Source organism: Pseudomonas sp. RT4P38 (genome assembly GCF_054897765.1).
In genome coordinates this window covers 629,763-745,105 of sequence record NZ_CM142703.1, presented here as the reverse complement: position 1 = coordinate 745,105, position 115,343 = coordinate 629,763, and the positions used below count along the sequence as shown (strand labels likewise).

Genomic DNA, 115,343 nt, shown 5'->3' with positions numbered 1-115,343 from the left:
CGCTGGCGATTGAACCGAACGGGGAGGGGCACTTCGCGGAATAGGCCATAGACCACAAGCAAAATAGGAATGCCCACGATGATTAGCCCTCCACCCCATATCAGAGGATCGGGAGTGATGTAGTTCAAAAGTGCAAACAGCAATACCATCGGCCACAGCACCATTACCGCCGACCCGATGCTGTAGTTGCCAATATCGAGAAACGCCTCGTTCTTACGCCAAATGGTGTTGAGCACATCTGAGGGTTTTCTACCCGTAGGGATGGGTAATGGCGCCAGGTAGTCATTGCGCGAAAAAGTCCGTTTTTTCGTGGTACCTGCCGGTGGCGTGCTCATGCTTTGTCCTTGGGTTGCAGGTAAATGCGCCGGGGTGGTCCTCGCCGAGCGGGTAATTGGGCACACGATCCAGTTGGGGTGTCGGGTCGGCCCGCAGTTCTATCACGCCAGTTGAGTCATTCAGAGTAAAGGCAAGCCCTCGCTCGCCGCCGATAAAGGTGCGGGCGCCGAGTATCGCGGTCAATGGCGTGCGATATCGCAAACGTAGCGAAACAGTGCTGGGTTTTGTCCTCAATACGTTTTCCAGCTCTTTGAAGGGGCCGCTCAAGCGTAAGCCCTGACCTTCCTTAAACGGTATCCACTGACAGACGCTGCTGGACAGCCAATGAGGTGTCATATCTCGCCAAGGACGAGGTGGCTTGAAGTTACTGGTCGGGCTGTTTTTGATCAGATGGCGGTAGCCTTGGGTATCCTCCGGGTCACCGACCATGCTCAGTTCCAGATAGGCACTACCCGGCTCCGCCCCCGGCAAATCGATCGTCAGGGCATTGATTGAGCTGACGAAAGCGAGGCCTGAAGGGCCATTACCAGCGGTCGACTCCGAGTTGCTTTGCATGCTGACCCGAGGGGCATAAAGGATGAAGTACAGCCGGTCGAGCTCGTCCTGTTGGGCTTTAGGCGAGATAGGTTCCAGATCAATAGCTCGTAATTTTGACCAGCAGCAGAAGCTCAGGAAGTTTTGCAGAGGCGTCCGCTCAAAGAACCAGGTAGTCAGGTACAGCACGCCCAACACGGCAATGATCCAGTTCAACGGTCCCATGTACAGCGTGTAACGCAAGATGGCGACTTCGACCTCGACTAATCCCGCCAAGGCTCTGCCGGTTTGGGCCATCCCCAACAGTGCCTGAGCACCAAAAGCACCGACCTGCCCAGCGACCACGTTCTGACGCATCTCCAGCCACGGATCGACATGAGTATGGGCTCGCTCTAGCTGAGTTTGCAGAGATCTGTATTCGTTCACTGCGGCGGCAAATGACAATCCACCAATCACCCCACCAAACAGCGTAAGCGTCGGAGCCGCAGATGAACGAATCAGGAACCGATCCTTCCCCAACCCCACCCGCACCTGATTATCAACCACCGCCACCAACGCTGCGGCAGCATATAGCGTGGCGGAGGCCGTATCGTATTGGCGCTGGTCGTCCATCCCCTCCAACACCCCGGCCTGACTCAAATAGTTATGCGCATTCAGCACGTTCAACAACAACGCCGCCAACGGCACCACCCCGCCGCTATTAGCCACAACAGGCGAGTTAACTATCCGCCCAACCCGCCCGGCACCAATGGCCTTCCCGGTCGCCTTCGCCCAGTCGCCCAGTGCTTCGGCCTGTTGCCCCAACAACTTCCACACCTGCCGGCCGGCCTCGGTCACGAACTGCAAACGCGTGTCGCTGCCCAGGCGCGCGGCGACAAAGACGCCCATCCATGAGCGGCTAAAGTTGTTGCTCCCCTTGAGCAACAACAGTGAAGCCGCCAGTCGGTTGACTAACACACTCCATTGGCTGCTGGCGTCTCGGGCCATGGCCGCGATGTCGTCTAGAACCGCTGCACTCAACGGCGCCAATGCCTGGTGAGTGGCGCTGATGTTGTCGGAGGCCAGTGCGGCCATCAGCTCGCCCAGGCGAGAGGTGTTGTTAACGGCCGCATCGATCGAGGGGGTCCAGGCGCTGAACAGTTGTTTCAGGGCACCGCCGTCGGCGGCTCGCACGTAGTCGGCGTATTGCTCGGCGCCCTGGGCGCGCAGGCATTGGGCGGTCAGGCAGCCGGTGGCCAGTTCGGTCAGCCAGTGGCGAGTGTCCAGATCGGAGTAATCGACAAACCAGGTGCCGCTGAGCGAGCGGTTGAGGTACATGCCCCGGTCGCCAAACAACGCGGTGTGACGCTGTTCGATCTGTTGGTAGTGCGCCGCTGCGGTCTGCGCGAACCAGGTATTCATCGCCTCGAGGTCGATGTACTTGCCGACCTTGGCACTGAAGAAATGGTTGTTGAGGTTGGCGTGCTTTTCAGCGCGGTATTCGCGGACGACGAATTCCACTTCGTTGTACAAGTCCGCCGCAATAAAGGCCCGTACCGGGGCGACGATGGCTGCGATTCGTGCATCGCGGGCGGCGGCTTCAGTCTGAGTGGGCTGACCGCCGTATTGACGGGCCCGGGCTTCAGCCTTGAGTTCCTCATCCAGCCGATGCTGGGTGTCGAGCATGACTTGGCCCTGTTCGGGCGTGAGGGTGATGTCTCGGGCCTTGTAGCGGTAGCTGATGGACCCGGCCAGTTCGGCGCCATCTTCAGTGATCAGGCTGCGAACAAACCCACCAATGCTCAGGCGCAGGTTGTTATCACCTAGCCACTTTTCGTGACGCGCCTCGACCCATTCCTGCTCATGGTTGATATCACGCAGCACGCCCAGATCGTCATCGAGGCAGGCAAAAACGGAAAAAAGGTCCTTGGCGTGTGCCTTGGCGCTTTCCAACCAATCCTGAATGCCCTGGCCATCCCAAGGTTCGGCGCTCCACTCGCCTGGCGCTTGATCGCTGGCCTCGGGGTATTGGGCTAGGACTTTTTCGCGCTCACGCGCGAGTTGCATGGCGTCGGTGTAGGCCTTGATGTTGACCGGGGTCGGCTCTTTCATCAGCGTTGCGCCCAGTGCCTCGGTGTCCTCGGCGCCCCGTAGCTGGTCCACTTTCATCGACCGGGCGAAGGTATTGGGCAGGAGTTCGGCCATGACCTCAACGGCTTTTTCCAGCGGCGGGCAATGCTCGGCTTGCAGTTCGTTGGCCACGGTGCGCAACGCCACATGACGCATGTGCGCACGACGTTTGGCGCTGCTGTCGCTTAGCGACTGGCAGTGCTCGGGGTTCAATGGGAACTCGCTGTAGAGCATCCAGGCGTCGTGGATTTTTTCCAGGGCCAGGCCCGTCAATGTACCGTCGAGCACCGGGGTCGCATCGGCGTCGAGCGCTTGCTCTTTGAGCAGACCATTCGGCGAGACGGCATACCGTTTAAGGGGGTCTTTGTCCTGCCACAGATAAACAAACCCGGCCCGCAAGCGACGCGCCGCCATGGGGCGGCTTTGCGTGGTGACGCCGGGAACGCAGCAAGGATTGGCGGCCTTTTCTTCAGCCAAGGCATAACGCACGGGCACGACGAAAATCTCGGCCTGGCTGGCCGGGCACGGCGTAAGCGTACTGTTGATATCGACGTGAGGCTGAGCCTTGGCGGCGCGTTCGGCCTGAGCGGCTCGGTCGATCATCGCTAGTTTTTCTGCGCTCATTGGCAGGACTCCTTGCCGGTGAGCTGCTGACGCGTCAGTTCGGCATTCAGGTTATCCAGCCGTTGCTCGGGCGAGACACCGGGCTCGGCCAACATCCTTCGGTAAGCGGCGTGATCAGGTGCATCGGGAAAGTCAGTGCCCAGCGCAGCGTGGAAGCGAGCCCAGAGCAGGACTTCATCGATGGCGCTGTAACCGTAACGTTCGGCAGTGTGCTGGCAGTGAGATGCCCACTGTTGCAATGCAAAGTCGTCCAGCCCTTGCAGGTATTCGGAAAAGTACTGTTGGCAGTGTTCGATCAATAGTTGAGCGAAACGCTGCCGTTGAGCCGCGCCCAAGTGATCCAGTTGCTCCGCAGGCAAGAACAACCACGGCTCTTGCGCATACTGTGCAGCGGGCTGATCCGGGTTTTCTTGATGGATATCCAATTCCGGGAGCCGGATCAGTCGTATAGGACCCATCAGGCGATCACGCTCGCAGGCGGCCAACTGCGCTAGCCACAATGCCGAGATACGCGGGTCGTGGTAACGGAACAAGACCGTGACATCCCCCGCGACACGGACGTGAATCAGGCTCCGTAAATGCTCAAGAACGACCGCTTCTTGCGCCTCTGACTCCAACCAGATACCACACGTCGCGCTCCAGTCCCGAAAAAAGGTCTGGGCTAGCGGACTATTAGGGGAAACAGGCAGCAGTACCGGCCCGACTTCCTCCAATGGGCTATAGGCAGTTGTCTGATAGAGCGATTGAGACGTTGTGCTCCCCAGCTCAAATAGACGCTCGGGCAGACGTTCAATCTGGGCGCGATCCAGCAGTAGATAAGCCTGACTCATGCCGATATCTCCGCCAGTTTTTGACACACGGCACAGATCGGCGCGGCCTGTTGTGCTGCCTGAGTCAATGCCAGTTTTTGCGCGGCCAGGGATGGCGCAATCAGGGCCTGCGCAGCCACTGGAACCAATGAAAGCGCGGATTGAACAGGCACACCGGCTACCGGAGCCCCACCCTCGACAATGGCCACGCTGCTGAAAATCCCGCCCGAGTTGATCACGATGTGGTGCCCGCCAGCCTTAAGCGTCAGGCTCATCCCCGCATCGATCACCACGTTCGCAGCGGTGACATGGGCGTGAGGTCCAGCCTGAATCACCAACGTGCCGCCTGCCGTGGTGCTGCTGTTACCGGTAATGGAGATCAGCTCATTGCCACCGACCACCGTGTTGCGCACACCTTGGGTGGTGTGCAACTCGTCGCCCTTGATCAGGCTGGCGCTGTGGTTGTCCACCTGCTCGAAACGGTCGTTGCTGATCAGGCTGTGGCTGTCCCGAGTGATCTGTTCGCGACGGTCGTTACCGATCTTGGTGTCGCTGTCGTTGAGGACCAATTGCTCGATATCGCGCTGCGCGCGCAGGTAGATTTTTTCCTGCCCGGCGCGGTCCTCAAGCGACAGTTCGTTGTAACCACCGGTGTGCGGAGAGCTGTGGCTGCGCAGCACGGTTTTGGTTTTGTGCTCGGGCAACGAATACGGCACTGAGGTGACAGTGTTGGCCACACACCCGGTGATCAACGGTTGGTCGGGGTCGCCTTCCAGGTAAGTCACCACCACTTCCATGCCGATGCGCGGGATGGTCACCGCGCCAAAGTTTTCACCCGCCCAACTCGATGACACCCTTAGCCAGCAACTGCTTTTTTCGCTGTTGAGTTCGGCCCGATCCCACGGCAGCTCGACACGGACACGGCCATATTCATCGCAATAAATCTCTTCGCCGACCGGCCCGGTCACGCGAGCGGTCTGGCTGACCAGTACGGTTTTGCGTGGACGCAAAGGTGGACGGTAAAACACGTCCCAGGGAATGGCGCGGAAGCGGTTGCGATAGCCTTGGGTAAAGCCGTCTTCGGGTTTTACGTCGCTGGTAATGGCCTCTTCCAGTGACTGAGGTTGCTTTCCAGCGTGCGTCACGCTGAGCAACAACCACAAATCGTTGCACGTTTTGCGCGGGTGTTCGGTCAGGTCGAAGAAGTGACCGCAGCGCAACGTGGGCTGATCGCTGTTGCCCTCGGTCAACTGGTAATCGGCACGGTGCCGCTCCAAGGCCTGACGAGCGAGTTGTTTACCGCGTTTTTCGTTCTCGATTAATGCGGGGTAACGATAGTCTTCGAGCTCAGGGCTGAACTCGGCAGTAAAGCGACTTTCCAGCAGCAGACTCGGTCGTTTCAGGTCATAGTCCCGGCGCGTGACCGTGCTGGTACGGGTGCGGAAACGCATGGAAAACTGGCTGACCACCGGGTGCTCTGCCACCATGCCGGAGTCTTGCTGATAAGGCGTTTCGCCCAGTTTGGGGAAGTAGGTCTGGTCATCGGTGAACACCAGCAAATGACCGTCTGGCGAATACTGGTGATGCCAGGCGATGCCGTCCTCGGCGCATAAACGTTGGACGAACTCGAAGTCATTTTCCCCATATTGGGTGCAGTATTCGCGCTCGGGGCTGGTGCTGACATGGAAGGTAAACGCATCGGCCTGAATGCCGTGACCTTTGAGCACCTGAGCAATAATTTGCGGCACCGTCAGGTTCTGGAAAATCCGCTGATTGTGGCTGAGCTGCAAATAATGCAGCGTCGGTACGAGGGTCAGGTGATAACGAGTCAGGCGCTTGCCGGCCTCACCCACGAACACGTCTTCGATCCGACCGTGAAGGCCTTCGCCATTCAGGCCAAATTGAAGAAACGCGGGTTGGCTGAGCAGACTCTCCAGCTCGAAATCAGGGTGTTCGCTGACCAGTTCAATCTGGATCGCATACAAGGCGCTGATGGCCTCAACACCGTCAAAGACGAGGACTTTGAAATCGTTACGAACAGCGGGGATGTGCAGCACGAAGTGCGCCGTATTGGCCGATCCGAACATACGCTTATCCTTAAGCAAAGAGGAAATGAAGCGCGATGTCCAAACCGTCCATGGTCTGTGCACGCGAAACTGGCGGGCACGTTATCAACGGGGGAAAAAGATTAATGTAGGAAGGGTCTTTGAATAGGGTCAGACCTTTCCGCTTCGCAAGCCGTTACGTCAATGAATGAGAGGGGTGGCGAAAACGATACCCGCGATGGCGCTTTCAAGATCGCCATCGCCGGCAAGTCGCATCGCCGCACCGCGTGCGCCTACAGGTTAGCGCTGAATCAACCTGTCCAACCCATCCAGCAACCGCTGTAACGCGCCCTGATTGGTGCGCATCACTTTCAACCCCGCCTCCGCCATCCGCTGCGCATCCCGTGGCAACTCGAACAATCGCTGCACCGCCAGCGCCAGACCTTCGGCATCCTCTACTTCCTGCATCGCCCCGGCACTGCGCAGCTGCGCGGCGATTTCGAGGAAGTTAAACAGGTGCGGCCCGCTCAACACAGGTTTGGCCAAAGCAGCCGGTTCCAGCAGGTTGTGCCCGCCGTTCGGCACCAGACTGCCACCCACAAAAGCGCTGTCAGCCAAGGCATAAAGAAACAGCAACTCACCCATGGTGTCGCCCACCAGCACCGAAGTCTGCGCAGTGACCGGGTCGCCAGTGGACCGACGCACCGTGGCGAAACCCTGTTGCTGACACAACTCGAACACCGAATTGAATCGCTCCGGATGACGCGGTACCAGAATCAGCAACGCATCGGGATGATTGGCCAGCAACTGGCGATGAGCCGCCAGCACCACTTCGTCTTCGCCTTCGTGGGTACTCGCAGCGATCCACACCGGGCGTTCCTGGGCCTGCCATTGCGTACGCAACTCGGCGGCACGCTGGAGCAGTGCCGGGTCGATGGTCAGGTCGAATTTGATCGAGCCGGTCACTTCGACCGTTTCCGGGCGCGCACCCAAATCGCGAAAGCGCTGGGCCTCGGCCTCGGTCTGCACCGCGAACAGGCTCATTTCGGCGAGCATCGGCTGAGTCAGTTTGCCGAAGCGGCCATAACCCTTGGCCGAACGTTCGGACAGTCGCGCATTGGCCAGTGCCACGGGAATCCCGCGCTTGGCGCACTGATGGATATGGTTCGGCCAGAGTTCGGTCTCCATGATCACCGCCAGTTTCGGCTGGACCCGATCAAGGAATCGCGCCGCAGCGCACGGCAAGTCGTAAGGCAAATAGCAGTGCTGGATTCGCGGCTCGTTGGCGAACAACGCCTGAATTCGCTCGGACCCGGTCGGGGTCATGCAGGTCACGGTAATGGGCAACTGTGGATAACGTTGCAGCAAGGCGCGAATCATCGGCGCCGCAGCAATGCTTTCGCCCACCGACACCGCGTGCACCCAGATGCCGCCCGTTTTCATCGCCGGTAACCCGAGGGAGAAACGTTCGCCAATGCGCTTTGCGTACGCCGGTGCCTTGCGCGCCCGCAGCCAAAGCCGAATCGCTACCAGTGGCAGCCCCAGGTAAAACAGCGCGGTGTAGAGAGTTCTATTCATGGCGGCGGAGTTTATCGGCTTTTTTCACCGATCGTCTGCAAGTGCACGGCAAAACGTTCCGCCAGCCAACGAGCCGCCGGCCCCAGAGGCTCATCGCGGCGCCAGACCAGCTCCACCACCAGCGCTGGCGGGGTCCATTCGCTGACCAGTTCGACCATCAGATCCTGATACGCCGGGTACTGCACCACGTGGCGCGGCAGCCAGGCCCAACCGAGTCCGCGCACCAGCCATTCAGCCATCACGTAGAAACTGTCGGCCCGCCACACTTGCGGGCTGGCGGGTTCGCTTCCGGGATAGACACTGGACTGCGTGGACATCAGCAACTGTCGATGCTGCGCCAGTTGCTGACAGTCGACCTGAGCCTGTTTCACCAGTGGGTGGCCGACGCCGCACACCGTGACCATTTCGACGCTGCCCAACACCCGCCGCTCGAGCGCTTCGGGAATCTGGTCGTGATAAAACAGCAACCCCAGATCGGCCCGACGCTCCACCAGTTTGCGCGCAACATCGCCCTGGGCGGCGCTGGTCAGCTGCACTTCAAGGCTGGGAAATTGCTGAGCCAGGGCTTCGAAGCTTTCGATAATCGGTTGATAGGGCATCGCCTCATCCTGAGCCACACGCAGACGCGCCTCCTGGCCGCGCATCATTGCCAGTGCCCGACCGTTAAGGCGCTCGCACTGGCGTAACACTTCCCGCGCCTCGTCCAGCAACGCGTTACCAGCCTCGGTGAGCTTCGGCTGGCGGCCGCTGCTGCGGTCGAACAGGCTGATGCCCAGGTCCTCTTCCAGCAGCGCAATCGAACTGCTGATCGCCGACTGCGCCTTGCGCTGATCCCGCGCCACCGCTGAAAACGAACGCTGCTCCGCTACGCTGACAAACAAACGCAGCTGCTCCAGATTCCATTGCATGCTCATAGCCTCAACCCATCTTCAGAACAGATAGGTAATGACTTTACCGCATCTGGAGAATCTATAGAATGCCGACCTCAGAAAGCAACACTTCACACGAGGATGCACCTATGACCGCTTACTACTACCTGGCCATCGCCATCTGCGCCGAAGTGATCGCCACCGTTTCGATGAAAGCGGTCAAAGGCTTCAGCACCCCGCTGCCGCTGATTCTGGTTATTGTCGGCTACGGCATCGCCTTCTGGATGCTGACGCTGGTGGTGCGCAGCGTTCCGGTGGGCGTCGCTTACGCGGTGTGGGCCGGCATGGGGATCGTGATGGTCAGTGTGGCGGCGCTGTTTATCTACGGGCAGAAACTGGATGTGCCGGCAATGCTGGGGATGGTGCTCATCGTCTTGGGCGTCGTAGTGATCCAACTATTTTCCAAAACCGCCGGCCATTAAGACCCGAAGCCCGATCCATTGTGGGAGCGAGCTTGCTCGCGATGGCGACATGACATTCAGCATCAATGTTGACTGACCCACCGCTATCGCGAGCAAGCTCGCTCCCACAGGTTTTGCGTCCTCCCAAAGATCACCAACAAATCCCCTCTCCGTCGAGTCTGTATACTGCGCCCTCGTCTTGAACACTGAGGTCGTTGCATGCCATCCGTTATTTCCACCGACGTTCTGATTGTCGGCGCTGGTGTCGCCGGCCTCTGGCTGAATGCGCGCCTGCGCCGCCAGGGTTTTTCGACCGTGTTGGTGGAAAGCGCCAGCCTCGGCGGCGGGCAGAGCGTGAAGTCTCAGGGCATCATCCACGGCGGCGCCAAGTACGCGTTGCATGGCGCCCTGACCGGTGCATCGGAAGCCATCGCCGACATGCCTCGCCGCTGGAGTGAAGCCCTGGCCGGTGACGGCGAGCTGGATCTGAGCGGCGTGCGCCTGTTGTCCGAAGCCCATTACCTCTGGTCTCCCGGTACGATCGCCGGCAACCTCACCAGTTTCTTCGCCAGCAAAGCGGTGCGCGGCCGCGTTGATCAGGTCAAGGGTGAGCAACTGCCACCCGCCCTGCAAGACAAGCGCTTCAAAGGCAAGGTTTATCGATTGGCAGAACTGGTGATCGACGTGCCAAGCCTGATTCAGCGCCTGGCCGATCTGGCGGGTGATGGTTTGCTCGCCGGCCAGAAAATCGAACCGTTGCTGGAAGGTGGCGTTCTGGTCGGCCTCAAAGTCGACGAGCGCGAAATCCGCGCCCAGCGCATCGTGCTCAGCGCCGGGGCCGGTACGGCGGCGTTGCTCGAAACCCTGGGGCTGAGCCAGCCGGCCATGCAACGCCGGCCGCTGCACATGATCATCGCCAAAGGCCCGGGCCTCAAACCGCTGTATGCCCACTGCCTGGGCGGCGGCACCAAACCGCGCATTACCGTCACCACCCATCCAGCCGCCGATGGCCAATGGGTCTGGTACCTGGGCGGCGATATCGCTGAAGCCGAAGGTGTTGCCCGCGACCCCTCCGAGCAAATCGCCACGGCGCAGAAAGAACTCGGCCAGTTGCTGCCATGGATCGACCTGAGCACGGCGCAATGGGCCACCCTTCGAGTGGATCGCGCCGAGCCGCTACAATCGGGGCTGACTCGCCCCGACAACGCGTTTCTTGCCGAAGAGGGCCGATTGCTGGTCGGTTGGCCGACCAAACTGGCCCTCGCGCCAGACTTCGCCGACCGGGTCATCGCCTCCTTGCAGCGCGACGGCGTCCAGCCAAGCCACTCGGCGCCGCTGCCCGACCTGCCAAAACCGCCGATGGGCGTCCCTGCCTGGGAGCAACTGTTGCCATGAGCCAACCGACCCTGCACGATCTGCATCGCCCGCTGGGCAGCACCGGCCTGCGGGTTTCGCCACTGGGCCTGGGCACGGTAAAACTCGGCCGTGACCAAGGCGTGAAATACCCCAACGGTTTCCAGATTCCCGATGACGACGAAGCGCGCATGCTGCTCAAACTCGCGCGCGACATGGGCATCAACCTGATCGACACCGCCCCGGCTTATGGCCGCAGCGAAGAGCGCCTCGGTCCGTTGCTGCGGGGTCAGCGTCAGGACTGGGTGATCGTCAGCAAGGTCGGCGAAGAGTTTGCCGACGGTCAGTCCCATCACGACTTCAGCGCCGCTCATACCCGGCTCTCGGTCGAGCGCAGCCTCCAACGTCTGGAAACGGATTTTATCGATCTGGTGCTGGTGCACTCCGACGGCAACGACCTGGCGATCCTCAACGACAGCGAAGTCTATGCGACTCTCGCGGCGCTGAAGAGCGAAGGCAAGATTCGCGGCTTCGGTTTTTCCGGTAAAACCGTCGAAGGCGGCTTGAAGGCTCTGGAACAAGGTGATTGCGCCATGGTCACCTACAATCTGAACGAACAGAACGAGAAGCCAGTCATTGACTATGCTGCTGCTCACGGCAAAGCCATACTGGTCAAAAAAGCCCTCGCCAGCGGCCACGTCTGCCTGAGCCCGGGCGTGGACCCTGTTCGCGCCAGCTTCGAGTTGTTGTTTGAACATCCGGGTGTTGCCAGTGCTATTGTCGGGACCATTAATCCGCTGCACCTCGCCCATAACGTCGCGACCGTTGCCCAGGTGCTACGTAGAAACTGATGCCGCCCACGCGGCCTTAAGCAGGAGCCGACATGCCGCGTACGCTCATAAGAAAGAACCCGAGCAACTTCAAGACCCTGCCGTTATTCGTCGAAGCGACTCCCGAAGGCCTGAGTTATCAAAGCGTCGGGATGCCGCTCAATTTCTCCCAGACCCTGCAACGTCGCCGCCCGGTGACGGTAGCCGACACTCAGCGGTTTTCGCTTGAGCTGGCCAATCTCGGGGTCTCTGTGCGCCTGACCCTGCATTGGCAAAATCGCGATTACTGGGTGCTGGTGCGTCAGCGTCGGCAGGATCGGGGCGATGTGGTGCTCAAGCTGATCTCCGGTTACGTGCCGGCCCATGAGCTGAACCTGCCGCTGCACACGGCGATCCAGGAGATTGCCGAAGAGTGCTTGCTGGAAACGCCAGAAGGCTGGCTCGGCGGGCGCTTCAACGACACCTGGCTGCCGGCGCCCTACTCGTCCGCCCTGCATTATCGCGAGGCTCTGCCGTTTCGCCTGACGCCGCTGTCCGGTTCGGCGCGGCCGGTGCGTTGCGCCAAGATGCAGTTGATCGAACGCCCGCAGGCTTACGTGCATTTGCCGACGGCCTCGCTGCAATTGATCTATGACTTGCGCCTGGACGTGCCCAAGGAAGCCAAATCCTTGAGTTTGTTTCATGTCGACGAACGACTGGAAGGCGATCAACTGGTGGCGCGGCTGGATCGCAAACGCCCTGATCTGTATTTAATGCCACTGCAGGACGGGCAACCGGTGGCCGAGTTGTATACCTTGAAGAAGGATCAGCTGTACCCGGCGAGTACTCGCGGGTTGTACCTGGCAGAGAGTTTTGCCCAGCAGGAAGGCTGGCTGGTGCGGGACGAGCGGATTCGCTGGAAGGATTGGGTGCGGCAACAGGGCTTGAGCCCGCCGGGGAAGGATTCAGGTTTGGCGCGGTTGCGTGGGAAGGCGAAGCAATTGCTGAAGAAAATCGTACCGCGTAAAAAAGTCAGCTCCTGATTGATCGTTCCCACGCAGAGCGTGGGAACGATCAGCGTCACTCGGATTTGCGGATCTTCTCGACAATCGCTGTGGTCGAGCTGTTTTCCACCAGCCCCAGCACTTTCACCGTTCCGCCATAAGCGGTCACGATGTCTGCGCCGACCACTTGCTCGATCCCGTAGTCCCCACCCTTGACCAGCACGTCCGGTTTGACCTCGCGCAGCAGGTTTTCCGGGGTGCCTTCAGCGAAACTGATCACCCAATCCACGGCGCCCAGACCGGCCAGCACGGCCATGCGACGGTCGACGCTGTTGATCGGACGACCCGGGCCTTTCAGTCGGCTCACCGATGCATCGTCGTTGACCGCAACGATCAAGCGATCGCCTTGCGCTCGTGCCTGCTCGAGGTAGGTCACGTGGCCGGCGTGCAAAATGTCGAAGCAACCGTTGGTGAAGACGATCTTCTCTTTATGCGCACGCGCATCATCGACCGCCAGCAAGAGCTGCTCAAGGCCGAGCACACCGCGCTCCGAACCTTCCTCACGCTGGATAGCGCGACGCAGTTCCGGCGCGCTGATGGCCGCCGTACCGAGTTTGCCGACCACGATGCCCGCCGCCAGATTGGCCAGGGCCACCGCGTGGGGCAGTTCTTCGCCAGCGGCAATGGCGGCCGCCAGAGTGGAAATGACCGTGTCGCCGGCACCGGTCACATCGAACACTTCACGGGCACGGGCCGGCAGGTGCAGCGCCGGATGATCCGGGCGCAGCAGAGTCATGCCGTGTTCGCCGCGGGTCACCAGCAATGCGCCGAGGTCGAGGTCGTGCATCAGCTGCGCGCCCTTGCTCACCAGCTCATGCTCATCGGCGCAACCGCCGACGATGGTTTCGAACTCACTGAGATTCGGCGTGATCACGCTCGCACCACGGTAGATCGAGAAATCCTTGCCCTTGGGGTCGGCCAGCACCGGAATGCCACGGGCACGGGCTGCCTGGATCAGCGCCTGATGGTTTTTCAGCGCGCCTTTGCCGTAGTCGGAAAGCACCAGCACCTTGACGCCTTCGAGCAGTTCGTCGACTTGCGCGCCCAACGCCAGGGCGTCGGTGGCGAAGGGTTCTTCGAAGTCGATACGCAGCAGTTGCTGGTGACGGCTCATGACCCGCAGCTTGACGATGGTCGGCTGGTGCGCAATGCGCTGGAACAACGCCCGCACGCCAGCGCCCTTGAGGCTATTGGCCAGACTGTCGGCGGCTTCATCGTCGCCGGTCACGCCGACCAGCGAGGCCGGTGCGCCGAGGGCGGCAATGTTCAACGCAACGTTGGCGGCACCGCCCGGGCGGTCCTCGATTTGCTCGACCTTGACTACCGGTACCGGCGCCTCAGGGGAAATCCGTGAGGTACCACCATGCCAGTAACGGTCGAGCATGACATCGCCGACCACCAAGACAGGGGCTTGATCGAATCGCGGCATGGACAACTTCATGGAGCAACCCACATACAAAATGAACAGGGGCGCGATATTAACACAGGGTTGGCGTGGGCTTGTGCGACGACTGCAATGGGATGATTCAGCGGGATTTCCTGCTCATTTATTGATCAGAAAATCCGACAATCGACGGCAAGCGTCCGTCAAAAAGGGGTGAGCCAGGCTCACCCCTCTCGTCGGGTCAGGCGATTCCGGCGGTGACCGGTTCGTCGAGGCCCATCGCGTGCAGGCGCGAGTAGTAGCCGTTTTGCGCCAACAGTTGAGCGTGGGTGCCGCGCTCGACGATTTCACCATGGTCCATGACCAGGATCAGGTCGGCCTTCTCGATGGTCGACAACCGGTGAGCAATCACCAGCGTGGTGCGACCTTTCATGACTTGATCCAGTGCCGCCTGAATATGCCGCTCGGACTCGGTGTCGAGCGCCGACGTTGCCTCGTCGAGAATCAGCAACGGTGCGTTCTTCAACAAGGCCCGGGCAATCGCCAGGCGCTGACGCTGGCCGCCGGACAGCAACACGCCATTTTCCCCGACCTGGGTGTCCAGGCCCTGCGGCATCTCCGAGATGAAGTCCATCGCGTAAGCATCTGTGGCGGCCTTTTCGATGTCGGCACGTGGTGCGCCGGCGAGGTCACCGTAAGCGATGTTGTTGGCGATGGTGTCGTTGAACAACGTCACATGCTGCGTCACCTGCGCCACGTGCCGACGCAGATTGCGCAGACGATAATCTTCGATTTCCACGTCATCGAGCATGATTTCGCCGGTTTCGTGGTGATAGAAACGCGGAATCAGGCTGGCCAGGGTCGACTTGCCGCTGCCCGAACGACCGACCAGGGCGATCATTTGCCCCGGTGCCGCCGTGAAGCTGATGTTCTTCAGCACTTCACGCTCGGTCCCCGGATAGGTGAAGCTCAGGTTGCGCACGTCCAGGTGGCCGGTGACGCGCTCGCGCTCGACGGTACCCGTGTCAATCTCTGGCTCGACGTCCAGTTGCTCGAAAATGCTCTCGGCACCGGCGACGCCTTTCTGGATCGTCGAACTGACTTCCGACAACTGTCGAATCGGCTTGGGCAACAGGCCCGCCGCGGTGATGTAGGCCACCAGGTCACCGGCGGTGGCATCGCCGCGCAGCAACAGCACCAGGAACATCAACACCGCCATGGCGGTGTAGATCACCAATTGCAACATGGGCGTGTAGACCGCACCGGTCTTGGTCATGCGCAATTGCTTGTCGGTGTTGCCCTGACTGGCTTGGGCAAAGCGACGCTCTTCATAGCTCTCGCCGCCGAAGCTGCGCACCACGCGATAACCCTGGATGGTCTCGGAGGCCACGTGAGTCACGTCGCCCATCGCCACCTGGATTTTCTTGCTCTGCTTGCGGAATTTTTTGCTGGTGCTGCTCACCATGATCGCGATGATTGGCAGGATCGCCAGCATCACCAGGGTCAGCTTCCAGTTCATCCACAACAGGTAAGCAAACAGGAACACCACGGTCAGGCCTTCACGAATGACCACTTTGATGGCGTCCGTGGCCGCACCGGTGACCATGGTTACGTTGAAGGTGATGCGCGAAATCAGGTGCCCGGAGTTGTGGGTATCGAAATAACGGTTGGGCAATACCAGCAACTTGTTGAACAGCTCGACGCGCAGGTCATGCACCAGCCCCAACGAAACCTTCGCCAGGTAGTAGTTACCCAGGAAAGACCCCAGGCCTTGCCAGGCGGCGATCAGGATGATCAGCAGCGGCACAGCCATCAGCAACTGCAGGTCTTGCAGATACGGGACAGTAGGGAAGAGCACCGCTTCAGGGTTGCTCAGGCCATCGACGAAATATTTGAGAATCCCTGCGAGCATGGGCTGCGTCGAGGCAAAAATCACAAAGCCGACGATACTGATGGCAAACATCCCCCAGTACGGGCGCACATACGACAGCAGGCGCAGGTAAATCTTCAAGCTCGAAGGCGCAGGCGAATCAGGGCTGGTCATGAGAACCCGTTGTATGAGAAAAGAGCCCGCGAGTGTAACACAGGCCATTTTAGTCGCTGACCTGCGGTAACATGGCCGGCTATCCATGCCTCACGGCGCCCAACCCGGAGTATTGATGCAAGCGCTTGATCACACCCGATATCTCGCCCTGCGCGAGGGAGCACAAGTCCTTGAAGCGGATGGTTCGGGGGACAAGGTTCTACGGTTGACGGACGGTTCAATACTCAAACTGTTTCGCCGCAAACGCCTGCTGACGTCGGCTGCGTGGTACCCGTACGCCAAACGCTTTGCCGACAACTGCGATGCGTTGCGCGAACGGCACATCCCCTGCCCGTCGATTCGTCAGGTTTACCGTATTGCGAGTATCAAACGCGATGCCGTGCACTACGATCCACTGCCGGGCCGGACCCTGCGTCAGCTGCTGGACATCGAGGGCGGTGCCGATCCGTTGCGCGGTCAATTGGGGGTCTTCATGGCCACTTTGCATGAGCGGGGGATTTACTTCCGCTCGGCGCACCTGGGCAACATCGTGCTCACACCCGAGCATCAGTTGGGCCTGATCGACATTGCCGACATGCGGGTATATCGCCGTCCGTTGCGCAAGACCCTGCGGCTGCGCAATTTCAAGCATATGGTGCGTTACCCGCAAGACCGGCAATGGTTGCTTGACGGTCGCGGCGAAGTCTTCATGCACCATTATGGCCAGACCCAGAGCATCTGCTCCCCGGAGGAGTTGAGCGTCGCCCTGCAAAAATGATCTGACTGCCTTCGCCTCCGGGGGAGGAGGCGAAGGCTAGGCATTACGCCAGCGCGGGTTGTCGCGCCTTCAGCACGCGAGAGAGGATCATCGCGGCGGGCAGCAGCACCAGCGGCCACAACTCGTCAGGATTACCGATTAGCAAACTGCCATCGAAATTCAGCATCACCAGCGCACACGCCAAGTACATACCCCACGCGTCGCGCAGACGCCAGGCCTGCCAAAGGCTTGCAACCATCAGCGCTACGAACAACACCAGCGCGACCCCGCCGCTGTACAGCCCCAGCGCTACGAAAATGTTGTGCGGATGCTGAATCGGCATCCAGCCATCGAGTACCTGGGCGGTGTGAAAGTTGATGCCGCAGCCCAGTGCCCAGCCGCAGTTGCGCCACTCGCCGACCATGATCTGAAAGATTTCGATACGGTACGAATCGCCTCGATTCCAAAGGGACTGGTACCAGGCTTCGTTGTGCACCACCAGGAACAGCAGGCCTAAAACAACGGCGCCAATCGCCACCGCAGTGCCAACCAGCCGCGGCTTGAGGTAAATGCCGTAAAGCAACCAGATGCCAAACAGGAACACAGCCCCCACAAACGCAGTACGCGTCTGCAGGACGAAGGCTACCGCGAACACCGACAAAACGATGGCCAGACCACCCTCGATATACTTTCGCTCCCTGAGCCAGATTGGCAGCGCCAGCGCCAACGCACAGAACAGCCAAATGCTGGCGTAGATGACGTTCTCCAAGCGTGCCGGAAGCAGCCCCACCCGGCCGCCCACGGCGAACTCACCGGTCGCCCAACCGTAGAGCGCGCTGCCGAAAATGTACAACGTCAGAATCCAGAACTGAGCGCGAATAAACGCCGCGCTGCGGAAGAACTGCGGATCGGTAAGGGCGCCGGCCACCATGACGAACATCAGTACATAGAAGACGTGTTTGTAGAACTGCATCTGCCCTGCAATCGTCGCAGGCACCAGAAACCACAGAATGAACGCCAGCCAACCCCACGCCAGCGGCTCCTTGAGCAAGCCTGCACCGCGTTCCTTGATCAGGAAGACCAGGCCCGGCAAGACCATCAGGACGTAGAACAGATTGTTGGTCCACTTCGACGACCAGCCCACCACAAAGCTCAAAAGAAACAGACAGAGCACCGTTCCGAAATACGCCGTGGTGTTCTTTCCTGGCTTCATGCCGCTAAATCCCATGGAGCACCCAACCTATTGCCAGACCCAAAATAAGAGCTGCGATCAGCTTCAGCCGCTCGAGATGTTTACGCCGTAATTTGTTCACCCGCTCCTTCGGGACCACCACATGCTCACCGAAACCGGTGTGCAATACCGCATCGTTTTCCAGAATCAACGCATAGCGGTTTTCGCCAGCATACAGACGCGACAGGTCTTTCTCCCCGGAGAATCCGGAATACGGTGCATGCATCAAGTAATCCGCACGACGGCGCAGCCCTGGATTAAAGGAAAAACCTTGCCACTCGGCTTTTTGCGAGCCCAGTACGTAGAAAGGAATGCCATGGCTGACTTTGCGCTCGTTCAGGAACACGTAAGGGCTGTGAACCATCAGGTCATGATTGAAGCTGCGCAGCCACACCTGCAGTGCCTGCGGATCTTCCTCCAGCAGGCATTGGGACTCTTCGATGAACCCTTCGCGGTAGAAGTCCCAGTCGTCTTCGCAGTGGAAAATCCACGACGTCTGCACCTGGGCATAGGCGGCATCGATGGATCGCAACTGACCCAGGCGTGGGTTGTTGATGAAGACCTGGGTATGTGCCCTCCAGTGCTCCGGAATACAGGCCTCTACGGCGCTGTCGCCGGAGTCCTCGGTGATGAACACTTTACGGATGGGAGCCGTGTTGAACCGGTCAAACGTCTCGAGGGTTCGCTTCAACAGATCGAAGCGACCGCAACTAGTAATTACTACCGAAATGTCGCTAGTCTCGCTGAACAGCATTTATTTGCACCGCACCATTGGTTGTTTAATCGCCCGGCTTTACAGCCCCAGCGACAAGCGTAATTTTTCTTTCCAGCCCAGCGGGACATGCTCGCGCAGCGGCGCACGCAGGGCGTCGACAATCGAATGCCCAACAGCCCGGAACGTGTAACGCTGCTCTACCAGAGCCTGCCCGGCCAATGAAATGGTCTCGGTCAGCTGTGGGGACTCGCGTAACACCGCCAGTTTTTCCCTGAGTTCGTCGCGCGTTCGATAGAGCACGATGTTGTGCATATCGACAAACCCAAGCGCGCGATTCTCTGCTTCCCCTTGATCGTAAGCAAACAGCACACAACCACAGGCCATGGCTTCGAAATTCTTGATCATGTATTCGCCCATGCCAACGTCGGCACTCACGAAGTAACGGATCCGGCTCAACGTCTCGCAGTATTCTTCACCCGACTTGGTGCGCGTGATCAGCAGGTTCTCCACTTCGGCCACGGACTCGAGCATGGCCTTGCGTCCGGCATACGCCACGCTGTTGAGACTGCCGACAAAACCCAGTTCGATATCACGTTCACGCTGGCAGTTTTGCAACAGCGCCTGATCGTAGCCCTTGGGCACGAAATGCGCGTCAAACCCTTCATCACGCAAGCGCTGGCTGACCATGAAACCCGAGCTGATCACCCGCACCCAAGGCAGCTTGCGGTAATGGTCGCTGAACTTGCCCGTGTACTTGCACGGGATGTAATTCTGGTACGCATCGTGTTCCAGAACAACCAGATTGGGCAGGGTTTGTATGAACCTCACCTGTCTGATTTCTTTTTTGAAGCGCAGGAAAAAAACAATCCTGTCATAGCGGCTCACATCGACATGCTTGCGAAAGTAGCCCCGCAAGTCGTCCTGCTCCGCGCTGGTCAGCTCGCGCTTGTCGCAGTCGCAGTGCTCGGCGATACCGTCATACAGTCGATCGAGGATCGCCCGCTGCTCTTTCTGCACCAGAAACAGAACTTTCAATTGGTCTCTCTCTTTCCAGACAGCTCTTGGACCCAGAATAATTCGTGGCGTCGCACCGCTTTACGGAAGAACTCGTTTTCGCCGAAAGCCGGCCAGTGTCGGGCCGCCAGACAACGTTGTATCGCCCGGCGAAGTAGACGCTTGAGGGGAAGTCGGGGCTGAAGGTCGTGCATCATGCCCAACGACATAGCCTTGTGCCACTGTTTTTCGGACGACAGGCAGAGTGCCCAGGGCCGCAACGGTTCATGACTATTGATCTGTGGCGGCAGTGTCACGCCAGTGCTGGCATCACCCATTGGCCAGCGATCGTTGTCGTGCAGATGATTGGCGTAATGCAACAAGGTTTCGGGCTGCCAGGCTGTCCCGCTCAGTGCCTGCATCACCGCCTGCTGTGAGCATAGATGGTCTGGGTGCGGGTCGAAACGCGGATGTGGCAAGACAATGACCTGGGGCTGGATACGCTCAATCAACTCACTCAGGTCGGCCAGTAGATTGTTCCAGGACGGTATGCCATCGACGTCACTGCCCAGGGCAAACGGATTGAACCGTCGAAAATATCGAGTATCGCCAAGCTGTGCCTCACGGGACACCACGGCCTCGGTCGGCGCGCGTTGCATGGCGGGCAATTGCAGGCAGAAATACCCCAACTGAATGCAGCGTTCCTGAGGTACGCCGCCCCACAACGGCACGCTGAGACTGTCCCAGGCTCGAAGCGAGCCTTTCAGCCGAGACGCTTCGACGCCGTTGAGCCCCATCTGCTGATAGTGCTCGGCCTCGATTTCACCGGCGGTCATGGTCACGATCCAGCTTTGAGTGGCGCTGCTGTACAACCCGAATGCGGCCAACTCGGCATCGTCAGCGTGGGGCGCGATCACCATCACCCGCTGACGGCTGTAATCCGGATGCTCGAACGCCCAGAGCACCGGTTCACCGAGCAATCGGCAGAAGCGCCCGCGCAGACGTAACTCACCTTGCGACAGAACGTGCGCCTGACCACTGAGGTTGAGGTAACGCAGGCCGTTCACACCACGCTCGAAGGTTTGTCGGTCCGGGTTATCCCCCCCCGACAACTCGACCACTGGATCGATAAAGCGTCCCAGCCAGGTGCTCTTTATCCGCAGCGCCAGGACCAGGGTGGCGTCGTCGACCAGCATGACGCCGTCGTCCAGGCGCAAACGCTCACCATCAAGGTGGACCTTGGGTTGTTGGGTGTACGGTGGAAAGCTGTACTGGTAATCGTCTTTGGGCGAATAAAACAAATGGTCGGCGAACCATGCCTCGTGGGCAATCCAGCCCAGAACCGCGAGCACCAACGGCAGCCACCAGGTCACCAGCACGCCGATGGCAATCAATAGCGCCAACGCGATGAGCAGACCGATGCGCTTGATGCGCCGATGGCGCTTGAGCAATTGCTGTTTGCGGTTCATGGGCTGGCTCATACGGTGAACACCGGCACAGGATTGCACCAACGATCCTTGTATTCACGGTCGGCGCGACCGAAAGAAAAGCGCAAGGGTTTGTCCAACGCCCGGGCATGCTCCCAAGCGCTTTGCGTATTGAGAAAACTCAGCACGCTGCCGGGACTGAATTCGCGGGTTTCGGGATCGACGCCGCCATTGATGTACTCGACGCTGATCCACTGTGGCGTCTCGACACGGTAGACCAGTTGAATCGCTATCGGCGCATCGTTGAGAAAAATCACCGAGCCGATCAGCAAGTCACGCAGCAATTCGATGACCTCAGCCATGCGCTCGGCCCCCGTCGCCGGGAAGCCCCAGCGGCGCTGGAACAGGTCGCAATAGATCGCTGCCAGTTCACTGCTGGAAAATTCGGCGACCGGCCGGACCACTCCGCCCGCTTCTTCCAGCAATCGCAATTCACGGCGCTGGTTGTAGCGAAACTTCTTCGACAGTTCTTCGGGAGTGCGGGCCATCGCCAGTTGCTCGGCCTGCAATTTGATGCCGGTGAAGCGGCCTTCATTCAGCACCGACAAGTAGCGTGCGCGATGACGCAGCGGCGCTTGTGCATCGGCAGCGGCCGGCAGGATGAGCTCAGCATTACCGAGGTCGAACAGGCCTTTTTTACCACAGCGCTTGAGCACATCCTTGGACAAGGCAAGGTCGCGACCCCAGGTCGGGATCGCAGCTTTGACTTCACCGTTTTGCTCCCAGGCCAGGTAGCGCACAGGGATGTCGGCCAACTGCGCCAGCCGGTCGACCACCATGGGATGAGTGGCGACGCTGCCGCCATAACGTTGCCAGGCCTCGGCATATGCCGAGGCGTCGACTACCGCCCAGCCACGTTCGCGCCAGCCTTGAAATCGGTTGAGCATCAGCCCCTCGGTGCCAGTTCGGTAACGTGCGGCAAACGCCAGAAAGCATCGCGTACCGCGCGGTCGGAGAAGCGCTCACGCAAGCGATCGAGCATCAGCTCGACACACTGGTGACGTTGCTGCTCGTCCATCGCGGCCAGATGTTGCAGCCCTTGAGCCAAGTGCTCGGCATCGCCCAGCGGGAACAGAATACCCACGCCCTCGACCACTTCCTTCGCCCCACCGCACGCCGTGGCAAGCAACGGCACGCCGGCAGCCATGGCCTCCAGCAGCACCATGCCGAACGGTTCGTGATCGGAACTCAGAGCAAACACATCGAAGGCACGGAAATAACGTCGGGCTTCAGGCACCTGACCGAGGAACAGCACGCGGTCGCCGATACCCAACTCACGAGCCAGGGCCTTGAGGTCCTGTTCCAGTCGACCGGCACCGAGAATCACCAGTTGGCTGCTGGCCGGCAAACCCGGTAACGCCGCAGCAAAACCGTGCAGCAGCGTGGTCTGATCCTTGTCCGGATGCAGCCGTCCGACATTGCCGACAACCCAGGCATCCGGCGCCAGGCCGAGGGTCTCCCGGGCCTCGCGAGCCGACACCTGGCTGTCCTGCAAGGTCTGCACATCGATACGGTTATAGAGTGTCTGAATCCGCGCCGCCGGCCACTTCGGCAGGCAATGACGCATGTCGTCGCGCACGGCATCGGAAACCCCTAGCAGGCTCAGACGTTTGCGGAAAATATTCGCGAAGAGTTTGCGTGTGCCGCGCTTGTAATCGTCAAACGCGTGATGCACGCCAATCACCGGCAACGACGTGCCGAGCAAGGCGATATAAATAGGTTTGAAACGGTGAGCGATGCAAAAACTGAAATTGCGCGAGGCGGCGATCTTGCGCAGATCGCTGATGGCGCCCAGCTTCAGGCCACGAATGGCCTTGGAGCTGTATTCCATGAACAGCACTTCATCGGAAGCACAGGCCGCGGCGACTTCGGCATCGGCAGCCCCGGTCAGGAACACCGTGGTCACTCGATAACCTGTCCCCGCGAACAGGCTGGCGTACTGCCGGGCGCAGTCCAGAAACGGCCCGTCATAGCCGTGACAGAACTGCAGCACATGGCGTTCAGCCGAGCGTGTCATATGCGTCCGCGCCCTCTTTCACCACCAGAATGTCTTCCATGATCAAGTATTGCAGATCAGAACCAAAGAACATGTTCAGGGCATCCGTCGGCGAACAGATCATCGGTTCGCCACGACGGTTGAGCGAAGTGTTCAGCGACACCCCGTTACCGGTCAGCACTTCCAGCGCCTTCATCATGTCGTAGTAGCGCGGGTTGTATTCGCGCTTGAGCACCTGGGCCCGGGACGTACCGTCTTCATGGACGACTTCCGGTACGCGGGTTTTCCACTCTTCAGCCACTTCAAAGGTGAAGGTCATGAACGGCGCCGGGTGATCGATCTTGATCATCTGCGGTGCAACGGTGTCGAGCATCGACGGGCAGAAAGGCCTCCAGCGCTCGCGGAACTTGATCTGGTGGTTAATCCGGTCAGCCACGCCGGTGGCGCTCGGGCAACCGATGATCGAACGACCACCCAAGGCGCGCGGACCGAACTCCATGCGACCCTGGAACCAGGCCACCGGGTTGCCATCGACCATGATTCTGGCGATGTTTTCCGGCATGTTCTCGAGCTTGCGCCATACCGGCTTGCTCGGGTGACGGGCACACGCAGCGAGCACGTCTTCGTTGGTGTAGGACGGGCCGAGGTAGACGTGTTCCATCTTCTCGACCGGCACACCACGGGCGTGGGACACATAAGCCGCCGCGCCAACCGCAGTGCCGGCATCGCCGGATGCAGGCTGAACGAACAGCTCTTTGACGTCATCGCGGGCGATGATTTTCTGGTTCAGTTTGACGTTCAACGCACAGCCACCGGCGAAGGCCAGTTTGCCGGTTTCCTTGAGTACGTCGCCCAGGTAGTGGTCGATCATCTGCAGCGAGATCTTTTCGAACAGCGCTTGCATGCTCGCGGCGTAGTGGATGTACGGTTCGTCGGCGATGTCGCCTTCGCGCTTCGGACCCAGCCACTCGATCAGCTTCGGCGAGAAATAGAAGCCTTTGCCTTTCTCTTTATAGCGACGCAAGCCGATGACGTTGGCGTAGTCGGTGTTGATCACCAGCTCGCCGTTCTCGAACGAAGCCAGACGCGAGAAATCGTATTTGCTGGCATCGCCATACGGCGCCATGCCCATGACCTTGAACTCACCGTCAAGCATCTCGAAACCGAGGAACTCGGTGATCGCGCCGTACAGGCCGCCGAGGGAGTCCGGATCGAAGAATTCCTTGATCTTGTGGATCTTGCCGTTTTCGCCGTAACCGAAAAAGGTCGTGGCGTACTCACCCTTGCCGTCGATCCCGAGGATCGCGGTTTTCTCTTTGAAACCGGAGCAGTGATAAGCGCTGGAAGCGTGGGCCAGGTGATGCTCGACCGGCTCGATCTTGATTTTCTTCGGATCGAATCCCAATTGCTCGAGGCACCAGACAATCTTGTTGCGATAGCGTTTGTAACGACGGTTACCCATCAGGATCGCATCGAGCGCGCGGTCCGGGGCGTACCAGTAACGCTTGGCGTAATGCCAGCGAGCCTTGCCGAACAGGCTGATCGGCGCGAACGGAATCGCTACCACATCAACGTCGGATGGCTTGATGCCGGCCTGCTCGAGGCAGAACTTCGCCGACTCGTAAGGCATGCGGTTCTTTGCATGTTTATCTCGCACAAAGCGCTCTTCCTCAGCCGCCGCGACCAGCTTGCCGTCGATGTACAACGCTGCGGAAGGATCATGGCTAAGGGCGCCGGACAGGCCAAGAATCGTCAATGCCACAGGGGTCTAGCCTCTTTAGTCTGCATGCAGGCGCAAGGCGCCTCAAAGATTAATGTGCCCTCGCAAAGGGCGAGAGGCAGCTAAAGGGCGGGATTATAGCGTAAACATGGCGGGAATGACCCAGCGCTTATTACCCCTGTAAATATGACCCGGGCGAAAGCAGGTGGCACTGCTCATCCGCGGCCTGATCTCCAGTAAATACTGATATTGCCGTCGGTAGCTTGGCGGTAAACCGTATAGGGCAGGAGGACGGTATCGAAAACACCCGACAGGGTGAAATCCACCAATACGAACGGCAAAAGAATACCCGTGGGATCAGGCGCTGCGTTTAATACGCAAAAGTCGAACGCCAGACCACTGTAGATACGCGGGATGGACTGACAGTAGGTCTTTTGCTTTCTAAGGCTACGCGCCGCGTCTTCATCATCCTGCAGCACCGTAACAGCGGTCCCGCAGCCTGATAAAACCAGTGCAAAAGTGCTCAGTAACACCGTCATTTTTATCGTCAAAATCTGCCCTCCGTGAACGTCAGGCAAACTAGCATCGCGGCTATTCAGGGCACAGTTCATGGGCTCTGTAGATCATGTAGGACGATTCATAAAATCCTGTCCCTTAATCTCGGGTGCCTGTCCCGGCCTCATCGCGAGCAAGCTCGCTCCCACAGGGGATCTGTGTCGCAACGGAGAACCACTGTGGGAGCGAGCTTGCTCCGGGCGGCGTTCCGACGATAGGACCGAAGGTCCGATTCAGGCAGCGCTGGAGATATCTTTGGGCAGACGCTGATCAATGACCCGATAAAGCGCACTGCTCTCAGGCCAGTTACGCATGAACCTTGCCCGATCCCGCGCATAGGCCGGGGCGAAGCTGTTCACCGAGGCATGCTGACACATCGAATCCAGATCAATCAGCGCCCAGCGATCGTGCTGCCAGAACAGGTTATGCCCCTTGAAATCCCCATGACTGATCCGCTCAAGAATCAGCTCCGCAAACAAATGATCCAGCGCCAGCAACTCGGCTTCCGGTGCCTCACCGCTTTCAACATAAGGTGCAAAGCGCTCGATGATGTCCGGCCCTGGCAAATACTCGGTCACCAGATAAGCCCGACTACGCAACCAGAGAAAACGCTTCTCCAGCAACGCCAACGGTTTGGGCGTGGCGATGCCGAGAAACGCCAGGCGATTGCCTTCGCGCCAGGAATGCCAGGCACGGCTCGGGCGCCAAAACCGTTTTAGCCAGTGGGCAAAACCCTTGATGTTGTAGCGTTTGATCACCAGCGTACGACCGGCCACCTCGACCTTGCCGACGCTCGCCGCGCCGCCGGTCTTGTACAGATGGCCCTGATCGAGAAACGCATCGGCCTGCTCCAGCACCGGCAGCATCGCCGCTTCTTCCTCGCGGCGAATTGCTCGTAAGCCGAACGCTCCGCGCTGGACACTGAACAGCGTGCATTCGCGGCCGACCTTGATCAGGAAGTCTTTGAGGCGCCAGCTGCGGACCTTGCTGATCTGTTTCTGCAACGCTTCCAGGGGCAAGGCATGCTCGCCGTTGCTCAGCAGGTAATACACCAGCAATTCTTCGGTATACGGTTCCAGCGTCTTAGGCAACTGGGCGAAAAACACCCCGAGATTCTCCAGGACTTTTTGTCGCGACAGCGGCTGGCCAGGCGTTTCGGTACAGATCCCGGCACCGTCGATCAAATACAGCCGGCCGCCCTGGCGCAGCAGGTTGTCCAGATGCAGGTCTTCCTGCCACAGGCCCTTGCGGTGCAATTGACCAATTGCACCCAGCGCATCGGCCAACACTGCCGATTGCTCATCCGCCAGCATCGGCAAGTGCTCGACCTGCCCCCAGGTATCCCCAAGGCTCTCGGCGCCTTCGAGGAAATCAAACAATAACCAACCGCCCTCGCCATCTTTCAGGCCGTCGGCCAACAGTTGCGGCGTCGTCAGCCCTTGGGCAGCGAGCAGACGCACCCCGTTCAGCTCACGCTGAAAATGCCGCGCCGCTTTGCTGCCGACCAATAACTTGGCCAGCACCGGTCGCCCACGCCAGACACCGGCACCGACATAACGCTGCCCCGGCAACACCCGCAACAGACTCAGCAACTGCAACTCGGCAGGGCCGGCGGCATCGGCCAGTGAAATGTTCAGCGGCAGGCTCGGGCTGCGGCCAGCGTTTTTCAGCTCGGACAAACGCATCAGCGCGTCTCCTTGTGAGTGCGCCGCGCGGTCAGTCGCGCCAGCCAGCTGTCGATCAACGAGCTGTCCTGGGATTGATCCAGATAGGCAGCCAGCAACTCGCGCAACTGCGCTTCATTCCACTGAGGCGCCCTACGCAGCAACGGCTCCAGGTCTTTCGCCCGGTCACGCTGACCAAACAGCAACGGCCGGGTCTTTTCCAGGTCGATCAGCCGGGCCTGATAACCGTCGCCGGTGGCCTGGAGAAAAATGTGTTTGGGGTAGAAGCAACCGTGAAGCTGACGCGCGCCGTGCAGGCACCGAGCCAGTTGACCACAGGCCTTCATAATCGCCGAATGCTGCGCCGAACTCAGGTCCGACCAGCACTGCAACAGCGAATCCAGGTCATCCCAGCCGTCCAGGGCACGGGTCAGCAGAATCGCCCGAACCTCGCCGTCGACCTTGCGTTCACCGAAGAATGCCGCTTTCAACGCTGGAATTCCGAATCGCTCATAGCGACTGATATTGCGAAATTCACGGGCAAAACTCGGCTCGCCAAAAGGCGCATGCAAGGTGCGCATCTGGAAGTTGCTTTGGCGTTTGAGGTAGTAGCCATGACCTTCCAGATCCAGCCGAAACACGCTGCTCCAGCCACCGCGAGCGGTGTTGGGTTCGTCCACAGCGTCGAGCTGCTTGGTCCAAAGTGCGTCGAAGGTGCCGAGGCCGTGACGCTCAAGCAGGGCACGGTCTTCAGCGGCAAAAAAATCAGTCATTCGCGTCCCTCGAAAAATCTCACCACGTGCCGAATCCGTTTTTTGTCGGCGGCATTCAGCCGATCACACTGGCGGTATTGCAGGTAAAAGCGCAGGCGCTGGGTGGCCGACAGTTGATACTTGGCGACCTTGTCCAGACACGCCAGGTCCTTGGTGATGCGGTACTGGAGCCAGAAGCCGCGCCAGAAATCCCCGTTGGGGCAGTCGATCAGGAACAGCCGTGCCTGATCGTCGATCAACAGGTTGCGCCACTTCAAATCGTTATGGGTGAAACGATGGTCGTGCATGGTCCGGGTATAACCCGCCAGCTGCCGGCTGACGTTGTCGACCCAGGCGCGGTCCGCCAGCTTTGGATCATGCCGCTCGGCCAGGGCCGACAAGTCTTCGGTATGCGGCAGCTCACGGGTGATCATCGCCCCACGATCGTATGCCGCACCGCGACGCTCCAGGCCCCAGGCCACCACTTCGGCAGTGGGAATGCCCCACTTGGCGAAGCGCTTGAGATTCTGCCACTCGGCTTTCACCCGGGGTTTGCCCAGGTAACGGCGCAGACCTTTGCCGGCACCCACGTAGCGTTTGACGTAATAGTTGACGCCATTGCGCTGGACGCGAACGACCTCGGATAACAGGTCGCGGGTCAGGCGCTCGCCCTGAAGCGCAAACACAGCCTCAAGACTGCCGAAATCTTCTGCCAGATCGCTGTACGCAGGTTCCAGTTTCCAACCCGCCATCAGAGCGCATCCCCGTATCGCTGTTTACGGTCGTAGAGCTTGTTCGCCTTGCCTTCCAGCCAGGCGAGCAACCCGGCTTCTTCGCCCAGGATCTGGCGCAGGGGCTGCTGGAAATAACCTTTGAGGAAACGCAATTTGTCACGCCGGGTCAGGCCAATGTCCAGGGCCGAAAAGTACAGCGCTGCCAGGTCTTTGTTGCGCCAGCGCTGGGTAATCGTCGGGCGGGTATGGGCGCGGTGCAGGTCGATCACCGAAAGCTTGAAATCGTCGGCCGTTACCGGTTTGTCGGTGTGCAGCAGAAAGTGGCAGATGTAGCAGTCGCGATGGTTGACTCCGGCGCGATGCATCATGCCGGTCATGCGCGCAACCTCGGCAATCAGCGCACGCTTGAGTGTTGGCTCGGGCGGCTGCTTGACCCAGTCGATGCTGAAGTCTTCGAGGCTGACCGTGGGCGCCAGCTCTTCGGTGACGATGAACGAATGCTGGTCTGCCGGGTTGCTGCCCTTCTCGCCGTAAGCCACGGCGGTCATGGTCGGCACGCCGACTTCCTGCAGGCGCGCAATGGCCTTCCATTCCTGGCCCGCACCGAGCACCGGCAGCTTGGCCGTGAGCAGGTTCTTGAAGATCTCGCCCCAGCCAATGCCACGGTGGATCTTCACGAAAAAGCCATTGCCGTTAACTTCAGTCCGCAGGGTACGGCGCGCTTCAAGTTCGCGGTATACCTCGCCCTGGAGACCCTCGACTTCGGCGAACGGGTCGCGTCCGGCCCAAAGGCTCTTGAACGGTTCAGCCAGCATCAACTTCATTAAGCGTGCTCCGCCAGAATCACATCGGCCGCGTGCTGCGGCATGCTATAGAGGTCGGCCGTCTCGGCGAAGGCCAGACCGTTGCGGCTCCAGGCCGCCCGTGCTTGAGCGTCGTTCAACATGCCGGTCAGGTACTGAGTCAGTTGCGCCTGATCGAAAGGTTCGTCCAGCACCAGACCGGCGTCGGCCTCAGCGATGTAATGGGCGTAACCACAGACCGCGCTCACCAGCACCGGCAGGCCGGCCACCAGGGCTTCGAGCAACACGGTCCCGGTGTTTTCGTTGTACGCCGGGTGAATCAACAGATCGGCGCCGAGCAGAAAACGCGGGATGTCGCTGCGCCCCTTGAGGAACGCCACGTTGTCGCCAAGCCCCAATGTGGCGCTCTGCATCTGGAATAACTTGGGGTCGTCCTGGCCAATTACAAACAGCCGGGTGCGTTTCTTCAGATCGGCGGGCAATGCGGCCAGCGCCTTGAGGCTGCGATCCACACCCTTGGTCTTGAACCCTGAGCCAATTTGCACCAGCAGCAGGTCATCGTCTTTCAGGTTGAATTCACGACGAAACTCAGCACGGATCTCGGCGGCATTGGCCGGCGCGCGACGGTCTTGAGAGATGCCCGGCGGCAGCAAATGGAAGCGCGCAAGCGGCGTGTCGTAATGCTTGATGAACAGCGGCTGCTGGACTTCGGAAATCATCAGCACTTCGGTCTTGGCATCCTTGGCAAACACGGCGCGCTCGTACTCCGCGAAGTGCCGGTAGCGACCCCAGCGACGGTACAGCGAGTTACGCAGGTTTTGCGCCTTGTCTTCGAAGCAACCGTCGGCGGCGTAGTACACGTCCAGCCCCGGCATCTTGTTGAAGCCGATCAAACGATCCACCGAACGCTTGGCCAGATCAGCCTCCATCCATTCGCTGAGCTTCTCGTTGCGTCGATGATTGAAGAACGCTTTGACCGGCGCCACCAACACTTCGAAGCCGGGTGGAATGTCGCCTTCCCAGATCAGCGTGTAGACCCGAATCTGGTGGCCGCGCTGCTGGCACTCAAGGGCAATGCGCATGAAATCGCGCTGCAAGCCGCCAAAGGGAAAGTACTTGTACAGGACAAATGCCAATTGCATCAGCGCAGCTCCTCAGCCAGTAACAACGTGCTCAGTCGGGTCGCGACACGCTCGGGATTCAGACGCGTGAAGCACAGGGGCCACTCGCGTTTCAGGTCAAACTGACGGGCATCTTGGGCCGTCGGTTGATAGGTGCATTTCTTTTGCAGGCATGGCGCGCAAGGGAAGTCGCTGGCCATGTGAATCTGCGACTTGCCGTAGGCGCCAGTCAGGCCCGGGTTGGTCGGGCCAAACAGCGACAGCGTCGGCACGTCCAGTGCGGCGGCCAGATGACCGAGACCGGTGTCCACCGCCACGCAGGCTTGCGCGCCGGCCAGCACCTTGCCGATACCGGCCAGGTTCAGCCTGGGCAGCACTTCGACGTGTTTCATGTCTTTGGCGATGCGTTCGGCCCGGGCTTTTTCGAGGGGGTTGCCCCACGCAAGCTTCACCCCGACACCGAGATAGCCGACGCGCTCGGCCAACTCGCGCCAATAGGCTTCAGGCCAGTGTTTGGTGTCCCACGTGGTGCCGTGCAGGAACACCACGTAAGCATTCTTGCGCGGCAATTCCACCAGTCGTTCGACGTTCAGGCCGTAATCGCCCAAGCCTTTGGGCAGGTCGTACCCCAACGCCACGGCGAACAGCTGACGCACCCGCTCCACCGCGTGTTGCCCTCGGGCCACGGCCAGACGCCGGGAATAGAAGCGTGCGGCAATCGGCTCACGAGCCGAGTTTTTATCCAGCCCGGCCACCGGGGCTTTGGCGTATCGGGTCAGCAACGCACTTTTCAGCAGGCCCTGGGCATCGATCACCAGATCGTATTGGTTGGCGCGAACGCTTTGCTTGAATCGCTTCCACTCACCACTCTTGATGGTCTGCCAGATGTTTTTGCGCCAGCGACGGATCGCCACCGGAATCACCTTGCCCACGGCCGGGTGCCAGGTCGGGATTTCGGCGAAGCCTTCTTCCACCACCCAATCGAACTGGATGCCGGGGATCGCCCGTGCCGCGTCGGTCAGCGCCGGCAACGCGTGAATCACGTCGCCCAGCGAAGAAGTCTTGATCAGCAGTACCCGCAAACTATTTGACCTCGACCACAGTGCCCTGCAAACGCTGCAAGGCTTCGTTCACCGCTTGCGGCATGAGCTGGCGCAGGCAGTTGTAATGACCGAAGCGGCACGTGCGATCGAAGCACGGACTGCATTCGATGCCCAAGCGCACGATCTCGACGTGCTCGGCCAGTGGCGGCGTGAAACCCGGCGACGTCGAGCCGTAGACCGCCACCAACGGGCGATTCAGCGCAGCGGCCACGTGCATCAGGCCGGAGTCGTTGGACACCACCGCGTCGGCGCAGGACATCAGGTCGATGGCTTCGGCCAGGGAGGTGCCTCCGCTGAGATTCACCGACTCTTCACGCAAACCGGGAATCAGCCGCGAACGGATGTCTTCGCCGACGGCGTGATCGTTTTTCGAACCAAACAGCCAGACTTGCCAGCCTTCGCGGATCTTCGCTTCGGCAACCTTGGCATAGTGCTCGGACGGCCAGCGCTTGGACTCGCCAAACTCGGCACCGGGGCACAGCGCCAACACCGGGCGGTCGAGGGCCAGGCCGAACTTGGCCATTGCTGCTTCGCGAGTGACCGGGTCAATCGGCAGGCTCGGCCGTGGATAAGGTGTCGGCAGCTCAGCACCCGGCTCGTAAGCCAGGGCCATGAAGCGTTCGATCATCAGCGGGTAACGTTCTTTATCCAGCGTGCGCACGTCATTGAGCAGGCCGTAGCGGAATTCGCCACGCCAGCCGGTACGTTTCGGGATGCCGGCGAAGAACGGCACCAATGCCGACTTCAGGGAATTGGGCAGCAGGATCGCCTGGTCGTACTGGCCGGCCAGGGATTTGCCGATGCGCCGACGCGTCGCCAGCTCCAAAGCACCGTGACCGAGCGGAAAGCTCAAGGCCTGGCGGACTTCGGGCATGCGCTCAAGAATCGGCCGGCTCCACTCGGGGGCCAGCACGTCGATTTCGCATTGCGGGTGGCGCTGCCTGAGACACTGAAACAGTGTCTGCGCCATCACCATGTCACCGACCCAACTGGGCCCAACGATCAGAATTTTCATGTGGTTTCCATAAACGAGCCGGGGAGGCTTTATGCCTCCCCGCCTCGAGAATCACTGCGGGAGCAAGGCTGCTTGCGATGGGTCATCACCTTCAACATTATTGTCGACTGTCATTCCGCTATCGCGAGCAAGCTCGCTCCCACATTGGGTATTGGTGCACATCCAGTGCAGTGCAGCCTGGCTGCCTCCAATCTGCAAAACACTGCAAATCTACTGTGGGAGCGAGCTTGCTCCGGGCGGCGTTCCGACGATGAGGCCCTCACATTCAACATCAATGGTGACTGATCGTCCGCCATCGCGAGCAAGCTCGCTCCCACATTGGGTATTGGTGCACATCCAGTGCAGTGCAGCCTGGCTGCCTCCAATCTGCAAAACACTGCAAATCTACTGTGGGAGCGGGCTTGCTCGCGAAGGGGTCATCACATCCGATAAAGATGTCGACTGACACTCCGCTTTCGCGAGCAAGCCCGCTCCCACATTTGAATCTTGTCGCTTCAACTTGCGCGTTTCAGCTTAGCCCCAGCTCGCGCCAGATCCGCACTACCTGCCGCCGTTCGTCCACAAACTGGTCGCCCGGTATCACCCCGGCGTCCTTCTGCAAGGCCTGCCGGTGAGCGGCTGAACGGTAGGCTTTATAGGCCTCGCGCAACAGGCTGGCGTCTTCGGCGGGCATCAGCCCTTCCTCCTCCAGCCCTTCCAGAATGCGGATATTGTCAGTCCAGCGCAGCAATGGCGGGTGCGATTCGGACCACGCCAAGGCCGCGTATTGCACCATAAATTCAATATCGACGATACCTCCGGCGTCCTGCTTGAGATCGAACGGCGCCGTGGCCTCGAAGGCATTTGCCCCGGTGCCCGCCGCGGTGCTCTTGCTGCCAAGGTTATCGCGCATTTTGGCGCGCATCTCGCTGACCTCCTGGCGCAAGGTCGCCAGATCCCGCGACTTGCCCAATACCGCCGCACGGACTTTCTCGAACGCCTGACCGACGTCCCGACTGCCCACCAGCACCCGCGCCCGCACCAGCGCCTGATGTTCCCAGGTCCAGGCTTCGTTTTCCTGATACCGGGCAAACGCACCGAGCGAACTCACCAGCAACCCCGACGCACCGGACGGCCGCAGGCGCATGTCCACTTCATACAGCTGACCGGAGTTGGTTTGCGCCGTCAGCAAGTGAATGATCCGCTGCCCCAGCCGGGTGAAGAATTGCGCGCCGTCGATAGGCTTCGGGCCGTCGGTTTCTGCCTGCGGATCGCCATCGTGGATGAACACCAGGTCCAGGTCAGAACCATGCCCCAGTTCCAGACCGCCCACTTTCCCGTAACCGACAATGATGAAGCCAGGATCACACAAGGTGCCGTCGGTACGCAGCGGCGTGCCATATTTGGTCACGGTCTGGCGCCAGGCCAGGGCCAGCACTTGTTCCAGGATCGCTTCGGCGAGCCACGTCAAGTAATCACTGACCTTCATCAACGGCAGGCTGCCGGCGATTTCCGAAGCGGCGACCCGTAAACGGTGCGCCAGTTTGAAATGTCGCAGGGCTTCCATTTGCTGTTCGAGGTCGTCTTCGGGAATCCGCGTCAAACGCTCGCGCAACTCGGCGGCCAGTTCCGGCGCCAGTGGCGGCTTGAACAGCCGACCTTCGTTGAGCAATTCGTCGAGCAGCAGCGGGAAGCGGGTGATCTGTTCGGCGATCCACGGGCTCGCGGCGCACAAGGTCAACAAACGGCGCAGCGCGCCGGGATTCTCGGTCAGCAACACCAGATACGCGGAACGTCGGGCCACGGCTTCCACCAGTGGCAAAACCCGCTCCAACACCAGATCCGGATTGGCGTGCTCCACAGTCTGAGCCAGCAATCGTGGAATAAACGCATCGAGGCGTTCACGCCCCAGACGCTGCATCGCTCGCAATTGCGGACTGCCGCGCAAGCCGGCCAACGCTTTCAGGGCTTTGGTGGCATCGGCGAAACCGCCCTCCTCCAACTGGCGGCAAGCAGCCTCTTCATCCTGAGCCTCTTCCCACAGCGGCAGCCATTCACCGCCGACCACCACTTCGCTCTCGGTGCCTTGCTCTTCGTCAGGATCGGCGATCACTTGGCCGAAGTGCCACGCCACACGGCCGCGCCAATACATGAGCTGTTCGTGGAAAGCGGCCCAATCGGCGAAACCCAACATAAAGGCGATGCGCGCCTGATCCTGCGCACCGTCCGGCAGCATCTGGGTCTGGCGGTCGGCAATCGCCTGGATCGCGTGTTCGGTGTAACGCAGGAATTCGTAGCCTTCGCGCAATTCGCTGATCACCGCCGACGGCAGATAACCCTGACCTTCCAGCGTGCTCAATACTTTTAATAAAGGACGTTGCTGCAGGCTCAGGTCGCGGCCGCCGTGGATCAACTGGAACGCCTGGGCGATAAATTCGACTTCACGAATGCCACCGGAGCCGAGTTTGATGTTGTCGGCCATGCCCTTGCGCCGGACTTCCTGCTGAATCAGCTGCTTCATGGTGCGCAGCGCTTCGATCGCCGAGAAGTCGAGGTAACGCCGGTAAACGAACGGCCGCAGCATGTCTTGCAATTGCGCGCCGGCCACTTGATCGCCGGCCACCACTCGCGACTTGATCATCGCGTAGCGCTCCCAGTCGCGACCCTGATCCTGGTAATACTGCTCCAGCGCGTTGAAGCTCAACACCAATGCGCCGGCCGAACCGTAAGGCCGCAGGCGCATGTCGACGCGAAATACAAAACCGTCAACGGTCATCGGGTCCAACGCCTTGATCAGGCGCTGACCCAGACGAATGAAAAATTCCTGGTTATCCAGCGAGCGTTTCACGCCAACGGTTTCGCCGCCCTCGGGATAGGCGAAGATCAGGTCGATGTCCGACGACAGGTTGAGCTCCACCGCGCCGAGCTTGCCCATGCCGAGGATGACCATTTGCTGCGGCTCGCCGCTGCGCCGACCGGTCGGCACGCCAAACTGCTGGCAATGCCGTGAGTACAACCACTGATAGGCCTGATCGATGCTGGCATCGGCCATGTCCGAGAGGTCGCGACAGGTCTGGATCAGATCGCACTGACGAGTCAGGTCACGCCAAATGATCCGCACTTGATGGCGGGTACGTTGACGACGCAGGGCGCGACCCAGCCCATCTTCGGTTTCCGCTTCATTTACCGCGGTCGCAATCTGCGCGCACAGCTCACCGGGGACAAAACTGCGATCCAGCTCACCGGACTGCACCAGTTCCAGCAACATCAACGGATCACGCGCGCTCTGCTCGATCACGAAATCGCTGGCAGCGGTGACACGGGCGAATTGCGCCCAGCGATCAGGCGTCCAGCCAGACAGACCATGGTCGTCGTCCAACTTGGCGACGGCCGTACGGAACGACTGCTCGGCGCGGGTGACAAAAGGCAGGAGAATGCCGGGCAGTTCGGCAAGCGAAGGGAGGCTCATGGTCTATCCTTGATCGGCGTGTCGAGGGCTGCATGTAGTGATTCGCCAGAATGCACTACGTGATCGACTGTCGAACAAAGGTTAGAAATAGCTGAAATTTCTTTATTTTTGGCAGACAGCATCAAGCTTTCACCTTTTCTGGTTGGCTAAAGACCAACCTTAACGATTATTCTCACAACGCAGCTGGAGGCCACAAGCCGCTCATCTGTAGTTTTACTACTCGTATATACATTCGAAAGGCTGAAATGCCCGATGATTTGTAGTAAAACTACACGCCGCCGGAACAACCTCTCGGCAATCCAAGAATTTATATCGTCTGCCCACAAGGCCAGTCGCAAACTCAGGCAACCGATTCTGGAAGCCTTTCCGCCCTGGAGCAAGCCATGCAAGACCTCGATCCCGTCGAAACCCAGGAATGGCTGGACGCCCTGGAATCGGTTCTCGACAAAGAAGGCGAAGACCGCGCTCACTATCTGATGACCCGTATGGGTGAACTCGCAACCCGCAGCGGTTCGCAATTGCCTTACGCCATCACCACGCCGTACCGCAACACGATCCCCGTTACCCACGAAGCACGCATGCCTGGCGACCTGTTCATGGAACGCCGTATTCGCTCGTTGGTACGCTGGAACGCGATGGCCATGGTGATGCGTACGAACCTGAAAGATTCTGACCTGGGCGGTCACATCTCCAGCTTCGCCTCCAGCGCCACGTTGTACGACATCGGCTTCAACTATTTCTTCCAGGCCCCGACCGACGAACACGGCGGCGACCTGATCTACTTCCAGGGTCACACCTCGCCAGGCGTTTACGCCCGTGCGTTCATGGAAGGCCGTATCACCGAAGACCAGATGAACAACTTCCGCCAGGAAGTCGACGGCCAGGGCTTGTCGTCCTATCCGCACCCGTGGCTGATGCCCGATTTCTGGCAGTTCCCGACCGTATCCATGGGTCTGGGCCCGATCCAGGCGATCTACCAGGCACGCTTCATGAAGTACCTGGAAGCCCGTGGCTTCATCCCTGAAGGCAAGCAAAAAGTCTGGTGTTTCCTGGGCGACGGCGAGTGCGATGAGCCGGAATCCCTGGGCGCCATCTCGTTGGCTGGCCGCGAGAAGCTCGACAACCTGATCTTCGTTATTAACTGCAACCTGCAGCGCCTTGATGGCCCGGTTCGCGGCAACGGCAAGATCATCCAGGAACTCGAAGGCGTGTTCCGCGGTGCTCAGTGGAACGTGACCAAAGTCATCTGGGGCCGTTTCTGGGACCCACTGCTGGCCAAAGACGTCGACGGTATCCTGCAACGCCGCATGGACGAAGTCATCGACGGCGAGTACCAGAACTACAAAGCCAAAGACGGCGCGTTCGTGCGTGAACACTTCTTCAACACGCCAGAACTCAAGGCGATGGTTGAAGACTTGTCCGACGACGAGATCTGGAAGCTCAACCGTGGCGGCCACGACCCGTACAAGGTCTACGCGGCGTACCACGAAGCGGTCAACCACAAAGAACAACCGACCGTCATCCTGGCCAAGACCATCAAAGGTTATGGCACCGGTGCCGGCGAAGCGAAGAACACGGCGCACAACACCAAGAAAGTTGATGTTGAAAGCCTGAAGCTGTTCCGCGATCGTTTCGACATTCCGGTTAAAGACTCCGAGCTGGAAAACCTGCCGTTCTTCAAACCCGAAGTAGGCAGCGCCGAAGCCCGTTATCTGAGCGAACGTCGCACTGCACTGGGCGGTTTCGTGCCACAGCGTCGCGCCAAAAGCTTCGACATTCCAACCCCTCCACTGGATACCCTCAAGGCGATCCTGGATGGTTCGGGCGACCGTGAAATCTCCACCACCATGGCATTCGTGCGCATCCTGGCGCAGTTGGTCAAGGACAAGGAAATCGGCCAACGCATCGTCCCGATCATCCCGGACGAAGCCCGTACCTTCGGTATGGAAGGCATGTTCCGTCAGTTGGGCATCTACTCGTCCGTCGGCCAGCTCTACGAGCCAGTCGATAAAGACCAGGTGATGTTCTACCGCGAAGACAAGAAGGGCCAGATCCTCGAAGAAGGCATCAACGAAGCGGGCGCCATGAGCTCCTTCATCGCTGCCGGTACTTCGTACTCCAGCCACAACCAGCCAATGCTGCCGTTCTACATCTTCTACTCGATGTTCGGCTTCCAGCGTATCGGCGACCTTGCCTGGGCCGCTGGCGACAGCCGTACCCGTGGCTTCCTGATCGGCGGCACCGCCGGCCGGACCACGCTGAACGGCGAAGGCCTGCAACACGAAGACGGTCACAGCCACATCCTGGCTGGCACCATCCCGAACTGCCGTACCTTTGATCCTACCTACGGCTATGAGCTGGCGGTGATCATTCAGGACGGCATGAAGAAGATGACCGAAGAGCAGCAGGACGTTTTCTACTACATCACCGTGATGAACGAGTCCTACCAGCAGCCAGCCATGCCGGCCGGTGTCGAGGAAGGCATCATCAAGGGCATGTACCTGCTCGAGGAAGACACCCGCGAAGCGGCGCATCACGTTCAACTGATGGGCTCCGGCACCATCCTGCGTGAAGTGCGCGAAGCGGCGAAGATCCTGCGTGAACAGTTCAACGTCGGCGCTGATGTCTGGAGCGTTACCAGCTTCAACGAACTGCGTCGCGACGGCCTGGCCGTAGAGCGCAGCAACCGTCTGCACCCGGGCCAGAAGCCTAAATTGAGTTATGTCGAAGAGTGCCTGAACGGCCGTCAGGGTCCGGTCATCGCCTCTACCGACTACATGAAGCTGTTCGCTGAGCAAATTCGTCAGTGGGTACCGTCCAAGGAATTCAAAGTCCTGGGCACCGACGGTTTCGGCCGCAGTGACAGCCGCAAGAAGCTGCGTCACTTCTTCGAAGTCGACCGTCATTTCGTGGTGTTGGCAGCCTTGGAAGCCTTGGCTGACCGTGGTGATATCGAACCTAAAGTGGTGGCTGAAGCCATCGCCAAGTTCGGCATCAACCCGGAAAAACGCAACCCACTGGACTGCTGAGGAGACACTCTGTGAGCGAACTCATTCGCGTACCTGACATCGGCAGCGGTGAAGGTGAAGTAATCGAACTATTTGTGAAGGTCGGCGACCGTATCGAAGCCGACCAGAGCATTCTGACGCTTGAGTCGGACAAGGCGAGCATGGAAATCCCTGCTCCCAAGGCCGGCATCGTCAAAAGCCTGAAAGTAAAAATCGGCGATCGCCTGAAAGAAGGCGACGAATTGCTCGAGCTGGAAGTCGAAGGTGCCGCTGCTGCGGCCCCTGCGGCTGCCGCTGCGCCGGCGGCCAAAGCTGAAGCGAAACCGGCGGCTGCTCCTGCCGCCGCGGCTCCAGCGCCAGCTGCCGCGCCTGCTGCTGCAACCACTCAACAAGTGCACGTGCCGGACATCGGTTCGTCGGGCAAGGCCCAGATCATCGAGATCCAGGTCAAGGTCGGCGACACCGTCGAGGCTGATCAGTCGCTGATCACGCTGGAATCCGACAAGGCCAGCATGGAAATCCCTTCGCCCGCCGCTGGCGTGGTCGAAAGCATCAGCGTCAAGCTCAACGACGAAGTCGGTACCGGCGACCTGATTCTGGCGCTGAAAGTGGCAGGTGCCGCGGCACCGGCTGCGGCCGCGCCAGCTCAGGCAGCTGCACCTGCTGCCGCTGCTCCAGCGCCAGCTGCTGCGGCACAGGCGTCACCGGTTGCCGACAGCGTTCAGGACATTCATGTCCCGGACATCGGCTCTTCGGGCAAGGCCAAGATCATCGAAGTCCTGGTCAAGGCCGGCGACACCGTTGAAGCCGACCAGTCGCTGATCACCCTGGAATCTGACAAGGCGAGCATGGAAATTCCATCGCCTGCCGCTGGCGTGGTGGAAAGCGTTTCCATCAAGCTGGATGACGAAGTCGGTACCGGCGACCTGATCCTGAAGCTGAAAGTCAAAGGCGTTGCGCCTGCTGCTGCCCCGGCTCCGGCCGCTGCTGCTCCTGGCGCTCCAGCTCCAGCCGCCGCTGCGCCTGCTGCTCCGGCACCGGCCGCACCGGCTGCTGCACCGGCCAAGCCGGGCGCCAAGGTTCATGCTGGCCCGGCTGTACGCCAACTGGCCCGTGAATTCGGCGTCGAGCTGAACGCCGTCGGCGCCAGTGGCCCGCACGGTCGCATCCTGAAGGAAGACGTTCAGGTCTACGTCAAAGCCATGATGCAGAAGGCCAAGGAAGCACCGGCCGCTGCTGCTGGCGCAACCGGTGGCGCGGGCATCCCGCCGATTCCGGTCGTGGACTTCAGCCGCTTCGGTGAAACCGAAGAAGTGCCAATGACCCGCCTGATGCAAATCGGCGCGTCGAGCCTGCATCGCAGCTGGCTGAACATCCCGCACGTGACTCAGTTCGATTCGGCTGATATCACCGACCTGGAAGCGTTCCGTATTGCTCAGAAAGCCGTTGCAGAGAAGGCTGGCGTCAAGCTGACCATCCTGCCGCTGTTGCTCAAGTCGTGCGCGCACTTGCTCAAGGAACTACCGGACTTCAACAGTTCGCTGGCACCAAGTGGCAAGGCGATCATCCGCAAGAAGTACGTGAACATCGGCTTCGCCGTCGACACCCCTGAAGGCCTGCTGGTACCGGTCATCAAGAACGTCGACCAGAAGAGCCTGTTGCAACTGGCAGCCGAAGCCGCCGTGCTGGCCGCCAAGGCCCGCGACAAAAAGCTCACCGCTGACGACATGCAAGGCGCCTGCTTCACCATTTCCAGCCTCGGCCACATTGGCGGCACCGGCTTCACGCCGATCGTCAACGCGCCGGAAGTGGCGATCCTCGGTGTTTCCAAGGCAACCATTCAGCCAGTCTGGGACGGCAAAACCTTCCAGCCGAAACTGATGCTGCCGCTGTCACTGTCCTACGATCACCGTGTGATCAACGGCGCCGCTGCTGCACGCTTCACCAAGCGTCTGAGCGACCTGCTGGCGGACATCCGCACCATCCTGCTGTAACACCGGCCGGCCCTCCTTCACCGGAGGGCCTGTTGCGTTCCACGTTTTCCGAGCGCCACGCTCGTACCTCAACCCCGCCAGTTTGGCGGGGCTTTTTTTGCCCGAAAGAAAGTTTCTTCCTACATTCGTGGCTGACGTCGCCCACAACTCAAGTCCACTTTCACCCGATATTTTTTGCGCACCAGTAACTAGGATTAGTCCAACTGATTATTGATTTAAACATCATCATTCTCTCTCGCTTAGTTAGCATTACTTCGAACGGATTCGAACATGTTCAAACCGACTGTCGGCCCTATTATTGGTCACACCACAACTAATCACACACGCATCTTCTTGCGCGGCGAACTTCAAAACAACGCGCCGGTATTTGCAGGCATTCGTTATCGCCAACCTGGCGAAGAACGCTGGTCCCAAGGTGTATTTGCAAAATTGACGATCGTGCGCGACATGTCCGATGTCATTGCACTCAACGATCTGGCCACCGATACCGAGTACGAATATCAGGCGGGTTGGTTCAGCCCCATGAGCCCGGTGCATACCGTGGAGACGGTACAGGAACTGCCACTGCAATGGCCGCGGGATATCTACCGGTTTCGCACACAGTCCAGCAAAGGCACGATTCCACGGGCCTATATCGTCGGTTCATGCCGTTACCTGCGCATGACCGCTGGCGTCCCGTCTGCACCGCATCTGGGGGACAGGATTTTCGCCTCGATCACGAACCTGGCGCAGCAGGCCGAACCGCCTATCAGCGCCATGTTGATGACCGGCGATCAAATCTACGTCGATGACTTGAACGTTATTGCTCCCGACCGGGAATACAAGGAAATACTCAGTAAGTACCGCGCGGCCTTTTCTCAACCTCATATTGGTAAGTTGATGTCCAGCGTTCCGACTTACATGATCCTCGACGACCATGAAATAGAAGACAACTGGCCTGCCAACAAGAGCAAAGGCGATGACTACTTACATAAGAACGCGATGGCGGCATACGAGTTATATCAAGCCAGCCACAGCCCAGCCCATGAACTTCTAGTGAACGGACAACTAAGCAGAAAACTGGAACAGTATGGGTATCAGTTCGCCGAAGGCGATATCGAATGGTTTGTCACCGACAGCCGAACCCGCCGCAACCTGTCGGCCGATGATCGACGCATTCTCGACGAAGAGCAGGAACAGGCTTTGTGCAAATGGCTGATTCACAGCCCGGCCAGGGTCAAATTCGTGGTCACCAGTGTGATGTTCTATCCCGACCGTAAATCTCAGGGCGATGACGCCTGGAAAGCCTTCCCGGAACAACGACTACGGCTGCTGGAGACGATTCGTACACACCGCATCAAGAACGTCTTCTTCATTTCTGGCGATGTCCATGGCTCCCTGACCAGTCGCCTGACCCACAGCGAGGACCCGGACTTTGAAGTGCACACCATCGTGTCGTCACCGCTGTGCAACAGCAAACTGCTGCCGTATGCCAAGGCATCCACTTTCATTCTCGATCAGCCACTGGCGCAAACGGTCGCGGGTGACTATCGGCATGAAATGACTAGCAAGGTAGTCAGCGAGGACAACTTTGCCCATCTGGTCGTTGATCAGGAGAAGGTTCAGGTCAACTATCACGACCGGGACGGCAAGCTTTTAGAATCGGCCAGTATCACGTTGCGCTAAGCCCATGAAGGCCAAATGCATTAGTTTTCGACCTCTTGCTGAAGAAATCTTCGTCCCGGCCGACATATTCTTATAGCACTTGGCCTTCATGTCTCTTGTCAGTCAGTGTTGCAATGATGCAACCTTGCCGCAGACAACAGTAAAGAGGGCGAGAGCCCGGCGCGATCAGCCTATTCGAAGTGAGTTTCCTTCCATATGAAGAGCCAACCCGATGCCGCCAGCCGTATGGTGGCCGAGGTAGTGACGCAGTTGCCTGTGCCCTCGCGGCTCGGCATGCTGCGTTTCGAACGGCTGAATGAACCAAGCTGGGCACTGCTGTTTCTCGATCCCAATTGCGAACGACAGTTCGGCCTGCCGGCGGTGGACCTCTGTGCTCTGGTCGACTCACCTTACGCCAGCCTGATGGAACCTGAAGCGCGCTATCAGCTGCATGACGAGGTCCAGCAGCAGCTCACCGAAAGTCCGAATTACCAGATCCGCTACACCTTGCACACCGCCTCAGGCGCCTTGAACCTGCTGGAATTGGGTGAAGCCTACAAACAACACAATCGACACCTGCTGCGTGGCTACCTGCTGGTGGTCGACAGCCTTTTCGAGGGCAAGCAACTGCTGCCGGCCCTGGACCTGGAAACCCAGAACTCTCGCCTGCAAATCGCCCTGGCGCTCAATCAACTCGCTCAGCAGGAACAGCTCCTGCACCTGGACCGGGTGCGCGCCCAGCAAGACTTGATCCTGCTGCTGACCCGCCAGCGCTACCGCAGCAACAACTCCCTGCAAGAAGCCGCCGAGCTGATCACGCGCAGTGCCTGTGACATTTACGAAATCGACTGCGCCAGCCTGTGGAACCTCGAAGGTTCACAGCTAGTGCCGATTTCGGCCTATCACCGCGCCAGCCAGGAATACCAACTGCCGGAGCCGATCGACGTCAGTTACTTCCCTGATTACCTGGAAGCCTTGCACACCGGCCGCGCCATCGATGCTCACAACGCCATGCGCGACCCGCGTACCCGGGAAATGGCCGAACACCTGCGCCCGCGCGATGTGAACGCCATGCTCGACGCCAGCATCCGCGTCGACGGCCAAGTGGTCGGCGTACTCTGCCTGGAGCAGACCGGTACGACCCGCGCCTGGCAATCGGACGAAATTGCTTTCGCCGGCGAACTGGCGGATCAGTTCGCTCAGGTCATCAACAACCATAACCGCCGCACCGCCACCAGCGCCCTGCACCTGTTCCAGCGTGCGGTAGAGCAAAGCGCCAACGCCTTTTTGCTGGTCAATTGCGATGGCGTGGTGGAATACGTCAACCCGAGCTTCACGGCGATCACCCAATACACCACCGAAGAAGTCCACGGCCAGCGGCTGTCGGAACTGCCGGCACTGGAAAACCTCAGCGAGCTGTTGTTTGACGCGCCCTCGGCGCTGACCAAGAGCAACAGCTGGCAAGGCGAGTTCAAAAGTCGCCGCAAAAACCTCGAACCCTACTGGGGTCAGTTGTCGATTTCCAAGGTCTACGGCGACAACCGTGAACTGACCCATTACATCGGCATCTACGAAGACATCACCCAGACCAAGCTCGCTCAGCAGCGCATCGAGCGTCTGGCTTACACCGATAATCTGACCAACCTCGGCAACCGTCCGTCGTTTATCCGCAACCTCGATGAACGCTTCGCCCGAGACAGCGATACCCCCATCAGCCTGCTGCTGGTGGACATCGACAACTTCAAGCGGATCAACGACAGCCTCGGCCACCAGACCGGCGACAAACTGCTGATCAGCCTGGCCCGACGCCTGCGCAACAGCCTGAGCCCGAGTGGCAGCCTGGCGCGGTTCGCCAGTAACGAATTCGCCGTGCTGCTGGACAACACCGACCTGCGTGCGGGCCAACAGATGGCCAGCGAATTGCTGATGACCCTCGACAAACCGATGTTCGTCGACAATCAGCTGATCAGCGTCACCGGCTCAGTGGGCCTGGCCTGCGCGCCGTTGCATGGCCGCGATCCGCAAACCCTGATGCGCAACGCCGGCCTGGCGCTGCACAAGGCCAAGGCCAACGGTAAACACCAGGTTCAGGTGTTCACCGAAGCGCTGAATGCCGAGGCCAGTTACAAGCTGTTCGTCGAGAACAACCTGCGCCGCGCCCTGACCCAGAACGAGCTGGACGTTTTCTATCAGCCCAAGCTCTGCCTGCGCAGCGGTCGCCTGCTGGGGATGGAAGCCTTGCTGCGCTGGAACCATCCGGAAAAAGGCATGATCCGCCCGGACCAGTTCATCAGCGTCGCCGAAGAAACCGGGCTGATCATTCCCATCGGTAAATGGATCGCCCGCCAAGCCTGCCGCATGAGCAAAGACCTGACGGCCGCTGGCCTGGGCAATCTTCAGGTGGCAATCAACCTCTCGCCCAAGCAGTTCTCCGATCCGGACCTGGTGTCGTCCATCGCCAATATCCTCAAAGAGGAAGCGCTGACGGCAAACCTGCTGGAACTCGAACTCACCGAAGGCCTGCTGCTGGAAGCCACCGAAGACACCCACTTGCAGCTCGATCAACTCAAGCGTCTGGGCCTGACCCTGGCCATGGATGACTTCGGCACCGGTTACTCGTCGCTCAGTTACTTGAAAAAATTCCCGATCGACATCATTAAGATTGATCGAAGCTTCATCCACGAGATCCCGGACAACCAGGACGATATGGAAATCACCTCTGCGGTGATCGCCATGGCCCACAACCTGAAACTCAAGGTCGTGGCTGAAGGCATCGAGACTGCCGAGCAGTTGGCCTTCCTGCGCCGTCACCGCTGCGACGTTGGCCAGGGCTACCTGTTCGACCGACCGATACCGGGCGTAGAGCTGATCGAAAAGCTCAAGCGCTATCCGCGTGGCCCGATCGCCTGACCCTGTGGGAGCGAGCTTGCTCGCGATGGCGGCGCAACAGTCAACATCGATGGCGTCTGACGCACCGCATTCGCGAGCAAGCTCGCTCCCACATGGGTAGTGCTTAACCAACTGGTATTAGGCACACTGGCGACCTGTTTATTTACATTTCAACCTGACTGAGAGGACTGATCATGGTTCTGCGCTCGGAAATTCTGGTGAACAAAAACGTGCTCCCGACTAAAGAACAAGCTCTGCCTGGCCGCGAAACCCCAATGAACCTGCCGGAAAAACACTTCGTCCACGACGCCCCACTGCTGGGCCCGTTCGTCACCGATGTGGATTTCGCGATCTTCGGCCTCGGATGCTTCTGGGGCGCGGAACGCAAGTTCTGGCAGCGCGAAGGTGTGGTCAGTACGGTGGTGGGTTACGCCGGTGGTTTTACGCCGAACCCGACGTATGAAGAAGTCTGCTCGGGCCTGACCGGCCACAGCGAAGTGGTACTGGTGGTCTACGAGCCGGCAAAAGTCAGCTACGAAGAGCTGCTGAAGATGTTCTGGGAATTGCACAACCCAACTCAGGGCATGCGTCAGGGCAATGACATCGGGACGCAGTACCGCTCGGTGATCTATGCGACCAACCCGATGCAACTGGCTGCCGCCAAGCACAGTGAGCAGGTGTTCCAGGCCGAACTGACCAAGGCTGGCAAAGGCACCATCACCACCGAAATCGAAGAAGCGCCGACGGTCTACTTCGCCGAGGCTTATCACCAGCAGTACCTGGCGAAAAACCCTGAAGGGTATTGCGGGATTGGCGGTACAGGCGTGACTTGCCCGATCTGACACCGCACTGATCGTTCCCACGCAGAGCGTGGGAACGATCACAGGTCAACTCTCGGCAATCAACCAATCCATCTGCCAACCACCCTGGGTCTGCCCCAACTTCTTGGACAACCACGGCAGCAACTCACGCAACTCCTCTTCCAGCCCCCACGGCGGATTCGCAATCGCCAACCCCGAGCCATTCAGACTGTTCGGCGTATCCAGCGGATGTACCAGCAACTCGACCCGCAATAACTTCGGTGCGCCCGTTCCAGCCAAGTCCTGATAGAAACGACGCAACATGCGCTGATCCTTCACCGGGTACCAGATCGCCGCCACGGTTTGCCGCATCCGGCCAATCGCCTCTTTCAGCGATGCCGCACAGCGCTGCATCTCATCGAGCTGCTCGAACGGCGGATCAATCAACATCACCGCCCGCTTCTCCTGCACCGGCAACATCGCACGCGGCACATGCCAGCCTTCGCCCAGATGCACCTTCACCCGACGGTCGCCCGCCATATTGTCTCTGAGCAACACACCATCTTCCGGGTGCTTCTCGTTAAGCATCAACCGATCCTGCGGCCGCGTCAGACGCCGCGCCAACTCCGGCGAACCCGGGTAATAGCGCAGCTGGCCATCCGGGTTCATGTCGTGCAGCACCTTCATGTAATCCGCGGTCAACGCCGGCAGATCCGGCTGATCCCACAAACGCGCAATGCCTTCCAGGTACTCACCGGTACGGCTCGCCTGATCACCCTGCAGGTCATACAGACCAATGCCGGCGTGAGTGTCGAGATAGGCAAACGGCTGCTCCTTGCGCGACATCAAAGCGATGAGGCGGGTCAAAGTCAGGTGTTTGAACACATCGGCGTGATTGCCGGCATGGAAGGCGTGACGATAATTCATGGCTGCTCCTGCGAAGGGCGGGAAGTTTACCTTGTACAGCGGCGAACGTCAGGACCTCGCAGCCGAGCGGGCAAAGCCCCCCTCACCCTAACCCTCTCCCTAGGGGGCGAGGGGACTGATTTTGGCAATCTCTCGGCCTCCATCGACCTGAACGATCAAAGTGAACTCAAGCTTGGCCAAGCCAAGTTCACCCTGCAGTCGCAGGTCGCAGCAAACTCCCCAAACACCTCGGTCAATCCCCTCGCCCCTCGGGGAGAGGGCTAGGGTGAGGGGGATGGATCTAAAGCCTTACACCTACTCCAAAGACCGCGCCCGTAACCGCCGCCCAAGAACATCCAGCACATCACACCCATCCCGCAACGGAATGGCGCAGAGCAAGGCAAAGTCACTGAGAATGAAGGACTGACACTCAATCGAACCACGCATGGACAGGTTCTCCATCACTTGAGTGACGGCGCGAATTCGGTAGCTGGCAGCGTCATACAAAACATCAAGCGGCGCTTGGGTGTCGACGAACAGGGTTGGCATGTCGTCGCAATTGCTGGTGAGCGCCATGAAGCGGCTTTGGGGATGGGGGGTTGGTTTTTCGTAGGGTGGATCGGGGTGAAGAGTTTTCATATTCAAGTTCCAAAGGCAATAAATAGGAACTGCCGTTAGCCTCCTACAGGCTAGGGTGGCAGTTATGCGCGGGGTAGGAATATCGAGGCCTTTGGAAAACTCGACCACGCCGAAGCGTGCCCGCGCACAACCGCCGCAACTGATCTTACGGACGCACGTTAACGGCCGCAAACCAAGCTTCGACGCTAATACATTTCCAACGACTTTGAAGGGTTCCTACACCCTGCCACTGAATTTTCAGTGACCACCAGAGACTATCGATGGAATGCATTTCAAACCAGTTCATGGAAACCGATACGAGTTGAAGGAAACTTCCGATGACCTTGCCCAGAAATTTCGCTCAAAAAAGCAAACGTGGCGAAAGGCTTCACTGAAGCTTGGCTTGATTTCGCCACCTGTTGAATCCACAACCTATAGCTGCCGCTCAGCAACGACAGAATTCGGCCCAGAGTGTGTAAAAACGCCTACCACTTTCTTGCCGCCGACTTCAGACGGAGCAGAATGCCAAGTTATCAAGATCTATCTCGGCGTAGCTCCCCAAATCGCCTTTGTAGAGATAGATCTTGGACACTCCTAGCTCGGATTGTAAGAAATCAACAAGCTTTCTAAGGTTACAGTTTTTAGACATCGTAGTCGGACGTACTACCGTTGCCTGTCCGGGTTCGTCATCGTAAATTCTGATCAGGAACACTTCCTCTTCGTTCTGTATTTCGTAGTTACAACCACGGTACGCATATCCAAAATCGTGGTCGACATCATCAAAGCGAGTAGATTTCACTATCTTCAAAGTAGCAGTCCGTCAAATATCACTCATCAACATAAATGGTACGGATTTATTTGTTGAGCAAGGAGTTGGAATAACGCGGAAAATCTAGTGCTCATTATTCTGCACCCTGAGCCTTAGCTGAAGTACTAGCCCTCACCAAGTTGAAAAGTTCTCCTGACTCGCTTTATACAGATCATCAACCCACGCTTCGGACAATTTGACGTACACATCCTCAAAAAACGCCTTTGGATTTTTCATTTCATTCCACCCAAGAGGAAGCGAGGAATGAGACCTCGAATCATGTTCCAAAATTTCAGCAAACACACTCGAGTCACCATCAAGAGCCTCTCTCAACACAAAGAACAAAACAAACTTATGCCGATAACTCAACGCTGCGAAGCGTTTGACAATAAACCGGGATATTAAACATTCTCTATCTGAAGGACACTCAGGATCGTACGCCGACAACTCAACCCCAAGACTCTCCTCGCGATCATATATATCGAACCCACCGAGAAAGTGCTCTACACTTGGATTATATGGAACGTTCAGATACGGATGCATCAGCATTAAATTTTCTCTATCGGATAAAACGCTATAGGCTGCAATGTCTCAAAGTCGAATTTCATTTCAAAGGCATTCATCTGAGGAATGAAACGCGGATTGGCTGGATCTAAAGGATTAGGCTCATATCCCTCACCTACATTTTCCGCCTCCACTCTTACTAACAAATTTCCTTTACTGTCCTCCCCAGTAAAACGAGACATTTTTCTAGTCTCCCTTGTCATCGCTTCATTATAAGCATTCAACTGCGCTCTATGGCTTATAAACCTAGAGCTTGGAACGGCTCTCCACCTCTTGCTTTCACCATTAAGTTCGCAGCTAGTGGTTTGTTACTGAACAGCAGAAACCGAACTACCCGCCAAATTCATATACATAGCTCGTAATATAAAAATCAACTTTTTAAAAGGTATTAATAACGTCATTTTTCAAAAACCGACCATAACAAACACAATAAAACACTAAAAAGATACAGCAAAATGCGGACAAAATTTGGGCGAGCTTATTTTTTGCTCTTATCAATACCGCCAATACTTTCGAAGCTGGCAGCAAAAACAAATCCACCCCCTTTGTTGGTTTGCCCGCGAATTGAGAATATATCCGCCCCCCCACCGCTCAAAAAACCTGCACTAAAATCAGAAAGCCACATCAATACGAATCACATTTATTTTAATAAATTTTTGGTTAAAAAACGGGTAGTCATAATGAATATCTTGAGCATCGAAATCAATAAAAGATCTTAATACGGCACCATCTAAATAGCCCGCTAACACACATGAAAAACTGTCATCCTCCATTTCAACTCCGACATATTCATCCTGACTTACTTCCATGCCGACGCTATCAGGTAAAACCATTTCAAACTCAACCTCGTACGTTTTACCGATTTCAATCTTAAATGGGCAGTAGTTAATAAAGCATTGAATTATTACTCCATTGACAAGTAAAACAACCGCCTCTTCGACGACCTCATCAATCTCCATGACAAGCGCACTATACTTCTTAGTCATTTACTGGCCTCAGCTCGTTATCCTTTGCATCACCGTTTAACATTTTCCAGAAATCCTTTCCACTTTTTACATGCAGGGTCGTGATATCGCCGCTATTATTTGTACCGACAAATGCAAATTTTGTATCACCATTCCTCTGGGAATTACCCAGAAGTTGTAAATAGGCAATTCTAACTTCTCCTTCATACGGATATTCCACCTTTATGCCTTGGTTCACTACATCACGAGAAATTTGTAGGTATTCCTCTTTGCTCTGAGCGTCGAACTCTTTTCTCCCGTGTTTTTTTATAATGAAGGTCAAGCTTTTCGTCATTCCTAAAATTTTTAGGACGCGACTTCGCGATTGGAGTTTTTACCGCACCGCCATCAACAACCGTCTCACTAACATCATCCGGCGCCCCACACCCAGGCTTATTCGGTGGCGGACAATTCCCGCTCAACCCCAACGGATCAACCCACCCCGTCGGATTCGGCGTGTACTGGTACTGGTTCAGCCCACCCGCCAATTTGATCGGGTCCGGCGTCAGGTACCGGCCAATCTCTGGATCATAGTACCGATGCCGGTTGTAATGCAGACCACTCTCAGCGTCGAAATACTGCCCCTGAAACCGCAACGGTTGCTCGAGCTGCTCGCCCCCACCGAACGCAAGGCGAGTGATCTTGCCGTAGGCGTTGTACTTCGCCGACCAAACAATCTCGCCGCCAAAATCGGTCAGTTCCTGCGGCGTACCCAGGTGATCGAGTTGGTAGTAAAACGGGCAGGCCTTGCGCGGGCCTTTGCCGTCGAGCATGGCCAGTGGGCGGAAGCTTCCCGGTTCGTAGAGGTAGCTGCGGTAGTGTTCGCGGCTGCTTTCGGCGATGAGGTTGTCGCCTTGCCAGAAGAACTCGGTGGTGTGGCCGTCGACGGTTTTGCTGATGCGGCGGCCGAAGGCGTCGTAGCGGTAGGTGGCGCTGTGGCCGTCAGGGGTTGTGACGCCGACCAAGCGGTGTTGGCAGTCGTAGCGGTATTCAGTGACGAGTTTTTGCGCGGCGCCGCGGCGTTCGCGGATCAGGTTGCCGAAGGCGTCGTAGTCGTAATGGCGGTCGCCTTGCATGAGCAGGCGATTACCCAGCACCTTCGCTGCGCCGGGGCGGTCTTGCATCAGCAGGTTGCCGGCCGGGTCGTGGGCGAAGCTTTCCGGTGGGTCGTCGCGGGTGTGGCGGACGCGGGTCAGGCGGTTGAGCGGGTCGTATTGGTAATTGCGTTGGCCGTGACGGGTGTCGGCGATGCTGTCGAGATTGCCGTTGGCGCTGTAGGCATAATCGCGGCGATACAGCGGTTGTTGCTGTTGGCTGACGGCGTGGGCTTTCAGGCGTCCCTGGTCGTCGTAGGCATATTCGCTGAGCAGCAGGCCTTGCTGGCGGTTTTGTTCGCGATCGAAGGCGAACTGGTGAGTGGTGAGTCGCGCACCGTTGAGGTCGATGGCTGTGAGTCCGCCACCCTTGGCGTGGTGGTAATCGAGTTTGCTGTTGTCCGGCAGGCGCAGGTGATTCAGCTGACCGCAGGCGTCGTAGCCATAACGCAGCGTGCCCCAGCCTTGGTGTTCGGTGATCAGCCGGTCCTGCTGGTCGTACTCAAATTCCAGCGGATGGTCGTGGCCGTCATCGACGCTGACCAGTCGGCCGAGGCTGTCGTAGCGGTATTCAACCTTGATGCCGTCGGGCAGGGTTTTGACCAGCAACCTTCCCGCCGAGTCCCGCTCATACGCCGTTACCAACCGCGAGCCGTCCTCGCCGAACTCGGTTTTCTCCAGCAGCTGGCCATTGAGGTCGTAGACGTACGCCGTGCGTTGGCCGTCGAATCCGGTTTCCTGTCGGATCAAGCCGTTGGGCGTGTAGTCCAGCCGATACTTTTCGCCGGATTCGTTTTCGATCTCGGTGAGCAACAGCTGCGCGTTGTCGTAGTGGTACTTCAGCTGGGTGCCGTCGGCATTGATCCGGCGGCTGACCAGGTGCAGATCGTCGATGTATTCGTAGCGGGTGACGCGGCCCAGTTCATCGCGCTCGGCGGTGATCTTGCCGTAGGCGTTGTAGCTGAACGCGCGGCTGGCGCCGGTAGGCAACGTCGTCTGGATCAATCGACCGACGGCATCCCATTGGTACTGGGTGACGGCACCGTGTTCGTCCTGACGGGTAATCTGCCGCCCCAGCGCGTTGTAGGAAAACCGCCGCACGCCACCATCCGGCAGCGTTTCCTCAACCAACTGCCCCAAGCCATTCCAGACGAAGACCTGCCGGCTGTTGTCCGGGTAACGGATCGACAGCAGCTGACCTTTTTCGTCGTAGTGATAGTGGGTGACATGATCGTCAGGATCGGTCGCTTCGGTGACGTCGCCCTGAGCATTGCGCAGATATTTCCACACGGCTTTGCCGCGGTACCGCGCGTGCAGGAAACCGTTGCGATACTCGTAGGCCGTCGGTTCGTCTTCCGGCGGAATCAGCGCGACAAGCCGTCCGACTTCGTCGTAACGGTATTCGGTGACGGCGCCTAACGGGTCTTGCTCGGCAATCAGCCGACCGTTGTCGTCGTAGGCCTTGAGATGCTCGCCACCGTCCAGCTCGACCTTGCGCACCAGCCGCGCCCGATCGTCGTGGACGTAAACCTCTTCACTGCCATCGATGTTCTGGACGGTGACGCTACCCTCGTCATCCCAGACATAACGCGTGTCCATCTGCGAAAACGACGCCCAGTGGCGGATGCATCGGGCCGCCTTGCCGGCACGCTCCCACTCCCAGAAGAAACTCGCCCCACCGGCCAACTGCCGCTGCAGAATCACGTGCTGCTCGTCGTAGTCGTAGCGTTCGCTTTCGCCGGCGGCATTGGTGGCTTCGATCAAGCGATGACAAGCGTCGTAACGGTAGGCAACCAGCGTTTGCTCAGTACGCCAGGCGTCTTCCAGGGTGTCGGCCGGATGAAAGCGCTGATACTCCACGGCGACCAAATGGCTGCGGTCATAGCGCAATAGCAAGGCGAGGCCGGCGCCGTTGTCGAGGCGTTTGATGCGGTCTTGTCGATCGCGAGTGATGCGCAGGCGGTTGTCGTAAGCGTCGCTAATGGTCGTCAGACGACCGTTATGAAAGTGATAGAACCGCGCGTCGTCGCCAGCCTGGGCGAGGATCAGTTCTTCCGGCTCGTCACTCAGATAAATCGCCGCCCGCGAGAGGCTGTTGTGAATCGCCGGGCGTTCGCTGTTTGGCAGCGGGAAGGTGGTGCGGCGGTTTTCGTGGTCGATCCAGATGACGTTTTCGCCATCGATTTCCAGTCGATGGGCGAGGCTGTGACTCCAGCCGAAACCGAGGCCGCAGTCGATCTCGGCGGCGCTTGTGCGGTAGAGCCGGGTGAAGTCGAACGGCAGGATGCCGTCCAGTGCACCGTCGGTCAGGGTCAGCAGTTCTTCACCGGTGACCATCGACACCGGGCATTTGTTGGTGGCGGTTTTATCGGCGGAATCGGCGCTTTCGCCGTTGGGGTTTTTCGCTTGATCCGGGACGTTGTCGTGGTGTTCGTTTTGCTTGAGCGTGGTATTGCGCTTGGCATCCCAGCGCAGCTGCATGCGCCCTTTTTTCAGACCCGCAGCAACACCGCGTGCGGCGACTTTTTTGTAGCGGTCGACGTAAGTAATGAAGCTGTTGATGATGTTAAAAATTGCTTTGACGAAGCCCAGAACAGCATCAACGATCCGCGCACCATAGTTCGCAAGGCGCATACCCAGATAGGCAATGCCCGCACCTGCACCGGCGAAAGTCAGGACAACCCCGATCAGAATGTCGATGAGCAACTGCACCACTACCGTCGACACAGCCTCGGCGGTTTTGCCGGCGATATCGCCGGGCGGCAGCATGTCCAACCAGAGGCTGGCGGTGCGTAACAGTAGGCAGAGCGCCGCTTCGTCACTGGCCAGCAGTTGGGCTTTTTCCATGACATCCGGAGCGGTTTTCGCGAGTTTCTTCAGCTCTGTGACGCTCTCGCCCAACCTCTCACCAAACTTCCCGGGATCCTTGAGGATGTCCGAAAGCAGGCCGATGCCGTCCCACACGCCCTCGATTGCCGCCCAACTTCCCGCGAGCATTCCATTGCCTGCAGCAACCGAAGAAGATTCCGACCACTTCGGCTTAAACGTCTTCCATTCATCTTGCAGCCAGTTTTCGAGCTCATTCGTTAAGCCATCGTAGGAAGAGAAAAGATCATCGACTTGCTGCGGAGTTACTTCGTTATGGACTTGAATGCGGTAGAACTTGCCCTCTTCCCCGTTGAATATTCCCTTACCTTGTTCGTTGAGCGTGACTGGCGTCACCTCCCCGCCCTCACGGGCAATCACATCGACCCGAATGTTCCCGACGGGAATGTCATAAACCGATTCGAACTTGCTCTCTATCTCTAGCTTTCCGCCCTTCGGGCACTGCACGACGGTGGAGAAGAAGTTGTTGTCGCTACTGCTCACCGCAGTGCTGGCATCTCCGAACTTGATGATCCGCTCCATGCCCATCAGCGAAGGCAAATCAGCGGCGCGGCTGGCCTTGTCCGCCGCTTGGCTGAGCCAGTGCTTGAGCTGTTCCCGGTAGAGGGAGAGGGTGTCTTTAAAACCGTCCAGCTCCTGCTCGATACGCACAATCTGATCCATCAGTTCAGCTCCGCCATCAGGTATTCCACCAAGGCTGTTTTGGGTGCTTGAGGCAGATCCGGCGTCTCCAGAAAGGTCGCGATTTTGTGCCGCAATACGCTTATCGAAAACGCCTCATGGAGGTCAGGGCGGTCCTCGCTCAACCACTTCAGCAAGTTGTTGATGCAGGTTGTCGCGGACTCCGAGGCAAGGTGCTTAAGCAGCGATTCAGAAACCTCCCACCACGGAAAAACCCTTGAGGTTTCCAACGCGCTGCCACCCATGTCGAGCGGCTGGCCATTGATCAAACAGCGCCCGATCACAGGCATTAACTGCGTAGCGTTAACCTCGACAGACTGAAGGATCGACAGCAAATAGCGCCCATCCCAGAAGCGGAAAAACACTGCATTACCGTTGGGCAGGAGGACTTGGGTAAGGCTGCGCAAATGCTCGACCAGCACTTCTCGAGAAGCAGTAGAAACCGCCAGCCAACCCCAATCACGAGACTCGGTTGTGGCGACCCACTGCAGAAACTCACTGCCAGCGGCGACGATTCCGACATAGGGCATCACCGGTTCCCACTCGGCGTAAGCGGTGTCGGCCCAAATCGGACTGGGTGCTTGAGCGATGCTCAAACGCTGCCATGCTTTAAACGGTTCAGCGGAGCTCGCGTTGCTGAAAATGGCGAAGAGTTGCTCAGAAGATTTGAGGGGTTGGCTTACCAGCCAGTCGTGGGGCGACAAGCGATCAGGCTGCACAGACACCCTCCTTGCAACGCTCGCATTCCTCACAGAACGGCGCGTCGCTTTTCAGGCTCAGAATCTGTGCGGCACTCAGCAGCGCAGCCGGAGCGGCGACGAGATTCAACAGCGTATCCGGCAAGGACGGTGCGGCTGCCATGGCCGGCATCAACGCGCCCCCCACCTGAATCGGTACGCTGCTGAAGATCCCGCCGGGACCGATGTTGATCCACTGCCCGCCCGCTTGAATGGTCGCGCTGGCCCCGCCGTCGATCACCACTTGCTGGCCGGCGCTGACATGGAATTGCTGACTGGCATTCAGCGCCTGGCTGGTCACGCGAATGTGCCGGTCACCGACCACCACCAGGTGATCATCCAGCTTCACTTCGGTCTGGCGCTGGCCATGGGTGATGCGTTGCTCGTCGGCCTTCAGCTCATGGCTAGCGATACCGGTGACAACAATGCTGCGGGCGTTATCGACCTGCACCTGTTGATCGTTCAACACGTGTTGAGTCCAGTTTCGCTGGGCGCGCAGGTAGATTTCCTCGGCGCCTTTGCGATCCTCGATGCGCAATTCGTTGTAACCGCCGCCACCGGGACTACTTTGGCTGCGGAAAATGCTGCGGGTCTTGTCGGCGGGCAAGTCGAGCGGCACCGGTGTCGCCGCGTTTGGCAGGCAACCCATCACCAGCGGTTTATCCGCATCGGCGTCGATGAACCCGACCAGCACTTCCATGCCGACTCGCGGGATCAGCACGCTGCCGTAACGGTCGTGCGCCCAGCCGGTGGCCACGCGCAGCCAGCAACTGGAGTGCTCATCGAGCTGACCGTCACGGTCCCAGGCGAGCTGAACCTTGACCCGACCGAACTCGTCGCAATGGATTTCGCTGTCGGTCGGGCCGGTGACCACGGCAGGTTGATAGCCGAGCATGCGTGGCTTTTCCGGCCCGAGCGGCGGACGAAACGAAACGTCCCACGGTATGGCCAGAAAGGTATTGCGATAGCCCTGGAAATCATCTGGGCTGTCGCTGGTGACCGACTCTTCCAGCACTTGCGGCTGGCGTCCACGGTGCTCAATTTCGGTGATCAACCACAGATCATTCCACGCCTGACGCGGGTGCTCGGCGAGATGTAGGAAGTGCCCGCAGACCAACGCAGATTCGTCGCCCCGGCCTTCGGCCTGACGGAAGTCGGCGTTGTGGCGTTCGAGTGCTCGTTGAGCCAGATGTTTGCCGTGTTCGCGATCAGTGAACTGGCCAGGAAAGTGATAATCCTCCAGCACCGGTCGCTGTTCGCTGTCGAGGCGGCTTTCAAGTTGCAGGCGCGGTTTGCGGAAGTCGTAATCGCGACGGGTTACCGCTGTCGTCCGGGTTTCCAGCCGCACGTTGAAACGCTTGATGGCTGGCGCATCCGCCGCCATTCCGCTGCCCGGCAGGTATAGCGTCGGCTCGGGTAGACGAGGGAAAACCGTCTGGTCATCACCAAACACCAGCAGGTGCCCGTCGAGGCTGTGCTGAAAGTGGTAGTGAATCCCGATCTCGGCACACAGGCGCTGGATGAACGCCAGATCGCTTTCGGCGTATTGCACACAGTACTCGCGCGCTGGGTAGTCGCTGCCGAGCCGAAACTCGAAGGCATCGCGCTGGATGCCGTGGTCCTTGAGGATTTGCGCGACGATCGTCGGCACGCTTTTGTGCTGAAAGATCCGCTGATTGATGCGCTGGCCGAGGTACGCCAGTCGCGGTACGAGACTGATTTGGTAACCCGTGAGGCGTTGTCCGGAATCGCTTTGGCCGACCCGAAAAATCTGGCCATGAATACCGGAACCCTGTGCATCAAAACTCAGAAATGCCTGACGATGCAGCAGGCTTTCGAGTTCGATGTCCGGCCGTTCGCTGACCAGTTCCAGGTCAAAACGGTAGGGCTGACTGATGACTTCCTTGCCCGTGAACTCAAGCACTTTGAGCTCATTCTGGACGCCGTCGAGGGTCAACGTGAAACGCGGTTGATTGGCAGGAGCGAACATCCGATGTGTCTCTGCAGAATGAAGGCGGGCGATTCTGCATGAGCGACAAGGGGCATTGATGGAGGGACAGGAAAATCAGATTCCCCCTACTTTTTTAGAGATTTTCCCTTCAACAATCAGTGTGTTTGGCTACAGACATCTCCTTCAAAAGCACCACTAACCACTGTGGGAGCGAGCTTGCTCGCGATAGCGGTTGTTCATTCAACATTGATGTCGACAGACCCGACGCTATCGCGAGCAAGCTCGCTCCCACAGGGAATTCACAGCGCTTCGAGATTTGCGTGGTCCAAAAAAAACGGCCCGCCTCCAAAAGGACGCGGGCCGTTTTCATGTTCGGCGAAAGGTCAGAGCATCAGCTCATTCCCCTCACTTGTTCAGGCGGAAATCTGCCTCGGCAGCGGCGAAGCGCTGAAGCATGCCTTTAGTAGGCTCGCCCAGTTTGCTGACGATGTAGATCGCCAGGCTGGCGAAGATGAAGCCTGGGATGATTTCGTACAGGCCCAGCAGCTCAAAGTGCTTCCAGACGATCACGGTGATTGCGCCGACCAGGATGCCGGCCAGTGCGCCGTTGCGGGTCATGTCTTTCCAGATCACGGAGATCAGGACGACCGGACCGAACGCAGCACCGAAACCCGCCCAAGCGTAGCTGACCAGGCCCAGTACGCGGTTTTCCGGGTTAGCGGCCATCGCGATAGCGATCAGGGCAACCAGCAGCACCATGGCACGACCAACCCAAACCAGCTCAAGCTGGGAAGCAGTTTTACGCAGGAAAGTTTTGTAGAAGTCTTCGGTCAGGGCGCTCGAGCACACCAGCAGCTGGCAGCTCAGGGTACTCATCACCGCCGCCAGAATGGCAGACAACAGCACACCGGCGATCCATGGATTGAACAGGATTTTCGCCAGTTCGATAAACACACGCTCGTGGTTTTCGGTCACAGGACCGGCCAGCTCCGGGTGCGCCGAGAAGTAAGCGATACCGAAGAAGCCTACAGCGACGGTGCCGCCCAGGCACAGGATCATCCAAGTCATGGAGATACGACGAGCGTTAGCGATCGACTTGACCGAATCCGCCGCCATGAAGCGCGCGAGGATGTGCGGCTGGCCGAAGTAGCCCAGGCCCCAACCCATCAGCGAGATGATGCCGATGAAGGTGGTGTTTTTCAGCATGTCAAAGTTGCTGGCGTCTTGTGCTTCGATGGCCAGGAACGTGGTGTCGACGCCGCCAGTGGCCAGCAGCACGATGATCGGCGTCAGCAACAGAGCGAAGATCATCAGCGTGGCTTGTACGGTGTCAGTCCAGCTCACTGCCAGGAAACCACCGACAAAGGTGTAGGCAATCGTCGCGGCAGCACCGGCCCACAGCGCCGTCTCGTAGGACATGCCGAAGGTGCTTTCAAACAGACGGGCGCCGGCCACGATGCCGGAGGCGCAGTAGATGGTGAAGAACACCAGAATCACAACCGCAGAGATGATCCGCAGCAGGCCGCTTTTGTCTTCGAAACGGCTGGAGAAGTAATCCGGCAGGGTCAGTGCATCGCCGTTGTGCTCGGTCTGCACGCGCAGACGGCCGGCGACGAACAGCCAGTTCAGGTAAGCACCGACGATCAGGCCGATGGCGATCCAGCTTTCGGACAGACCGGACATGTAGATAGCGCCCGGCAGGCCCATCAACAACCAGCCGCTCATGTCGGAGGCGCCGGCGGACAACGCAGTCACGACGCTCCCCAAGCTACGACCGCCCAGAATGTAGTCAGAAAGGTTATTGGTGGAGCGATAGGCCATGAAGCCGATCAGCACCATTGCTGCGATGTAGATCACGAAGGTGATCAGGGTTGGATTGCTAACGCTCATTAAGTTACGCCCTGGCTTTGTTTTTATGTAGCGGCGGCTGGTGAACCGCGCGCAAACGACGACGTTTGACAGACGATTTCAGGTCCCGCGCATTTATGACTGATGTTTCCCCAGGAAAGCCATCAGCCGGTGCCTGGTCTTTTTCGACCGGTTGCACCTTGGGCGCGAATGCTATTCAACAAAGCAAATAAGGTGCAACCAGTTTCGTGAGAATAAGTTGCACCTAGTCGGATTTATCTGAAAAAGCGCTGTTTTTGCTCCCTTTTAGGGCAGTTCTGACGATTTACTAGAAGCAAAAGCACCAAGCAGGAGCGGTAAGTTCGTACCGGAATTTAATTCCTGACGAACTGCTGATTATTCCGACAAAAAAAGGGTTGCACCCGGTTGCACCTCGAGAGTTGCGCAGCTAATCTTGCCGCCAGCTGATGCCACGCGGTCGTGGCAAACATGAGGATAAAAATATGGCTACCACCACCCTTGGGGTCAAACTTGACGACCCGACCCGCGAGCGCCTCAAGGCTGCCGCGACCTCGATTGATCGCACGCCGCACTGGCTGATCAAGCAGGCAATTTTCAATTACCTGGAAAAACTCGAGGGTGGTGCAACCCTGACCGAGCTGAGCGGTTTGACCAAGGATTCCGACGACGTCGTCGATGCGCCTCTGGATCACGCCCACCAGTGCTTCCTCGAATTCGCCGAAAGCATCCTGCCGCAATCGGTGCTGCGCGCCTCGATCACCGCCGCCTACCGTCGCCCTGAGCCGGAAGTGGTGCCGATGCTGATCGAACAGGCGCGTCTGCCTGCTGCGATGGCCGAAGCCACTAACAAGCTCGCCTCCTCGATTGCCGAGAAGCTGCGCAATCAGAAGAGCGCCGGCGGCCGTGCCGGGATTGTTCAGGGCCTGTTGCAGGAATTTTCCCTGTCGTCCCAGGAAGGCGTGGCGTTGATGTGCCTGGCCGAAGCGCTGCTGCGTATCCCGGACAAAGGCACCCGTGACGCGCTGATCCGCGACAAGATCAGCACCGGCAACTGGCACCCGCACTTGGGCAACAGCCCGTCGCTGTTCGTCAACGCCGCTACTTGGGGCTTGCTGCTGACCGGCAAACTGGTCGCCACCCACAACGAAGCCGGCCTGACTTCATCGCTGAGCCGCATCATCGGCAAGAGCGGCGAGCCGATGATCCGCAAGGGCGTCGACATGGCCATGCGTCTGATGGGCGAGCAGTTCGTCACCGGCGAAACCATCGCCGAAGCCTTGGCCAACGCCAGCAAGTTCGAAGCCAAAGGCTTCCGCTATTCCTACGACATGCTGGGTGAAGCTGCACTCACCGAGCACGACGCCCAGAAGTACCTGGCCTCGTACGAACAAGCCATCCACTCGATCGGCAAAGCGTCTCACGGTCGCGGGATTTATGAAGGCCCGGGCATTTCCATCAAGTTGTCGGCACTGCACCCGCGTTACAGCCGCGCGCAGTACGAACGCGTGATGGACGAGTTGTACCCGCGCCTGCTGTCGCTGACCCTGTTGGCCAAGCAATACGACATCGGTTTGAACATCGACGCCGAAGAAGCCGACCGCCTCGAACTGTCGCTGGATCTGCTGGAGCGTCTGTGCTTCGAGCCGCAACTGACCGGCTGGAACGGCATCGGTTTCGTGATCCAGGCCTATCAGAAGCGTTGCCCGTACGTGATCGACTACGTGATCGACCTGGCTCGCCGCAGCCGTCATCGCCTGATGATCCGCCTGGTGAAAGGCGCGTACTGGGACAGCGAGATCAAGCGCGCCCAAGTCGAAGGCCTGGAAGGCTATCCGGTCTACACCCGCAAGGTGTACACCGACGTTTCCTACATCGCCTGCGCTCGCAAACTGTTGTCGGTACCGGAAGTCATCTACCCGCAGTTCGCCACGCACAACGCCCACACCCTGTCGGCCATTTACCACATCGCCGGTCAGAACTATTACCCCGGCCAGTACGAGTTCCAGTGCCTGCACGGCATGGGTGAACCGTTGTACGAACAGGTTGTAGGCAAAGTTTCCGAAGGCAAGTTGAACCGTCCGTGCCGCGTGTACGCACCGGTCGGCACTCACGAAACACTACTGGCGTATCTGGTGCGTCGTCTGCTGGAAAACGGCGCGAACACCTCGTTCGTCAACCGCATCGCCGACCAGTCTATTTCGATTCAGGAGCTGGTGGCCGATCCAGTGGCCAGCATCGAGCAGATGGCGACGCTGGAAGGCGGCTTCGGCCTGCCGCACCCGCGTATCCCGCTGCCGCGTGATCTTTATGGTGCCGAGCGCGCCAACTCCAGCGGCATCGACATGGCCAACGAACATCGTCTGGCTTCCCTGTCCTGTGCTTTGCTGGCAACCGCTCATAACCACTGGAAAGCTGCGCCGATGCTCGGTTGCGCGTCCAGCACTGAAACGCCGGCGCCAGTCCTGAACCCGTCCGATCTGCGTGACGTGGTCGGCCATGTGCAGGAAGCCACCGTCGAAGACGTCGACAACGCGATCCAGTGCGCCCTGAACGCTGCGCCAATCTGGCAGGCCACTCCGCCCGCCGAACGTGCCGCGATTCTGGAACGTGCTGCCGATTTGATGGAAGGTGAGATCCAGCCGCTGATGGGCCTGCTGGCTCGCGAAGCCGGCAAGACCTTCGCCAACGCCATCGCCGAAGTGCGTGAAGCCGTGGACTTCCTGCGTTATTACGCGGTGCAGGCTCGCAACGATTTCACCAACGACGCCCACCGCCCATTGGGTCCGGTGGTCTGCATCAGCCCGTGGAACTTCCCGCTGGCGATTTTCAGTGGCCAGGTTGCTGCGGCACTGGCCGCCGGCAACCCGGTACTCGCCAAGCCTGCGGAACAAACCCCGCTGGTCGCCGCTCAAGCCGTGCGCTTGCTGCTCGAAGCCGGGATTCCGGAAGGCGTGCTGCAACTGCTGCCGGGTCGCGGCGAAACCGTTGGCGCCCGTCTGGTCGGTGACGATCGGGTCAAAGGTGTGATGTTCACTGGCTCCACCGAAGTCGCTCGCTTGCTGCAACGCAACGTCGCCGGTCGCCTGGATGCTCAAGGTCGCCCGATTCCGCTGATCGCCGAAACCGGCGGCCAAAACGCGATGATCGTCGACTCCTCGGCACTCACCGAACAAGTGGTGATCGATGTTGTGTCCTCGGCGTTCGACAGCGCCGGTCAACGCTGCTCGGCTCTGCGCGTCTTGTGCTTGCAGGAAGATTCCGCTGACCGTGTCATCGAAATGCTTAAAGGCGCCATGGCTGAATGCCGTCTCGGCAACCCTGAGCGCCTGTCCGTGGACATTGGCCCGGTGATCGACGCCGAAGCCAAGGCGGGCATCGAGAAGCACATCCAGGCCATGCGCGACAAAGGTCGCAGCGTGTACCAGGTGGCGATCGCCAACACCGAAGAAGTCAAGCGCGGCACCTTCGTGATGCCGACGCTGATCGAGCTGGAAAGCTTCGATGAGCTGCAACGTGAGATCTTCGGCCCGGTGTTGCACGTGGTTCGCTACAAGCGCAAAGACATCGATCAGCTGATTGGCCAGATCAACGCTTCCGGTTACGGCCTGACGCTGGGCGTGCACACTCGTATCGACGAGACCATCGCCAAGGTGATCGACAACGTCAATGCCGGTAACGTCTACGTGAACCGCAACATCGTGGGTGCTGTGGTGGGTGTACAACCGTTCGGTGGCGAAGGCCTTTCGGGCACTGGCCCGAAAGCCGGTGGTCCGCTGTACCTGTACCGTCTGCTGTCGACGCGTCCTACCGATGCGATCGAACAATCCTTCGTTCGCGGTGATGCCATCGCTGCCCCGGATGTTCGTCTGCGTGATGCCATGAGCAAACCGCTGAAGGCTCTGCAAGCCTGGGCTGACAGCAACAAGTTTGCCGACCTGAACGCCCTGTGCGTGCAGTTCGCGGCGCAATCGCAAAGCGGGATCACCCGTGTTCTGGCGGGCCCGACCGGCGAGCGCAACAGCTACGCCATCCTGCCGCGCGAACACGTGCTGTGCCTGGCGGACGTCGACGGCGATCTGCTGACGCAACTGGCGGCGGTATTGGCCGTCGGCGGTTCGGCGGTATGGCCGGAAGCTGAATTGACCAAGGCGTTGTTCGCACGTCTGCCGAAGGAAGTTCAGGCAAGGATCAAGCTGGTTTCCGACTGGAGCAAGGACGAAGTGGTGTTTGATGCGGTTCTGCATCACGGCCATTCCGATCAGTTGCGTGCGGTGTGCCAACAAGTGGCCAAGCGCGCCGGGGCGATTGTTGGGGTTCATGGCTTGTCGCAAGGCGAAACCAACATTGCGCTGGAACGTCTGGTGATCGAGCGGGCATTGAGCGTTAACACTGCTGCTGCGGGGGGTAATGCCAGTTTGATGACCATCGGCTAAATGGCAACAAGACCAGGCACCTGCAATAGGTGCCTGGTTTGCGAAAATCCCTGTGGGAGCGAGCTTGCTCGCGATAGCGGACTGTCAGTCACATCCTTTTTTGAATGTGCCGCCGCCATCGCGAGCAAGCTCGCTCCCACATTTGATTAGTGCTGCCCGCGACACACCATCACGCTCATCAATCATCCTGTTCACTCCGCCCTTCCCACGCCTAGACTCGGTCCATTCCAAAAAAAGGTAGGCCGCCATGTCCGAGACGTTGCTCAGTTCCCGCAATCTGGCTTTCGAGCTGTATGAAGTCCTCGATGCCGAGGGCCTGACTCAGCGTGAGCGTTTCGCCGAGCACAACCGCGAGACCTTCGACGCCGCCATTGGCACCGCCCGCAACATCGCCGAGAAGTTCTTCGCCCCGCACAATCGTAAGGGCGACGAGAACGAGCCGCGCTATGAGGACGGTCAGGCGATTCTGATTCCGGAAGTGAAACCGGCGGTGGATGCCTTCCTTGAAGCCGGTTTCCTCAACGCCGCACGCAGTTTCGACGCGGGCGGGATGCAACTTCCTACGCTGCTGTCTCAAGCCTGCTTCGCGCACTTTCAATCAGCCAACGCGGCGTCGACCTCTTATCCGTTCCTGACCATGGGCGCGGCGAACCTGATCGAAAGCTTTGGTACAGAGGAGCAAAAGCAGCGCTTCCTGCAGCCGATGATCGATGGCCGCTTCTTCGGCACCATGGCCCTGACCGAGCCGCACGCCGGCTCGTCGCTGTCGGATATTCGTACCCGAGCAGAGCCTGCGTCTGACGGCACGTATCGACTCAAGGGCAACAAGATCTTCATCTCCGGCGGCGATCACCCGTTGTCGGAAAACATCGTGCACATGGTGCTGGCGAAATTGCCGGACGCACCGGCCGGGGTGAAGGGTATTTCGCTGTTCATCGTGCCCAAGTTTCTGGTCAACGATGACGGTAGCCTGGGCAAACGTAACGACGTGCTGCTGGCCGGCTTGTTCCACAAGATGGGCTGGCGTGGCACTACCTCCACCGCGCTGAACTTTGGCGATAACGGCGAGTGTGTCGGCTACCTTGTGGGCAAGCCGCACCACGGCCTGAGCTACATGTTCCAGATGATGAACGAAGCGCGGATCGGTGTCGGCATGGGCGCGGTGATGCTCGGTTACGCCGGTTATCTGTACTCGCTGGAATACGCCCGCGAACGTCCGCAGGGTCGCGTGCCGGACAGCAAGGACCCGAACACCGCGCCGGTGGCGATCATTCAGCACGCCGACGTCAAACGCATGTTGCTGACTCAGAAAGCGTACGTCGAAGGCTCGTTCGACCTCGGGCTGTACGCGGCGCGGCTGTTTGATGACACCACGACCCTTGAGACTGAAGCCGAGCGCAAACAGGCCCACGAGCTGCTGGATTTGCTCACGCCGATCGTCAAATCCTGGCCGTCGGAGTTTTGCCTGAAGGCCAATGAACTGGCGATCCAGATACTTGGCGGCCACGGTTACACCCGCGAATATCCGGTTGAGCAGTACTACCGCGACAACCGTTTGAACCCGATTCATGAAGGCACGCACGGTATTCAGTCGCTGGACCTGTTGGGCCGCAAACTGGCGCAGAACGGTGGCGCGGGGCTCAAGCAACTGATTCGACTGATCGCCGACACTGCTGAGCGAGCGCAGGCGCATGAGTCGTTGACCGCGCTGCGTGAACCGCTGGAGAAACTGGTGGCACGCCTGCAAACGGTGACGATTGGTTTGCTGACGGATCTGGGGCAAGGCAAGGTCAACAGCAGCCTGGCGAACTCGGCGCTGTACCTGAAGGTGTTCGGGCACACAGTGATTGGCTGGCGCTGGCTGGAACAGGCGATTCGCGCCGAAGAAGGGTTGGCCAAAGGGAATGCGGCGGATGTGAGCTTCTATAAGGGCAAGCTGCAGGCGGCGCGGTATTTCCTGACGTGGGAAGTGCCGGGTTGCCACCATGAGCTGGCGATTCTTGAGGCTCGGGATGATGTGTGCCTGGGGATGCAGGATGAGTGGTTTTGATAATTGACTGAGGCGTTCTTCGGGTACTCATCAGGCTCAAAAACCAGCCCTCACCCCAGCCCTCTCCCGGAGGGAGAGGGAGCAGATTTTCATGGTTTTCGAAGCCTAAGCTCGACTCGATATTTCAGGTCGATGTAGCTCTAAGAACAGCTCGGTCAGTCCCCTCTCCCTCTGGGAGAGGGTTAGGGTGAGGGGCTTTCAGGTCAATCTGAACCCACCCATCTGCCGCGCCAAATCATCCGCCAACCGCTGCAGCGTCTGACAATCCTCACGACAAGCCCTGACTTCCCCCGCCGTTGCCCGAGCCAAATCGGAAATCCCCTGCACGTTGCGGTTGATCTCTTCGGTCACCGCCGACTGCTCTTCCGTCGCGGTCGCTACTTGATGGTTCATGTCGCTGATCCGCTCGACCTGCCCGGTAATCGCCGTCAACGATGCCCCGGTGCGCTGGCTCGACTCAACCCCAGTGCCCGTCGCCGCCTGCCCCGAATGCATCGACGACACCGCGTTCTCCGCGCCTTGCTTGAGGCTGCCGATCATCTGCTGAATCTCATCCGTCGACGACTGAGTCCGCCGCGCCAACGTGCGCACCTCATCCGCCACCACGGCAAATCCACGGCCCATGTCCCCGGCTCGTGCCGCTTCAATGGCCGCGTTGAGCGCCAGCAAATTGGTCTGCTCGGAAATCCCGCGAATCACCGCCAACACCTGATCGATGGACGCCACTTGATGGGCCAACTCACCTACCGCACTCGCGGCGAGGCCGATTTCGGCGGACATGCTTTCAATATGCCGAATCGATCCGCCTACCACTTCTCGCGCCTGCATCGCTTCATCGCGGGCAGTTTGCGAAGCCACTGCCGCATTGCCGGCGTTCTGGGCGATTTCCTGCACCGTCAGGCCCATTTCGTGGACGGCGGTGGCGACCATGTCGGTCATTTCCTGCTGACGGCCGGAACGCTCTGCGGTGTTGTCCACCACCCGCGCCACTTGGCCGACGGCCGTGCGTAAACGCTCGCTGGTGGTCAGCACTTCGCCGATCATGTCACGCTGGCTTTCCAGGAATCGATTGAAGCCGCGAGCCAAGTCACCCAGTTCATCGGCGCGACTGGAATCTAACCTGTGGGTCAAATCTCCCCCACCGCTACCGATTGCTACCAGCGCTGCTGTTACCTGACGGATCGGCCGCACCAATCCACGTGCCAACAACACCACCAGCATCAGGCAAACCAGCGCCACCGCCAGGCCGATACCGCTGCTCATCCACATCGCGCGGCGGGCTTCGGCGTAGATCTGCGACTGTGGCACTTCGGCCACCAGCGTCCAGCCCAGGTCACGCAGCGGCAGGCTCAGCGCCAGATAATCTTCGCCTTCGCGCACGAAGCTACTGCTGGTGGCAACTGTTTGACCCATCACCGCTTGCGCGGCCGGCGCGCCGATTTGCTCGGCCAAGGAGCGTTTGCCGCTGAATTGCGCCTCGGGATGAACCTGGATCAAACCGTCGGAACGCACGAGATAGACCTTGCCGCGTTCACCGAAGTTGAAGTTGTGGATCAGCTCCGACAGCTCTTTCATGCTCAGGCCAAGCCCGGCGACGCCCACGACTTTGCCGGCCTGTTCGACCTTGAGGTCGATGAACAGCGCCAATTCGCCGGTCGCGGTGTCATTGTCGATATTGAGGGTGCGCGGCTGATTGCTGTCGAGAAACGAGTAGAACCAGGCGTCTTTGGGGTTGGAACGGCTGAGGGTCCGGTCCAGACCTTTTTCAGTGAAGTAATTGCTTGAGGGAGTGCCGACGATCAGCGCGGTAAAGGCCTTGTGCTCGGCGCGGATGCCTTCCAGATACTGCACGAACGTGGCGGTCTGGGCACTGTTTTCACCCCCTGCGAGCCAGTCGCGCACCATGCTGTTGCTGGCGATGTCCTTGGCGGCGGTGAGGGGTTGAACGAGGATTCGCTCGATGTCGTTGCGCATCGCTTCGATGCTCGACGGCAGCGCTTGTTCGACCAGATAGCGCTGGGCGAGACGGTTGACCACGAGGGTATAAACGCCAACCACGATCAGAATACTGACCAGCAGGGCCGTGCCCATACTCAGGATCAACTGCCATTGAATACTGCGTCGCCAGAATTGCATGGAGCACCCCCAAAGAATAAGAGGCTGAAACACTGCAACAGCCGTGCCGATTGTATACAACGCAAACGACAATTTATTCTTTGGTTGTGCGCAAAGCCGATCAGGCCTGATTGATCGTCTTGGAGATCACTTCAACCGTGGCGCTGACTTGCTCTTGGTAACGGTCGAGTTCCTGCTTGTGCTGTTTCTGCATGTCGATCTGCTGGGAGCACAGATTCATCGCCGCCAGCACCAGCAAGCGGTCACCGATCAGCGTCGGGTACTTCTTTTTGGTGTCAGCCAGGGCAGCCTTCAGCATTAATGCGGCGTCCAGCAGGGTTTGCTCTTCCCCGGCCGGCGCCTTGATCGAATAGTCCTCCCCCAGGATTGAGACGACTTTTACCCCTGCGGCGCCGTGACTCATGCGCTGACTGGGCCGGCGCTGACGCGCTCAACCAGGGCCTGGATACGTGCAGCGGTGGCACCTTGTTTCTCTTCCTGCTCCATCAGGCTCAACTGCAGGCTTTCGTTTTCATCCTTGGCCTGGGCCAGTTCTGCGCTCAGGGTTTGGTTGGTGCCGAGCAGGGTCTGGTTCTGTTGCACCAGGTCGCTGACCAGCTGTTCCAATTGGCTTAGGGATGCTTCCAACATTTTGATTTTCCAAGCATTTTCAAAGGGCGCGTACGATAAAGAAAAGTCACCACGGATGCCAGGGTTATTGGGGCGCAAGGCCTTGATTTTCCTGGCGGGCGACCTTCCTCGCGAACTTTAAAGACTGTGATTGGTGGATCTGGTTCCTGCACTTCGTCGCCGGAGCGGTTGTGCGACAAAAACGCGCAGGGGCTCAAGACTTTAGTCGTATGACCGATAAGTCACCCGTACGTCAGTCTCAGCGCGGCACGGATGCGCTCTTTTCGGTAAATACCATGTCCCTTCGTAATATGAATATCGCACCACGGGCGTTTCTCGGTTTTGCCCTGATTGGCGGCCTGATGTTGGTTCTGGGTGTGTTTGCCTTGAACCAGATGAGCAAGATTCGCGGCGCCGCCGAGGACATCACCTCAAGCAGCGTACCGAGCATCAAAAGCCTCGACGAGTTCACGCAACTCACCCTGCGCCTGCGGGTGTTGTCCTACCGTTTGCTGGTGAACCGCGAGCCGGAGGTCCAGCAAAAGACCATGGAACTGCTGGAAACTCGCAATCAGCAGATTCGCGCCGCTCAGGCGATTTACGAAAAACTGATCACCGACCCGCAGGAACGTTCGGCCTACGACCAGTACGTGCAGTTGCTCGGCCAGTACCGTCAGATTGAAGACCGCATGAAGACCCTGTCGCGCAACAATCAGGTCGATGAATTGCGCACACTGCTCAACACCGATTTGCTGACCAACTCCGAAGCGATCAACGTCGTGCTGAACCGTTTGCTGGAGATCAACACCCAGCAAACCGTCGACACCAATCAGCAAGCTGCCGACCAGTACGCCTCGGCCTTCAACCTGGTGGTCACCCTGCTAGTGATCGCGACCGGCCTGACCCTGCTTTTCGCCTGGTTGCTGACCAACAGCATCACCAAGCCGATCGCCAATGCCCTGAGCGCCGCCGAAGAAATTGCTGAAGGCAACCTGACTCGCCCGATCACAGTCGATGGTGAGGACGAAGCCGGCCGTTTGCTGCTGGCCATGTCGAAGATGCAGGACAAGCTGCGCGACACCCTGCAACGGATTTCCGGCTCTGCCACGCAACTGGCGTCTGCCGCTGAAGAACTCAACAGTGTCACTGACGAAAGCGCCCGCGGCCTGACCCAGCAGAACAACGAAATCGAACAAGCCGCCACCGCCGTCAATGAAATGACCAGCGCCGTAGAAGAAGTCGCGCGCAATGCCGTCAGCACGTCCGAAGCCTCGAAAAACGCCACCACCTCTGCCGGTGATGGTCGCGACCTGGTGCAGGAAACCGTCAGCGCCATCGAACGCATGAGCGCCGACGTCCAGAGCACCGCGACCCTGATTGGCGACCTGGCCAACGAGTCCCGTGACATCGGCAAAGTGCTGGACGTGATTCGCGGCCTGGCTGACCAGACCAACCTGCTGGCGTTGAACGCGGCCATCGAAGCAGCCCGTGCCGGTGAAGCCGGTCGTGGTTTCGCCGTGGTCGCTGACGAAGTTCGTGCCCTGGCCCATCGTACTCAGCAGTCGACCAGCGAAATCGAACGCATGATCGGCAGCATCCAGAGCGGCACCGAGCACGCGGTGGATTCGATGCGCAACAGCACCGAGCGCGCCGAGTCGACGTTGAACATTGCTCGTGGTGCTGGCATATCGCTGGACACCATTAACAGTGCGATCGTCGAAATCAACGAACGCAACCTGGTGATCGCCAGCGCCGCCGAAGAGCAGGCGCAGGTGGCCCGCGAAGTGGACCGCAATCTGGTGAACATTCGTGATCTGTCGGTGCAGTCGGCAACCGGGGCGAATCAGACGAGTGCTGCCAGCAATGAGTTGTCGCGGTTGGCGTTGGACCTGAACAATATGGTTGGGCGGTTTAGCCTCTAAAGAGCACCGCGAACTCTGTGGCGAGGGGATTGCACCCGGAGTTGCGGGTGTCATCGGCTTGCTGCAAAACCTTTTTGACAGCATCACATTTCAACAGGTTAGAATCGCTGGCACGCAGACTGCATGGTCAGTTTGTGCCCGCCTTTCAGCTTTCTGGAGTACTGCCTTTGAATGCTACCACCATCAACAGCCTGTTCTTGATCGGCGCGTTGCTGGTAGGTGCGAGCATTCTGGTGAGCTCACTTTCATCGCGCCTCGGTATCCCGATTCTGGTGATCATCCTCGCGGTGGGCATGTCGGCCGGCGTCGACGGTGCCGGCATTGTTTTTGATAACTACCCAACGGCTTATCTGGTCGGCAACCTCGCCCTGGCAGTCATCCTGCTCGACGGCGGCTTGCGCACCCGGGTTTCCAGCTTCCGCGTGGCGTTATGGCCGGCGCTGTCGCTAGCGACGGTCGGGGTGTTGATTACCACCGGGCTGACCGGCATGGCAGCCGCCTGGCTGTTCAACCTGAACCTGATTCAGGGCCTGCTGGTCGGCGCGATCGTCGGCTCCACCGACGCTGCGGCGGTGTTCTCGCTGCTCGGCGGCAAAGGCTTGAACGAACGGGTCACCGCCACCCTCGAGATCGAGTCCGGCAGCAACGACCCGATGGCGGTGTTCCTCACCGTAACCCTGATCGACATGCTCGCCAGCGGCCAGACCGGTCTGCACTGGAGCCTGCTCGGGTACTTTATGCGTGAATTCGGTATCGGTGCCGTCATCGGCCTGGGTGGCGGCTGGGTCATGCTGCAACTGGTCAACCGTATCCACCTGGCCACCGGCCTTTATCCGATTCTGGTCATTGCCGGCGGGTTGGTCGTGTTTGCCCTGACCAATGCCTTGCACGGCAGCGGCTTTTTGGCGGTGTACCTGTGCGGCCTGGTCATCGGCAACCGCCCGGTGCGCAGCCGCCACGGCATTTTGCACATGCTCGATGGCATGGCCTGGCTGGCGCAAATCGGCATGTTCCTGGTGCTGGGGTTGCTGGTGACGCCCCATGACTTGTTGCCGATTGCCCTGCCCGCTCTGGGTCTGGCGCTGTGGATGATTCTGTTTGCCCGGCCGTTGTCGGTGATGGTCGGTCTGCTGCCGTTCAAGGCGTTCCATGGGCGCGAGAAAGCGTTCATTTCCTGGGTCGGGTTACGCGGCGCGGTCCCGATCATTCTGGCGGTGTTCCCGCTGATGGCCGGCCTGCCCAACGCCCAGCTCTACTTCAACCTCGCCTTCTTTATCGTGTTGGTGTCGCTGCTGGTGCAGGGTACGAGCCTGCCATGGGTGGCGAAGCTTTTGAAAGTGACCGTTCCGCCGGAGCCTGCTCCGATTTCCCGTTCCGCGCTGGAAGTGCACGTCACCAGTGAGTGGGAGCTGTTCGTTTATCGCCTCGGCGCCGAGAAATGGTGCATCGGCTCGCCCCTTCGGGAACTGAAAATGCCCGAAGGCACTCGCATTGCAGCCCTGTTTCGTGGCCAGCAACTGCTCCATCCGTCGGGTAGTACGGCGCTCGAAGTCGATGATTTGCTGTGTGTAATCGGCCATGAACACAACCTCCCGGCCCTCGGAAAACTCTTCAGTCAGGCACCGCAACGAGGCCTCGATTTGCGCTTCTTTGGCGACTTCGTACTTGAAGGAGACGCCCAGTTGGCCGCGGTTGCTGCGTTGTACGGATTGAAAGTGGAAGGCATCGACCCGGACATGTCCCTGGGCCATTTCATTGCCCAGAAAGTGGGCGGTGCACCCGTGGTCGGTGACCAGGTGGAGTGGAACAACACCATTTGGACCATCGCGGTCATGGAAGGGAACAAGATCGGCAAAGTGGGCGTCAGATTCCCCGAAGGAAGTCGCCCGGGTCCGGGCTTGTTCCTCTAAACTCCATTCTTCGTCTCGTTTTCGATCGGTCTCTATGTCAACCCTGCGCACCTTTTTCATCATGGCCCTGCTGGGCTTGAGTCTTTCTGTCAGTACATTGCAAGCGGCCGAACCGCCGTCCAGCGAAGCCGTGCAGGCGAACCTGAACAAGATCGCCGACCGCAAACTGCCGGAAGCCGATCAGAAAGCCCTGCAGAGCATCCTGCAAAACACGCTGACACAACTCAACAACCAGCGTGATTACGAGCAGAAGCTGGCCGATCTCAAACGGCAACTGGCCAGCGCCCCGAAGCAGAACATCGAGAACCAGCGAGAACTGACCAAGCTCAAAGCCACCAACGTGTTGCCGGTACCGCAACGCTATGCCAAAGAGTCTATTCAGCAACTGGAGCAGATGCTCACTGAGCGCTCCACCCAGCAAAGCGATCTGCAGAAGTCCCTGGCCGACGCCAACAGTCTGGTCACTACCGCCCAGACCCGCCCCGAGCGCGCCCAGGCCGAAATTTCTACCAGCCAGACACGCATCCAGCAGATCAACAACATCCTCAAGGCCGGCAAGGACAACGGCAAGACCTTGACCCCCGAGCAACGCGACCTGCTCAACGCCGAGCTCGCGGCGCTGAATGCCCTGATCCCGTTGCGTCGCCAGGAACTGGCCGGCAACAACCAACTGCAGGACCTGGGCAACAGCCAGCATGACTTGCTCTCGGAAAAATCCGATCGCCTGGATAAGGAAATCCAGGAGCTACAAACCCTGATCAACCAGAAGCGTCTGGCGCAGTCCCAAGAGACCGTGACGCAGCAGTCCATCGAAGCGCAGAAGTCTGGCGGAAGCACGCTGCTGGCCACCGAAAGCGCGGCTAATCTGAAGCTCTCGGACTACCTGCTTAAAAGCACTGACCGCCTCAACGAAGTCACTCAGCAGAACCTGCAGACCAAGCAGCAGCTAGACAACGTGACCCAAAGCGATTCGGCGCTGGACGAGCAAATCAACGTGCTCAAGGGCAGCCTGCTGCTCTCCAAGATCCTCTATAAACAGAAACAGGCCCTGCCGCGCCTCAAGCTCGACCGCGACCTGGCCGACCAGATCGCCGACATTCGCCTTTATCAATTCGAAGTCAGCCAGCAACGGGAACTGCTCAGCAACCCGGCCACTTACGTCGACAATCTGCTGTCTACCCAGCCGCCGGAGCAGGTCACCCCGCCGCTGCGCAAGAGCCTGATGGAGCTGGCCACGACCCGCGTCGACCTGCTGGAGCGGTTGAACCGCGAACTGAGCGCGGTGCTCAACGAATCCATCACCCTGCAACTCAATCAGAAACAATTGCTCAGCACCGCGCAAAGCCTGCGGGCGACCCTCGATGAGCAAATGTTCTGGATTCCCAGCAACAAGCCGCTGGACCTGGAATGGATGCGCGCCGTGCCGGAGCGCCTGGAACGTCAGGTCACCACGCTGCCGTGGGCGTCCAGCCTGAGCGAGTTGAGTGATGGCCTGACCCAGCGGCCGTTGCTGTTCCTGCCGCTGGCGTTGCTGATCGGTGCCCTGTTGTGGCGGCGCAAGAACCTCTATGCCCGACTGAACAAGGTTCACCAGGACATCGGCCACTTCAAGCGCGACAGCCAGTGGCACACGCCGCAGGCAATTCTGATCAACATTCTGCTGGCGATGCCGGTCTCTCTGGGCCTGGCCTTGTGTGGCCTGGCCTTGCAGATCGACGCTCGCGGGCAAAACGCCAACATGGGCGCGGCGCTGCTGCAAATGGCTCAGGCCTGGCTGGTGTTCTACACCGCTTACCGGATCCTCGCGCCAGGCGGCGTGGCCGAACTGCATTTCCGCTGGGAAAAACCTCAGGTCGAGTTCCTTCAGGGCTGGGTCCGCCGACTCGGGCTGGTGGTGATGGCATTGGTCGCCGTGGTGGCGGTTGCCGAGCTGCAACCCGCGACCCTGGCCGATGACGTGCTTGGCATGCCGGTGGTGTTGACCTGCTACGCCTTGATGGCCTGGCTGCTCAGTCGCCTGCTGATCAGCAGCCCGACGCACCAGAACGCTTCGCTGTTTCGTAAAGCCGTCGGGATCATGTTCACCGTCCTGCCGGTCGCGTTATTCGTGGCGGTGTGCTTCGGCTATTACTACACCGCGCTGAAGCTCAGCGATCGGTTGATCAACACCCTGTACCTGCTGATGTTCTGGCTGGTGATCGAAGCCACTTTCGTCCGAGGCCTTAGCGTTGCCGCACGGCGCCTGGCCTACCAGCGCGCCCTGGCCAAACGCCAGGCCGCGAAAGAGGCCGGCGACGGCGAAGCGGTGATCGAAGAGCCGACGCTGGATATCGAGAAGGTTAACGAACAGTCCCTGCGCCTGATCCGTCTGGCGCTGCTCGGCGGGTTCATCGCGGCGCTGTATTGGGTCTGGTCCGACTTGATCTCGGTGTTCTCGTACCTGGACAACGTCACCCTCTACGAATACACCAGCGGCACCGGCGCCAACATGAGCATGGTGCCTATCAGCATTGGCGACATGCTCGGCGCGCTGATCATCATCGGCATCACCTTCGCCCTCGCGCGCAACTTGCCGGGGTTGCTGGAAGTGTTGGTGTTGTCGAAGCTGAACCTGGCTCAGGGCAGTGCGTACGCCACCACCACGTTGCTGTCTTACGTGATCGCTGGTGTCGGTTTCGTCTCGACCCTGTCGACGCTCGGCGTGAGCTGGGACAAGTTGCAATGGCTGGTGGCGGCGCTATCGGTAGGTCTCGGTTTCGGGATGCAGGAAATCTTCGCGAACTTCATCTCCGGGATCATGATCCTGTTCGAACGCCCGGTGCGGATCGGCGACACGATCACCATCGGCAACCTGTCGGGCACGGTGAGCAAGATCCGCATCCGCGCCACGACCATCACCGACTTCGACCGCAAGGACATCATCGTCCCGAACAAGACGTTCATCACCGGGCAACTGATCAACTGGTCCCTGACCGACACCATCACCCGAGTGACCCTCAAGCTCGGTGTCGATTACGGCTCGGACCTGGACCTGGTCAAGGAGTTGCTGCTCAAAGCCGCGCGCGATAACCCACGAGTGCTGAAAGACCCGGAACCCCACGTGTACTTCCTGAACTTCGGCGAAAGCACCCTCGACCACGAGCTGCGCATGCATGTGCGCGACCTCGGTGACCGTAACCCGGTGCTCGATGAGGTCAACCGCTTCATCAATCGCGAGTTCAAGAAGCAGCACATCAATATCTCGTTCCGGCAGATGGAGGTTTATCTCAAGAACCTTCACGGCCAGGAATACAAAATGGTACCCATCGAGCCTGAAGCCAAAACTATCGTACCGCTGGTTGACGGCAAATCGCCGCAAGAGCCACCACCGGCCAAGCTCGACTAAGCGGCTTATCCCTAGCAGAATGCTCGGACATTCTGCTGGAGATGGCCCTTGAAAGCCCTCGACGAACTGACCTTCGATAATCGTTTCGCCCGCCTGGGCGATACGTTTTCCGCCCACGTGCTGCCCGAACCCATCGACAACCCGCGCCTGGTGGTGGCCAGCCCCGCCGCCATGGCGCTGCTCGACCTCGACCCTGCCGTGGCCGAAACCCCGGAGTTCGCCGAACTGTTCAGCGGCCATAAGCTCTGGGCCGACGCGGTCCCGAGGGCGATGGTCTATTCAGGTCATCAGTTCGGTTCCTACAACCCGCAGCTGGGCGATGGCCGCGGTCTGTTGCTGGGCGAGGTCTACAACGAGGCCGGCGAGCATTGGGACCTGCACCTCAAGGGTGCCGGCCAGACGCCCTTTTCGCGCATGGGTGATGGGCGGGCAGTTCTGCGATCCTCGATCCGCGAGTTTCTCGCCTCCGAAGCGCTGAATGCCCTGAACATCCCGACCACCCGCGCACTGTGCGTGATCGGCTCCGACACGCCGGTGTGGCGCGAGAAGCAGGAACGCGCAGCCATGGTCCTGCGCATGGCGCCGAGCCATGTGCGTTTCGGGCATTTCGAATATTTCTACTACACCAAACGCCCCGAGAAGCAGAAAGAACTCGGCGAGCACGTGCTGGCCATGCATTTCCCGGAATGCCTGGAACAGCCGGAACCGTACCTGGCGATGTTCCGTGAAATCGTTGAGCGCAACGCTGAGCTGATCGCCAAATGGCAGGCCTATGGGTTCTGCCACGGCGTGATGAACACCGACAACATGTCGATCCTCGGCATTACCTTCGACTACGGCCCGTTCGCCTTCCTCGATGATTTCGACGCTAACTTCATCTGCAACCACTCCGATGACCAGGGTCGTTACTCCTTCAGCAACCAGGTGCCGATCGGCCAGTGGAACCTCAGCGCCCTGGCCCAGGCCCTGACGCCGTTCATCAGCGTCGAAGCCCTGCGCGAAACCCTCGGCCTGTATTTGCCGCTGTACCAGGCCCATTACCTGGACCTGATGCGCCGCCGCCTCGGTTTCACCACAGCCGAAGATGATGACCAGAAACTGCTGGAGCACCTGCTGCAACTGATGCAGAACAGTGGCGTCGACTACAGCCTGTTCTTCCGCCGTTTGGGGGAAGAATCACCGGAACTGGCCGTCGCCCGTTTGCGCGATGACTTCGTCGACATCAAGGGATTCGATGCCTGGGGTGAGCTCTACATCGCCCGGGTTGCTCGTGACGGCGAAGTTGATCAGGCACAACGCCGCAAACGGATGCACGCGGTCAATCCGCTCTACATCTTGCGTAACTACCTGGCGCAGAAAGCCATCGATGCGGCGCAGAGTGGCGACTATTCAGAGGTACGTCGGCTGCACGCAGTGCTGAGCAATCCGTTCGAGGAGCAGCCGGGGATGGAGAGTTACGCTGAGCGACCGCCGGAGTGGGGCAAGCATCTGGAGATCAGTTGCTCTTCCTGAACCCGGTCAGATAAAGGTCTCCACCGACACTCCGAAGCGCTCGGCCAACCAGCGGATCTGCCGCAGGTTGAGCTGACGCTTGCCGCTCAAGATCTCGGATACCACCGATTGGGTGCCGACGCCGGGCAGATCGCCCTGGTTCAGACCGTGTTCGCGCATCATGTAGCCGAGAACCTCTGCACCAGAGGCCTCGCGCATGGGGTGATGCTTACGATCCCACTCTGCAATCCAGTCACCGATGATGTCCACCAAGCTCATCAACGGGTGCGACTCATCATCCCCGGTCATCTCAAGCAATTCATCAAGTGCCTGCGCCAAAATGTCATAGTCGTCTTCGTTTTTCGGTTTTCGAAGCAATGGCGAGACGAACTCCCAATGCTCGGCAGCTTTTTTGATCAGAACACTCATGCCCTTCCCTCCTTCCATTTACCGCGGTCATATTCGCGGTGATCCAGCACATGCTTTATATAAAGCTTTTGAGACCGATACCTGACAAAAGCGATCAGCCGCAACTTATTGCCACCAATGTCGAACACATGAAACTCGCCGACTTTGTCAGTCGCGGGGAAAATCGACTTCATCGCCGCGAAATCTCCCGGGTTACTCCCTTTGGCAAGTCGATACCACTGCTCCAGTGCATTGGCTGCCCGCGGCCACTTTTCCTTGGCTTCATGGATTGGTTTTTCGGTGAACACATGCATGCAACATCCTTATCGCATTCTGCTATGGGGAGTTAATCACAGACAAAAAATATCGCAAGTTGCGATAATCCTGAGCAGACCAACGGTCTCGCCCAGTACAACTCAGCCTAGTTTTATCGCCAGACGCTGCACGATTGAAAATGTGAGCAGACGTCTCCACATAGAGGACATCGGCTTCTTTACAGGATCATCCGCATGACCGACCCACTCCTCATCCCCTGCCCTCACTGCAACGGCCTCAACCGCATCCCCGCCGAACGCCTCAACGACCATCCAAAATGCGGCCGCTGCAAAGCCGAAGTCCTGCTGAATAAACCCTTCGAACTGAAGCAAAGCGATTACGTCAGCCAGATCAAAGGCGATCTGCCGTTGCTGGTGGACGTTTGGGCGGAATGGTGCGGGCCGTGCAAGTCGTTTGCGCCGGTGTTCGAGCAGGCGTCGGTGCAATTGTCGGGCAAGTGTCGACTGGCCAAGCTGGACAGCGAGGCAAACCAGCAGCTGTCGGCGCAATTGGGGATTCGTTCGATCCCGAGTCTGATTCTGTTCAAGGACGGCAGGGAAGTCGCACGCCAGAGCGGGGCCTTCCCGTTACCGCAGTTGATGAGCTGGTTACGTAGCCAAGGGATTTAGAACCACCACAAATAAATGTGGGAGCGAGCCCTGTGGCGAGGGGATTTATCCCCGTTGGGCTGCGGAGCGGCCCCGGCATTTCAAAGTTAAAGCGCGTTTACGACTGCTTCGCAGCCGAACGGGGTGGTGCGGCATTCCGATAAATCCCCTCGCCACAGGGCTCGCTCCCACAGTGGTTCGGTGTCAGTAACGGCAGTCAGGTTTTTTCCAGCAGGTTATGCAGATCGACGAATTGCTGCGTCAGCTTATGACGCGGATCGAGGTGGATCAGCGGCGTGTTGGCCTGGTGGGATTCACGCATGCGCACCGAACTACCCAGGTACACAGGCAACACCGGCAGGCCTTCGGCGATCAGTTCGTCGAGGATTTGCTGGGGCAGACTGGCGCGAGCCTGGAACTGGTTAACGACAATCCCTTCAACTTCCAGCCCTTCGTTGTGGTCCTCCTTCAATTCTTCGATCTCTGCCAACAGGCCGTACAGCGCCTGACGCGAGAAGCTGTCGCAATCGAAGGGGATAAGCACACGATCAGCGGCAATCAAGGCCGAAACGGCGTAGAAATTTAGCGCTGGCGGGGTATCCAGGTAGATGCGGTCGTAATCTTCCCCTAGCTCCTCAAGCAGTTTGCGCAGCTTGTTGATCTTGTGTTTGGCCTCAAGCTTGGGCTGCAGGTCAGCCAACTCGGCGGTCGCGGTGATGACGTGGAGGTTGTCGAACGGGGTTTCGTAGATATCGACCTGGTTTTTCTTCGAGAACGGTCCGGAAGACAGGGTTTGTTTGAAAAAGTCCGCAATGCCCATCGGAATATCATCACCGGTGAGCCCCGTCAGGTACTGAGTGGAGTTGGCCTGAGCATCGAGATCCACCAATAGGGTGCGATAGCCCTCGCTCGCGCTGACCGCCGCCAGATTGCAGGCAATGCTGGATTTGCCTACGCCACCTTTCTGATTGAACACCACGCGCCGCATGTCAAAACCTCCGTGTATCAAAGAATGACCGAGTGTAGTAGTCCATAACGTTGCTTAGCTACCTCCCCGGCATACGGACTACACAGTCAGGTGTGATCTCACGCGGAAAAAACCATGAACTCGTGCATTCCTTGCCGACAGAGCCGACAGACAGGCCGGGCGCAATGTGGATAATGGCCAAACGACAGCCACGCACGAACTAACCGGTACATTTCATTGAGCAAAATGTAACCATCATTTGCTACACGCCCGCCGCAACGGGATAATGCGCGCCACTCGGCGTCAAGCGCCACGTAAGGTAGTTCGCGTTTTTTGCGACTCACCGCGTCAAGGAAGCCCGCAGGGGCGGGATGTAATGTCTGTGATCAACTTCAACATCGCCCAATGGCGCGCGTGGGCCCCTGGGCTCGAAAGCGTGGACGATTGGCAGGCCTGGAGCCGACAACCGGTCGTGCTTGCGAGCAGCGATGCCGCCCCCGACGTCTCGTTTCTGCCGGCCATGCAGCGCCGTCGACTGAGTCGTCTGGCGCGGATGGCGTTCAGTGTCGGATGGCCTTTGGCCGATGGTCGCCAGGACCTACCGTTGGTCTTTATTTCTCGCCACGGCGAAACCCCGCGCACCTTCGATATTCTCAGCGATCTGGCTGCAGATCAGCCGCTGTCGCCGACTCAATTCAGCCTGTCCGTGCACAACGCGATCATCGGCCTGTGGTCGATCATGCGGGGTGAAACCAGCGAAATGACTGCCCTCGCTGCAGCCGGCGATGGCCTTGAACACGGCATGCTAGAGGCCGCGGCTTTGCTTGGCGAAGGCGCACCCGCGGTATTGCTGATCGTCACTGAAGAGCAACCGCCCGAAGCCTACTCGACCTGGATCGACGACGTGCCGTTCCCTTACGCGGTCGGTCTGCTGATCACCCCCGGCAACGACTGGCAGCTGTCCCTGAACAGCGCCACGGATGAGTTGTCCAAAGCCCACTGGCCCCATGCCCTGAACCTATTGAGTACCCTGCTCGGCCAGCAGACAACCTGTCAACATGCCTGGAAAAATCGTGTATGGACCTGGCAACGCAACCAGTAATCGACAAAAACCGCGACGCCTATTACTGGCGCCTGCTGGCTACCGCCGCAAGCTTTACCCTGTTCGGGTTGGGCGGGCTGTGCCTGCGCCTGGTGGTTTTCCCGGTGCTGAACTGCCTGCCCGGCGATGCCCGGACACACCGGCGGCGAGCGCGGCAGACCGTCGCTCGCCTGTTCTGGTTTTTTGTGCGATTCATGGCTCGCACCGGCGTGCTGACTTACGACATCCAGGGTGCCGAAAAACTCGGTCGACCCGGGCAAATGATCATCGCCAATCACCCGTCACTGATTGATGTGGTGTTCCTGATCGGCCTGGTGCGCCACGCCAACTGCGTGGTCAAGAAAAGCCTCTGGGAGAACCCTTTCACCCGCGGCCCGCTAGGCAGCACCGAATACATCAGCAACGACGGCAGCATGGACATGCTCGATGCCGCTGCCGATGCGCTTAAAAGCGGCCAGACCCTGATCATCTTTCCCGAAGGCACGCGCACCCAACCGGGTCAGCCGCCGGCCTTCCATCGGGGTGCTGCGGCGATCGCGCTGCGCGGTGCGAAAATCCTTACCCCAGTAATCATCAAGGTCAGTCCGACCACATTGACCAAGGCCGAACCCTGGTATCGGATCCCCAAACGCCGCGTGCACTTCAGTTTCCGTGTCGGGGCCGATATAGACCCACAAGCCTTCGCCGCGCTGGGCCCTGCTCCACAGGCCTCGCGCAAGCTCAACGACTATTTGCATCATTACTTTATTAAGGAGCTCGCCGAAGATGAGCGATCTACACCGTGAAATCAAAGAACTGATCATCGACGCCCTGGGCCTTGAAGACATCAGCGCCGACGACATCGGCGACGACCAGACGCTGTTCGGCGAAGGCCTGGGCCTGGATTCGGTAGACGCCCTGGAACTCGGCCTGGCGATCCAGAAAAAGTACGGCATCAAAATCGACGCCGACGCCAAAGACACCCGCAATCATTTCAGCAACGTGACGAGCCTTGCGGCGTTCGTCACTGCAAAACAGGCAGCTTGAGATCGGACCATGCAAACTCGTGACGACATTTTCAACACCCTGCGCGATGCTCTGGTCGAGCTCTTCGAGCTGGACCCCGAGCGCGTGAGCCTCGAATCCAACCTGTATCAGGATCTGGAAATTGACAGCATTGACGCGGTCGACCTGATCGATCACATCAAACGCCAGACCGGCAAGAAAATCGCCGCCGAAGAATTCAAAACGGTGCGCACGGTCAGCGACGTGGTCGAGGCGGTCTACCGTCTGGTTCAGCCGGCCGCATGAGTCGATTGATCGGCCTTGGCCTGCTGCTGGCGGGTCTGCTGTACCCCTTCGCGGTGTATTTCGGCATGGAGCATTTCGCCCCATGGCAGTTCGGTCTGCTGCTGGGCAGTCTGTGGCTGGCTCGGGCACTGCTCGGCGCGCGCCGTCCTGGCAGCCTGTGGATGGCGATCACCGCGATCGTTTTTTGCCTGTTGCTGGCGCTGTTCGACAGCCCGCTGTTGCTGCGCTGGTACCCGGTGCTGATCAGCGCTTTCATGCTCGGGCTGTTTGGCCTGAGCCTGAAATACGGCCCACCGATGATCGAACGCCTGGCGCGTATGCGTGAACCGCAACTGCCGGCCAAGGCGATTGTTTATACGCGCCAGGTGACGATCGCCTGGAGCGTGTTTTTCCTCTGTAACGGTTTACTCGCCGCCGCCCTGACCCTCTGGGCGCCGCTGAGTTGGTGGATGTTGTACACCGGCCTGATTTCCTACGGATTGATGGGCCTGCTGTTTGCCATTGAATGGCTTATACGACAACGGGTACGAGGCCACCCATGAATTGGATAAAACTTGAGCAACTGTTGCTCAAGGCGCAACCGGAACGTGCCGTGACGGCCGAACCGACGCTGAATCACGCGCAACTGTGCGTACATGCATTGAGCCTCGCCGCGGGCCTGCAAGCCCAAGGCGTGCGCCGCATTGCGGTGCACCTTGAGGATGCCGCCGACCTGGCAATTGCCCTGCTGGGTGCCTGGCGTGCCGGGGTCAGCGTGCTGCTACCCGCGGACCTGCAAGCCCAGACTCGACAGCGCTGGTCGACCGAAGTCGATCTGTGGCTGACCGATCAGGCCGATGACGCGCACCTGAGCGATTACCGGCATCCACCGTTGATGCCCGCCGTACTGGATCTGGATCGTTGTTCGCTGAGCCTGTGCACGTCCGGTTCCAGTGGCGAGCCCAAGCGCATCGACAAAACCCTGCGCCAACTGGCCAATGAAGTCGAAGCGCTGGAGCAACTCTGGGGTGCCGATCTGGACCAGGCTTGCATCATTGGCAGCGTCGCCACTCAGCATATTTACGGATTGTTGTTTCGAGTGCTGTGGCCGCTGTGCGCCGGGCGCTCGTTTGTGCGCAAGCAGCTGGCATTCCCTGAAGACCTGCAGCGCGCCAGCCGCGAACACCCGGCGTTTGCCTGGGTCGCCAGCCCGGCGCTGCTCAAGCGCATGGGCGACAACCTGGACTGGCCCGCTTTAAGCGCGGTTCGCCGAGTATTTTCCTCCGGCGGTGCATTACCGGCCGAGGCCGCGCAACGCCTTCAGCAACGCCTGCAGCAATGGCCGACGGAAATCCTCGGCAGCTCGGAAACCGGCGGCATCGCCTGGCGTCAGGGCGACGCTCTCTGGCAGCCCTTTGCGGACATCGAATTGAGCCAGGACAGCGACGGCGCCCTGCTCATTGCTTCGCCGTACTTGCCGCACGGCCATATCGAACACACTGCGGACGCCGCCAGAATCGCTGCCGACGGCCGATTCGAACTGCTCGGACGGCTGGACCGGATCGTCAAACTGGAAGAAAAACGTATCTCGCTACCGATGCTGGAACAGGCCCTGATGGCCCACGACTGGGTCGCCGAAGCGCGTCTTGGCGTGGTTCAGGAGAACCGCGCTTCGTTGGGTGCGCTGCTGGTGCTGACCGAGTCAGGCCTGCATGCCTTGCGCAATCAGGGTCGACGTACCCTCACGCAAGAACTGCGTCAACATCTGAGCCAGCATTGCGAAGCCTTGGCCTTGCCACGCCGTTGGCGCCTGTTGCGGCATCTGCCGCTGAACGCTCAGGGCAAACTGCCCCAGGCTACCGTTGAAGCCCTGCTGCTGACGCCGCGCCCAAAGGCGCCGGAGGTGCTGGAGCAGATCGAAGTCGATGGTGAGTGGAGCCTGCAACTGGCGGTACCACCCGACCTCGCCTACTTCAGCGGCCACTTCCCCCAGGCGCCGGTATTGCCCGGTGTGGTGCAAGTGGAATGGGCGTTAACGCTGGGCCAGCAATTGATGGATCTGCCGGCAAGATTCGCCGGCATGGAAGTGCTGAAATTCCAGCAACTGGTGCGCCCCGGCGATGAAGTCCAGCTGCACTTGCGCTTCGATCCGACGCGCAGCAAGTTGTATTTCGCCTATCGCAACGAGACCGCGACCTGCTCCAGTGGCCGGATCTTGCTGGAGGCTGCAGGCGATGCATAACCTTGGTGAGTGCGGCGCACTCAATCGCGAGCAAGCTCGCTCCCACAGGGGATTGGTGTTTGACAGAGATCCAATGTGGGAGCGAGCTTGCTCGCGAAGCAGGCACCTCGGTCTTTCAGGTGAACACCAACATGCATAACCCCTGCGCAATCGTCCCGGTCTACAACCACGAAACCGCCATCACCACGGTGGTTGATGCGCTGCTCGCCAGCGGCCTGCCATGCATTTTGGTGGACGATGCCAGCAGCCCGGCCTGTGCAAAGGTGCTCGATCAACTGGCCAAGCGCGACAAGGTGTTCCTGATCCGTCTCGCCACCAATCAAGGCAAGGGCGCCGCCGTCATGACCGGCATGCGCGAAGCTTCGCGCCTGGGCTTCAGCCATGCCTTGCAGGTGGACGCCGACGGTCAGCACGATCTGCACGACGTCCAGACCTTCATCGAACAGTCACGCGCCCATCCCGAGGCGGTGATCTGCGGCTATCCGCAATACGACGCCAGCGTGCCGAAAGGCCGTTTGTACGCCCGTTACCTGACTCACGTCATGGTCTGGATCAACACCCTGTCGTTGCAGATTCGCGATTCCATGTGCGGCTTTCGCGTCTATCCGTTACCACCGACCCTGGCGCTGATCGATTCGGCGAAGATCGGCAAGCGCATGGACTTCGACTCGGACGTTCTCGTGCGACTGGCCTGGCGCAATCTCCCCATGCAATGGCTGCAAACCAAAGTCCATTACCCATTGGATGGCGTCTCGCATTTCCGCCTGTTCCACGACAATGTGCTGATTACGAGCATGCACACCCGGCTGTTCTTCGGCATGTTGCTGCGGGCACCGGTGATTCTCTGGCGACGGTGGCGAGCATGAGCAGCAACGTGGACAAAAAGCACTGGGCTGACCGCCAGGAGCGCGGCAGTTTCTGGCTAATGAAGCTCACGGCGTTCGGTGCAAAGGTGTTGGGCCGTCGGCTGCTGAGCCCGCTGCTGTACGGCATCGTTCTTTACTTTTTCCTGTTCGGTCGCAGCGCTCGCCGCAGCGCCTGGCAATACCAGCAACGGCTCGCCGACTGGAGTGGTCGCAACGAATTGCGCCCGACTCATTGGCGGGTCTTCGGCCAGTTCATGGCCTTCGCCGATTCCATGCTCGACAAACTCGACGTGTGGAACGGCAAGCTGAGCATCGAGCAGATTGAAATCATCGACCCGGCATTGCTGCGCACTCAACTGCGCGGCACCCGCGGGCAGATGCTGGTGGGCGCGCACCTGGGCAATCTCGAGGTCTGCCGTGCGTTGGCCGAGATCGGCGAAAAAGTCACGATGAACGTGTTGGTGCACACCAAGCACGCCGAGCAATTCAACCGTTTGCTGGGCGAAGCCGGCGCGACCAATCTGCGACTGATCCAGGTCAGCGAGCTGGACCCGCTGATCATGCTGCAACTCCATGAGCGTCTGGAACGCGGCGAGTGGCTGGCGATTGCCGGCGACCGCGTGCCGCTGCACGGCGGGCGCAGCGTGACGGTGGACTTCCTTGGCCATCAAGCCGCGTTCCCTCAGGGGCCGTGGTTGCTGGCCGGTCTGCTGAAATGCCCGATCAACCTGATGCTGTGCCTGAAGAAGCCGGCGGGCGACTATCGACTGACCCTCGAGCCGTTCGCCGAGGCCGTGGTGTGGAAGCGCAGCGACCGCGAGCAGGTCATTCATCAGTGGGCCTCCCGCTATGCCGAACGCTTGGGTCACTATTGCCTTGAAGCGCCCCAACAATGGTTCAACTTTTACCCTTTCTGGAAGACCGATGACGACGCCAACGCTTGAGCCGGTAACCTTCGGCGAACTCCCTTTGCGCATCGAAGACGTGCTGGCCCTGGCCAACCGTCAGGTGCCGACGCAGTTGCAAAGCGACCCTGCGTACCGCGAGCGTATCGCCAAGGGTGCGCGATTCCTCGACTCCCTGCTGGACAAGGAAGGTGTGATCTACGGTGTGACCACCGGCTACGGCGATTCCTGCGTGGTCGCGGTGCCGCTGCATCACGTCGAGGCGTTGCCCCGTCATCTGTACACGTTCCACGGCTGCGGCCTGGGCAAACTGCTCGATGCGCAGGCCACTCGCGCGGTGCTGGCGGCGCGTTTGCAGTCGCTGTGCCACGGCGTGTCCGGGGTGCGCGTGGAGCTGCTGGAACGCCTGCAAGCCTTTCTCGAACACGACATTCTGCCGCTGATTCCGGAAGAAGGTTCGGTGGGCGCCAGTGGTGATCTGACGCCTCTGTCCTATGTCGCCGCGACGTTGTCCGGCGAGCGTGAAGTGATGTTCCGGGGTGAACGCTGGCAAGCCGCCGACGTGCACCGCGAAATGGGTTGGGAGCCGCTGGTACTGCGCCCGAAAGAAGCCCTGGCCTTGATGAACGGCACCGCCGTCATGACCGGCCTCGCCTGCCTGGCCTACGCCCGCGCCGACTACCTGCTGCAATTGGCCACCCGCATCACCGCGTTAAACGTGGTCGCGCTGCAAGGTAACCCCGAGCACTTCGACGAGCGCCTGTTCGCCACCAAGCCGCATCCGGGGCAAATGCAAGTCGCCGCGTGGCTGCGCAAGGATCTGGCGATCGACGCGCCGACCGCGCCGCTGCATCGCCTGCAAGACCGCTATTCCCTGCGGTGCGCGCCCCACGTCCTCGGCGTGCTGGCCGACAGCCTGAACTGGCTGCGCTCGTTCATCGAGATCGAACTCAACAGTGCCAACGACAACCCGATCATCGACGCCGAAGCCGAACGCGTGCTGCACGGCGGGCACTTCTATGGCGGCCACATTGCGTTCGCCATGGACAGCCTGAAGAACCTGGTGGCCAACGTCGCCGATCTGCTCGACCGTCAACTTGCGTTGCTGGTGGACGAGCGTTACAACCACGGTTTGCCGAGCAACCTGTCCGGTGCAACCGCGGATCGCGCGATGCTCAACCACGGCTTCAAAGCCGTGCAGATCGGCACCAGTGCCTGGACCGCCGAAGCGCTGAAAAACACCATGCCGGCCAGTGTCTTCTCGCGCTCCACCGAGTGCCACAACCAGGACAAAGTGAGCATGGGCACCATCGCTGCCCGCGATGCGATCCGCGTGCTGGAACTGACCGAACAGGTCGCCGCCGCCACCCTGCTGGCCGCCAATCAAGGCGTCTGGCTGCGCAGCAAGGCCGAGGATGCCCGTCCATTGCCGCCAGCCCTGGCCGCCATGCACGAAGAGCTGGCGAAAGACTTCCCGCCGGTCATCGAAGACCGGGCGCTGGAAGGCGAATTGCGCCTGTGCCTGAAGCGTATTGCCGAACAACACTGGAGGCTGCATGCGTAGCAAGGGCGTGCTTCACACCGATACGGAAATCCTCGTGCCGTTCTTTGACGTCGACACCATGAACGTCGTTTGGCACGGCCATTACGTCAAATACCTGGAAGTCGCCCGCTGCGCGCTGCTGGACAAGATCGGCCACAACTACGACGCCATGGTTGAGTCCGGTTACGCGTGGCCGGTGATTGATCTGCAATTGCGTTATGTGCGCGGCGCGGTGTTCGGTCAGAAGTTGAACGTGCGCGCCAATCTGGTGGAGTGGGAGAACCGTCTGAAGATCAGCTACCTGATCAGCGATCTGGAAACCGGCGACCGCTTGACCCGCGCCAGTTCCGTGCAGGTTGCCGTCGACATGAGCAGCCGCGAAATGCTGTTGGCCTCACCCAAGGTCTTCACCGACGCTGTTGAAAGGATGCTTGCATGAACCCGTTCTTCAAATGTCTCGGCGCGTTGACGCTGCTTGGGTTGTCATCGATCGCTCATGCATTCGATCTGCAACAGCTCAGCGATCAACTGGCCAAGCCTGACGTGATCCACGGTAACTTCATCCAGGAAAAACACCTGCGCGCCCTGCCCCAGCCGCTGACCAGCAAGGGCACCTTCGTCCTGGCTAAAAACCACGGTTTGCTCTGGCTGCTGAAAACCCCGCTGCAACAGGATTACCGCATCAGCGACAAAGGCATTGCCCGGCGTGACGCCAACGGTTGGCAAATGCTCCCGAGCAAGAGTGCCGGCGCCGAGCAGAACCGCTTGTTCCTCGCCGTATTGCAAGGTGACAGCAGCGGACTGCAACGGGATTTCGAGCTTTCGCTGGACGGCGATGCGCAGAACTGGAAGCTGACGCTGACCCCGCGCTCAATGCTGCTTAAGCAGGTGTTCACTCAGATCAACATTGCCGGCGGCGAACTGGTGCACAGCATCGAGCTGCTCGAAACCCAGGGCGACAGCACGCTTTTACGCATGCAAGACAGCACCAGCGCCCAACCGTTGAGCAACGCGGAGCAACATGACTTTGCCCAGTGAGCGGAGTCTTCCGCGGCTGTTTCTGATCCTGCTGCTGGCGGTGCTCGCGCTCGCCGGTTGGCAATGGCGTGACGGCGCCCCGCTGTCGGCCAACCTGATGGAACTGGTGCCAGGCACGGCGCCGGACGCGCTGGAACTGCGCGCCGAACAACGCATGCAAGAACCGCTGAACCGCGAAATGCTGGTGCTGGTCGGCCACACCGATCGCCAGCAAGCGGTCGCCATGGCGCAGAAACTGGGCGAGCAGTGGCAGGCCAGCGGCTTGTTCGAAAAGGTCCAGTGGAACCTGCAAGCCGACTTGCCGGCGCTGCGCACGCAACTACTGCAAGGCCGACTGGCGATGCTCTCGGCGGCCGACCGGCAGCAACTGATTGAGCATCCCGACGCCTTTATCCAGCAGCGAGTACAAGCGCTGTTCGACCCCTTCACCGGTTTCAGTCTGGTGCCGAGCCAGGATGACTGGCTGGGCCTGACCGGGCGCATCCAGAACAGCCAGCCGCAGCACGGTTCGGTGCAACTGGACATCGGCAGCGGTGCGTTGGTCGCCGATGCCGACGGCAAGAGTTGGGTGTTGCTGCGCTCGCGAACCACGGGCAACGCCTTCGACATGAACCTGCCGCTGCAAGTGGCCGATCTGCTCAAGCACAGCCGTGAAGAAGCCGCCCAGGCAAACGTTCAACTGCTTGCCGCCAGCGGCTTGCTCTATGCGGCCAGTGGGCAAAAGCAAGCCACCCGGGAAATGACCTGGGTCGGTGGTGGCGCCACGGTGGGAATTCTGTTGCTGTTGCTGCTGGCCTTCCGGCGCTGGCGCGTGTTGCTGGCCTTCGTTCCGGTGCTGGTGGGCATGCTCTTCGGCGCGGTGGCCTGCGTGGCGCTGTTCGGCCATATGCACGTGATGACGCTGGTGCTTGGCTCGAGCCTGATCGGCGTAGCGGTCGATTACCCGCTGCATTACCTGTCCAAGAGCTGGAGCCTGAAACCCTGGCACAGCTGGCCGGCCCTGCGCCTGACATTGCCGGGCCTGACGCTGAGCCTGATCACCAGTTGCATCGGTTACCTGGCCCTGGCCTGGACCCCGTTCCCGGCGCTGACCCAAATTGCCGTGTTCTCGGCCGCCGGTCTGCTCGGCGCTTATTTGTCCGCGGTGTGCCTGCTGCCGGCACTGCTCAAAGGCGTCGACCTGCGACCGGCGCAATGGCCACTGCGGGTTTCCGAGTATTTGTTGGGGCGCCGTGAGGCGTTGCTCAAACTCGCGAGTACGCCGGTGTTGCTGGCGCTGCTGATTGCCTTTTGTGCGGGCGGTCTGTTGCAGCTCGACACCAAAAATGACATTCGCCAGTGGGTCGGTGCACCGCAGCAACTGACTGACGAAGCACAAACCATTGCGCGCATCACGGGCTATCAACCCACCAGCCAGTTCTTCCTGGTGCGCGCAGCCAATCAACAGGAACTGCTCGAACGCCAAACCGCGTTGAGTGAGCGGCTGGATCAGTTGGTCAACCTGGAAAAACTCCAGGGTTATCTGTCACTCAATCAACTGGTCAGCCAACCCACCGAACAGCGGAAAGTGCGCGAAGCATTGAACAAGTTGCCGCAGTTCTGGCAACCGCTGCTCGATGTTGGCGTGCCGGCCGAGGCGCTGCAAGCAGAGCTCACGAAGTTACAGGCACTGCCCACCGAAGACATCGACGCGGCGCTGGTCGGCCCGCTGGCCGAACCCTATCGCGCGCTGTGGCTGGGACCGACCGATGACGGCGTAGCGGCGATGGTCAGTCTGCAAGGCCTGAACAACCCCTCTCTGCTACGAGTCCAGGCGCTGGACTTGCCGGGCGTGGAACTGGTGGATCGCCTCGGGGAGCTGAACAAGGTGTTCGCCGACACCCAGATCAGTGCCGCAGAGCTGAAACTCGCTTCCTGTGTGCTGATCGTGCTGGTGCTGATCCTGCCGTTCGGCTTCGGCGGCGCGCTGCGGATCGTCGCCCTGCCGCTGCTGGCCGCGCTGTGCAGCCTGGCCAGTCTCGGCTGGCTGGGGCAACCGCTGACGCTGTTCAGCCTGTTCGGCCTGCTGCTGGTGACGGCCATCAGCGTCGATTACGCGATCCTCATGCGTGAACAGGTCGGCGGCGCTGCGGTGAGCCTGCTGGGCACCTTGCTGGCGGCGCTGACCACCTGGCTGTCGTTCGGTCTGCTGGCGGTGTCCAGCACACCGGCGGTGAGCAACTTTGGTCTGTCCGTTAGCCTGGGCCTGGCCTTCAGCTTCATTCTTGCGCCTTGGGCCGGACGCCAGGTTCACGCCACCCCGGTCGCGGAGTCTGCTGCATGATGATCGCCTTGTTTTGGGCAATGGCCCTGGCACTGTTCGCCGTGGCCACCCGTGTCGGTCGTCACTTCGGCGTGATCCCGATCGTCAGCCAGTTGCTGCTGGCCACCTTCGGCCTGCCGCTGCTGATGTACTTCTGGATCGAACCCCAGTGGCAATTGAGCGGCGCCGCGCTGGTCGCGCCGGTCTGGCTGAAAAACTTCTACAGCCTGAGTTTTGCCTTGTTGCTCGGGCACATTCTCAGTGACGTGATTGATCTGCGACTCGACCGTCAAAGCCTGAAAATCGCCCTGCCGAGTTTCTCCATTCCGTTTGCCTGCGGGCTAGCAACCGCGGTGTGGCTGTTGCCGCCGCAACCCTGGATCAGTTCCCTGGCGGTCGGCTTGCTGTTCGCCATCACCGCGATTCCGGTGTTGTATTTGTACCTGCGGCACATCAACTACCCGCCCGCCGCCACTCGGCGACTGGTGCAAACCGCGATCCTCATCGACCTCACCTGCTGGACCCTGTTCGCCATCGCCCAAGGCAGCCTGCACCTGAGCAGCCTCCTGCTGCCGCTGGCCGGCGCCTGCTTGCCGTTGCTGCTGCGCCTGTTCCGATTGCGCCAGCCGTTGCTGCACAGCGGGTGCTTCTTCGCACTGCTGATCGTGGCGGAACACTTCAAGCTCAACGCGTTGATTTTCGGCATCGGTTACCTGCTGTGGATGGCCGCGCTCAAAGTGCCGCTGGTGCTGCCGTTGCCGGTGATCTGGATGAGTCACTTGCAGACGTACATCGCGATCCCGCTGATCCTCACGTTCGGCATCGTGCAGATCAACGTCCACGCGGCCATGGCCAGCCTCGGCTGGGTGCAACTGGCGGCACTGCTGCTGTTCCCGATTGCCAGTAAACTGCTGGGCAACTGGCTGGGCCTCGGCTGGGCCGGCGCCTCGTTTGAAGGCGCGAGTCGCTGGCGGGAAAGTGTCTTGCTGAATATTCGTGGCTTGAGCGAGATCGTCTTTCTCAACCTGCTGCTACAACAACACCTCATCAGCCCGGCGCTGTACTTCGCGCTGATGGTGATGGGCCTGATCGCGACACTGCTGCCGGCACTCGCCGGCATGCACCGCCCCCCTCTGAACATCGCCGTCCCGGCAAGGAGCCCCCGTGCCAACAGTTGAAATGGAACATCGCCAGGTCGTGGTGATCGGTGCAGGTCCATCGGGCGCCATTGCCGCCGCGCTACTCAAGCGCAAAGGGCACGATGTATTGATGATCGAACGCCAGCATTTCCCAAGGTTTTCCATCGGTGAAAGCCTGCTGTCCCACTGCCTGGATTTCGTCGAAGAAGCCGGCATGCTCGAGGCCGTGAACGCCGCTGGATTCCAGTTCAAAAACGGTGCGGCATTCGCTTGGGGCGAGCGATACAGCGCCTTTGATTTCGGCGAGACTTTCAGCAACGGCAAGCCGACCACCTTCCAGGTCCTGCGTGCCGATTTTGACAAACTACTGGCCGATCAGGCCGCGCTGCAAGGTGTCGACGTTCGTTACGGCGAAGCCATCGTCAGCGTCGATTTCAGCCTGCCGAAACCGCAGCTCGACGTGCTTCGCGAAGACGGCAGCCAGTACCGCGTCGAAGCCGATTTCGTGCTGGATGCCAGCGGCTATGGGCGTGTGTTGCCGCGCTTGCTCGACCTTGAAGCTCCGTCGGATTTCCCGGTGCGTCAGGCCGTGTTCACCCATGTCGAAGACCACATCGACAACCCGGCCTTCGAGCGGGAAAAAATCCTCATCACCACCCATCCGATCCACCGCGATATCTGGTTCTGGACCATCCCGTTCAGCAACGGTCGTTGCTCGGTGGGCGTGGTCGCAGCAGCCGAACACTTCGAAGGCCGCATGGAGAGTCTGGACAAGTGCCTGCGCGGGTTTATCGCTGAAACTCCAAGCCTGGCCGGTGTGCTGAACAACGCCGTGTGGGATACGCCTGCGCGAACCATCGGCGGCTACTCGGCCAACGTCAAAACCCTCCACGGCCCTGGCTTTGCCCTGCTCGGCAACGCAGCAGAATTCCTCGACCCGGTGTTCTCCTCCGGCGTGACCATCGCCATGCGCTCGGCGAGCATGGCCGCCGGGGTTCTGCATCGCCAACTGCAAGGCGAAAATGTCGATTGGCAGACTGAGTTCGCCATCCCGCTCAAGCGCGGCGTCGACACGTTCCGTTGCTACGTCGAAGGCTGGTACGCCGGGACGTTCCAGGACGTGATCTATCACGTGGGCGGCTCTGCGGATATTCGCCGCATGATCAGTTCGATTCTGGCCGGGTATGCCTGGGACGAGCGCAATCCGTTCGTCGCCGAACCCAAGCGCCGGCTGCGGATGTTGTCGGAACTCTGTTCAAGGGATGCCACATGAGCTACTTGAGCGACACCTACGTCGAAGAAACCCGTTTCGGTGTCTGGTTCCTGCGCAGCCACACCTGGCAGCACCATGTGTTGCGAGTAGCGATCAATGACCTTCGCGGCCTGTTCAGCGAACCATTGCCGAACAACCCGGTGCTGCTGGATGCCGGTTGCGGTCAGGGCAAGTCGTTTCAGTACTTGCGCCAGACCTTTGCGCCCCAGCGCCTGATCGGTCTGGACGCCGACCCTCACAGCCTGAGCCTGGCCGGCGAAGAAGCCGTCCGTCAGGGTGTGGAGGTGGAGTTGATCGGCAGCGACTGCGCGAGCATCAAAGTTCCAGACGCCAGCGTCGACCTGCTGTTCTGTCACCAGACCTTCCATCATCTGGTGCAGCAGGAACAGGCACTGGCCGAGTTCTACCGCGTACTCAAGCCCGGTGGCTATCTGCTGTTCGCCGAATCCACCGAGGCTTACATTGATACCTGGGTGATCCGCTGGTTGTTCCGCCATCCGATGCACGTGCAGAAGAGCGCCGCCGGGTATCTGGAAATGATTCGCCAGCAGGGTTTCGAACTCGGCCCGAAAAACGTGTCTTATCCGTACTTGTGGTGGAGCCGCGCCAAGGATTTCGGTCTGCTTGAACGCTTGGGTCTGCGCCGGCCAAAGCCCTTCGGCCAACGGGAAGAAACCCTGGTCAATGTGGTCGCGCGCAAACCCCATGAAAGGTGTGTTTGATGTTCATTGTCAGTCGTTCAAACTGCGGCCCCTGTGGGAGCGAGCTTGCTCGCGATAGCGGTGGGTCAGCCAACATAACTGTTGAATGTAGTGCCCTCATCGTCGGATCGCCGCCCGGAGACAAGCTCGCTCCCACAGGGATAGCGGGCATCCTGAGATTTTTGCTCCTCGGCGCAGTCCTGTTGCTGAGCGCCTGTGCCAGCCGGGCGCCGCTGCCCGAGCAAACTCCGAACCTGTCGTTGCCGCTGCAATTGCACATCCAGCGCCTGGTGGCTGACCAACGGCAGGACTGGGTGCTGGTGATCCAGCGTGAAGGCTTAGGGATTCGCTGGTCGATGATGGACTTGCTGGGCATTCCACAGGCACGCCAGAAACTGGTCGACGGCGAGTGGCAGGCTGACGGCCTGCTGCCACCCAATCCAGAAGCGCGAGAGCTGTTCGCCGCGCTGCTGTTTGCACTGACCCCCAAAGATGAACTGTCGGGCAACTATCCCGCCGCGTGGCAGCATGGCTCGCAACGGTCCTTGCCAGCGCACTGGGAAGTCCGCTACTCACAACCCATGAGCTTTGAATTGAACCTGCCCAAAGGCCCGAAATACCAAGTCACGCCGCTCAGCGGGGACACGCCATGACGGCCTACCTGAACGCCCTCGGGGTGATCTGCGCCCTGGGCCGTGACAAGCACGAAGTCGCCCGCAACCTGTTTGCCGGTGACTGCTCGGGCATGCGCAATGAGGCCGGCTGGGTGGCGGAACGGTCGCTGCCCGTGGCCGCGGTCCAAGGCGAACTGGCCCCGATCCCGGCTGAGCTTGCGCAGCAAAGCAGCCGTAATAATCAATTGCTGCTGGAAGCCGCGCTGCAAATTCGCGAAGACATCGACCAGGCGATCCAGACTTACGGTCGCGACCGCATCGGTATCGTTCTGGGCACCAGCACCTCGGGCATCGACGAAGCCAGTCGCGGCCTGGCCCATTACATCCGCGAGCATCAGTTCCCGGCCGATTACGACTATCAGCAACAGGAACTCGGCGCTCCGGCGAACTTCCTCGCCGACCGGCTGCAATTGAGCGGCCCGGCCTATGTGATTTCCACGGCCTGCACGTCCAGCGCCCGAGCGCTGATGAGTGCTCAGCGACTGTTGGACCTGGGCATTTGCGACGCGGTGCTGTGCGGCGGTGTCGACAGCCTGTGCAAGTTGACCCTCAATGGGTTCTCGGCGCTGGAAGCGGTGTCCGGGCAACGTTGCAACCCGTTTTCGGTGAACCGTAACGGCATCAATATTGGTGAAGCGGCGGTGCTGTTTTTGATGAGCAACAGTGTTGGCAACAGCCAGCCGATTGCCCTGCTCGGCAGTGGCGCCAGCTCCGATGCGCATCACATTTCTGCGCCGGAACCGACCGGCCGTGGCGCCCTGCAAGCAATGCGTAAAGCCTTGAGCCGAGCAGAACTGCAGCCGCAGCAGATTGATTACCTGAACCTGCACGGTACCGCCACCCAACACAACGACGCCATGGAAAGCCTGGCGGTGGCGACGTTGTTCCCGGCGGGTGTGCCGTGTTCGTCGACCAAACCCATGACCGGCCACACCCTCGGCGCGGCTGGTGCTCTGGAAGCGGCGTTCTGCTGGTTGAGCCTGAGTGCAGGCAACCGCGAGCACGCCCTGCCGCCCCACGTCTGGGACGGCCAACCGGACCCCGAACTGCCCGCCCTGAATTGGGTGACCCCGGCTGATCGCCTGGCGTCCATTGCACCTCGCTATCTGATGAGCAACTCCTTTGCCTTCGGTGGCAACAACGTCAGCCTGATTATCGGAGACGCCCCATGATTGACTGGCCGATCGCCGAACTGCTGCCGCACGCTGGCGACATGATCTTTATCGAGCAGATCCTGGCGTTCGATGACGAGCAGATTCACACCCGCCTCACGGTCAAACCCGATGGCCTGTTCAACCGCCCGGACGGCAGCCTGCCGGCATGGGTCGGCATCGAATTGATGGCCCAGAGCGTCGCCGCCTACGCCGGCTGCCATGCCCGCCAGCGTGGCGATGCGGTGGAGCTGGGGTTTCTGCTCGGCACCCGTAAATTCGAATGCAACGTCGAGCACTTCCCCGCCGGCACCGAGCTGACCATCCACGGAATACGCTCGCTGGAAGACGACAACGGCATGGGCGTGTTCGAATGCCACATCACCGCCCCCGGCATTCACGCCACCGCTCGTCTGAACGTGTTCCGTCCGCCTCAGGCTGCTCAGTATCTTCATGAATCTACCGGCTCTTCAAAAGGAATCCAGCCATGACTGAATCCGTACTGGTCACCGGTTCCAGCCGTGGCATCGGCCGCGCCATCGCTTTGCGTCTGGCCCAGGCCGGGCATGACATCGTGCTGCATTGCCGCAGTGGCCTTGTGGACGCTGAAGTCGTGAAGGCCGACATCGAAGCATTGGGGCGTAAAGCGCGCATCCTGCAATTCGACGTATCCGACCGCGCCAGCTGCAAAGCCACTCTCGAAGCCGACGTGGAAACCCACGGCGCCTATTACGGCGTGGTGCTTAACGCCGGTCTGACGCGCGACGGTGCTTTTCCAGCCCTGAGCGAGGATGATTGGGATGTGGTGATGCGCACTAATCTCGACGGTTTCTACAACGTGCTGCACCCGGTCATGATGCCGATGATTCGTCGCCGCGCGGCCGGACGGATTGTTTGCATCACCTCGGTTTCCGGATTGATCGGCAACCGTGGCCAGGTCAACTACAGCGCCTCCAAGGCCGGTTTGATCGGTGCGGCGAAGGCGTTGGCGATCGAACTGGGCAAGCGCAAAATTACCGTTAACTGTGTCGCACCCGGCTTGATCGACACCGCGATGCTCGATGAAAACGTGCCGGTGGAAGAACTGATGAAAATGATTCCCGCACAACGCATGGGCACACCTGAAGAGGTGGCCAGCGCTGTGAATTTCCTGATGTCGGCGGAAGCGTCGTACATCACCCGGCAGGTTCTGGCCGTCAACGGAGGCCTGTGCTGATGAAGCGCGTCGTCGTCACCGGCATGGCCGGCATCACCTCACTGGGCAGCGATTGGGACACCATCGCCGGCAACTTCGCCGCCAACCGCAGCGGCATCCGCCGCATGGACGAGTGGGATCGCTTCACCGAACTCAACACACGCCTGGCCGGGCCGATCGATGACTTCAAAGTGCCGAGCCACTGGACCCGCAAACAATTGCGCAGCATGGGCCGGGTCTCGCGCCTGGCGGTCGGTGCGGCGGAACGGGCGTTGGCCGATGCCGGGCTGTTGGGTGACGAATCGATCAAGGACGGGCGCATGGGCGTTTCCTGCGGCTCATCCACCGGCAGCACCGATGAGATCAAGGCGTTCGGCAACATGCTGCTCAACTCGGTGGCCGAGGGCCTGAACGCCAACTCCTACGTGCGCATGATGCCGCACACCACGGCGGCGAATATCAGCATCTTCTTCGGCCTCACCGGTCGGCTGATCCCGACCTCCAGCGCTTGCACCAGCGGCAGTCAGGGCATCGGTTACGCCTACGAGTCGATCAAGTTCGGCCGCCTGCCATTGATGCTCGCCGGCGGCGCCGAAGAACTGTGCCCGACCGAAGCCATGGTCTTCGACGCGCTCTACGCCACCAGCTTGAAAAACGATGCGCCGCAGACGTCCCCACGCCCATACGACAGCGCTCGTGATGGCCTGGTGATCGGTGAAGGCGGCGGCATGCTGGTGCTCGAAGAACTCGAACACGCCTTGGCTCGCGGTGCGCACATCCACGCCGAACTCGTCGGTTTCGGCAGCAACGCCGACGGCCAGCACGCCACCCGGCCGGAGCAAACCACCATGCGCCGGGCCATGGAGCTGGCGCTGGAAGATGCCGGGCTGAAGCCTTCGGACATCGGCTACGTGAATGGTCACGGCACGGCCACTGAACAGGGCGACATTGCCGAAACACTGGCGACCAGCCGTCTGTTCGGCGAACACATGCCAATCAGCTCGCAGAAGAGCTTCCTCGGTCACACCCTGGGAGCCTGCGGCGCGCTGGAATCCTGGTTCAGCATCGAAATGCTGAACCGCGACCTGTACGTCCACACCCTCAACCTCGACGACGTCGACCCGCACTGCGGCAAGCTCGATTACCTGCGCGGCGAGTTCCGAAAGATGAGCAACCAGTACGTGATGAACAATAATTTTGCGTTTGGCGGGGTTAATACTTCGCTGATTTTTCGGCGCTGGTCGTAACAGGGAAGTACGGTGATTGATCGTTCCCACGCAGGAGCGTGGGAACGATCAGTTAATCCCATCTACACTCGCTGAATCAGACCCGCATGCACCCAGCCTGCTCGAACCGCAAACGTGTTGCGCACGAATGTCGTCAGCGATTGGCCCACCAATGCCTCCAACAAGAGCGATTTCGATGCCTGTGAGTGGGCAGTGCAATCGACGTTGATCGAGTTGCAAGCAGAGGCAAAGCGGGTCGGGGCGAATGCGGTGACCAACATCGTGAGTTATTACGATCAGCATGTGCGCCAAGACCTGAACACCTATGAGTGCCGAGCCGGAGTGTTTGTGGCGCGAGTAGCGTTGCGCGGGGATTTGGTACGGGTGCAGTGAACGGGACCACCCCCGCGATTTACGCAGGGGTCGCCCAGTCGCTTACTGAGCTTGAATCAATTTGCTTTCAGCGACGCCAGCGCGGCCTGTCTTGTCGTCGACGACTTGCAGGTTGTTGCGCGCCTTGATGAAGCCCACTTTCACTTCCTGCCAGACAAAGTAGTTCTTGCCGGCTTCTGCGGTGAGTTTCAGTTCAGAATCGTTTTCCGCCGAAGACACCAGGGTCTGTTGACCGGCCGGGACGGATAACATCAGGTAAGACTTGGCGACGGTTTGCCCTACCGGTTTGCCATTGAGTGCCACCGGCATTTTCACGCCAGCACCCATACTCTCGTTGCGATAAACGTAGATATTGGCTTTGTCCGGGGTGACCTGGAAAGTCTTGGCCTGAGCATCCTGGCTTTCATCAGCCATTTTTACCGAAGCACAACCACCGGTCAGAGCGGTCAACGCCAGCAAAGCGGTGAAGGTTAACTGCTTGAACATCCTGTATCTCCATTGTTTTGATGAGTCCAACGATGGTTATCGGCCGTATCCAACAGAACCTTGAAACTCTATGGATTCAGCTTACGCGTCAGCCATTCAATCAACGTGACCGCCTCGCAGATTTTCCTGTGCTGGACATAAATCGAGTCATTCAACGATTTCAGTAACGCCAGAACGACAAAGGGCGTCTTTCGGCGCCCCTTCACAAACAGGTCGGCTTGTCATCGCCCTGTACCTGTCTGGCTCTGCGATGGCTGGTTACCCAGGATCCTCAGAGTCTCACAAGCCCCTTTCGGGAACGCGGGCAGTATTGATCGTTCCCGCGCTCTGCGTGGGAATGATCGGTTGGGTCGCTCAGGGTGGATCGAGGTTATCCAACACCCGGTTCACCGCCAATTCTCCCAGCATGATCGACTGCTGAATCCCCAGCAGTGTGTTGCTTTGCGATCCTTTCAGATACCTCGCGAAATCGCTCGCCATGACATTTGCTGATGCCAGCGATTCACAGGCGTATTCCAGAAGGGTTTGATTGTCGACTTCGGGGGCGATGAGGAAGATTGTACTGGGTTGGCGTGGAGCGTCCGGATCGGTCTCCGGCGAACTTTCTGTTGTATTGGTCATGATTTAGTGTCCAAAAAAATGGAGCCAACACCGAGTCGATACTAAACAAACGGGTGGCAGCTGTGCGCAGGTTAGTAGACCGGGGACACGTGAAACCGGCGCGCCCGAAGGCGCCCTGCGCATAGCTGCCATTAAGCGCAGGCAAAGAAAATACCTGACTGTATGGAATGCAAATGCGCTTCACGTGACAACGGGCTACTAAACCCCGATCACTGACAATCAGTGACGCGAATCAAGTTACCGATGACCCCCAAGGCGCACAAGCCGGCGGATTCTGGCGTAGTTGTAGGCTCTGCCGCAAGGTGGCGTAGCCTCCCGAAAGACGTCTTAGGAAACGTCCCACAACCACCGCTGAAACACTGCAATCCCTGTAGGAGCGAGGCTTGCCCGCGAAGAGGCCATCACATCCAACATTAATTTTGCATGTGATGGCCTCTTCGCGGGCAAGCCTCGCTCCTTGGGTTGTGTTCGATCACGATTGAAGTGGTTCGACCTTACGCGTCAACAACTCCACAAACGCCTTGGCCATCGGCGACTTCTGATCCTTGCGCTGCACCAGCCACACCGCCGACACCGCCTCTGGATCAAGCAACGGCCGATAGACCACCCCTTCGATGCGCATCCGCTGATAAGACGCCGGCAGCACCGAAACTCCCAACCCCGCCGCTACCAGGCCAATAATCGTCATCGCCTCGCCCGCCTCCTGAGCGAAGTGCGGACTGAAACCGGCATCCCGCGCCAGGCTGAGCAATTGTGCATACAGTCCACTGCCATAGCTGCGTGGGAAAAATACGAAGGGCTCGAGGGCCAGCGCTGACAGAAACAAGCCTTCCTCACTATCGGTCACCAACGGATGCTTCGAACTGAGCACCGCCACCAGCGGCTCACGCATCAACTCCACCACGCTGAGCGAGTCCGGCAACCCAAGCGGCCGCATGATCCCGACTTCTATCGACTCATCCACCAACGCATCCGCCACTTGGGTGCTGCTCATCTCCCGCAGGTTCAGGTGCACCGCCGGGAACCGCTGACGAAATGAAAAAATCGCCTGAGGGATGGTCGAGTTGAACGGTGCCGACGAGGTGAAGCCAATCTTCAGTTCGCCCAACTCACCCAGCTGCGCCCGCCGTGCCACGTCTGCCGCTTTATCGACCTGCGCCAGCACCAGCCGCGCCTCTTCCAGAAATAGCCGACCGGCTTCACTGAGCTCGACCCGACGATTGGTCCGCTCGAACAACCGCGCACCCACCTCTTGCTCCAGCGCCTGAATCTGCTGGCTCAGCGGCGGTTGCGAGATGCCCAGCACCTGGGCGGCGCGGCCGAAGTGCAGCTCTTCGGCGACAGCAATGAAGTAGCGCAGGTGACGCAATTCCATGAAAACTCCATTAGGTCGTTAAACCTATCAAACAGGTCGAACAATATATTGGATTGAATCATTAGGCAGCTATATGCTTTTTTCATTGCCTGACCGGCTGCGTCCTCCGAGGTCCGAAGTGAAAACTGCTGTCGCTCCACTTGCCCATGAAGTTCCGCCCGCAGCGGTGGACGATGTTGTCGCCGAATTGAAGGAGATCTACATCGAAAAAGGCACGCCGATGTTTATGCGCACGGTGCTGGCGCTGTTCTCCGGCGGCTTCGCGACCTTCGCTCTGCTTTATTGCGTGCAACCGATGATGCCGCTGCTGTCCCATGAGTACTCCATCAACGCGGCCCAGAGCAGCCTGATCCTGTCGGTCGCCACCGGCATGCTCGCCATCGGCCTGCTGATCACCGGCCCGATTTCTGATCGCATCGGGCGCAAACCGGTGATGGTCGCCGCGCTGTTCGCCGCCGCGCTCTGCACAATCGCCAGTTCAATGATGCCGAGCTGGCACGGTGTGCTGGTGATGCGGGCGCTGATAGGGTTGTCATTAAGCGGTCTGGCAGCAGTCGCCATGACTTACTTGAGCGAAGAGATCCACCCGCAACACATCGGCTTGGCCATGGGTTTGTACATCGGCGGCAACGCGATTGGCGGGATGTGCGGACGCTTGATCACTGGCGTGTTGATCGATTTCGTCAGCTGGCACACGGCGATGCTGGTGATTGGCGGCCTGGCGCTGATTGCAGCGGCAGTGTTCTGGAAAATCCTTCCCGAGTCGCGCAACTTCCGCGCCCGCTCATTGCACCCGCGCAGCTTGATTGACGGCTTCACCCTGCACTTTCGCGACGCCGGCCTGCCGCTGTTGTTCCTTGAGGCCTTTGTGCTGATGGGCGCATTCGTCACCCTCTTCAACTACATCGGTTATCGCCTGCTGGCCGAGCCCTACCACATGGATCAGGCCTTCGTCGGGCTGCTCTCGGTGGTGTATCTGTCGGGTATCTACAGTTCAGCGAAAATCGGCGCCCTGGCCGACCAGCTCGGTCGTCGCAAAGTACTCTGGGCAACCATCGTACTGATGATCGCCGGCCTCGCCCTGACCCTGCTCACGCCGCTGCCGATGGTGATCATCGGCATGTTGATCTTTACCTTCGGCTTCTTCGGCGCTCATTCGGTGGCGAGTAGCTGGATTGGGCGTCGGGCGATCAAAGCCAAGGGGCAGGCGTCGTCGCTTTATCTGTTCAGCTATTACGCCGGCTCGAGTATTGCCGGTACTGCCGGGGGGGTGTTCTGGCACCTCGGCGGTTGGAACGGGATTGGACTGTTCATTGGCGGGTTGCTGGTAATTGCGCTGTTGGTGGCGTTGAAACTGGCGAAGTTGCCGCCGTTGACCGGCGTGAAAGCCTGAATTTTGTCCAATACAAAACAACTGTGGGAGCAGCCGGTCGACGCTCGATTGCTCGCGATGAGGCCATAACATTCAACATCTAAGTTGGCTGTTATGCCGCTATCGCGAGCAAGCTCGCTCCCACAGAAAAGCCTAGCGCTTTATCAGTTCACGATCACTCGTGATACTGCGCCGACAGTTCATGCACCGCGCGCAGGAAGGCGCCAGCGTGTTCCGGGTCGACTTCAGGCGTGATGCCATGGCCGAGGTTGAACACGTGACCGCTGCCCGTGCCGTAGCTGGCGAGGATCCGGCCGACTTCGGTGCGAATGGCTTCTGGCTTGGCGTAGAGCACGGTCGGGTCCATGTTGCCTTGCAGGGCGACTTTGCTGCCGACACGCTGGCGGGCTTCGCCGATGTCGCAGGTCCAGTCCAGGCCCAGCGCGTCAGCGCCAGCATCAGCAATGCTTTCGAGCCACAGGCCGCCGTTCTTGGTGAACAGGATGACCGGCACTTTGCGCCCTTCATGTTCGCGGATCAGGCCGCTGACGATTTTGCGCATGTAGGCCAGGGAGAATTCCTGGTACGCCGCCGCCGAAAGGCTGCCGCCCCAACTGTCGAAGATTTGCACCGCTTGCGCGCCGGCCATGATCTGGCCGTTGAGGTAGCTGGTGACCGTCTGCGCGAGCTTGTCCAGCAGCAGGTGCAAGGCTTGCGGGTTGTCGTAGAGCATGGTTTTGGTCTTGCGGTAGTCTTTCGACGAGCCGCCTTCGACCATGTAGGTGGCCAGGGTCCATGGGCTGCCGGCGAAGCCGATCAGCGGCACGCGGCCGTTCAGTTCGCGGCGGATGGTGCTGACCGCGTCCATGACGTAGCCGAGGTCTTTGTGCGGATCAGGAATCGGCAAAGCTTCGATGTCAGCCATCGTGCTGATGACTTTCTTGAAGCGCGGACCTTCACCGGTTTCGAAGTACAGGCCTTGGCCCATGGCGTCCGGGATGGTCAGGATGTCGGAGAACAGGATCGCCGCGTCCAGTTGCGGATAGCGGTCGAGCGGCTGCATCGTGACTTCGCAAGCGAACTCCGGGTTCATGCACAGGCTCATGAAGTCACCGGCCTTGGCACGGCTGGCGCGGTATTCAGGCAGGTAGCGGCCGGCCTGACGCATCATCCAGACAGGCGTGACGTCTACGGGTTGCTTGAGCAGGGCGCGAAGGAAACGGTCGTTCTTCAGGGCAGTCATGTCGGCATCCGGAAAAAAAGTGCGGGCATTTTCTCAGAGCTCGACGCAAAAGGCACGGCAAGAGCCGTGCCTTTTGTCTATCGGGTCAATTTGTCGCAATGGAATGCGGTTTTTGCAACACCACAAAACGACTGTGGGAGCGAGCTTGCTCGCGATGGCGGCGTCACATTCAACATTTCTGTCGACTGATCCACCGCTATCGCGAGCAAGCTCGCTCCCACAGGGGGTATTGCATTTGGCTCTGGGTTGGGGGTTACACGCCCAAGTAATCCAGGATCCCTTCGGCGGCATTGCGGCCTTCGAAGATCGCCGTTACCACCAGGTCAGAACCGCGAACCATGTCGCCACCGGCGAAGATTTTCGGGTTGCTGGTCTGGTGCTTGTACTGACCTTGTTCCGGGGCCACAACGCGGCCCTGGCTGTCGGTCTGGATGCTGTGCTGTTCGAACCACGACGCCGGGCTCGGACGGAAACCGAACGCGATGACCACGGCGTCGGCCGGGATGATCTCTTCGGAGCCCGGAATCGGCTCAGGGCTGCGACGGCCACGGGCGTCCGGTTCGCCGAGACGGGTCTCGACCACCTTCACGCCTTCGACGCGGTCTTCACCGACGATCGCGATCGGCTGGCGGTTGTAGAGGAATTTCACGCCTTCTTCCTTGGCGTTCTTCACCTCTTTGCGCGAGCCCGGCATGTTCGCTTCGTCACGACGATAAGCACAAGTCACCGACTTGGCGCCCTGACGAATCGAAGTGCGGTTGCAGTCCATCGCCGTGTCGCCGCCACCCAGTACCACGACCTTCTTGCCTTTCATGTCGACGAAATCTTCCGGCGACTTTTCAAAGCCCAGGTTGCGGTTGACGTTGGCGATCAAGAAGTCGAGCGCGTCATGCACGCCCGGCAAATCTTCTCCGGCAAAGCCGCCCTTCATGTAGGTGTAGGTGCCCATGCCCATGAACACGGCATCGTATTCTTCGAGCAGTTGCTCGACGGTCACGTCCTTGCCCACTTCAGTGTTCAGACGGAACTCGATGCCCATGCCGGTGAAGACTTCGCGACGATTGCTCAGCACGGTCTTTTCCAGCTTGAACTCAGGGATGCCGAAGGTCAGCAGACCGCCGATTTCCGGGTTCTTGTCGAACACCACCGGGGTCACGCCGCCACGTACCAGCACGTCGGCACAACCCAGGCCGGCAGGGCCTGCGCCGATCACCGCAACACGTTTGCCGGTCGGTATGACCTTGGACATGTCCGGGCGCCAGCCCATGGCGAACGCGGTGTCGGTGATGTACTTCTCGACCGAACCGATGGTCACCGCGCCGAAACCGTCGTTGAGGGTGCAGGCACCCTCGCACAGACGATCCTGCGGGCACACCCGGCCGCACACTTCCGGCAGGGTGTTGGTCTGGTGCGACAGCTCGGCGGCCTGGAGGATGTTGCCCTCGGCCACCAGCTTCAGCCAGTTCGGAATGAAGTTGTGCACCGGGCACTTCCATTCGCAATACGGGTTACCGCAACCCAGGCAGCGGTGGGCCTGATCGGCCGAATGCTGGGGTTTGAACGGTTCGTAGATCTCCACGAACTCTTTCTTGCGTTGACGCAACAGTTTCTTCTTCGGATCTTTGCGCCCGACATCGATGAACTGGAAGTCGTTATTCAGACGTTCAGCCATTGTTAAAACCTCATCAAACTCTTCAGGCGCATATCACTGCGGGTTGGCACGGGTGCTGGAAAGCAACGATTTCAAGCTGGCAGCCTTGGGCTTGACCAACCAGAACCGACGCAGATAGTCATCGAGGTTTTCGGCGAGGTTACGGCCCCACTCGCTGTCGGTTTCCGCGACGTATTCGTTCAGCACGCGTTGCAGGTGGCTGCGATAGGATTCCATCGCTTCGCCGCTGATCCGCTGGATTTCCACCAGTTCGTGGTTGACCCGGTCAACGAAGGTGTTGTCCTGGTCGAGCACGTAGGCGAAACCGCCGGTCATGCCTGAGCCGAAGTTGTAACCGGTCTTGCCCAAGACGCAGACGAAACCACCGGTCATGTACTCGCAGCAGTGATCGCCCGTGCCTTCCACCACGGTGTGAGCACCGGAGTTACGCACCGCGAAACGCTCGCCCGCGGTACCGGCGGCGAACAGCTTGCCGCCGGTGGCGCCGTACAGGCAGGTGTTGCCGATGATGGCACTGTCCTGAGTCTTGTAGACGCTGCCCTTCGGCGGAACGATGACCAGTTTGCCGCCGGTCATGCCTTTGCCGACGTAATCGTTGGCGTCGCCTTCCAGGTACATGTGCAGGCCGCCAGCGTTCCACACGCCGAAGCTCTGACCGGCCGTCCCGTTGAAGCGGAAGGTGATCGGTGCACTCGCCATGCCTTGGTTGCCGTGTTTGCGAGCGATTTCACCGGAGATCCGCGCGCCGATCGAACGGTCGCAGTTGCAGATATCCAGCGCGAAATCAGCGCCGCTCATGTCGTTGATGGCCGAGGTGGCCATATTGACCATTTTCTCGGCCAGCAGGCCTTTGTCGAACGGCGGGTTGCGCTCAACCTGGCAGAATTGAGGCTTGTCTGCCGGAATGTGGTCGCTGCCCAGCAACGGCGTCAGATCCAGGTGTTGCTGCTTGGCGGTCTGGCCTTCGAGGATGTCCAGCAGATCGGTACGACCGATCAGCTCTTCGAGGGAGCGTACGCCCAGCTTGGCCAGCCACTCACGGGTTTCTTCGGCGACGTAGGTGAAGAAATTCACCACCATGTCGACGGTCCCGATGTAGTGATCCTTGCGCAGCTTTTCGTTCTGAGTCGCGACGCCGGTAGCGCAGTTGTTCAGGTGGCAGATACGCAGGTATTTGCAGCCCAGCGCGATCATTGGCGCGGTGCCGAAGCCGAAGCTTTCAGCGCCGAGGATCGCAGCCTTGATCACGTCGAGGCCGGTTTTCAGGCCGCCGTCGGTCTGTACCCGGACTTTGCCGCGCAGGTCGTTGCCGCGCAGGGTCTGGTGGGTTTCGGCCAGACCGAGTTCCCACGGAGCGCCCGCGTATTTGATTGACGTCAGCGGCGATGCGCCGGTGCCACCGTCGTAGCCGGAGATGGTGATCAAGTCCGCGTAGGCCTTGGCCACACCGGCGGCGATGGTGCCGACGCCCGCCTCTGCAACCAGCTTCACCGAGACCAGCGCCTTCGGGTTGACTTGTTTCAGGTCGAAAATCAGCTGCGACAAGTCTTCGATCGAATAGATGTCGTGGTGCGGCGGAGGCGAAATCAGGGTCACGCCCGGCACTGCGTAACGCAGCTTGGCGATCAGACCGTTGACCTTGCCGCCTGGCAGTTGACCACCTTCGCCGGGCTTGGCGCCTTGGGCGACTTTGATCTGCAGCACTTCAGCGTTGACCAGGTATTCCGGGGTTACACCGAAACGGCCTGTCGCCACTTGCTTGATTTTCGAGCTCTTGATGGTGCCGTAACGCGCAGGGTCTTCGCCGCCTTCGCCGGAATTGGAACGTGCACCGAGGCGGTTCATGGCTTCAGCCAGGGCTTCGTGAGCTTCCGGCGACAATGCGCCGAGGGAGATGCCCGCGGAATCAAAGCGCTTGAGCACCGACTCCAGCGGTTCGATCTCGCTGATGTCCAGCGGCGTGTCCAGGGTCTTGACCTTGAACAGGTCGCGGATCATCGACACCGGACGGTTGTCGACCAGCGCCGTGTACTCCTTGAACTTGCTGTAGTCGCCCTGCTGCACTGCGGCTTGCAGGGTGTTGACCACGTCCGGGTTGTACGCGTGATATTCGCCACCGTGGACGAACTTCAGCAAACCGCCCTGCTGGATTGGCTTGCGCGGGCTCCAGGCTTCGGCAGCCAGGGCTTTCTGCTCGGCTTCGATGTCGACGAAACGCGCACCTTTGATGCGGCTCGGTACGCCACGGAAGCTCAGCTCGCAGACTTCTTCAGACAGGCCGATGGCTTCGAACAGCTGCGCACCGCGGTACGACGTAATGGTCGAAATGCCCATCTTCGACAGAATCTTCAGCAGGCCTTTGGTGATGCCTTTGCGGTAGTTCTTGAACACCTCATAGAGGTCGCCCAGTACTTCACCGGTACGGATCAGGTCGCCCAGCACTTCGTAAGCCAGGAACGGATAGACCGCCGAGGCGCCGAAACCGATCAACACCGCGAAGTGGTGCGGATCGCGAGCCGTCGCGGTTTCCACGAGGATGTTGGAGTCGCAACGCAGGCCTTTTTCGGTCAGACGGTGGTGCACCGCGCCGGTGGCCAGGGAAGCGTGAATCGGCAACTTGCCCGGGGCTATGTGACGGTCACTCAGCACGACCTGGGTACGGCCGGAGCGCACGGCTTCTTCAGCCTGATCGGCGACGTTGCGGATCGCCGCTTCGAGGCCGACGCTTTCGTCGTAGTTGAGATCGATGATCGCGCGCTCGAAGCCCGGACGATCGAGGTTCATCAGCGAGCGCCACTTGGCCGGGGAAATGACCGGCGAGCTGAGGATCACGCGTGAGGCGTGTTCCGGCGACTCCTGGAAGATGTTGCGCTCGGCACCGAGGCAGATCTCCAGCGACATGACGATGGCTTCACGCAGCGGGTCGATCGGCGGGTTGGTGACCTGCGCGAACTGCTGGCGGAAATAGTCGTACGGCGTGCGCACGCGCTGGGACAGCACGGCCATCGGCGTGTCATCGCCCATCGAGCCGACGGCTTCGTAGCCTTGTTCGCCGAGCGGACGCAGCACCTGATCACGTTCTTCGAAAGTGACCTGGTACATCTTCATGTACTGCTTGAGCTGGTCGACGTCGTAGAACGCCGAACCGTGGTCGTTGTCTTCCATGGTCGCCTGAATGCGCAGGGCATTCTTGCGCAGCCATTGCTTGTACGGATGACGCGACTTCAAGCGGTTGTCGATCGCATCGGTGTCGAGGATCTGGCCGGTTTCGGTGTCCACGGCGAAGATCTGACCCGGGCCAACGCGGCCCTTGGCGATCACGTCTTCAGGCTGGTAGTTCCAGACACCGATTTCAGACGCCAGGGTGATGAAACCATTCTTGGTGGTGACCCAACGCGCCGGACGCAGACCGTTACGGTCGAGCAGGCACACCGCGTAGCGACCGTCGGTCATTACCACGCCGGCCGGGCCGTCCCACGGTTCCATGTGCATCGAGTTGTATTCGTAGAACGCACGCAGATCCGGGTCCATGGTTTCGACGTTCTGCCACGCAGGCGGAATGATCATCCGCACGCCACGGAACAGGTCGATACCACCGGTAACCATCAGCTCAAGCATGTTGTCCATGCTGGAGGAGTCGGAACCGACACGGTTGACCAGCGGGCCGAGTTCTTCCAGGTCCATCAGATCATTGGTGAACTTGGTGCGACGGGCCACGGCCCAGTTGCGGTTACCGGTGATGGTGTTGATCTCGCCGTTGTGGGCGAGGAAGCGGAACGGCTGAGCCAGCGGCCATTTCGGCAGGGTGTTGGTCGAGAAGCGCTGGTGGAACACACAAATCGAGGTTTGCAGGCGCTGGTCGCTGAGGTCTGGATAGAAGGCGGTCAAATCCGCCGGCATCATCAGGCCTTTATAAATGATGGTCTTGTGCGAAAAGCTGCAGACGTAGTGATCGGCGTCGGCGGCGTTGGCCACGGACGAGCGACGACGGGAGGTGAACAGCTTGACGGCCATGTCCTGATCGCTCAGGCCTTCACCGCCGATGTACACCTGCTCGATCTGCGGCAGGCGCTCGAGGGCCAGGCGGCCGAGGACGCTGGTGTCGATCGGCACTTTGCGCCAGCCGACCAGTTGCAGACCGGCGGCCAGGATCTCGCGGTTCATGTTCTCGCGAGCGGCCTCGGCTTTAACCGGGTCCTGGTTGAAGAAGACCATGCCCACAGCGTATTGCTTGGGCAGTTCGACGCCGAAGGTTTCCTGGGCGATGGCACGCAGGAACACATCCGGTTTTTGAATCAGCAGGCCGCAACCGTCACCGGTCTTGCCGTCGGCGTTGATCCCACCGCGGTGGGTCATGCAGGTCAGGGCCTCGATGGCCGTTTGCAAAAGGGTATGACTGGGCTCGCCCTGCATATGGGCTATCAGGCCGAAACCGCAGTTATCCTTGAATTCATCTGGTTGGTACAGACCTGCTTTCATAGACACTTTCTCACCAGGCTGCCCCTTATCGAGGCAAATTTCTTTTCAATTCAACCACTTACCATCCGCGCCGAACGTACGCCAGCTTTGCGGGGGCAAAAGGGAGGTCATTGTACACACCGACACAGAGGCTCACAAATTTGACGACGAACTGTCGCAAATCTATGTCGCATTTGTGAAAGGTTTAAAGCGATATGCTGTGCTAGTCAAAACTTTTTTAATTTTGACCGCAACGACTCAAAGACTACTGTGACGCAGACACCACAAGGCACGCGGCCTGTAGAGGCGGCATGCGCTTGTAGAAATTTTGAGGTGCCGGGAGAGGCGGCCTGGGTAAGGCCGCCGAATCTTCAGCGAGTTGTTGCCAGTTCCTGTTGGACGCTGGCGACAGTGCGAGGCCAAGGTTTACCAGCCTGAACCTTCGCTGGCAAGGCCTTGATGGCGGTAAGGGCTGCATCGCGGTTGGCAAAGCTACCGTAAGTGATGACGTAAAGCGGCTTGCCGTTGAGGACTTTCTTGAAATAACGGTACTCGCCGCCCTGCTCCTTGACGAAGGATTGCGCGGCCGCTTCAGAGCTGGTGCCGAGGATCTGCACCACGTAGTTACCCGGCGCTTGCCCTGCGTACCAGGTGCCACCGGCGGCCTTGGCCACGGTGGTTGGTTTCTCGGCAGGTTTGGCGGCAGCGGTGGCGGCGACTGGTTTGGCTGGCACTGGAGTTGGCTTCACGGCAGGCGCCACCGGGACTGGCTTGGCAGTCGCGACCTGAGTCGGAGCAGGCACAGGCTTGGCGGCAGGTGTCGGTGCCGGGCCAGGCTGGATGCCCGCAGGCGGCGCGGTGGTGGTCACGGTCGGCGGCGTAGCGCTCGAACCTTCGACCGGCACGCCGTCATCGCCTTCGGTGATGCCACCGGCGGCTTCGGCCAACGGACCGCGCATGACCGGCTGCGAGTTGCCGACCAGCGGCAATGGCATCGGTTGCGAGTTACCGGCGAATTCGACGGCAGGCGCGCCGCCGCTGTCAGGTTGTGGCGTGCCCTGGCCGAGCGGCAGTTGCGCCTGTTCGTTGGCAGGTGCGCCAGTGGTCGGTGCTTTGCTGCGACCCGGCATCAACCAGGCGGCGGCTACCGCGACCACGACGACGGCGGAAATCGCCAATACGTGTTTCTTCGGCATGTTGAACCCCATACTTGGACGCTTGACCGCTGAGCGGCTGGCAATCATGGCTTCGATCATTGCATCGCGGGCGACCTGGTTGATGGTGCCAGGCCAACCGTCGGAGCTTTCGTGAATATCAGAGATCTGATCTGCGGTAAAAAGTTCGATACCCCGACCGGCGCCTTCGAGCCGCTGGTCCAGATACTCGCGGGTTTCTTCTTCGGTGTAGGGCTGCAACTCGATGACGTGGAAACGCTCTTCCTCGAGGGTCAGCGCCTCCAGTTGAGTAATCAGCGACGACTCGCCGAACAGGAACACATGCGGGCGACCTTCCGGTGCCCCGGCGGCCAGGGCCAGCAAGGCTTCCAGCGCGGACTCGTCGAGTTGCTCGGCGTCATCCACCAGCAAATAGACTTCCTGTCCCGTGAGCGCAAGTTGCACCACTTGAGCCAAAATCGCGCCGATCTCGGCCTGGGCGACGTTCAGCGCCTGAGCGACCTGACGCAGCACGCCAGCCGCATCGCCAGCGCCACGGGCGGAAACCACCACGCTCTGCACGGATTGCTTGTTGGTACTGGCCACCAGAGCCTGGCGCAACAGCGTCTTGCCACTGCCTTGCGGGCCGGTGACGACCAACAGCAACTGGCTGTAGCGTGCCAGGTGATGCAGTTGTCCCAGCACCGGTTTGCGCTGGGCCGGGAAGAATTTGAAGCCAGGTACCCGTGGAGCAAAAGGGTCATGACTCAACTGGTAATGGCCGAGGAAAGCCTCGTCGGCGTGCAAACTAGTCATCGGGATCTTATTAACCTTTAAGCTGAGCCAGAGCGCGGTAATCCGCTCCCAGCGTGGCCTGTAAAATCTCTTTCGGATAATCGTCGGTCACCACCGCTTCGCCCATGTGGCGCAGCAGCACCAGGCGCAAACGACCGTCGATCACTTTCTTGTCAATTGCCATGTGTTCGAGAAAATCGGCTTCAGTCATCTCTTCAGGCGGGATGACCGGCAGGCCGGCACGCTGGAACAGACGAATGCCGCGATCGCGCTCTTGTTCGCTGATCCAGCCCAGGCGCGCGGACATTTCCAAGGCCATTACGGTGCCAGCAGCGACCGCTTCACCATGCAGCCACACACCATAGCCCATATGGGTTTCGATGGCGTGGCCGAAGGTGTGACCCAGGTTGAGCGTGGCGCGAACACCGGTCTCCCGTTCGTCGGCACCGACCACCGCAGCCTTCGCCGCGCAAGAGCGCTCGATGGCGTAAGTCAGGGCGATCTGGTCCAGGGCGCGCAGGCGATCGACGTTTTCTTCCAGCCAGGTCAGGAACGGCTCGTCGCAGATCAGCCCGTATTTGATCACCTCGGCAAGCCCGGCGGACAGTTCGCGGGCCGGCAGCGTATTGAGGGTAGCGGTATCAATCAGCACCACGTTCGGCTGATAGAAAGCGCCGACCATGTTCTTGCCCAAGGGGTGGTTGATCCCGGTCTTGCCGCCCACCGAAGAGTCAACTTGCGACAGCAGCGTGGTCGGAACCTGGATGAAGTCGACACCCCGCTGGTAGCAGGCGGCAGCAAAACCGGCCATGTCACCAATCACGCCACCACCGAGGGCGATCACCGTGGTACGGCGGTCGTGCCGCGCGGTCAGCAGACCGTCGAAAATCAGTTGCAGGGTTTCCCAGGTCTTGAAGGCTTCGCCGTCGGGCAGCACCACAGAAACCACCGAGAACGGTGCGAGGCTGCGGGTCAGACGCTCGAGATAGAGCGGCGCAACGGTCTCGTTGGAGATGATCGCCACTTGCCGTCCGCGGATATGCGGAGCCAGTAGCTCAGGCTGATCCAACAAACCTTCGCCAATATGAATCGGGTAGCTGCGCTCGCCTAGATCGACCTTGAGTGTCTGCATGTGTCCCCACAGTGAAGATGGAATCAGGCGTCCTGCCTTGAGTTAACGAATGTCCACGGCGTCTGCTGGTGTAACGCCGTTCGGTAGCCATCCGCCATAACCTTGGGCGGCTATGACAGGACGCCGAGGATAGCGCATTTCGCACTGCGCATTAACGGGGAGGTAGCTGCTGCAAGCGTTCGAGAATATCGAGCACCACCATTCGCGGCGGCCGCTCATCGGTTTCCACCACCAGATCGGCGATTTCCCGATAAAGCGGATCACGAATCGCCAGCAGATCCCGAAGCGTCTTGGCCGGATCGGCAGTGCGCAACAGGGGTCGATTGCGATCACGGGAAGTGCGGCCCACCTGCTGCTCGACCGACGCATGCAGATAGACCACCCGCCCCCCTGCGTGCAGCGCCCGACGATTGGCCTCGCGCATCACCGCGCCGCCACCGGTCGCCAGCACCACGCCATCGCAGCCACACAGCTCGGCAATCATCGCCTGCTCGCGGTCACGAAAGCCCGGTTCGCCTTCCTTATCGAAAATCCACGGGATATTGGCGCCCGTGCGCAATTCAATTTCCTTATCGGAATCTTTGAACGGCAGGCGCAGCTCTTTGGCCAGCAACCGGCCGATGGTGCTTTTTCCAGCCCCCATCGGTCCAACAAGAATCAAATTTCGCACAGAATCAATGACTCACAGCAATCGCCTGATTGTTCATGATACGCGGAGTGAGAAATACCAGCAGCTCGGATTTTTTCTCCGAAACCACGTCACGCCGGAAAAGGCGGCCAAGATACGGCACATCACCGAGAAATGGCACCTTATCTACAACCTTGCTCTGAGTATTTGAGAAAACTCCGCCAATCACGATGGTCTCGCCGTCGTTGACCAGGACCTTGGCATTGACCTCGTTTTTCTTGATGGGCGGTACATCCTGCACTTTGTTCAGGTAATCCGGCTCGTCCTTGGTGACCTTGACCTCCATGATGATCCGGTTGTCCGGGGTGATCTGCGGCGTCACCTCCAGAGACAGCGAGGCTTCCTTGAACGACACCGAGGTCGCGCCGCTGGAGCTGGCTTCCTGGTAGGGAATCTCCGTGCCCTTGAGGATTTTCGCGGTTTCCTTGTCCGACGTGACCACCTTGGGCTGCGAGACAATTTCGCCATTGCCGGTCTTCTCCATGGCCGTCAGCTCGAGGTCCAACAGCACATTGTCGGTGATGAACGCGATGCCGAGCCCCGAGGTGTTGGCGGCGGTGCCCAGGTCGACGAATGGCGAGTTGGTGCTGGTGCTGCCGGGCGTGCCTATGGTCGACGAAGCGTTAGCCCCGTTGCTGACGCCTGATGTGTTCCAGTTGCCTTTGTTCTGCAACGAACCGCCCCAGCGCACGCCGAGGCTTTTGTCATAGTCGACGTTGGCTTCGACGATGCGCGCCTCGATCATCACCTGACGCACGGGTATATCCAGTTGCGCGACGATACGGCGGAGTTCGTCGAGGCGATCCTGGGTCTGGTAGGCAATGATGTTGTTGGTCCGCTCATCAACCGTGATCGAGCCCCGTTCATCGACTTTTGCCTCGGCACTGGTCACCGACTGGAACAGCTTGGCGATATCGGCAGCTTTGGCGTAGTTGACCTGCAACAGTTCCCTACGCAGAGGCGCCAGGTCGGCAATCTGCTTCTGCGACTCAAGCTCCTGGCGCTCGCGAGCGGCGATTTCATCGGCCGGCGCCACCAGCAAAACGTTACCGATCTTGCGTTTATCCAGACCTTTGGTTTTCAACACCAGATCCAGTGCCTGATCCCACGGTACATTCTGCAAACGCAGCGTGATGCCGCCCTGCACTGTGTCGCTGGCGACGAGATTGAGATTGGTGAAATCGGCGATCAGTTGCAGCACCGAACGCACATCGATGTCCTGGAAATTCAACGAGAGTTTTTCACCGGTGTAGGCAAAACGTTCAGTGTTGCGCTTCTGCAAGTCATCGACGGTCATTGGCCGGATGCTGACGGTCAGTTTGTTGTCGGTCTGGTACGTCGAATAATCGAATGCGCCGCTGGGCTCAATGCTGATCGTGGCCCGATCACCGGTGGCGCTGGCGTTGACGAACTGCACCGGCGTGGCGAAATCCTTGACGTCCAGACGCACACGCAACGGCTCAGGCAATTGGGTCTTGGCAAAACCGAGGATGATCTTGCCGTCGCGCTCCTGAATGTCCGGGGCGATAGAAGGATCCGACAGATCGAT

At 59.6% G+C, this 115,343-nt stretch carries 89 protein-coding genes and 2 pseudogenes (2 of these 91 cut by a window edge); 40 read left to right on the top strand and 51 right to left on the bottom strand.

The window, feature by feature from the left end; all coding sequences use genetic code 11:
- The 6 genes from ACYZT7_RS03390 to ACYZT7_RS03365 form a co-directional block, all read right to left on the bottom strand.
- A protein-coding gene (locus ACYZT7_RS03390) for a hypothetical protein (RefSeq protein WP_462039948.1) crosses the window boundary here: on the bottom strand, window positions 1–335 show its 5' portion. The gene continues 595 nt to the left of window position 1, outside the view; the window shows 335 of its 930 coding nt (coding positions 1–335); the start codon lies at window positions 333–335; its stop codon lies off the left edge, out of view.
- Window positions 283–3,603: a toxin VasX gene (locus tag ACYZT7_RS03385; protein ID WP_462039947.1), complete on the bottom strand. Its 3,321-nt coding sequence runs from the start codon at window positions 3,601–3,603 to the stop codon at window positions 283–285. Before ACYZT7_RS03385 ends, ACYZT7_RS03390 begins: the two co-directional genes overlap by 53 nt.
- Window positions 3,600–4,433 carry a DUF4123 domain-containing protein gene (locus tag ACYZT7_RS03380; RefSeq protein ID WP_462039946.1) on the bottom strand — a complete coding sequence of 278 codons (834 nt, stop codon included), beginning with the start codon at window positions 4,431–4,433 and terminating at the stop codon, window positions 3,600–3,602. The genes ACYZT7_RS03385 and ACYZT7_RS03380 overlap by 4 nt, the downstream gene beginning before the upstream one ends.
- Window positions 4,430–6,499: a type VI secretion system Vgr family protein gene (locus ACYZT7_RS03375; protein ID WP_462039945.1), complete on the bottom strand. Its 2,070-nt coding sequence runs from the start codon at window positions 6,497–6,499 to the stop codon at window positions 4,430–4,432. The genes ACYZT7_RS03380 and ACYZT7_RS03375 overlap by 4 nt, the downstream gene beginning before the upstream one ends.
- Window positions 6,500–6,757: 258 nt before the next feature.
- On the bottom strand, window positions 6,758–8,035 hold the full coding sequence (gene waaA, locus ACYZT7_RS03370; RefSeq protein ID WP_462039944.1) for a lipid IV(A) 3-deoxy-D-manno-octulosonic acid transferase: 1,278 nt from the start codon (window positions 8,033–8,035) through the stop codon (window positions 6,758–6,760).
- 11 nt (window positions 8,036–8,046) lie between these two features.
- Window positions 8,047–8,949 carry a LysR family transcriptional regulator gene (locus tag ACYZT7_RS03365; protein WP_462039943.1) on the bottom strand — a complete coding sequence of 301 codons (903 nt, stop codon included), beginning with the start codon at window positions 8,947–8,949 and terminating at the stop codon, window positions 8,047–8,049.
- A 104-nt stretch (window positions 8,950–9,053) separates the two neighbouring features.
- Here ACYZT7_RS03365 and ACYZT7_RS03360 point away from each other — a divergent pair, with 104 nt between their 5' ends.
- From ACYZT7_RS03360 to ACYZT7_RS03345, 4 genes are all read left to right on the top strand, one after another.
- Complete coding sequence (locus ACYZT7_RS03360; RefSeq protein ID WP_222589507.1) at window positions 9,054–9,386, top strand: DMT family transporter; 333 nt, start codon at window positions 9,054–9,056, stop codon at window positions 9,384–9,386.
- 198 nt (window positions 9,387–9,584) lie between these two features.
- Window positions 9,585–10,760 carry an NAD(P)/FAD-dependent oxidoreductase gene (locus tag ACYZT7_RS03355; RefSeq protein ID WP_462039942.1) on the top strand — a complete coding sequence of 392 codons (1,176 nt, stop codon included), beginning with the start codon at window positions 9,585–9,587 and terminating at the stop codon, window positions 10,758–10,760.
- Window positions 10,757–11,569 carry an aldo/keto reductase gene (locus ACYZT7_RS03350; RefSeq protein ID WP_462039941.1) on the top strand — a complete coding sequence of 271 codons (813 nt, stop codon included), beginning with the start codon at window positions 10,757–10,759 and terminating at the stop codon, window positions 11,567–11,569. Before ACYZT7_RS03355 ends, ACYZT7_RS03350 begins: the two co-directional genes overlap by 4 nt.
- 32 nt (window positions 11,570–11,601) lie before the next feature.
- Window positions 11,602–12,570 carry a metal ABC transporter ATPase gene (locus ACYZT7_RS03345; RefSeq protein WP_462039940.1) on the top strand — a complete coding sequence of 323 codons (969 nt, stop codon included), beginning with the start codon at window positions 11,602–11,604 and terminating at the stop codon, window positions 12,568–12,570.
- Between the two features lie 37 nt (window positions 12,571–12,607).
- Here the strand turns inward: ACYZT7_RS03345 and hldE are convergent, their stop codons facing one another.
- Window positions 12,608–14,032, bottom strand: coding sequence for a bifunctional D-glycero-beta-D-manno-heptose-7-phosphate kinase/D-glycero-beta-D-manno-heptose 1-phosphate adenylyltransferase HldE (hldE, locus tag ACYZT7_RS03340; protein WP_462039939.1), 1,425 nt, complete (start codon window positions 14,030–14,032; stop codon window positions 12,608–12,610).
- 184 nt (window positions 14,033–14,216) lie between these two features.
- Window positions 14,217–16,019, bottom strand: a complete 1,803-nt coding sequence (gene msbA / locus ACYZT7_RS03335) for a lipid A export permease/ATP-binding protein MsbA (RefSeq protein WP_462039938.1) — start codon at window positions 16,017–16,019, stop codon at window positions 14,217–14,219.
- Window positions 16,020–16,134: 115 nt separating this feature from the next.
- Between msbA and ACYZT7_RS03330 the strand changes: the two genes are divergently transcribed.
- Window positions 16,135–16,776, top strand: a complete 642-nt coding sequence (locus tag ACYZT7_RS03330) for a BUD32 family EKC/KEOPS complex subunit (RefSeq protein WP_462039937.1) — start codon at window positions 16,135–16,137, stop codon at window positions 16,774–16,776.
- A 43-nt stretch (window positions 16,777–16,819) separates the two neighbouring features.
- On the opposite strand, the gene ACYZT7_RS03325 is transcribed toward ACYZT7_RS03330, so the two are convergent.
- From ACYZT7_RS03325 to glnE, 16 genes are all read right to left on the bottom strand, one after another.
- Entirely contained in the window at window positions 16,820–17,968 is a 1,149-nt protein-coding gene (locus tag ACYZT7_RS03325; RefSeq protein WP_462039936.1) for an O-antigen ligase domain-containing protein, read from the bottom strand.
- A 4-nt stretch (window positions 17,969–17,972) separates the two neighbouring features.
- Window positions 17,973–18,740: a glycosyltransferase family 2 protein gene (locus tag ACYZT7_RS03320; protein ID WP_462039935.1), complete on the bottom strand. Its 768-nt coding sequence runs from the start codon at window positions 18,738–18,740 to the stop codon at window positions 17,973–17,975.
- A gap of 39 nt (window positions 18,741–18,779) precedes the next feature.
- Window positions 18,780–19,736: a glycosyltransferase family protein gene (locus tag ACYZT7_RS03315; RefSeq protein ID WP_462039934.1), complete on the bottom strand. Its 957-nt coding sequence runs from the start codon at window positions 19,734–19,736 to the stop codon at window positions 18,780–18,782.
- Complete coding sequence (locus tag ACYZT7_RS03310) at window positions 19,733–21,163, bottom strand: PIG-L deacetylase family protein (protein ID WP_462039933.1); 1,431 nt, start codon at window positions 21,161–21,163, stop codon at window positions 19,733–19,735. The genes ACYZT7_RS03315 and ACYZT7_RS03310 overlap by 4 nt, the downstream gene beginning before the upstream one ends.
- 8 nt (window positions 21,164–21,171) lie before the next feature.
- Window positions 21,172–22,068 (bottom strand): antimicrobial resistance protein Mig-14, encoded by an 897-nt coding sequence (locus tag ACYZT7_RS03305; protein WP_462039932.1) that lies wholly within the window; start codon window positions 22,066–22,068, stop codon window positions 21,172–21,174.
- Window positions 22,068–23,198: a glycosyltransferase gene (locus tag ACYZT7_RS03300; RefSeq protein WP_462039931.1), complete on the bottom strand. Its 1,131-nt coding sequence runs from the start codon at window positions 23,196–23,198 to the stop codon at window positions 22,068–22,070. Before ACYZT7_RS03300 ends, ACYZT7_RS03305 begins: the two co-directional genes overlap by 1 nt.
- Entirely contained in the window at window positions 23,182–24,939 is a 1,758-nt protein-coding gene (locus ACYZT7_RS03295; RefSeq protein WP_462039930.1) for a carbamoyltransferase family protein, read from the bottom strand. The genes ACYZT7_RS03300 and ACYZT7_RS03295 overlap by 17 nt, the downstream gene beginning before the upstream one ends.
- A 173-nt stretch (window positions 24,940–25,112) precedes the next feature.
- The gene (locus tag ACYZT7_RS03290; protein WP_462041734.1) at window positions 25,113–25,448 is read right to left on the bottom strand and encodes a YceK/YidQ family lipoprotein; all 336 of its coding nucleotides are present in this window, start codon (window positions 25,446–25,448) and stop codon (window positions 25,113–25,115) included.
- A gap of 237 nt (window positions 25,449–25,685) precedes the next feature.
- A complete protein-coding gene (locus tag ACYZT7_RS03285; protein WP_462039929.1) occupies window positions 25,686–27,137 on the bottom strand; it encodes a lipopolysaccharide kinase InaA family protein in 1,452 nt (483 codons plus the stop codon).
- A complete protein-coding gene (locus ACYZT7_RS03280) occupies window positions 27,137–27,889 on the bottom strand; it encodes a lipopolysaccharide kinase InaA family protein (protein WP_462039928.1) in 753 nt (250 codons plus the stop codon). Before ACYZT7_RS03280 ends, ACYZT7_RS03285 begins: the two co-directional genes overlap by 1 nt.
- Entirely contained in the window at window positions 27,886–28,620 is a 735-nt protein-coding gene (locus tag ACYZT7_RS03275) for a lipopolysaccharide kinase InaA family protein (protein ID WP_462039927.1), read from the bottom strand. The genes ACYZT7_RS03280 and ACYZT7_RS03275 overlap by 4 nt, the downstream gene beginning before the upstream one ends.
- On the bottom strand, window positions 28,620–29,426 hold the full coding sequence (gene rfaP / locus ACYZT7_RS03270; protein WP_449642680.1) for a lipopolysaccharide core heptose(I) kinase RfaP: 807 nt from the start codon (window positions 29,424–29,426) through the stop codon (window positions 28,620–28,622). The genes ACYZT7_RS03275 and rfaP overlap by 1 nt, the downstream gene beginning before the upstream one ends.
- Window positions 29,426–30,547, bottom strand: a complete 1,122-nt coding sequence (locus ACYZT7_RS03265) for a glycosyltransferase family 4 protein (protein ID WP_462039926.1) — start codon at window positions 30,545–30,547, stop codon at window positions 29,426–29,428. Before ACYZT7_RS03265 ends, rfaP begins: the two co-directional genes overlap by 1 nt.
- Window positions 30,547–31,608, bottom strand: a complete 1,062-nt coding sequence (waaC, locus tag ACYZT7_RS03260) for a lipopolysaccharide heptosyltransferase I (protein ID WP_462039925.1) — start codon at window positions 31,606–31,608, stop codon at window positions 30,547–30,549. The genes ACYZT7_RS03265 and waaC overlap by 1 nt, the downstream gene beginning before the upstream one ends.
- A gap of 1 nt (window position 31,609) precedes the next feature.
- Entirely contained in the window at window positions 31,610–32,644 is a 1,035-nt protein-coding gene (waaF, locus tag ACYZT7_RS03255) for a lipopolysaccharide heptosyltransferase II (protein ID WP_462039924.1), read from the bottom strand.
- 508 nt (window positions 32,645–33,152) lie between these two features.
- On the bottom strand, window positions 33,153–36,092 hold the full coding sequence (glnE, locus tag ACYZT7_RS03250; protein WP_462039923.1) for a bifunctional [glutamate--ammonia ligase]-adenylyl-L-tyrosine phosphorylase/[glutamate--ammonia-ligase] adenylyltransferase: 2,940 nt from the start codon (window positions 36,090–36,092) through the stop codon (window positions 33,153–33,155).
- A gap of 383 nt (window positions 36,093–36,475) precedes the next feature.
- Between glnE and aceE the strand changes: the two genes are divergently transcribed.
- The 5 genes from aceE (at window position 36,476) to msrA (ending at window position 46,469) form a co-directional block, all read left to right on the top strand.
- Window positions 36,476–39,121, top strand: coding sequence for a pyruvate dehydrogenase (acetyl-transferring), homodimeric type (gene aceE, locus ACYZT7_RS03245; RefSeq protein WP_462039922.1), 2,646 nt, complete (start codon window positions 36,476–36,478; stop codon window positions 39,119–39,121).
- An 11-nt stretch (window positions 39,122–39,132) separates the two neighbouring features.
- On the top strand, window positions 39,133–41,094 hold the full coding sequence (aceF, locus tag ACYZT7_RS03240; RefSeq protein WP_462039921.1) for a dihydrolipoyllysine-residue acetyltransferase: 1,962 nt from the start codon (window positions 39,133–39,135) through the stop codon (window positions 41,092–41,094).
- A gap of 270 nt (window positions 41,095–41,364) precedes the next feature.
- Window positions 41,365–42,759 (top strand): alkaline phosphatase D family protein, encoded by a 1,395-nt coding sequence (locus tag ACYZT7_RS03235; protein ID WP_462039920.1) that lies wholly within the window; start codon window positions 41,365–41,367, stop codon window positions 42,757–42,759.
- 195 nt (window positions 42,760–42,954) lie between these two features.
- A complete protein-coding gene (locus tag ACYZT7_RS03230; RefSeq protein ID WP_462039919.1) occupies window positions 42,955–45,648 on the top strand; it encodes a sensor domain-containing phosphodiesterase in 2,694 nt (897 codons plus the stop codon).
- A 173-nt stretch (window positions 45,649–45,821) separates the two neighbouring features.
- Complete coding sequence (msrA, locus tag ACYZT7_RS03225; RefSeq protein ID WP_462039918.1) at window positions 45,822–46,469, top strand: peptide-methionine (S)-S-oxide reductase MsrA; 648 nt, start codon at window positions 45,822–45,824, stop codon at window positions 46,467–46,469.
- A gap of 45 nt (window positions 46,470–46,514) precedes the next feature.
- Here msrA and ACYZT7_RS03220 read toward each other — a convergent pair whose 3' ends face one another.
- From ACYZT7_RS03220 to putP, 10 genes are all read right to left on the bottom strand, one after another.
- On the bottom strand, window positions 46,515–47,354 hold the full coding sequence (locus ACYZT7_RS03220) for a 23S rRNA (adenine(2030)-N(6))-methyltransferase RlmJ (protein WP_462039917.1): 840 nt from the start codon (window positions 47,352–47,354) through the stop codon (window positions 46,515–46,517).
- Window positions 47,355–47,648: 294 nt separating this feature from the next.
- Complete coding sequence (locus ACYZT7_RS03215) at window positions 47,649–47,972, bottom strand: hypothetical protein (RefSeq protein WP_462039916.1); 324 nt, start codon at window positions 47,970–47,972, stop codon at window positions 47,649–47,651.
- Window positions 47,973–48,891: 919 nt separating this feature from the next.
- Window positions 48,892–49,308, bottom strand: a complete 417-nt coding sequence (locus ACYZT7_RS03210) for a hypothetical protein (RefSeq protein WP_462039915.1) — start codon at window positions 49,306–49,308, stop codon at window positions 48,892–48,894.
- Window positions 49,308–49,505: a hypothetical protein gene (locus ACYZT7_RS03205; RefSeq protein WP_462039914.1), complete on the bottom strand. Its 198-nt coding sequence runs from the start codon at window positions 49,503–49,505 to the stop codon at window positions 49,308–49,310. Before ACYZT7_RS03205 ends, ACYZT7_RS03210 begins: the two co-directional genes overlap by 1 nt.
- A gap of 296 nt (window positions 49,506–49,801) precedes the next feature.
- Window positions 49,802–49,948: a hypothetical protein gene (locus ACYZT7_RS03200; protein ID WP_462039913.1), complete on the bottom strand. Its 147-nt coding sequence runs from the start codon at window positions 49,946–49,948 to the stop codon at window positions 49,802–49,804.
- Window positions 49,935–50,309: a hypothetical protein gene (locus tag ACYZT7_RS03195; protein ID WP_282382376.1), complete on the bottom strand. Its 375-nt coding sequence runs from the start codon at window positions 50,307–50,309 to the stop codon at window positions 49,935–49,937. Before ACYZT7_RS03195 ends, ACYZT7_RS03200 begins: the two co-directional genes overlap by 14 nt.
- A 221-nt stretch (window positions 50,310–50,530) precedes the next feature.
- Window positions 50,531–54,970, bottom strand: a complete 4,440-nt coding sequence (locus tag ACYZT7_RS03190) for an RHS repeat-associated core domain-containing protein (RefSeq protein ID WP_462039912.1) — start codon at window positions 54,968–54,970, stop codon at window positions 50,531–50,533.
- Window positions 54,970–55,707, bottom strand: coding sequence for a DUF4123 domain-containing protein (locus ACYZT7_RS03185; RefSeq protein WP_462039911.1), 738 nt, complete (start codon window positions 55,705–55,707; stop codon window positions 54,970–54,972). The genes ACYZT7_RS03190 and ACYZT7_RS03185 overlap by 1 nt, the downstream gene beginning before the upstream one ends.
- The gene (locus tag ACYZT7_RS03180) at window positions 55,697–57,715 is read right to left on the bottom strand and encodes a type VI secretion system Vgr family protein (RefSeq protein WP_462039910.1); all 2,019 of its coding nucleotides are present in this window, start codon (window positions 57,713–57,715) and stop codon (window positions 55,697–55,699) included. Before ACYZT7_RS03180 ends, ACYZT7_RS03185 begins: the two co-directional genes overlap by 11 nt.
- A gap of 366 nt (window positions 57,716–58,081) precedes the next feature.
- The gene (gene putP, locus ACYZT7_RS03175; RefSeq protein ID WP_462039909.1) at window positions 58,082–59,566 is read right to left on the bottom strand and encodes a sodium/proline symporter PutP; all 1,485 of its coding nucleotides are present in this window, start codon (window positions 59,564–59,566) and stop codon (window positions 58,082–58,084) included.
- Window positions 59,567–60,027: 461 nt separating this feature from the next.
- Here putP and putA point away from each other — a divergent pair, with 461 nt between their 5' ends.
- Both putA and ACYZT7_RS03165 read left to right on the top strand, forming a co-directional pair.
- Window positions 60,028–63,978 carry a trifunctional transcriptional regulator/proline dehydrogenase/L-glutamate gamma-semialdehyde dehydrogenase gene (gene putA / locus ACYZT7_RS03170; protein ID WP_462039908.1) on the top strand — a complete coding sequence of 1,317 codons (3,951 nt, stop codon included), beginning with the start codon at window positions 60,028–60,030 and terminating at the stop codon, window positions 63,976–63,978.
- Window positions 63,979–64,225: 247 nt separating this feature from the next.
- Complete coding sequence (locus ACYZT7_RS03165) at window positions 64,226–66,028, top strand: acyl-CoA dehydrogenase (RefSeq protein WP_462039907.1); 1,803 nt, start codon at window positions 64,226–64,228, stop codon at window positions 66,026–66,028.
- A gap of 198 nt (window positions 66,029–66,226) precedes the next feature.
- Here the strand turns inward: ACYZT7_RS03165 and ACYZT7_RS03160 are convergent, their stop codons facing one another.
- The 4 genes and pseudogenes from ACYZT7_RS03160 to ACYZT7_RS03145 all read right to left on the bottom strand — a co-directional run bounded on the left by ACYZT7_RS03160 (window position 66,227) and on the right by ACYZT7_RS03145 (window position 68,794).
- Window positions 66,227–66,958, bottom strand: a complete 732-nt coding sequence (locus tag ACYZT7_RS03160; protein ID WP_462041733.1) for a methyl-accepting chemotaxis protein — start codon at window positions 66,956–66,958, stop codon at window positions 66,227–66,229.
- A gap of 135 nt (window positions 66,959–67,093) precedes the next feature.
- A pseudogene (locus ACYZT7_RS03155) lies at window positions 67,094–68,119 on the bottom strand (HAMP domain-containing protein); the annotation flags it as partial.
- Window positions 68,120–68,264: 145 nt separating this feature from the next.
- A complete protein-coding gene (locus ACYZT7_RS03150) occupies window positions 68,265–68,567 on the bottom strand; it encodes a cell division protein ZapA (protein WP_462039906.1) in 303 nt (100 codons plus the stop codon).
- A complete protein-coding gene (locus ACYZT7_RS03145; RefSeq protein WP_008149645.1) occupies window positions 68,564–68,794 on the bottom strand; it encodes a hypothetical protein in 231 nt (76 codons plus the stop codon). Before ACYZT7_RS03145 ends, ACYZT7_RS03150 begins: the two co-directional genes overlap by 4 nt.
- Window positions 68,795–69,003: 209 nt before the next feature.
- Between ACYZT7_RS03145 and ACYZT7_RS03140 the strand changes: the two are divergent.
- The 5 genes and pseudogenes from ACYZT7_RS03140 to selO form a co-directional block, all read left to right on the top strand.
- Window positions 69,004–69,840, top strand: a pseudogene (locus ACYZT7_RS03140) (MCP four helix bundle domain-containing protein); the annotation flags it as partial.
- On the top strand, window positions 69,823–70,695 hold the full coding sequence (locus tag ACYZT7_RS03135) for a methyl-accepting chemotaxis protein (RefSeq protein ID WP_461979566.1): 873 nt from the start codon (window positions 69,823–69,825) through the stop codon (window positions 70,693–70,695). The pseudogene ACYZT7_RS03140 and the gene ACYZT7_RS03135, both read left to right, overlap by 18 nt.
- A 167-nt stretch (window positions 70,696–70,862) precedes the next feature.
- Window positions 70,863–72,605, top strand: coding sequence for a potassium/proton antiporter (locus ACYZT7_RS03130; protein ID WP_462039905.1), 1,743 nt, complete (start codon window positions 70,863–70,865; stop codon window positions 72,603–72,605).
- Between the two features lie 34 nt (window positions 72,606–72,639).
- Window positions 72,640–75,990: a mechanosensitive channel MscK gene (gene mscK, locus ACYZT7_RS03125; protein ID WP_462039904.1), complete on the top strand. Its 3,351-nt coding sequence runs from the start codon at window positions 72,640–72,642 to the stop codon at window positions 75,988–75,990.
- A 48-nt stretch (window positions 75,991–76,038) separates the two neighbouring features.
- Complete coding sequence (selO, locus tag ACYZT7_RS03120) at window positions 76,039–77,502, top strand: protein adenylyltransferase SelO (protein ID WP_462039903.1); 1,464 nt, start codon at window positions 76,039–76,041, stop codon at window positions 77,500–77,502.
- Window positions 77,503–77,508: 6 nt separating this feature from the next.
- Here selO and ACYZT7_RS03115 read toward each other — a convergent pair whose 3' ends face one another.
- Both ACYZT7_RS03115 and ACYZT7_RS03110 read right to left on the bottom strand, forming a co-directional pair.
- On the bottom strand, window positions 77,509–77,910 hold the full coding sequence (locus ACYZT7_RS03115) for a helix-turn-helix domain-containing protein (protein ID WP_462039902.1): 402 nt from the start codon (window positions 77,908–77,910) through the stop codon (window positions 77,509–77,511).
- Window positions 77,907–78,203: a type II toxin-antitoxin system HigB family toxin gene (locus ACYZT7_RS03110; RefSeq protein ID WP_134419711.1), complete on the bottom strand. Its 297-nt coding sequence runs from the start codon at window positions 78,201–78,203 to the stop codon at window positions 77,907–77,909. Before ACYZT7_RS03110 ends, ACYZT7_RS03115 begins: the two co-directional genes overlap by 4 nt.
- Window positions 78,204–78,398: 195 nt before the next feature.
- On the opposite strand from ACYZT7_RS03110, the gene trxC reads away from it, so the two are divergent.
- Entirely contained in the window at window positions 78,399–78,833 is a 435-nt protein-coding gene (gene trxC / locus ACYZT7_RS03105) for a thioredoxin TrxC (RefSeq protein ID WP_462039901.1), read from the top strand.
- A gap of 196 nt (window positions 78,834–79,029) precedes the next feature.
- On the opposite strand, the gene ACYZT7_RS03100 is transcribed toward trxC, so the two are convergent.
- Entirely contained in the window at window positions 79,030–79,800 is a 771-nt protein-coding gene (locus ACYZT7_RS03100; protein ID WP_462039900.1) for a ParA family protein, read from the bottom strand.
- Window positions 79,801–80,155: 355 nt separating this feature from the next.
- On the opposite strand from ACYZT7_RS03100, the gene ACYZT7_RS03095 reads away from it, so the two are divergent.
- The 21 genes from ACYZT7_RS03095 (at window position 80,156) to ACYZT7_RS02995 (ending at window position 98,798) form a co-directional block, all read left to right on the top strand.
- Complete coding sequence (locus ACYZT7_RS03095) at window positions 80,156–80,881, top strand: beta-ketoacyl synthase chain length factor (protein WP_462039899.1); 726 nt, start codon at window positions 80,156–80,158, stop codon at window positions 80,879–80,881.
- Complete coding sequence (locus ACYZT7_RS03090) at window positions 80,857–81,666, top strand: lysophospholipid acyltransferase family protein (RefSeq protein WP_462039898.1); 810 nt, start codon at window positions 80,857–80,859, stop codon at window positions 81,664–81,666. Before ACYZT7_RS03095 ends, ACYZT7_RS03090 begins: the two co-directional genes overlap by 25 nt.
- Entirely contained in the window at window positions 81,647–81,907 is a 261-nt protein-coding gene (locus ACYZT7_RS03085) for a phosphopantetheine-binding protein (RefSeq protein WP_462039897.1), read from the top strand. Before ACYZT7_RS03090 ends, ACYZT7_RS03085 begins: the two co-directional genes overlap by 20 nt.
- A gap of 9 nt (window positions 81,908–81,916) precedes the next feature.
- Window positions 81,917–82,171, top strand: a complete 255-nt coding sequence (locus ACYZT7_RS03080; RefSeq protein WP_017336166.1) for an acyl carrier protein — start codon at window positions 81,917–81,919, stop codon at window positions 82,169–82,171.
- Window positions 82,168–82,713 (top strand): COG4648 family protein, encoded by a 546-nt coding sequence (locus ACYZT7_RS03075; RefSeq protein ID WP_462039896.1) that lies wholly within the window; start codon window positions 82,168–82,170, stop codon window positions 82,711–82,713. The genes ACYZT7_RS03080 and ACYZT7_RS03075 overlap by 4 nt, the downstream gene beginning before the upstream one ends.
- Window positions 82,710–84,392, top strand: coding sequence for an AMP-binding protein (locus ACYZT7_RS03070; RefSeq protein ID WP_462039895.1), 1,683 nt, complete (start codon window positions 82,710–82,712; stop codon window positions 84,390–84,392). Before ACYZT7_RS03075 ends, ACYZT7_RS03070 begins: the two co-directional genes overlap by 4 nt.
- Window positions 84,393–84,523: 131 nt before the next feature.
- The gene (locus ACYZT7_RS03065; RefSeq protein ID WP_462039894.1) at window positions 84,524–85,258 is read left to right on the top strand and encodes a glycosyltransferase family 2 protein; all 735 of its coding nucleotides are present in this window, start codon (window positions 84,524–84,526) and stop codon (window positions 85,256–85,258) included.
- Window positions 85,255–86,202, top strand: a complete 948-nt coding sequence (locus tag ACYZT7_RS03060; protein ID WP_462039893.1) for an LpxL/LpxP family acyltransferase — start codon at window positions 85,255–85,257, stop codon at window positions 86,200–86,202. Before ACYZT7_RS03065 ends, ACYZT7_RS03060 begins: the two co-directional genes overlap by 4 nt.
- Window positions 86,183–87,727, top strand: coding sequence for an HAL/PAL/TAL family ammonia-lyase (locus tag ACYZT7_RS03055; RefSeq protein WP_462039892.1), 1,545 nt, complete (start codon window positions 86,183–86,185; stop codon window positions 87,725–87,727). The genes ACYZT7_RS03060 and ACYZT7_RS03055 overlap by 20 nt, the downstream gene beginning before the upstream one ends.
- The gene (locus tag ACYZT7_RS03050; RefSeq protein WP_462039891.1) at window positions 87,720–88,145 is read left to right on the top strand and encodes an acyl-CoA thioesterase; all 426 of its coding nucleotides are present in this window, start codon (window positions 87,720–87,722) and stop codon (window positions 88,143–88,145) included. The genes ACYZT7_RS03055 and ACYZT7_RS03050 overlap by 8 nt, the downstream gene beginning before the upstream one ends.
- Window positions 88,142–88,744 carry an outer membrane lipoprotein carrier protein LolA gene (locus ACYZT7_RS03045; protein WP_462039890.1) on the top strand — a complete coding sequence of 201 codons (603 nt, stop codon included), beginning with the start codon at window positions 88,142–88,144 and terminating at the stop codon, window positions 88,742–88,744. The genes ACYZT7_RS03050 and ACYZT7_RS03045 overlap by 4 nt, the downstream gene beginning before the upstream one ends.
- Entirely contained in the window at window positions 88,728–91,067 is a 2,340-nt protein-coding gene (locus ACYZT7_RS03040) for an MMPL family transporter (protein WP_462039889.1), read from the top strand. The genes ACYZT7_RS03045 and ACYZT7_RS03040 overlap by 17 nt, the downstream gene beginning before the upstream one ends.
- Window positions 91,064–92,224: a cation:proton antiporter gene (locus tag ACYZT7_RS03035; protein WP_462039888.1), complete on the top strand. Its 1,161-nt coding sequence runs from the start codon at window positions 91,064–91,066 to the stop codon at window positions 92,222–92,224. Before ACYZT7_RS03040 ends, ACYZT7_RS03035 begins: the two co-directional genes overlap by 4 nt.
- Entirely contained in the window at window positions 92,211–93,458 is a 1,248-nt protein-coding gene (locus tag ACYZT7_RS03030; protein ID WP_462039887.1) for an NAD(P)/FAD-dependent oxidoreductase, read from the top strand. Before ACYZT7_RS03035 ends, ACYZT7_RS03030 begins: the two co-directional genes overlap by 14 nt.
- Window positions 93,455–94,180, top strand: a complete 726-nt coding sequence (locus tag ACYZT7_RS03025) for a class I SAM-dependent methyltransferase (RefSeq protein WP_462039886.1) — start codon at window positions 93,455–93,457, stop codon at window positions 94,178–94,180. The genes ACYZT7_RS03030 and ACYZT7_RS03025 overlap by 4 nt, the downstream gene beginning before the upstream one ends.
- Window positions 94,180–94,812, top strand: coding sequence for a hypothetical protein (locus ACYZT7_RS03020; protein WP_462039885.1), 633 nt, complete (start codon window positions 94,180–94,182; stop codon window positions 94,810–94,812). The genes ACYZT7_RS03025 and ACYZT7_RS03020 overlap by 1 nt, the downstream gene beginning before the upstream one ends.
- Window positions 94,809–96,005, top strand: a complete 1,197-nt coding sequence (locus ACYZT7_RS03015; RefSeq protein WP_462039884.1) for a beta-ketoacyl-[acyl-carrier-protein] synthase family protein — start codon at window positions 94,809–94,811, stop codon at window positions 96,003–96,005. Before ACYZT7_RS03020 ends, ACYZT7_RS03015 begins: the two co-directional genes overlap by 4 nt.
- A complete protein-coding gene (locus ACYZT7_RS03010) occupies window positions 96,002–96,475 on the top strand; it encodes a hotdog family protein (RefSeq protein ID WP_462039883.1) in 474 nt (157 codons plus the stop codon). The genes ACYZT7_RS03015 and ACYZT7_RS03010 overlap by 4 nt, the downstream gene beginning before the upstream one ends.
- On the top strand, window positions 96,472–97,200 hold the full coding sequence (gene fabG / locus ACYZT7_RS03005; protein WP_462039882.1) for a 3-oxoacyl-ACP reductase FabG: 729 nt from the start codon (window positions 96,472–96,474) through the stop codon (window positions 97,198–97,200). Before ACYZT7_RS03010 ends, fabG begins: the two co-directional genes overlap by 4 nt.
- The gene (locus ACYZT7_RS03000) at window positions 97,200–98,426 is read left to right on the top strand and encodes a beta-ketoacyl-ACP synthase (RefSeq protein WP_462039881.1); all 1,227 of its coding nucleotides are present in this window, start codon (window positions 97,200–97,202) and stop codon (window positions 98,424–98,426) included. The genes fabG and ACYZT7_RS03000 overlap by 1 nt, the downstream gene beginning before the upstream one ends.
- Before the next feature lie 114 nt (window positions 98,427–98,540).
- Window positions 98,541–98,798: a hypothetical protein gene (locus tag ACYZT7_RS02995; protein WP_462039880.1), complete on the top strand. Its 258-nt coding sequence runs from the start codon at window positions 98,541–98,543 to the stop codon at window positions 98,796–98,798.
- A 42-nt stretch (window positions 98,799–98,840) separates the two neighbouring features.
- On the opposite strand, the gene ACYZT7_RS02990 is transcribed toward ACYZT7_RS02995, so the two are convergent.
- From ACYZT7_RS02990 to ACYZT7_RS02980, 3 genes are all read right to left on the bottom strand, one after another.
- The gene (locus ACYZT7_RS02990) at window positions 98,841–99,284 is read right to left on the bottom strand and encodes a DUF2846 domain-containing protein (RefSeq protein ID WP_046053969.1); all 444 of its coding nucleotides are present in this window, start codon (window positions 99,282–99,284) and stop codon (window positions 98,841–98,843) included.
- 354 nt (window positions 99,285–99,638) lie between these two features.
- Window positions 99,639–99,905, bottom strand: a complete 267-nt coding sequence (locus ACYZT7_RS02985) for a DUF6124 family protein (RefSeq protein ID WP_462039879.1) — start codon at window positions 99,903–99,905, stop codon at window positions 99,639–99,641.
- 472 nt (window positions 99,906–100,377) lie between these two features.
- Window positions 100,378–101,280, bottom strand: a complete 903-nt coding sequence (locus tag ACYZT7_RS02980; RefSeq protein ID WP_462039878.1) for a LysR family transcriptional regulator — start codon at window positions 101,278–101,280, stop codon at window positions 100,378–100,380.
- 166 nt (window positions 101,281–101,446) lie between these two features.
- Between ACYZT7_RS02980 and ACYZT7_RS02975 the strand changes: the two genes are divergently transcribed.
- Window positions 101,447–102,673 (top strand): MFS transporter, encoded by a 1,227-nt coding sequence (locus ACYZT7_RS02975; protein WP_462041732.1) that lies wholly within the window; start codon window positions 101,447–101,449, stop codon window positions 102,671–102,673.
- A 154-nt stretch (window positions 102,674–102,827) separates the two neighbouring features.
- Here ACYZT7_RS02975 and hemE read toward each other — a convergent pair whose 3' ends face one another.
- The 7 genes from hemE to pilQ form a co-directional block, all read right to left on the bottom strand.
- Window positions 102,828–103,895: a uroporphyrinogen decarboxylase gene (hemE, locus tag ACYZT7_RS02970; protein ID WP_462039877.1), complete on the bottom strand. Its 1,068-nt coding sequence runs from the start codon at window positions 103,893–103,895 to the stop codon at window positions 102,828–102,830.
- Between the two features lie 253 nt (window positions 103,896–104,148).
- Window positions 104,149–105,567: an FAD-dependent oxidoreductase gene (locus tag ACYZT7_RS02965; RefSeq protein ID WP_008149580.1), complete on the bottom strand. Its 1,419-nt coding sequence runs from the start codon at window positions 105,565–105,567 to the stop codon at window positions 104,149–104,151.
- Between the two features lie 33 nt (window positions 105,568–105,600).
- Complete coding sequence (gene gltB / locus ACYZT7_RS02960; protein ID WP_462039876.1) at window positions 105,601–110,046, bottom strand: glutamate synthase large subunit; 4,446 nt, start codon at window positions 110,044–110,046, stop codon at window positions 105,601–105,603.
- Window positions 110,047–110,396: 350 nt separating this feature from the next.
- The gene (locus ACYZT7_RS02955; RefSeq protein ID WP_462039875.1) at window positions 110,397–111,995 is read right to left on the bottom strand and encodes an AAA family ATPase; all 1,599 of its coding nucleotides are present in this window, start codon (window positions 111,993–111,995) and stop codon (window positions 110,397–110,399) included.
- A gap of 10 nt (window positions 111,996–112,005) precedes the next feature.
- On the bottom strand, window positions 112,006–113,106 hold the full coding sequence (gene aroB / locus ACYZT7_RS02950) for a 3-dehydroquinate synthase (RefSeq protein WP_462039874.1): 1,101 nt from the start codon (window positions 113,104–113,106) through the stop codon (window positions 112,006–112,008).
- 151 nt (window positions 113,107–113,257) lie between these two features.
- Window positions 113,258–113,776 (bottom strand): shikimate kinase AroK, encoded by a 519-nt coding sequence (gene aroK, locus ACYZT7_RS02945; protein WP_010464421.1) that lies wholly within the window; start codon window positions 113,774–113,776, stop codon window positions 113,258–113,260.
- 4 nt (window positions 113,777–113,780) lie between these two features.
- On the bottom strand, window positions 113,781–115,343 hold the 3' portion of the coding sequence (gene pilQ, locus ACYZT7_RS02940) for a type IV pilus secretin PilQ (RefSeq protein ID WP_462039873.1). The gene runs 525 nt beyond the window's last position; the window shows 1,563 of its 2,088 coding nt (coding positions 526–2,088); the start codon falls outside the window, past its right edge; it ends in the stop codon at window positions 113,781–113,783.

What these genes read in the sequence shown, in the direction of transcription:
- ACYZT7_RS03385 (WP_462039947.1), bottom strand. Translation starts at nt 3,603, where the DNA reads ATGAGCGCAGAAAAACTAGCGATGATCGACCGAGCCGCTCAGGCCGAA.
- ACYZT7_RS03380 (WP_462039946.1), bottom strand. Translation starts at nt 4,433, where the DNA reads ATGAGTCAGGCTTATCTACTGCTGGATCGCGCCCAGATTGAACGTCTG.
- ACYZT7_RS03375 (WP_462039945.1), bottom strand. Translation starts at nt 6,499, where the DNA reads ATGTTCGGATCGGCCAATACGGCGCACTTCGTGCTGCACATCCCCGCT.
- waaA (WP_462039944.1), bottom strand. Translation starts at nt 8,035, where the DNA reads ATGAATAGAACTCTCTACACCGCGCTGTTTTACCTGGGGCTGCCACTG.
- ACYZT7_RS03365 (WP_462039943.1), bottom strand. Translation starts at nt 8,949, where the DNA reads ATGAGCATGCAATGGAATCTGGAGCAGCTGCGTTTGTTTGTCAGCGTA.
- ACYZT7_RS03360 (WP_222589507.1), top strand. Translation starts at nt 9,054, where the DNA reads ATGACCGCTTACTACTACCTGGCCATCGCCATCTGCGCCGAAGTGATC.
- ACYZT7_RS03355 (WP_462039942.1), top strand. Translation starts at nt 9,585, where the DNA reads ATGCCATCCGTTATTTCCACCGACGTTCTGATTGTCGGCGCTGGTGTC.
- ACYZT7_RS03350 (WP_462039941.1), top strand. Translation starts at nt 10,757, where the DNA reads ATGAGCCAACCGACCCTGCACGATCTGCATCGCCCGCTGGGCAGCACC.
- ACYZT7_RS03345 (WP_462039940.1), top strand. Translation starts at nt 11,602, where the DNA reads ATGCCGCGTACGCTCATAAGAAAGAACCCGAGCAACTTCAAGACCCTG.
- hldE (WP_462039939.1), bottom strand. Translation starts at nt 14,032, where the DNA reads ATGAAGTTGTCCATGCCGCGATTCGATCAAGCCCCTGTCTTGGTGGTC.
- msbA (WP_462039938.1), bottom strand. Translation starts at nt 16,019, where the DNA reads ATGACCAGCCCTGATTCGCCTGCGCCTTCGAGCTTGAAGATTTACCTG.
- ACYZT7_RS03330 (WP_462039937.1), top strand. Translation starts at nt 16,135, where the DNA reads ATGCAAGCGCTTGATCACACCCGATATCTCGCCCTGCGCGAGGGAGCA.
- ACYZT7_RS03325 (WP_462039936.1), bottom strand. Translation starts at nt 17,968, where the DNA reads ATGAAGCCAGGAAAGAACACCACGGCGTATTTCGGAACGGTGCTCTGT.
- ACYZT7_RS03320 (WP_462039935.1), bottom strand. Translation starts at nt 18,740, where the DNA reads ATGCTGTTCAGCGAGACTAGCGACATTTCGGTAGTAATTACTAGTTGC.
- ACYZT7_RS03310 (WP_462039933.1), bottom strand. Translation starts at nt 21,163, where the DNA reads ATGAACCGCAAACAGCAATTGCTCAAGCGCCATCGGCGCATCAAGCGC.
- ACYZT7_RS03305 (WP_462039932.1), bottom strand. Translation starts at nt 22,068, where the DNA reads ATGCTCAACCGATTTCAAGGCTGGCGCGAACGTGGCTGGGCGGTAGTC.
- ACYZT7_RS03300 (WP_462039931.1), bottom strand. Translation starts at nt 23,198, where the DNA reads ATGACACGCTCGGCTGAACGCCATGTGCTGCAGTTCTGTCACGGCTAT.
- ACYZT7_RS03285 (WP_462039929.1), bottom strand. Translation starts at nt 27,137, where the DNA reads ATGCGTTTGTCCGAGCTGAAAAACGCTGGCCGCAGCCCGAGCCTGCCG.
- ACYZT7_RS03280 (WP_462039928.1), bottom strand. Translation starts at nt 27,889, where the DNA reads ATGACTGATTTTTTTGCCGCTGAAGACCGTGCCCTGCTTGAGCGTCAC.
- ACYZT7_RS03275 (WP_462039927.1), bottom strand. Translation starts at nt 28,620, where the DNA reads ATGGCGGGTTGGAAACTGGAACCTGCGTACAGCGATCTGGCAGAAGAT.
- rfaP (WP_449642680.1), bottom strand. Translation starts at nt 29,426, where the DNA reads ATGAAGTTGATGCTGGCTGAACCGTTCAAGAGCCTTTGGGCCGGACGC.
- ACYZT7_RS03265 (WP_462039926.1), bottom strand. Translation starts at nt 30,547, where the DNA reads ATGCAATTGGCATTTGTCCTGTACAAGTACTTTCCCTTTGGCGGCTTG.
- waaF (WP_462039924.1), bottom strand. Translation starts at nt 32,644, where the DNA reads ATGAAAATTCTGATCGTTGGGCCCAGTTGGGTCGGTGACATGGTGATG.
- glnE (WP_462039923.1), bottom strand. Translation starts at nt 36,092, where the DNA reads ATGAGCCTCCCTTCGCTTGCCGAACTGCCCGGCATTCTCCTGCCTTTT.
- aceE (WP_462039922.1), top strand. Translation starts at nt 36,476, where the DNA reads ATGCAAGACCTCGATCCCGTCGAAACCCAGGAATGGCTGGACGCCCTG.
- ACYZT7_RS03235 (WP_462039920.1), top strand. Translation starts at nt 41,365, where the DNA reads ATGTTCAAACCGACTGTCGGCCCTATTATTGGTCACACCACAACTAAT.
- ACYZT7_RS03230 (WP_462039919.1), top strand. Translation starts at nt 42,955, where the DNA reads ATGAAGAGCCAACCCGATGCCGCCAGCCGTATGGTGGCCGAGGTAGTG.
- msrA (WP_462039918.1), top strand. Translation starts at nt 45,822, where the DNA reads ATGGTTCTGCGCTCGGAAATTCTGGTGAACAAAAACGTGCTCCCGACT.
- ACYZT7_RS03220 (WP_462039917.1), bottom strand. Translation starts at nt 47,354, where the DNA reads ATGAATTATCGTCACGCCTTCCATGCCGGCAATCACGCCGATGTGTTC.
- ACYZT7_RS03215 (WP_462039916.1), bottom strand. Translation starts at nt 47,972, where the DNA reads ATGAAAACTCTTCACCCCGATCCACCCTACGAAAAACCAACCCCCCAT.
- ACYZT7_RS03210 (WP_462039915.1), bottom strand. Translation starts at nt 49,308, where the DNA reads ATGCTGATGCATCCGTATCTGAACGTTCCATATAATCCAAGTGTAGAG.
- ACYZT7_RS03205 (WP_462039914.1), bottom strand. Translation starts at nt 49,505, where the DNA reads ATGTCTCGTTTTACTGGGGAGGACAGTAAAGGAAATTTGTTAGTAAGA.
- ACYZT7_RS03200 (WP_462039913.1), bottom strand. Translation starts at nt 49,948, where the DNA reads ATGTGGCTTTCTGATTTTAGTGCAGGTTTTTTGAGCGGTGGGGGGGCG.
- ACYZT7_RS03195 (WP_282382376.1), bottom strand. Translation starts at nt 50,309, where the DNA reads ATGACTAAGAAGTATAGTGCGCTTGTCATGGAGATTGATGAGGTCGTC.
- ACYZT7_RS03190 (WP_462039912.1), bottom strand. Translation starts at nt 54,970, where the DNA reads ATGGATCAGATTGTGCGTATCGAGCAGGAGCTGGACGGTTTTAAAGAC.
- ACYZT7_RS03180 (WP_462039910.1), bottom strand. Translation starts at nt 57,715, where the DNA reads ATGTTCGCTCCTGCCAATCAACCGCGTTTCACGTTGACCCTCGACGGC.
- putP (WP_462039909.1), bottom strand. Translation starts at nt 59,566, where the DNA reads ATGAGCGTTAGCAATCCAACCCTGATCACCTTCGTGATCTACATCGCA.
- putA (WP_462039908.1), top strand. Translation starts at nt 60,028, where the DNA reads ATGGCTACCACCACCCTTGGGGTCAAACTTGACGACCCGACCCGCGAG.
- ACYZT7_RS03165 (WP_462039907.1), top strand. Translation starts at nt 64,226, where the DNA reads ATGTCCGAGACGTTGCTCAGTTCCCGCAATCTGGCTTTCGAGCTGTAT.
- ACYZT7_RS03160 (WP_462041733.1), bottom strand. Translation starts at nt 66,958, where the DNA reads ATGGTCGCCACCGCCGTCCACGAAATGGGCCTGACGGTGCAGGAAATC.
- ACYZT7_RS03150 (WP_462039906.1), bottom strand. Translation starts at nt 68,567, where the DNA reads ATGAGTCACGGCGCCGCAGGGGTAAAAGTCGTCTCAATCCTGGGGGAG.
- ACYZT7_RS03145 (WP_008149645.1), bottom strand. Translation starts at nt 68,794, where the DNA reads ATGTTGGAAGCATCCCTAAGCCAATTGGAACAGCTGGTCAGCGACCTG.
- ACYZT7_RS03135 (WP_461979566.1), top strand. Translation starts at nt 69,823, where the DNA reads ATGTCGAAGATGCAGGACAAGCTGCGCGACACCCTGCAACGGATTTCC.
- mscK (WP_462039904.1), top strand. Translation starts at nt 72,640, where the DNA reads ATGTCAACCCTGCGCACCTTTTTCATCATGGCCCTGCTGGGCTTGAGT.
- ACYZT7_RS03115 (WP_462039902.1), bottom strand. Translation starts at nt 77,910, where the DNA reads ATGAGTGTTCTGATCAAAAAAGCTGCCGAGCATTGGGAGTTCGTCTCG.
- ACYZT7_RS03110 (WP_134419711.1), bottom strand. Translation starts at nt 78,203, where the DNA reads ATGCATGTGTTCACCGAAAAACCAATCCATGAAGCCAAGGAAAAGTGG.
- trxC (WP_462039901.1), top strand. Translation starts at nt 78,399, where the DNA reads ATGACCGACCCACTCCTCATCCCCTGCCCTCACTGCAACGGCCTCAAC.
- ACYZT7_RS03100 (WP_462039900.1), bottom strand. Translation starts at nt 79,800, where the DNA reads ATGCGGCGCGTGGTGTTCAATCAGAAAGGTGGCGTAGGCAAATCCAGC.
- ACYZT7_RS03095 (WP_462039899.1), top strand. Translation starts at nt 80,156, where the DNA reads ATGTCTGTGATCAACTTCAACATCGCCCAATGGCGCGCGTGGGCCCCT.
- ACYZT7_RS03090 (WP_462039898.1), top strand. Translation starts at nt 80,857, where the DNA reads ATGGACCTGGCAACGCAACCAGTAATCGACAAAAACCGCGACGCCTAT.
- ACYZT7_RS03085 (WP_462039897.1), top strand. Translation starts at nt 81,647, where the DNA reads ATGAGCGATCTACACCGTGAAATCAAAGAACTGATCATCGACGCCCTG.
- ACYZT7_RS03080 (WP_017336166.1), top strand. Translation starts at nt 81,917, where the DNA reads ATGCAAACTCGTGACGACATTTTCAACACCCTGCGCGATGCTCTGGTC.
- ACYZT7_RS03075 (WP_462039896.1), top strand. Translation starts at nt 82,168, where the DNA reads ATGAGTCGATTGATCGGCCTTGGCCTGCTGCTGGCGGGTCTGCTGTAC.
- ACYZT7_RS03070 (WP_462039895.1), top strand. Translation starts at nt 82,710, where the DNA reads ATGAATTGGATAAAACTTGAGCAACTGTTGCTCAAGGCGCAACCGGAA.
- ACYZT7_RS03065 (WP_462039894.1), top strand. Translation starts at nt 84,524, where the DNA reads ATGCATAACCCCTGCGCAATCGTCCCGGTCTACAACCACGAAACCGCC.
- ACYZT7_RS03060 (WP_462039893.1), top strand. Translation starts at nt 85,255, where the DNA reads ATGAGCAGCAACGTGGACAAAAAGCACTGGGCTGACCGCCAGGAGCGC.
- ACYZT7_RS03055 (WP_462039892.1), top strand. Translation starts at nt 86,183, where the DNA reads ATGACGACGCCAACGCTTGAGCCGGTAACCTTCGGCGAACTCCCTTTG.
- ACYZT7_RS03050 (WP_462039891.1), top strand. Translation starts at nt 87,720, where the DNA reads ATGCGTAGCAAGGGCGTGCTTCACACCGATACGGAAATCCTCGTGCCG.
- ACYZT7_RS03045 (WP_462039890.1), top strand. Translation starts at nt 88,142, where the DNA reads ATGAACCCGTTCTTCAAATGTCTCGGCGCGTTGACGCTGCTTGGGTTG.
- ACYZT7_RS03040 (WP_462039889.1), top strand. Translation starts at nt 88,728, where the DNA reads ATGACTTTGCCCAGTGAGCGGAGTCTTCCGCGGCTGTTTCTGATCCTG.
- ACYZT7_RS03035 (WP_462039888.1), top strand. Translation starts at nt 91,064, where the DNA reads ATGATGATCGCCTTGTTTTGGGCAATGGCCCTGGCACTGTTCGCCGTG.
- ACYZT7_RS03025 (WP_462039886.1), top strand. Translation starts at nt 93,455, where the DNA reads ATGAGCTACTTGAGCGACACCTACGTCGAAGAAACCCGTTTCGGTGTC.
- ACYZT7_RS03020 (WP_462039885.1), top strand. Translation starts at nt 94,180, where the DNA reads ATGTTCATTGTCAGTCGTTCAAACTGCGGCCCCTGTGGGAGCGAGCTT.
- ACYZT7_RS03015 (WP_462039884.1), top strand. Translation starts at nt 94,809, where the DNA reads ATGACGGCCTACCTGAACGCCCTCGGGGTGATCTGCGCCCTGGGCCGT.
- ACYZT7_RS03010 (WP_462039883.1), top strand. Translation starts at nt 96,002, where the DNA reads ATGATTGACTGGCCGATCGCCGAACTGCTGCCGCACGCTGGCGACATG.
- fabG (WP_462039882.1), top strand. Translation starts at nt 96,472, where the DNA reads ATGACTGAATCCGTACTGGTCACCGGTTCCAGCCGTGGCATCGGCCGC.
- ACYZT7_RS03000 (WP_462039881.1), top strand. Translation starts at nt 97,200, where the DNA reads ATGAAGCGCGTCGTCGTCACCGGCATGGCCGGCATCACCTCACTGGGC.
- ACYZT7_RS02990 (WP_046053969.1), bottom strand. Translation starts at nt 99,284, where the DNA reads ATGTTCAAGCAGTTAACCTTCACCGCTTTGCTGGCGTTGACCGCTCTG.
- ACYZT7_RS02985 (WP_462039879.1), bottom strand. Translation starts at nt 99,905, where the DNA reads ATGACCAATACAACAGAAAGTTCGCCGGAGACCGATCCGGACGCTCCA.
- ACYZT7_RS02980 (WP_462039878.1), bottom strand. Translation starts at nt 101,280, where the DNA reads ATGGAATTGCGTCACCTGCGCTACTTCATTGCTGTCGCCGAAGAGCTG.
- hemE (WP_462039877.1), bottom strand. Translation starts at nt 103,895, where the DNA reads ATGACTGCCCTGAAGAACGACCGTTTCCTTCGCGCCCTGCTCAAGCAA.
- ACYZT7_RS02965 (WP_008149580.1), bottom strand. Translation starts at nt 105,567, where the DNA reads ATGGCTGAACGTCTGAATAACGACTTCCAGTTCATCGATGTCGGGCGC.
- gltB (WP_462039876.1), bottom strand. Translation starts at nt 110,046, where the DNA reads ATGAAAGCAGGTCTGTACCAACCAGATGAATTCAAGGATAACTGCGGT.
- ACYZT7_RS02955 (WP_462039875.1), bottom strand. Translation starts at nt 111,995, where the DNA reads ATGACTAGTTTGCACGCCGACGAGGCTTTCCTCGGCCATTACCAGTTG.
- aroB (WP_462039874.1), bottom strand. Translation starts at nt 113,106, where the DNA reads ATGCAGACACTCAAGGTCGATCTAGGCGAGCGCAGCTACCCGATTCAT.